Source organism: Desulfonatronum thiodismutans, assembly GCF_000717475.1.
GTDB lineage: Bacteria > Desulfobacterota > Desulfovibrionia > Desulfovibrionales > Desulfonatronaceae > Desulfonatronum > Desulfonatronum thiodismutans.
The window spans coordinates 1-115343 of the sequence record NZ_JPIK01000004.1; the positions used below are offsets into that span (position 1 = coordinate 1).

The window sequence follows — 115343 nt, forward strand, 5'->3', positions numbered from 1 at the left end:
CAAAAAATGGAGGACGCGGGCCGAAACAACGACCTTGACGAGCTTCGAAGCCTGCTTCCACGGTTGGAGCGGGACTTCGCTGCGGTGCGCGATCTGGTGGCGCGCTCGTCCCCCTAACTGAGTGTTGAAAACGTCCTAATTCGACAGTCCGTTCAAAAACCCCAAGTGCAAGAAGCAAAACAAGCTCAAGGTCGAAGCGTATTTATTCATACGTGAGAGCTTGAACTTTTCGCGGCGACGCAGCAATTGGGAGTTTTTCAAGGGGCTGTCAGCTGACCCGGCAAATAAGCCGGGCAATCAGCGGGCCGGTGAGCACCACGGCGAACAGACGCAGGGTTTGCAGGGAGAGCACGAAGGCCACGTCGCAGCCGCTGTCCGCGGCGATGATCGCCACGATGTCCAGGCCGCCGGGGCTGGTGGCCAGGTAGGCGCTCAGCGGGTCCACGCCGGCCCAGATGGTCAGGGTCCAGGCAGCGACGCCGCACAGGGCCATCAAAACGACGATGGCCAGCAGGATCTGGGGCAGGGCCCGCAGGGCGTAGCCCAGGGTCTGGGGCGTGAAGCGCAGGCCGATGTACCAGCCCAGGCCTGCGTAGGCGCTCCAGAGCAGCCATGGCGGCAGGGTGATGTGCATCAGCCCCAGGGAGTTGAGCACGGCTCCGGCCGCCATGGGCAGCAGCAGCGCTCCGCCCGGGATGCGCGTCAAACGACCGAGGACCACCCCCGCGGCCACCAGGGCCAGAGTCTGCGCCAGGGGAACCAGGGGCGCGTCAAAGCCCGGCGACCAGCCCGGCGCGGGAAGGTCGGCGGCCAGACCGCCCAGCAGCAGGTGCGCGACGGACGATGCCGTGAGCGCCACCACGAAGATCCGCAGGTACTGCATGAAGGCCACCATGCGGATGTCCGCGCCGAAGGATTCGGCCATGGCCGTCATGGCCGCGGCCCCGCCCGGCGACGTGCCCCAGGCCGCGGTGGTTCCCGGCAAAGTGCCGAAGCGCATCAACCCAAGCCCCACCACGGCCCCGAACACGATGACCTGAAAAATGGCCAGCAAAATTGCCGGCCAGTTGAGAGCCAGGGCGGCCAGCACGGCCGGGGTCATGCTCATCGCCACCATGCACCCCACCACGGACTGGGCCCCGGCAAAGGCCCAGCGGGGAACCGTCAGACCCGCCCCGCCCAAGGCGAAGACCACCCCGGCCAGAAGCGGGCCGAGCAAGGTGGCCGCTGGAAACGACGCCCACTGCAACCCCACGGCCAAGACGGCGGAGGCAGGGAGCAGCGCTGCCCACAGGCCGAGATTCTTGACGCGGGGCATAGTTAGTTCGCGCCCGACTCCTGTTCAGGCGACCACAGATACTGACTCATGGTGCAGTATTCCTGGAATCCCAGTTGCCGATAGACGTTGAGCCCCATCGTGGATGTATGAAGAATCCCGACCCGGTATCCCGCGGCCAGGGCGTCGCGCAAAAGGGCCAGGGTGATCAGCGTGCCAATGCCTTGCCGTCGCGCTTGCGGGACAGTGACGACATTGTATACGCTGGCCACGCCTGCCCCCAAATACACCGAGCCCGCGGCCACGGGTTCGCCGTGCAGCCGACCGAGATAGTGGTGGAGCGGCAGTTGTTCTTGAAAGCTGATCCGCTCGAAGAGATCCATCAGGGCTTCCACCGCGAAATCAGGCATGCCGAAGCCCACGGAAAACGGGTGACGCCACTGGTTCAGTGCTTCAGCATTGTTGACTTTCTCAAGAGTAAAGCCCGGCGGGACCGGAATGTCCGATTGCAGGAGCCGCAAGTCCATCGCCATGCCGGGCACGTCTTCCTGGCGCTGGAAACCATGGGCTTCAAGAAACACCCCTAGATCAGCGGGTCGCGTGGCCGGTCCGGTCCACCACAGCATGGGCACGTTCCTGGCCTTGCCACGGGCTATGGCTGCTTCAATAGCGCCGTCCACGGCTTCGGGAGCCAGATTCGCACGGAGGATGCTGTTGCATACCGGAAAAGGGACATTGGTCAACGACCATAGCAGGTCGGGGCCATCATGCACTTCAGCCTGGGGCAACAGGCCGAACAGCGGCAGAAAATCAAACAGGTTCTTCTCAATGCCGTTCACGAGGGCGGGTGGGGATACGTCTTGCAAAGTGTCACTCATCTTGTTTTCCTCTCAACTTGGCCTGTTTTAAAATGTTCTCGACATAGGGTGCGATACTCGGTCAAGGAAAATTTCAAAGACTTGTGGTATTGCCGAGGCGACCAAATGATGAAGACATGCCCCCTGTCTGAGAATCCGCGACCCATCCATTGTCCAATCCAGCAGGTCATCTTCCAGGCTTGTCCTCAATCGTCAAAGCCCTGCCAGCCCGTCAGGAAGCTTGCCCGGACGGGCCCCGGTACAGGACCGCCAGCAGGGTGATGTCGTCGGACTGAGGGGCGGTGCCGGAGAAGACGCGGACGGTTTCCAGGAGCTCGCCCACCAGTTCCTTGGGAGGCTTCCCGCTTCTGGCACTGGTTTCCTGGAGCAGGCGGTCGTCGGAATAGAGTTCCTGGTCCGGATTAAAGGCCTCGGTCACCCCGTCGGTGTAGGCCAGCAGGACGTCACCGGGCTGGAGTCGGACTTCCCGGGTCTGGAACGGCATGTCTTCCATGCCGCCCAGGACGAGTCCCGGAGGCAGGTCCAGCCACTGGGGCGGCTGGCCGGAGGTCAGCAGAATCGGCCGGTTGTGACCGGCATTGGAGTAGCGCATCAGGCCGGTGCGCAGATTCAGGACCGCGCAGAACAGGGTGACGAACATGCCCGCGTCGTTGCCCAGGCACAGCTCGTTGTTCACCCGGGCCAGAACCTTGGAGGGATCGGGCTCCTGTTCGGCGATGCCTTTCATCAACGTTTTGGTCACGGCCATGAACAGGGCCGCGGGCACGCCCTTGTCCGAGACGTCGCCCACGGAGAAGAACAGGTGGTCCTCGTCCAAAAGGAAGAAGTCATAAAGATCCCCGCCCACATGCTTGGCCGAATCCAGGATCGCGTAGAGATCCATCTCGTGACGGTCCGGGAACGGCGGAAACTGCTTGGGCAGGAAGTTCATCTGGATGTTGCGAGCGATTTTCAGCTCGCTCTCGATGCGCTCCTGGGCCTTGGTGGTTTCGGTCAGGTTGGTGATGTACTCCTTGAGCGCCACGCGCATGGCGTCCACGGAGCCGGAAAGCTGACCCACCTCGTCGTTGACCCGGGCCTTGGGCAGGGCCACGTCCAGATTGCCCTTGGCGATTTCCCTGGTGGCCCCGACCAGGGTGCGCAGGGGCTTGGTGATGCTCCGGGAAATGGCCGCCACCACCAGCAGGAGGATGGAAAACCCCGCCGCGCCGATAAGCAGCACGATATGGTTCAGGGAAAGTATGTCCGCGTACAGCTCGTCCCTGGGAATCATCACCCCCACGGACCAGCCGCTGGACGGCACCGGCGCGAAATACAGCAGTGAGACCCGGCCCGTGTGTACGCTGGTGAAATCCGCGAATCCCTCCCGGCCCCGGATCATCTCCCGCCCGATCAGGCGCAGCTCGGGCAGGTTCATTTCCTCGGCCACGCTGAACACGCTCTGACGCATGATCCGGTGCTGGTCCGGGTGGGCCACGAACTTGCCGTTGCGGCTGATCAGAAAGGCGTAGCCGGTTTCGTACAAGGAGACGGAGGAGATTCGTTCCACCAGGGCTTCCAGGGAGACGTCCGCGGTGACCACGCCGCGAAACTCGCGGCCGGCATCGGTTTGCCGATAAAACGGAGCCGAGAAGGTGGACATCAGGACGTTGCCCCCGCCTTCGTCGAAATAGGGTTCGCTCCAAACCGGTCGATCCAGATGTCGGGGGATGCTGTACCAGTCCCAATCGAAGTACTGGTAGGACTCCCCGCCCAGGCTGGTGTAGATCAGCTCTCCGGTCTCGTCTCGAAACACATAGGGGGCGTAATAGCGCTCGTCAGGATCCATGGCATGGGGCTCAAAGGCCGCCGTGGTCCCGAAGATATCCGGATTGGCCTCAATGGCGTCCCGGAGCATGGCCAGCAGCTCGATTTCCGTGGGCTGCCCGTATTCCAGGTGCAGGGCCAGGAAGCGGGGCATGCGCTCCACCCCGCTGAGCGTGGTTTCCAGTTGATGCACCAGGGAGCGGGTCAGATTGGCGGCGTTTTCCTGGACGTTCTTCAGCACCAGTTGCTTGGAATAATGGTAGTTGTAGCCAAAGGCGACCAGAAAAATCAGGGTCGTGCTGGTCAGGATGAACAGGGCCAGGCGAAAGGACAGGCGCTGTTTTCTACTCGGCGGAGAAACGCGGGTCATAAAAACTCCTGAAGGGCGCGATGTGCGTGATTACACCGGTCTCGAACAGCTCGGTCGCCACCAGCTCGTAATCCTGCTCTTCCAGCCGGCCCAGGGGGATGTTCCCGCCCTCGGGCAGGATGATGTCCCGCATCCGGGCCAGCATCCAGCGCTGATGAACCCGGTTGGTGGGCAGATTGGCCTCCTGGACGCGGAGCATGACCGCGTCCAGAGCCTCTTCCGGATGGTCGAAGGCGTACAGCCAGCCTTCAAGGGAGGCTCGCACGAAATCCCGGACCAGGTCCGGATCGTCGCGCACCAGGCTCTCCAGGCAGTACAGCCCGTCTTCCGGAAAATTGGCCCCGTAGTCGGCCAGAAAGAACACGCTCAGCTCGTTTTCATTGATCCCGGCATGGATGAGGGTGTTGTATTCGTTGTACCACATGGCCGAGGCCGCATCCACGCCGCCCATCAGGAACAAATTCAGGGTGTAGCCCTGGGGGATGACGGTCACGTTCATGTGGTAGCGCCGGAAAAAAGCCAGGGGCTGGGCCTGGAACTCCGGCCAGACCGAGACGCGTTTACCGTCCAGATCAATGGGCGAAAGGATACCGCTGCTCTTCTTGGCCACCAACATCAGGGCGGAGCGCTGGACGATCTGCCCGATGTTGACCGCCGGTACGCCCCTGGAACGCAACTCCAGCCCCCCGGACAGGAACATGGAAGCGAACTCGGCCCGGCCCTGGGCCAGGGCCGGGCCGGCCGGATTGTCCGGACCGCCGCGCAACAGCTCCACCTCCAGCCCCCGGCGAGCGTAAAAACCCTTGTCCTTGGCCACGTAGTACCCGGCGAACTGGGCCTGGGGCGACCAGTGGGGGATGAACCGGACAAGGCGCGAAGCCCTCTCTTCAGCCCTTACCGCCTCCGGCACGGTTGCGCACAACAGGCAGCACAGCAGTGCCGCGAAAGCCCGGAAGGACAACGAGGAAAGGACCGAGAAGATTGGGACGGCGGTTTGATGAAAGTGCCGAGAATCCCTCCGGGCAAAGTCGCTTCGGTTCGGGGCGTGGGTACGGATTGCAAGGCATGAGAAAACGTTCATGGCGGTTTTTCCGGGTATGGTTCAGGCGGGAACTGAATGAAAAAGCATCATTGGCAAGTCAGCTGCCTAAAACGTATTAACTCTCCAGCGAAAGTTTAAGAGCAATCACGGACATTGAAGTTGAATCAGGAGACATTCTGGTATCTTGGTGGTAACATTTCTCGACCTTGATTACTCTGTACAGTTTCCAGGGAAGGCCGTGTGGCATTTTGATTCATCTCCCTGAAAGGGAGAAATCGTATAGCCGGTGGTTTCAACCACCGGATTGGGGGGGATTAATTTGGCTAGTCCTGAAGGGACGACATTTTTTTCTATTATTTCAGCATGAAATATCGTCCCTTCAGGACTCGCACCCTGTAATTATCATCTCCCGGTGGTTGAAACCACCGGCTATACGATTAAATCCCTTCAGGATTGCTGAAATCTCGGTAAATCCTAGTTAAAGAATACCATTTCCGTAGTTCCAGAATAAAAAAGAATGAACATGCCGAAGCTTCCTCGGACGGAGAAAACAAAAGTTTCGCTGTAGTATTAAGCCAACAGCTACTCGTCAGCAACCTCATTCCAGATGTCATACGCCACTTTCCATGCGCCGTCCGGCTGCTTTCGCAAAATCCACAGGTAGTTGCCCGCGTAGGTCTGCTCTTCCCGGTTCAGGCGGTCGGCGTCGAGCCTGGAAAAGGTCGAGTGCAGCACGGCCCAGTCGCCCATCAACTGGATCGCGCCCGGATGCAGGGTGATGACCGTTCTCTTGTCCGTGAAACGATTGACGTAAAAGGCCTTGATGGCCTCTCTCCCGAGAATGGCTACCTGGCCGGGCGGCGCCCAGACAGCGTCTTTGTCCAACAGATCCGCCACGGCCAAGGCGTCGGACGCCATGGAGGCGGCGTTGAAGTTCATCCGGACCGTGTCGATGGCCTCCAAGTTGTCCATCGCGACAGACTGCGTGCTCAAGCCCAGCAAAAGAAATACGGCCATAACCGAGGTTGTAATCGGTTTTTTAAGCCACAGCATGATCGTTCTCCTTATGATGGTTGTGAGAGGGAGTTTGTTAAGGAAATCATCAACCGACCCACCAGGCCGACCTGCCTGAGTGTTGAAAAAGTCCTTATCCACAGTCCTCATCCACAGTCTTCATCCCGGGGCGTGACGATGGGGAACAACGGGGCAAAGGTGTCCAGCAGGGACATGAATTCGGCAAAGGCCTCGGGGCGTCCGGTAAAGACGAGCAAGCCGCGGTCCTTGGCTTGTTCCATGGTCATCAGGCCCAGCATGATGGCGGCCAGGGTGGACTTGTTCAGCGTCAGCCCGACGTCGGGAGCGCCCAGGGGTTGGCCGTAGTTGAGGACCGCGTTGTTCACGGTCAGCCCGAAGGCAGCCTGGCTTCCCGGAGCCATGTCGGTGAAGGTGATGTTCAGGCCGATGGTCTTGCCCATGGCTTGTTGCCCGTTGAGCCGCACGGCCAGGTAGTCGAAAAGCATATTTGGCGTCATGGCCCGGAGTACGTCCGGGCTTCTTGTGGCGCTGCCGCCGGGAATGTTCGGAATGCCGTCGCGCAGCTCCAGGGCGGCTTGCAGGTACACGGAGCGCCAGGGACCGGATTCAGCCTGGTAGCCCATCTGCTCAAAGGCGTCGGCCTGCAGCTCCCTGGCCTCCTGGTTGTCCGGGTTGGCGAAGACGACGTGCTTCAGAACCTCGGCCACCCAGCGGTATTCCCCCCGCGCGAAGTCGGCCCGGGCCCGCTGCACAGTAGCCGCCTCGCCCCCCATGTACTCGACGTATTTGCGAGCCGCCGGGACCGGCGGGAGGTTGTTCAGATTGGCCGGATTGCCGTCGTACCAGCCCATGTAGCGCTGATAAATGGCCCGGACATTGTGTCTGAGGGTTCCGTAATATCCACGGGTGGACCAGTTTTGTTCCAGCTCCGGGGGCAATTCCAGCATCTCGCCGATTTCCTCGCCCGTATAGCCCTTGTTCATCAGGTTGAGCGTCTGGTCGTGCATGTATTTGTAAACATCCCGGTGCTTCCTGAGCTTGTCCACGGCCCGGGCGTTGCCCCAGACCGGCCAGTGGTGACTTTGGAAGACAACCTCCATTTCCGAGCCGAATAGCTCAATGGCCTCGTTGAGATACCAGGCCCAGCCCAGGGCGTCCCGGACCTGCGCGCCGCGCAGGGTGAGGATGTTGTGCATGGTGGCGGTCACGTTTTCTGCCATCCACATGGCCTTCTGATCCGGAAACCACGTGTTCATTTCCACCGGGGCCTCGGTGTCCGGGGTCATTTGGAAGACCATGCGCACCCCGTCGATGACCAGCTCTTGGCCCGTTGTCCCGACGGAAATCGTGGGGGGGATCAGGCTTTGGGAACCTGTGGAGGTGGTCATCCCCAGTCCGGAACCCACCCCGCCCCGGACGTCGCGGGGCAGAAACGGCCCGAACATGTACATGGCCCGGCGGCTCATGGCGTTGCCGGCGATGACGTTCTCGCTGATCGCATGTTCCATGAACCCTTCCGGGGCCACGATGGGTATCCGCGCCGCGGTGGCCTCGTCCACGATGCCTCGCGCCCCGCCGTAGTGATCCACATGGGGGTGGCTGTAGATGATGCCGGTAATGGGGCGTTCTCCCAGATGGGTGGTAACCAGCTCCAACGCGGCGCGGGCCATCTCGGTGGTGATGAGCGGATCCATGACGATCCAGCCCGTGTCGCCCTGGATGAAGGTAATGTTGGAAATGTCGTAGCCCCGGACCTGGTAGATGCGATCCGTAACCTGGAACAGCCCGTAGAGCATGTTCAGTTGGGAGATGCGCCACAGGCTCGGATTGACGGTGTCTGGAGCTTCGGCTTCCAACGTGATGAACTGCTTGTAGCTTTCCAGATCCCAGACCAGTTTTCCGGTGGCGTCCCGGACGGTCAACGTCTCCGGGCGACCAATGAACCCGCGTTGAGCGTCCTCAAAGTCCTGGGTGTCGGCAAAAGGCAATTGTTGGTACACTGCGGCATTGGCCGCCCGTGTGGTCTCGGTGGCAGGCTTCGGAGGTGTGCGCCCAAAAACAGGGCCGGAGGCCTGGAGAGTGGCAATACCCACGGCCAAAACCAACAGGAGGCATTTCAAGAGCTTAATGCATAAAGTCATTTTGCACCAAACTTGTTGAAAGCTGATTGTTGAATCAAAACAGAATCTTGTAATTTATCTTTACGTCCAGAAAATATGTTTTCAGACTTTTTGCAGTGACCTCTTTCCAAAAAAGCTTGCATACGTTGCTCCTTTGATCAACGGTCAGGGACCATAAAAAGGCGGGAATCCGCCACTGTGTTTTTCGACCAGCTTTCTACAGCAAGACTGCATTAGATTGTCAAAACATATACAGCAAAACTGCAAAAAATAAATCAATTTCAAGCTATTAGCCTTTCAAGACCGACAAGCCACCGCGACTTGATTTCCCGGACAGAAAGCCTTGGCCGGGGAGGCATTCGGTTCAGCTTCCTAAGCACTTGGACAATTAAGAAAAAAAATTGCGATCACCGTACAGGCCAGACAGAAAAGTAATAGCTGCGTTTGGGCGCATGCAGGGTCAAACCGGAAGACGTAACAAAGGCAGCCTCGTCGTCACTGTCAGGGCTGATCGAACTGGACCAATAGACGGGCCGGACTTTTGAAAAAGGGCTTTCCGATTGAATGGCGGTTACCAGTTCTATAAGCTCTTGCATTGTGGGCAAACGCCAACCTCCAATGCCGCCCACGCTGGCTGAAGAGCAGGCCGTTTCCGCGTCGAACCAATTCATTTTTGGAAACTGGTCCGGATTTTTGACCCACACCAATCTCGTACGCGTATCCGTCACCGTACCGTTCCCATTGTCCAGGAACCTCTGGGCATGGGCTTCATCGGAGATGGCCAGTCCGGTCAGGCAGAGCAGGCAGGCCAGGGCCGCTGTTGTGAAAATCTTTCTCCACATTTTTTTCATGACGTTCCTCCGTGGTTGGATGTTGATGATGCTTTCCTACAAGCACGATCCATGCCACAATAAAAAACAAAAAAATCCGAGTATTACAAAATGCCAATCAATACAAGACTCATTGTTTGCGTCCACTCCGTTGGCACTGCCAACGATACTGGCGGATCGACTGGCGCGGTCTGTTTTGCACCGACCAGGGCACTCAGGCCGCTGCTGAACATGGTCTGGACCTCGGCGGTGAACGGGGACATGACGGTCAGCAGGGCTGCACCGCAGAGACGACCGGGAGAACTCGCTATCGAGGTGCTCCTTTTCGTCATCGCGGAACGGAGTCCCGACGGGAGTCGGCCCGGTCTTGTTGAGCCATGAAGCTTCGCTGCCGTGCTACCCACGGTTCCCCTGCCGTCGGGGCTGCCGGGGCCGGCGCAGCAACGCAACCAGGGTCAGGAACGCCGCCACCAGGCCGGCCAGGTTGGAAAGGCCCGGCGGCAAATGAAAGCCTATGGGGGCCTGCAGGATGAAGGAAACGGTTACCGCGGTCATGAACAGGGCCGGAAGCGTGGCGATCCAATGGCATTTGGCCTGCTGTCGCAGAAAAATGGCCGCGGACCAGAGCACCAGCATGGCCAGGGTCTGGTTGCTCCAGCCGAAATAGCGCCAGATGATCAGGAAGTCCTGGGTGGAGACAAGAAAGGCCGCGATAAACAGCGGAACGGCCAAAGCCAACCTTTTTACAGTCCGGGTCTGGCTGAGGCTGAGCGTTTCCGCGATGATCAGGCGGCAGGACCGAAAGGCCGTGTCCCCGGAGGTGACCGGCAGGACGATCACGCCCAGGATGGCCAGGAACCCGCCCACCGGACCGAGCAAGGTGCGGCAGACCTGTTCCACCACCAGGGAGGGCGTGCCGCTTTGAATGACCTGAAAGAGGGCCTCTGGCCCGTAAAACAGCGTCATTCCAGCCGCGGCCCAGACCAGGGCGATGATCCCCTCGGCGATCATCGCTCCGTAGAACACCAGCCGCCCGCTGGATTCATTACGGATGCAGCGGGCCATCAGCGGTGATTGGGTGGAATGAAACCCGCTGATGGCCCCGCAGGACAGGGTGATGAAGAGCAGCGGCCAGATGGGCAGGCCTTGCGGATGCGTGTTCACGGTAATGTCCAGATTCGGCAGAACCGGAGCCTCGCCCAGGGCCATACCAATGAGCACGCCGAGGGTCATGAACAGCAAGAGCGCGCCGAAAAAGGGGTACAAACGGCCGATGATCTTGTCGATGGGCAGGATGGTGGCCAGGAAATAATACCCGAAGATGCAGGCCACCAGGAACTGAACGTTCAGGCCGGTCAGACTGCCCAGAAGCTGGGCCGGACTGAGGACGAAGACCACGCCCACCAGCAACAGCAGCAACAGGGAAAAGAAACGCATCACCCAGCGGGCGCGGTGTCCCAGGAACAACCCCACCACCTCTGGAATGGACGCCCCCTTGTTGCGCACCGAAAGCATCCCGCTGAGATAATCATGCACCGCGCCCGCGAAAATCGCGCCCACGACGATCCAGACCAGGGCTATGGGCCCGTAAAGCGCGCCCAGGATCGGCCCGAAGATCGGCCCGATCCCGGCGATGTCCAGGAGTTGGATGAAAAAGACCTTCCAGGTGGGCATGGAGGCGTAGTCCACGCCGTCGGCCATGGTGGAACAGGGGGTCGGACGGCTGGAGTCCGGACCGAAAACACGCTCCACCACCTTTCCGTAGGTGAAGTAGCCCAGGACAAGCAGGCCGATGCACAAAAGCAGGGTTGTCATTTCAATCGTCTCTTCTCGTATCTATAGTCCAATACACGCCATCCAGAGAAGCATGAGTAGGGGCTGCCATCAATGGCATACTCCACCGGGTGAGCATTGGTCATAACAGCCTCCAATGGAAGGAGCGGCGCATGTGAGGTCATTGTCAAACCAAGACCTGGCTTCGCTGAAATTGGCACCGTCCAGCTTTCCGCTTCGCTTCGCTTGCGCATGACGTTTCTCCTTCCTGTTGCTCCATTTTTCCAATCATGGGCAAACATGCTCACCTTTTGCGCCGCTGCCGCAGTCCTTGGTTTTATAGATGCAGTTATTCCTGCACATATTATCATTTTTGCAAGCATTTATGCATTCAATGAATTGCAATCGACAGCGCAATATTACAGGCTCAAAAGCCTTTTCACAGCATTGTTTGCAAACTGCATCATCAAGTTCGACGCAGCCTTCCATGCATCTGTTGAAAGCCCGCTCCAGTGCTGTTGATGCTGCGGATGACACGACTGGAATACACAAAATGATGGCACAAACAACAAGATTTATCATTTTCTTTCGCATCACTATCTCCTTTTTTTGACAAATATGACATCTTACGAGTTCAGCTCAAAAGAACCTCACTGTCCGGCGCGGACGGGGATGTTTTTCCTTCGTATGGTTGATGGCAAGAGCCTACTCGTGGCAATCGAGACCACAAAGTGGGGGCAGCAGTGGATGCAATCGATTTAGGTGCCGTGGATGGCGGCATGAAGGTTGGGTGCTGCCATGACCAACAGGGCCGGCCGGTCCCAGGGTCTGGGACGCGGTCAGGAACAGTTTTCTCATTTTCAATCTCCTCTGCAAATTAAAGGTGCGAAGGATGTCGTTGCATCCCCAGGCGGCGTATCGTGCGCCAACTACACTCTCTTTACACGAAGGATGCCAAACACGAAAACCTGTTAAATCAATATGGTGAAAAAAAACGCCAAGCCCCTTGACAACCATGTTCGCGCCAACATCGGTGGCGATGCCCACATTATTGGGAGGAGGGGGCGACGGCTCGGTCCATATCATGAAGACCAGCACGAATACGGGGAATCTGTTGGGCTGGATTTATGGCGACATGCCGGAGGTGTGCTGGCAGGCGACGTGGGCGTGATACGTGAGCTTTGGCGTATGGCGTCCAAGCCGATTTAGTCGGCTGACGGCTCTGGGGAAAAACCTGATTCAGGGACTGAACAAAAGGCCTGGAGCTTGCTGATAAAATCCGAGACATGCAGGCCATCCGCCAAGCCATGGTGAATTTGAACGTTCAAGGACATGGCATGTCCATGACCGCGGTTCATGAAACGGCCCCAGACAATGCGCGGAAACGAGTCCGCCGGTTTGAGGGGCACGGGATTGATGAGGGATGTGAAATGGAGCCAAGGCAGGCAACTGATGTAGATCAGATCCGCATTGTCGGGATCAAGCCCCCCCTGCTTTACGCCGCGCTGCGCATCTTCCTTAATGGGTGTGTTGATCTCCAGAAAACGCATTATCTCATCCACATGGCGTCCACGGCAAAAATTGAGCTTGCCGTCCGTGGTCTGCACCGTGAAGGACGGATGAACCACGTCAAAAAGCAGAACCTCATCACCCACGACTCGCACCCGAAGTTCTTCGACGGCGTTGAGTGCCTTGGAAACCAGAAAAATCATTCCAAGATAGCTCGGAATGTTCTGAGCTTTCATGTATTCCAGGCAGGCCCCCACCTCGACCTCCACGGTCAGCGCGAAATAGGGGAATTCCATCCGGCTGAAGTAGTAAAATATATCCGCCCTTGCCCACGAGGCCAATTCAATCTTGCGCATTGTCCGCCTTTATCCCGACATTCCTGTTTGTCACCCTACTGCGTGTATATCTATCTCGTCGCCAAGCAATCCCCGTCTTTTGAACACGTCGGTGGCCATTTGAACATGGAGGCCTGATCCGGCTCCGTCGCCGTATCAGGATCTTCACTCCGCCCGCAGGGCCTGGATGGGGTTCAGGGCCGCGGCCTGGCGAGCCGGGTAGTAGCCGAAGAAGATGCCCACGGCCGCGGAGACGCCGACGCCCAGGAGCAGAGCTCCGTGGACCAGCTCGAACTGCCATTCGGAGTAATGGGCGATGCCGTAGGACGCACCCACGCCGATAATGATGCCCAGGATTCCGCCCACCAGGGAGAGCAGCACGGACTCGATCAGGAACTGCCACTGGATGTCCCGCTTCTGCGCGCCCAAGGCCCGGCGGATGCCGATCTCCCGGCGGCGCTCGCTGACCGAGACGAGCATGACGTTCATCACCCCCACTCCGCCCACGACCAGGGAGATGCTGCCAATGGCACCCAAAAGCAGGGTGAACATCCGGGACTGGCGCTCCATGTGCTCGATGATCTGTTCCGGGCTGGTCACCCGAATCTGTTTGGGCCGAGGCTGTTCGGAAAAGTGGGCCCGGGCTTCGGCCGTGGCTTGGCCGGCGGTGACTCCCGGCTCCAGCCGGGCCATGATCGTGCGGATGGTGTTTTGCGGCGAGACGCGCAGGACCGTGGTGATGGGCAGCATCAGCCCCTCGCCGGCCTCGTAGGGCCGCATGGCGCCCATGGCCGCGGGACGCAGAATCCCGGCCACGGTCAGTTTGCGGTTGTCGAAATAGACGTGCTCCCCGATACCCAGGATCATGCCCTGCCCTTGCAGCCGTTTAGCCAGATTGCCGCCGAGCACGGCATGGGACATGAGCACGTCCAGGTCCGAGATGAACCGGCCCTGCTCCATCTCCAGCTTGTTCAGATCAAAAAAGGATTCGGTCACGCCCAGCAGCGGGATGGAAACCCGCTGACCCTCGCGACGCAGCTCGCCAAAGGCCGAGACGTACGGAGCCACGGTCCGGATCGTGGCCAACCGCTCCGGCAATTCCAGCGCCTCCTCCAGGGTAAAGCCGACCGGGCTGCTGCTCCGCTCTCCCCGGCCCTGCTCCATCTGGATGGAGATGATGTCCGTGCCCATTTCCATGAACTGACGCAGGGTTTCGCGCTGGGCCAGAGCCCCGGTGGAGACCAGGGCGATCACCGAGCCGATGCCGATGACGATGCCCAGTAGGGCCAGGATGGAGCGCTGCTTGGCGGCGATCAGGGACCGGGAGGCTTCCCGAAGATTGGCCTTGAGCATCATGGAGTGGTCCTCGCCTGAGCGCCGCTTTCCGCGATCACCCCGTCCTTCATTCGGACCACCCGTCGGCACTGGGCCGCGATGTGCGGGTCATGGGTGATCAGGATGGTGGTAATCTTCTGGGTGGCGTTGAGTTCCAGAAACAGGTTCATGATGTCCTGGCCCACCTGGGTGTCCAGGGCCCCGGTGGGTTCGTCGGCCAGGATGATGGACGGCGATCCGGCCAGGGCCCGGGCAATGGCCACCCGCTGCTGCTGGCCCCCGGACAGCTCCGTGGGCTTGTGTCCGGCCCGCTCGGCCATGCCCACCCGCTCCAGCATTTCCCGGGCGATCCGGCGTTGCTCCCGCTCGGCCATGCCCCGATAAATCAGAGGCAGGCAGACGTTTTCCAGGGCCGTGAGTCGGCCCAGCAGATTGAACTGCTGAAAGACGAAGCCGATTTTCCGGTTACGGATGGTGGACAGCTCCCGGTCAGACAAGGAAGAGGTTTCCCGGCCCTCCAGCAGGTAGCGGCCCGATGTCGGCTGGTCCAGGAACCCGATCACGTTCATCAGGGTGGACTTGCCGCACCCGGACGTGCCCATGATGGACAGCAACTCCCCGGCCCCCACCTCCAGATCCACCCCCTTGAGCACCTCCACCTGAACCGGCCCCAAGGTGAAGGACTTGCGAATATTCTCCAGCTTGAACAGGGACATGATTACCAATCCACCAATCGATCTTCCACTTGCAGGCCGGAGAGAATTTCCACGGCGCTGAGCGTGGTCATTCCGGTCTGGACTTCACGTTCCTCGATCTGGTCGTTGTCCAAAAGCACCCGGACCAAGGTCTGGCCGCGCTGGGCGCGGACGAGACGCAGGGGGAGGAGCAGGGCCGCGGGGTTGTCGTGGACCAGGACCTCCAGGTCCGCGCTCATGCCCACGCGGACCACCTCCTCGGCCTCCGGGATCAGTTCCGGGATGGTGATCTGGACGTCGAAGGTCGGGGCCTGGTGCCCGCTTCCGCCGGTGGCCTGGGCCGAGATGTGGGCCACCAGGCCGGACAAGGTCAGGCCGGGAAAGGCGTCGCCCCTGGCCGTGACCTTCTGGCCTACGGCGAGCTTGCCGATGTCCACCTCGTCCACCTTGGTCAGCACCCGCAGCCCGCTCAGATCGCCCAAGGCCAGCAGGGCGGTTCCGGTCGTGACCCGTGCTCCCCGGTCCAGGGAGGTCTTCTTGTCCTCCTCCACCGTAGGCCGAACCACCACTCCGGAGGCCGGTGCCAGCACCCGGGCCTGGGCCATCTGGCTTTCCAGTTCGGCAAGACGCATCTCCGCGTTGTCCAGTTCCATGCGGGCGATCATCACGTTGTCCGGATTGCCTTTGTCCCGGGTGGAGGCCATATCTTCCCGGCTGGCGATGAGGTCCGTGGTGGATGACTGAACCTGCTGTTTGGCGGTGTCCAACTCATTGGCCGGGATCAGTCCGCGGGAATAGAGCAACTCGCTTTCCTCCAACTTGCGGCGGTCGGTCTCCAGCTTGTTCTCGGCCCGCTCCACGCTGCGCCGGGCCCGAGCCATTTCCTGGCCGTTGTCCCAGTCGCGCAGTTCGGCGTATTTTTGCGCGGCCTTGATCCGGGAGCCCCGGGCCTCGCGCAGCTTGACCTCCAACTCGGATACGTCCAGCACCAGCAACAGATCGCCCTGGCGCACCCTCTGGCCGAAAATAAAATGGTTTTCCAGAATTCGGGCGTCAAAGGGCGCGGAGACCACGATCTCCTCCACCGGCTGGAGCCGACCGGACAGGGAAATGGTGGCCGTCAGGGGCTGGGTGCGCACCGTATGCACCTGCCGGGTCGGAGCGTCCGAGACCGGGCTTGGAGAGGTCAGGCCGGGCAGGGACTTGAGCGAGGAGAAGCCCTGAAAGTAAACGACTCCCAAGCCGACGAAAAAGAGAATCACGCCCAGGGTGGCCAGAATGCGCACAACTTGGGCCCGCTTCAAGGTCTGGGTCAGGCGGGCGTTGGATTCTTCCAGGTCGGTGTAGGCCCGGGCCAGCTTGCGGCTGTTTTCCCGCTCCTGCTCCTGCAGGGTCTTCAGGGCCGTGATGTCTGAAAAGACCAGGATCACGCCACGGGCCTGGTCGTCCTCTTCACCGCGCAGATAGGACGAGGTCAGGGAGAGGGTCGTTCGTGCCCCGCCGGGACGGATAAAATCCACGGTCTCCTGTCGGCCCACGGCCTTTTCAAAGACCGCATCCAGCACCACCTGGTTGAACTCGTCGTTGGCCTCGTCCATGCACAAAAAGACTTCGGCAAAGGTTCGGCCGCGCACCCGGTCCCGGTCCAGGCCCAGGATATCCGAGGCAGCCGGGTTGAACAGGGTGACCCGGCCTTGGAAATCCAGGGCCATCACCCCGTCGCGCATGTTTTCCAGGATATTTTGATGCAGATGGTCCGCTGGGTTCATGACGGATCCTTTTCAGTTTAACGGTCCAGCAACCAGACGTTGCGTCCGAGATACTCTTCTTCCAGGTCGGCGCGCTCCGCGACAAAGGCAATGCCCCAGGTGTCCAGGGTCGTGGCCAGGAGGGCGTCCAGTTCGGTCAGGGAATTCTGATAGCTGATAATGGCTTCGTTCAGGCTGTTGCGGGCGTTGCGCAGCCGGTCCTGCTCGGTGATGAAGTTGGTGTTGGACATCTGGCCCAACTGGTATTTCAGTTCGCTGAAATGATAGGTCTGCTCGGACAATTCATACGTGCGCTTGGCCAGCTCGACCTGCTTCAAGCTGGATTCCACGACCAGCACCCGTTGACGCACGGAATTTTCCAGGTTTTCCCGGGCCGTGATCAGTGTCATTTCCGCCCGCCGCAGAGCGATGCGCGCCGCGAGCAGGGGTTGTTCCCGGTCGTATTTCGGGTCGCCGAATATGGGCAAGGGGATTTTCAGGGACACGCCCACCCGCCACTCATCTTCACGGGAGCTCGGATCCGGGTGCCGATGGCGCCAGCCGTCGGAATAGGCCCCTTCCAGATCCAGATCCCAGCGTCGCTGATTCAGGACGTCGTCCAGGCTCATCCGGGCCAGTTCCAGAGCGTTTTGGGCGGCCAGATAACTCTGGTTTCGCTCCAGGGCCAGCTCCAGGCAGTCCTCGAAAACCGGCATCACGGGTTGCAGCTCAATGGGCTCGGTGAGCACGATGGCCGTGCTGCTGTCCAGTTCCAGACGGCGGACCAGATTCAACCGGGCATTGTCCAACCCCTGCCGCGCCGTTTCCAGGTCCAGTTCCTTCTGGGCCAGGTCGGCCTCGGCCTGCAGGCTCTCGCTGGACGCGCGGCGGCCCGCGGCAATAAGCACACGGGTGTCCTCCAGATGCTTGCGGGCCTTGCCCAGAGAATCCTCGGCCAGCTCCAACCGCTGCTTGGCCCGCATCATGGCCCGGTAATCCGAGATCACCCCGTTGATGGTGCCGATAAGCGTGTCCCGCAGGGCGCGGACATTGTCTTCCTCCTGCATCGCGGCCCGGACCAGGGAAGCGGTGTTGTAACGAGTTCCGCCGCCTTTGAGCAGGGGCTGACGGAAGCCCACGGACCAGCCGGTCAGTCCGCTCTCCCGGCTCACGGTTTCCCCGTTATGATTACGGATTCCGGTGATGGTGTTGTCCCAGGCAAAGGACAGCTCCGCTCCGGTGGGCACTTTCTGGGTCACGCTGGTGGTGATCCCGGCGGTCACGGCTTCGGTCCGCGACCTTTCCGCTTCCGGACCGTCCGCGGAGTATTTGGTGGACGAGCCGGCGACGGAGGCATCCGTCCTGGGCGAAACCTCAAGATTCGGCCAGAACTTGGACAGATCTTTACCCAAGGAAAATTTTTGAAGAACCCGGCCCAGGTAGGCGCTTTCGATCTCCCGGTTTCGGCGTAAGGCCAGATGGATGGCCTCGGTCAGGTTCAGTTCCAGAACCTCGGGCAGGCCGGGCAGGGCAGGCGACGGCAGGACGTATTGCGTGGCCCCGGAGGGATTGTCCGTCTCGTCTTGAAGCCTGCTTTGCGGGTCGACCTGGCCCTGAAGCTCGGCCCGTAACAGATCCAGCCCCGCAACTTGGGCCTGACTCTGGGCCTGACCCTGGGCTTGGTCCGGTACACCACAGATCACAAGAAACAACATCAATGGGAGAATCGCCCAATTCGCTTGACGAAGAAAATCTGGCATGCACGAACCTGTCTTGAGTTCCGGGATTGAGCCGCTGATTCAGGAGGTGAGCGACCTGATTACCTGCACAGGCCAATGGAGTCCAGAGCACAAACCCTGCCGTCCACCCAGACGGCCCGGGACTGAAGGTCAAATCAGCGCCGTCCAGGGCGAAGCACAACATCAAGCCACGTCACCATGGCCAACCTGATCGGGCTGGCCATATTCGACGATGTTCAAGCCCAGCGGGTCCTGGACAACAATGTTCCCTGCAAGTCAAAAAAAAGGGTTGCAAGCATGACAGCTTGCAACCCTTTGATTTTCCTTGGCGTCCCCAAGGGGATTTGAACCCCTGTTACCGGCGTGAGAGGCCAGCGTCCTAGGCCACTAGACGATGGGGACGGGCTTGGTGGGTCGTGAAGGACTCGAACCTTCGACTCTCTGCTTAAAAGGCAGATACTCTACCGACTGAGTTAACGACCCCGAAAACGAAGTCCTATATGGACTTTCCAGTACCCTGTCAAGAAATTCAGCTCGTCAGGATATTAGCGACCGGGTAAGTTTGGGTGAAGACTTCTTCGTCGTCATTGCTGAAAATGACTACCCGGATAGCGAAAATCGTGTCCAGGTCCAAGCCGGAAGGAACCTTCAATAACGAATTGACGCGACGAAAGCGCTGAATTGTAAAGGACAGCTCGCTTTCTTCACCCTGAGCTTCGAGGACGGAGGCTTCCTGGGTGATGAAATAGACCTTGATCTCCCCGGACAAGGTTTCCTCGGCCAGGTTGTTCAGTTCGAAATTGATGCGCAGATCCTCTCCGGCTTTTCTGAGCTGCAAATTGGCAACACCGGCCATTTGCAGGTCCTTGGCCACAAAAATTTCCTGGAGGTTGACGACCTGGGGCAGGCTCTGGCGTTCCTTGGTCACCGTGCTGAACAGAGAATGAATTTCCTCAGGGTCGCTGGTTTTGAGAATTTCCTGAATATTCTGAAGCCGTTCCAGTTGAATGGACTGGTCGGACAGCTGGGCTCGCAGATCCTTGTTGGCGTTCATCAGTTCCAGGTGCTGTCCCCAGTAGACGACCCCGGCGTAAGAGCCGCCCACGGCCGCGAGAATCAGGACGATTTGCAGGTAGAGAAAAAACCTGAACCACGCCACGCGCAGCCGATACCGGCGAACCCGTGTATCGTCGCGCATGATGATCAGATTGAGCTTGTCGTCCTTGCCCACGCGAAACCTCGTCGGTGTTGGATGTGCTCCCCTTTACGTCGTTGGCGCAAAAGGATCGATCATTAGTCGCTTTCCTCCCACATCAGGGAGAAGCCACCGGCGGGGCCGGTGAAAAGCAACTCGATGGGGCCGCCCGTTTTCGGGAACCGGACTTTGTAGTACCGTTGCCAGGGATGATGGTACGGATAGAAAGCCTGAAGCTGTGACGGGTGGACGTCCAGGTGGCGGATTTCCAGGGGCTGGACGGTTTGATCCGGAGATTGGCGCAAAAGCAACCGCCACTGGGTCAGGCGATGGGTCAGGCGGGCGTCGTCCGAATAGGTGCTGGCCACGGCCACGACGAAGTCCGTGTACTCGTCCGCCGCGTGCAGTTGGTCGTCCAGCATTTTTCGTCTCTCATCCGCCGTCAGTTCGAAAACTTCCGAATACCGTTCAACATAGGCTTTTCGCCATGTCGTGGATTCGAGCAGAGCTACGACACGGGTTTCCGTTTCCAGCCCGTCCCGAACCACGCCGGAACGGCTCCAGGATTTGGTCAACTGGAAATAGGCGTCATGCAGGTCGGGCCAGAGCAACTCCCCCACCGAACGCCCTTGGCAGCCGGGCTGCGAAAGGGCGACGCCAAGCAAAAGAATCAGGATGAACCAACTACGCGTCGGCCTCATGCAGCAACTGGCTCCGTGTATAAAGGGCTGTGAAAGGAATGTCGGCCGCGGCAAGGGCCTCGGCGGCGCCTTCCTCGCGGTCCAGGATGCAGCAGACCCGATGCACGACGAATCCGGCATCCGTCAGCCTTTGGCAGGCCTTGAGAGCGCTGCCTCCGGTGGTGGCCACGTCCTCCAGCACGGCGATCCGGTCGCCGGGCTGAAAATTGACCAGGCCTTCCAGGTAGCTGGCCGTACCATGCCCCTTGGCTTCCTTGCGCACGATCATGGCTGGCCAGGAAAGCCCTTCAGTCCGGGCGACCAGGGAGGTGGCGGTGACCAGCGGATCCGCGCCCAGGGTCATTCCGGCAACCCCGTGAAGGGGTTCCGCTTGCAGCATCCGGACGAACAGGCTGCCGATCAGGAAGGCCCCATCCGGATGCAAAGCCGTTTGCTTGCAGTCGAAGTAATAGTTGCTGCGCTTGCCGGATGTCAGGACCACGTCCTTTTCCAGATAGGATTTGGCCATCAGCAGGCCGGCCAGTTGTTTGCGCCATTCGTTCACGACTCTCTCCTAGCTGAGTGATAAAAATCCCTATCTTGCTGTTTGTTCAAAAACCCCAAGTGCAAGGAGCAAAAAAAGCTACCGGACACGTCCTGTGTCCGGCCCTCACGGGCTGTGGCTTCGCCACATTTTCGATTTGCCGTCCTGGCAATCGAATCAAGGTCGAAGCGTATTTATTCATACGTGAGAGTTTGACCTTTTTGCAGCGACGCCGCAATTGGGAGTTTTTAAACGGTCAGCTAAACAAAGACTCGATCATAAATGAGGTCTACATGCCGAAAAAAGTAGTTCAGGTCAAAGAGGTCGTCCAAGGTTTCCGACGAAAGCCGGGATGTGACTCCGTCGCTGCCTCGGACCAAGTCCTCAAAGGGCGTTTTCTCTTCCCAAGCCCGCATGGCCAAGCCCTGAACCAGTTCGTAAGCCTCCTGGCGCTGCGACCCATTTTCCACCAACGCCAAAAGGATGCGCTGGGAAAAGAAAAGGCCCTGGGAAGCCCCCAGATTCCGCGCGACATTGTCTTCATGCACCCGAATTCCGGAAAGCAGCCCGGTGAGCCGGTGCAGCATGTAGTCCATGAGGATGGTGGAATCCGGCATGATCACCCGCTCCACCGAGGAATGGCTGATGTCCCGCTCGTGCCAGAGGGCCATGTTCTCCAGGGCGGCCTGGGCGTTGCCCCGCAACAGCCGGGCCAGACCGGTCAGGTTTTCCGCGGAAATGGGGTTCTTTTTGTGCGGCATGGCCGACGAGCCTTTTTGGCCCTTGCCGAAGCCCTCCTCCAATTCCCGGACCTCGGTGCGCTGTAAGTGCCGCAGTTCCACGCACAGCCGCTCGATGCCGCCGGCAATAATGGCCAGGGTGGTGAAATACTGGGCGTGACGGTCGCGCTGGATGATCTGCGTGGAGATGGGGTCCACGTTCAACCCCAACCGTTGGCACGCCAGGGCCTCCAAGCGCGGTTCCAGATGGGCGTAGGTGCCCACGGCCCCGGAGATCTTGCCGAAGCGGATGTTTTCCACGGCGTCGCGCCATCGCCTGCGATGGCGGTCGAACTCGGCGTAAAACCCGGCGAACTTCAGCCCCAGGGTGATGGGTTCGGCGTGAATGCCGTGGGTGCGGCCCATGGCCGGAAGCAGTTTGTACCGTTCCGACGCGGCGCGCAGAACTTCCAGGAGCCGGTCCAGACCGGCGGCGATGATCCCTCCGGCCCGCACCAGAAGCAGGGCGTTGGCCGTGTCCACGATGTCCGACGACGTGCATCCCAGGTGGATATATCTGGCCGAAGGACCGGTCTTCTCCTCCACCGCGGTGAGAAAAGCGATCACGTCGTGCCGGGTGCGCTCCTCGATCTCCAGGATACGTTCCAGGTCGAAACCGGCGCGCTCCCGGATATTGCGCATGTCTTCAGCCGGGATGAGACCAAGATTGTGCCATCCCTCGCAAACGGCCAGCTCCACCTCCAGCCAAGCCTGGAAGCGCGCCTCCAGAGTCCAAAGCCGCCCCATTTCCGGGCGGGTGTAACGCTCAATCATGTTCCGTCCTTTGTCGCAAAAAAGGCAGCCTCTTCAGCTGCCTTTTCACACAAATTTAGTCGGCGGCGGGAGCGCTGGAACCGGACGTCGAGGGCGCGGGCTCCGCTGACTTAGGCGTAACTTCCTTGGTCGGCGCATCCGTCTTGGTTTCCGTGCTCTCCGTCTTGTTGCCGTTGCCTCCGGAAGACGCCGCGTTCTTACAGTAATCCGTGACATACCAGCCCGATCCCTTCAAAACAAAGGATGTGTTGGAAATCAGACGCTGGGATCGGCTGCCACAGACAGGACAGGATTTATCCTGTTCGCTGTAATCCTTCTGCCACTGCTCGAAGATCTGCTGACACTCCTGACAGCGATACTCATATATAGGCATAACTTCCGCTCTCCTTGATGAAATGGAAATGTTGACGGCCGACGGCTACTTCGCCTCCTTGGCCTCCCGGATGCGCTGCTTGATGCGCTTCTCGCGGCGTTGACGGCGACGATCCAGCTCTTTTTTCCGTTCGATTTTCTTATGGCGTCCCATGATTCCTCCCAGGGGGTTGAAATTTAATACGGAGCATCCCACTGCCAATGGTGGGAATCGACATTGTTTCGAAGTAACAACAGAGTATTATATGCTCAATGTGCGTCGTTGTCCATTTCCCGGAATGTTCGAATCAGGGCGAACGTGTTCCCAAACCTCGCGCGTTATCCGAATCGGTATTCCACCACGTCAAATCTCTCGGACGACATAACTCCGCGTCCCAATGCCCAGGCTCTCCGCGTACCCGAGTCCGTAACCCTCCGGAACATGAGGATGCATGGCCCTGAACTTGTCATCCCCGGGCCGGATGTCCGGCGGAAGATGACTGGGATGCAGGGGCGGAGCCGCGTTGACTATGTCCAGGCAGGCCTGGTCCAGGGCCACCGGGTCACGGGAAACCAGGACCCCGATATCCGGGCACACCGGCTTGTCGCTGTATCCGGCGCAGTCGCACTGAGGCGTGACCTGGGTCACGAAGCTCACGTGGACACAGGTCGAAGAGGGGCGTTGCGGCTTCTCCATGGCCCGGAGCACCGCTGCTGCGTACTCCATCATCCGTTCCACGAACGCGGTCACGTCGGTCTTCCAGTCCACGGCCAGACATTTCTCCCGGCAGACATGCAGACAGGCCCCGCAGCCGACGCACAACTCCGGATTCAGTTCGACCTTGCCTTCTGGACGAACGCGAAGTGCACCAGACGCGCAAACCTCGACGCAGACCCCGCAGCCCTTGCAGTTGTCCGCGTGGAGCATGGGCGCCAGGCAGCCGTGCTGGTGCATTTTGCCCCGGCGGGTGGCGCAGCCCATGGCCAGATTTTTCAGGCTGCCGCCGATGCCAGCCAGTTCGTGGCCCTTGAAGTGGGACAGAGTCAGCAAAGAATCCGCGGCCAGGATATCTCCGGCCAGATGCGCCTCCAGCACATGCTTGCCCGGAAACGGCACGGAGACTTCGTTGCGGCTGTTCAACCCGTCGGCAATGATTACCGGAGCCTGGAGCAGCAACGGATCAAACCCGTGCTCCGCGGCCAGCATGCCGTGGGAAACAGCCTCGCCGCGCTGTCCGACATACAGGGTGTTGGTGTCGGTCAAAAACGGCCTGGCCCCGAGTTTGCGCAGAAACGCGACAATGGGCCGCACCCAGGTCGGGGTGATGAACCCGGTCACGCCGGATTCGCCGAAGTGCATCTTCACCGCGGTCAGATCCCCGGATCGCACCACGTCGGACACGCCGCCTGCCTTGAACAGTCGGCGCAGACGGACGTCGTACGCGGCCTTGCGCGTCGCGCGCAGGTTCCAGAAGAAAACGTCGCTGGGCATTGGGGATGGTGGGATAATATGGTTGAAGGTGAAAGGTTGAAGTCAGAAGTGGGCTATAGATTCGGCGGGGGAGTCGAAATAGCCGGAAAGCCGTGATGTAATCGCAAGCTCGAAAGGGCCAAGCCCCGCCGCGACGACCAGGTCTCGCAGATACGCCTCCTGGTCGCGCAACACATGGCTCTCGTCTGGATGAATCTGCAACATGTTGCGTTCGCGTCCCGTGACCCGAAAACGAAACCGGCTCAGGCCCAAGACAGAAAGACCGTCTTCCACCCGCCCCACCGCCTCCAGATCCGCGGTCGTCACCTGGCGGTCATACGGAAACCGAGTCAGCAGACAGGCCCGGGAGGGCTGATCCGGTGCTTCGAGGCCGAGCCACGCCGCGGCTTGGCGGATGTCGGCCTTGGTCAGACCCGCCTGGGCCAACGGGCTGTGTACGCCCAGTTCCTGAAGCGCCTTTTGGCCGGGACGATGGACCGCCAGGTCGTCGAGATGAGTTCCGTCCAAAAGTGATCGCGGCGATTCAGTGAAGGCCAGCTCCAGAAAATTCGAAAACAGCGCCTTCTTGCACCAATAGCATCGCTGACGGGAGTTACTCCGGACTTCAGGCTGACCGAGCGGATCGAACCGGACGATGCGCGGGGTGACGTTCCGGGCCTGGAGCAAGGTCCTGGTCTGGTCTTGTTCCAGGGGGGACTGGTGCGGCCCCACGGCGTGGACGGCCTGGAAATCCAGGTTCCTGAGCCGGGAAACATGCATCAGAAACCGACTGTCCACGCCGCCGGACACCGCGATCAGGCCCGGCTGCAAGGTCTCCAGATGGACGCGCAGGACTTGGAGCTTGGCCTTCAAGGAAGAGTCGGTCACTCGGAGAGAATCCGCTCCTGGGGCTCGCCAAGGGTGAAAGCGCCCTTTTCGATCCACTGCTTGAGAGTCTGGGCGATTTCCAGGGACAGCGTATAGCTGGTCAGGGGCACGGTGGCCGTATCCCGGTCGTTCACGCGAATGGTTCCGGAGCGCAGCTCGGCGTAGCTGACATGGCCGTGGTTCCGGGCCACGCCGTTGGGGTAGTCGTGGCCGTAGTCCACCACGGGGACCATGATGTCCGCGTCGCTGACCCCGGTGAACCAGGCTATTTCCTCGTCCAGGATCGGGATGGGAATGCCCAGCCCGACGTTCAGGGAGCAGCCGTAGCCAAGGAAGCTGATCCCGCGCAGATAGCGGGCCTGCATGCCCTTGAGGTCGCCCTTGACCATCAGGGTTCCGGAGGGGGTCAGGGGCAGGCCGCGTTCGGTGCGTTGCGGTTTGGGGTTGTGCTGGGTTCCGGCCCCGATCACCCAGCCCGTGCCGCCGCCGAGAAAAATTTTCGTTCCCAGGCCGATGGTCCGGAAAAAGGGGTCGTTGAACAGCGGACTCAAAGCCCCGGAGGTGGCGTAGTTGGCGTTGGCGCAGCGCGGCTTGAGCGGTCCCATGTAGGTATAGATGACCTTTTCGCCGAAGTTCACCGCGCAGTTGTAGTTCTGGTAGGCGTTGCGGGGGTTGAGCAGGTCCGCGCTGCGAAAGTCTCCCAGGGCGTATTCCCGCTCCAGGGTCTTGCGGGGGTAGCAGTCCGTTCCATAACCCGTCGCGCGCAACCGGACCTTCTCGCCTCGGAGCAGATCCTCGATCACATGGCCGCCGCCGTATTTGAACCGGCCCGGAAAGACCTTGTTCAGCGGATCATCCTCCGCCGGCTCGGTGACCCCGAGATACGCGTCCACCGCGGCCAGTCCGCCGTACGCCGGGACATCGTTCAGCCAGACCTTGGACGCCTTGATCAGCGGCGGCTCGGGCTGGCCGATGTTGAAAAGCAGACCCGAGGAACACATGGGGGAAAAGGTGCCCGTGGTGACCACGTCCACTTCCCGGGCCGCCTTGACCTTGCCCATGGATTTCACGGCGTCGATCATTTCCCTGGCCGTAAGCACCACGGCCTTGCCCTTGCTGATCCGGTCGTTGATCTCCCGGATGGTTTTCTTGACCTTCTTCGGTTCGCTCATGTGGTTATGTGGTAACGATTCAGTGGTGATGAGATGGAAAGGGAATAATGGGAAGACAGGGAGTCAGGCAGACACGGTTGGCGCTGCAAGGGTGCGCTGGAGCCGATCCATGGTTTCGTAGTCCGTGAAATCGAAACGCAGCGGGGTCAGGGTGATATAGCCCTGGGTGAGCAGGCCGCGGTCCGTGTCCTGGCCGACTTCGCCGGACGGGATCTCCCCGTGCAGCCAGTAGTAGCCCACTCCGCGAGGGTCGACCCGGTGATCGTGCCTGTCGTGATACACGGCCTGGGTTTGAGGGCAGCAGCGCAATCCCAGGACCTCGCGCAGATCGCGATCCGGAAAGTTCAGGTTCAGCAGGCAGCGGGAAGGCAGCGCGGCCCAGTCCATGTCCTGAACCAGACGCACCGTGTAATCCGCCTGGTCGTCCAGGTTCGCGGGATGGAAGTTGTCCATGGACACGGCCAGGGAAGGCAGACCGGCCAGGGCTCCTTCCGTGGCCGCGGAGACCGTGCCGGAATAGAGGATGTCCACGCCCACGTTGGCCCCGTTGTTGATGCCGGAAATCAGGACGTCCGGAGGTGCGTCCAGCAGCGAACTCAGGGCCAGCTTGGCGCAGTCCACCGGGGTGCCGGTCACTCCGACGCCCTGAAAGTCCGGCTCCCGAAGATGCTTGATCTTCAACGGCAGGCTCAGGGTAATGGCGTGCCCCACCGCGGACTGTTCGGTCAGCGGGGCGACCACGTGCACCGTATGCCCGGCCCGGCGCAGGGCCCGGTACATGGCCCGCAGCCCCAGGGCGTAAATCCCGTCGTCGTTGGTTAGGAGGATGTCCATTGGGACTGCACGTCGGGGTATTTCTTTTTGGCCTGGGTCAACCCGAGCTGGAACGCCTTCAGATTCGACTCCAGAAACCTGGGGTTCAAACTGGTTTCCAACCCTTTCTTCATGGCCCGGGGAAGCACGAAGGGCACCAGATGGGCCAGGGCCCCCAAAAGAACCATGTTCGCTGCCTGGGCCATGCCCAGTTTGTCCTTGGCCAGGGTGGTGAAGGGCAGGCCCCAGTAGATGTTGGTCGGGGTCTGCTTGACCAGGGAGTCGTCCACCAGAAGATAGCCGCCCGGTTTGAGGTGGCGGTAATACTGGTTGCAGGCTTCCTGGCTGAGCGCCACCAGCAGGTCGAGCTGTTCCGGCTTGGGGTAGCTTATGGGCTGGGAGCTGATCACCAGGTCCGAGCGGCTGGCCCCGCCCCGGGCCTCGGGGCCGTAGCTCTGGGTCTGGGCCACGAAATACCCTTCTTCCAGGGCCAGTCCGGCACCCAGAACCTTGCCCAGGGTCAGAATGCCCTGTCCGCCCAGGCCGGAAAGCCGCAACTCAAAACGTTGGATTTCTTGAGGGTTCTTCATGATGGCGCTCCGTCCGTCAGGCGGGCCTTGATCGCGGCATGGCGTTCCTCCAGGGAAGGCCGGTTCTCTTCGACGAAGATTCCGATGGGCGTGCGCTTGGCCCGCTCCGCCTCGGAAAGCTTGTCCAGGGCTTCGATGGGCGTGGCGTTCTTCTTGTACCACTGGTACATTTCCACGTTGGTTTTGAACTTGTTCTTGCGCCCGAACTGGGTGTGGCAGGGGGTGAGCACCTCCACCAGGTTGAATCCGGGCCGCTCCAGGGCCGTGGTCAGAATCCGGTCCAGCAGCTTGACGTGCAGCACGGTGCTGCGGGCCACGTACGGCGCGCCGGCGGCCTTGGCCAGATTGACGATGTCGAAGGACTGTTCCTGCTGCCCATAGGGGCTGGTCGTGGAATAGCAGTTCTCCGCCGTGGTGGAGGAACTCTGGCCCCCGGTCATCCCGTAGATGTTGTTGTTCAGGATCAGAGCGGTCACGCCGATGTTTCGCCGGGCCGCATGCAGGAAATGGTTGCCGCCGATGGACAGCGCGTCGCCGTCGCCCATCACCGCGATGACCTTCAGCTTCGGGTTGGCCATCTTGATCCCGGTGGCGAAGGTCAGGGCCCGTCCGTGGGTGGTATGCACGGTATTGAAGTCCACATAAACCGCGATCCGCCCGGAACAGCCGATCCCGGCCACCAGCACCACTTCGTCCTTGGTCAGGCCGAGCTGATGCACGCAGCGCACCAGGGAGCCGAGCACGATCCCGTGACCGCATCCGGGGCACAAGACGTGCGGGAAGCGCTTGTTGTGCCGCAGATAGTGATGAATCAGTTGGGTAACTTCTGCCATGATTGTGTTTCCTGTCTGCTACGCTTTTACGAGCAGTTTGAGAATCTCCGCCGGAGTGATGATCTGCCCGTCGATTCGGTTCAATGTGCGGATCCGGCTGTGACCGTCGTTCACGCGCTTCACTTCACGGGACATCTGGCCCATGTTCAACTCCGGGACGATGACGGTCCGGCATTGCCGGATTATCCGGTCCACGGCCGGCCGCGGGAAGGGGAACAGGGTCTTCAGCTTGAGCAGACCGGCCTTGATGCCCTTTTCCCGGGCCTGCAACACGGCCAAGTGCGCGGAGCGGGCCACGCAGCCGTAGGCGATCACCGCCACCTCGGCGTCCTCGCAGGCCGTCTCCTCGACGATCTGGATGTCGTAGAAAAACTGATCGATTTTGCGGAACAACCGGTGCATCAGCTTTTCCACTTCGTCGGGCCGGGATGTGGGATAGCCGTTGACGTCGTGGGTCAGGCCGGTGACGTGGAACCGGTAGCCGTCCCCCAGGGCCGGCATGGGCGGGACCCCGCGCATGGATTCCTCGTAAGGCACGAACCATTCCGGGGGCATGGAGGGCTTGATCCGGGAAAAAATTTCGTAGGTGTCCCTGTTGGGGATATGAATTTTTTCACGGGTATGCGCCGTGATCTCGTCCAGCAGGAGAATGACCGGAGAGCGGTACTTTTCGGACAGGTTGAAGGCCCGCACGGTCATGTCCAGACACTCCTGCACGTCGCTGGCCGAAAGGACGATGATCGGGTGGTCGCCGTGGGTGCCCCATCGGGCCTGCTGCACGTCGCCCTGGGCCGGGCTGGTGGGCATCCCCGTGCTCGGTCCGCCGCGCATCACGTTGACGATCACCAGCGGCGTCTCGGTCATCGAGGCGTAACCGATGTGTTCCTGCATCAGGGAAAATCCCGGCCCCGAGGTGGCGGTCATGGATTTCCGACCGGCCAGGGACGCGCCGATCACCGCCCCCAGGCTGGCGATTTCATCCTCCATTTGAATGAACACGCCCTCTGGAATCCCGGGCAGACGTTCGGCCATGATTTCGGCGATTTCCGTGGACGGCGTGATGGGGTATCCGGCAAAAAAAGAACACCCGGCCAGCAGGGCCCCCTCCACCACGGCCTCGTTGCCCAGAGCGAAAATAGCCCGCTCTTCCTTGCGTTGATTTTTTTTAACCTTCGTGGGCATGGTCGACTTCTTTGTTGGCTGTGCTGCGTTTCATCTTCACCACAATGGCGAAATCCGGACAGTGGTACTCGCAAAACCCGCAGTTCCGGCAAGATGCGCCCTCAATGACCCTGGCTTTGCCGTCCGGTCCCAGTTCCAAGACATGACCGGGACAAAAGGCCACGCAGACGCCGCACCCCTTGCACCAGTCAGGATAGATGGAAACCACCGCTTGTTCTTTCTTTTTGGCCATAATCACGCTACATGTGCTGGGAGGATCGTCGCCATGCGCAACCTGAAGGGCGACATGAATGCGGGCGAGCCGCACTTCCACGAACACGGTCCGTCTTTTGCGCGAGAGACGGAACGTTGGCCTTAGCGCAACCCACGGAGGATTTCAACATGGCCGTGCAAAAAAAAATGTTCATTCCGGACATTCAGCCCGGAACGCGGGTCGACGAGGTGTTCGTCCTGGTGGAGGCCCGGCAGGGCCAGGCCCGCAACGGCCCGTACTGGCAGGTGCGGTTGCAGGACGCCCGCGGAGCCGTGGATGGAAAGATCTGGAGCCCGGTCAGCCAGAATTATCCGGAACTCCCCGTGGGTGAAGTGGTCCGGGTCGCCGGAAGCGCGGACCTGTTCCGGGATCAGCTCCAACTCCGCATCGAACAACTGGAAGCCGTCACGTCCCCCCGGGACCAGATCGACTGGTCCCTGTTCCTGCCGCGCAGCGTCCGGGAGCCGGAGGAAATGCTCCTGGAACTGGAGGAACTGTGCAAACGGGAGCTGCACCACGCCCCCTGGCGCAAATTCTGCCGCAAGGTCCTCCAACACCCCGAAATCCGCTCCCGCCTCCTGCTCGCCCCGGGGGCCAAGTCCATGCACCACGCCTACATCGGCGGCCTGCTGGAGCATACCCTGTCGGTCTGCCGCCTGAGCCTGGCCATCAGTGACCAGTATCCCGAAGTGGACCGGGAAGTCCTGCTGGTGGGCGCGGTGTTCCACGACCTGGGCAAGGCCTGGGAACTGGATGCCGGAATCCAACGCGACTACACCGACCCCGGGCGGCTCCTGGGCCACATTCTGCTGGGCCTGGAAGTGCTCGAACCGTTCCTGGCAAAAAACGACGACCTCGCCCCGGGCCTGAAGCTGCACCTCAAACACCTGCTGGCCAGCCACCACGGAACCTACGAATACGGCTCCCCCAGCCTCCCCAAAACCTCCGAAGCCCTGATCCTGCACTACGCCGACAACCTGGACGCCAAGGTGAACATGACCAACGTCCTGGTGCAGGCCCTACCCGAAGAAACCACCTGGACCCCCTACCAACGCAGCATGGAACGCCAATTCTACCGCCCGGAACGCACCCCTAAACCGGAAGTCAAACGCCCCGCAACGGTAAGCCGAACGGAACGCCCCGGAATTCGCAGCTTTTTGCATGAATTGCAGCCAAAGTATGCGGATGTGAATGAAAATGGGGAGGGGTGATTTCTAGAGCTCCTTCGCTCGTAACCGCCCATAATATTTTGAGGCCATCTTCCTTTCAGCGCCGCGCCGCCGTTTGGCGCGACTGCTGGAGCGCACTATTTTTCGCCACGTTCTTTAACTCGATTTCATGGGCCTCATACTCACCCAGGTGGGCGCGCATCAGGGTTTTCCAGAGTTTTCCATGGTTTGGGATAGAGAAGTGCAGCAGCTCGTGGACAATGACGTAGTCCCACAACTCCTGCCGGAGTTCGAGCAGATCCGTGCTGAAGTTGAGGTGCCCGTTGGTGGAGCAGGAGGCCCATTTATTCCGCATCGGGCGCATACCAAGCCATACCACGTCAACGTCCAGTTTTTTCGCCCAATGAAGGACTCGATCTTTAAACGCGCGTTTTTGATCCAGTGCCGCCGTCACTTTAAATCCTGTCCGCCTTTTCCAGCAGCCTGAAAAGCTGATTCACCAAGGCTGTCACCCGTTCCAGGTCATCAGTATTGGCCAGAACGGCGAAGGTCACTTTCTTGCGCAGCTCGCGCAGCGAGTTTTCGCTCTTCTTCCAGTTGGGAAATTCCACGAAGGCCTGCTTGATCGTGCGGCTCACCTCTTCCGCGTTGGTGATCCCCGCATCAAGGAGCGTTCGATAGACAAAGTAGGTCAAGCCATCAAAACCCTTCTTTGCCTGCTCCCTTTTACGCGCCTCATTCGCTTCCACTTCCCGCAATAACGCGTCCAGCGCATCAGCCGTGCTGGTCTGACGATCCTCAAAACTCTCCTGCACCGCTTGCGCCCGCTGGGCCATGGCGATGAGATACGGGTCGTCGCTCTCCTCCTCCGCCTTTTTTTCAATGCTCTTGACCAGGTTGATGATCTTGTTCCCGTCCCCGCCCTTGTTCTCGGCGATATACCTGACCGTGTCTTCGTTCAGTTCCAGGATTTCGTTGACGGGCAGGATGTAACCGGTCCCGACATGCTTTTGGACCAGCTCACGGGTCTTTTTCTGGAAATCCCGATCAACCTGGATCCGCTTGGCGTAGGCCTTTCTCACCACGTCGTAGATCGCCGCCAGCGTGCCATAATCATCGATAAAGGGCCGCAAAAAGGCGTCCGGGGAGATGATCTCATAGAGCATCTCGATCTCCTTGAATTCCTTGAAGAACGCCTTGCGCCGTTCCGGGTCGCGAAAATGCTCGATCAGGGCGTCGACATCCTTGTCGTCAAAATTCCGCTCGATCAGCGCCAGGTATCCCGGAGCCCGCTGGTCCATCTTGTTCTGGAAAAGCACCTTGAGGAGCTTCAGGTCCTTGACGATGGCGTTGATCTCTTCGCTGTCAAAGGCCAGGGCCTTCTCCAGCTTGTCGAAGATGCCGACGAAATCGAGCACAAAGCCGTGTGGCTTGACCATCTCGGCTAGCTCGTTTTCGTAGGGACGGTTCACCCGGGCGATGGCCTGCAGCAAGGTGTGGTCGCGCATCGGCTTGTCGAGATACATCGCGTAGAGCACCGGCGCGTCGAAGCCGGTGAGCAGCTTCTCGGTGACGATCAGGATCTTCGGCTGCTGCTCGAGCTTGCCGAAGCTCTTGCGGATCTGCCGCTCTTTTTTCGCGTCGAGGTGGAATTCCTTGAGCAGCGCGGAGTCGTTGTTGTTGCCGGTGTAGACCACCTCGGAATATTCGGCCGGCAAAAACCGGTCCAGGGCATGTTTATAAAGGGCGCAGGCCTCGCGATCCACGCCCACCAGAAAGGCCTTGTACCCCAGCGGCTCGACATTCTCGCGGTAGTGCTGCGCGACAAATTGCGCCACCTTGTGAATGCGGTCCGTGCCCTTGAGAAAATTCTTCAGGTTCACCGCCCGTTCCAGGATCTTGTTCAGCTCCGCGATATCCGCCACACCCTCGGCTTCGGCCAGGGAGAGGAATTCCTTGTCCAGGGTTTCGTGCGGCACCAGCATCTCGCTTTCGGCCAGGCTGTAGTAGAGCGGCAAGGTGGTGCCGTCGCCAATGCTGTCGGCAATGGAATACTTGTGCAGATAGCCCTTGTCGTCCTCGCAGCCGAAGGTCTTGAAGGTTCCGCGTCCGTAGGCGGTCTTGTCCACCGGGGTGCCGGTAAAGCCGATATAGCCGGCGTTGGGCAGCCCGGCCATCAGGAAGTTGCCCAGATCGCCGCCCGTGGTGCGGTGCGCCTCATCGATCAGCACGTAGATATTCGAGCGGGTATTGATATTCGCCGGCATGTCGCGGAACTTGTGGATCATCGTCACGATTATCCCCCGGTAGTCGTCGCAGAGCAGCTTGTTCAGCCGCGCGATGCTGCCGGCATGTTCCAGATTGCTTAAGCCCAGGGCGGCCAGGTTCTTGAGCATCTGATCTTCCAGCTCGTTGCGGTCGATCATCAGCAGAATCGTCGGCTTGTCCGCCTCGGGGGCGCGGAAGAGCCGCTCCGCCGCCTTGATCATGGTGAAAGTCTTGCCGCTGCCCTGGGTGTGCCAGACCAGGCCGCGGGTGCGAACGGGATCAAGCGCGCGGCTGACGGTGGCCTCCACCGCGCCGGTCTGGTGCTGGCGCAGGATGTATTTGTTCAGCTCCTCGTCCTTCTCGGCAAAGACGATGTAGTCCTTCAGGAAGGCGAGCACCTGCCCGATGGCGCAGAAGCTCTTCACCTTGGCCTCCAGCTTGCCGATCTCCTCATCCTTCCAGTTGAAGATATTCCGGCGCACCGTGTTCCAGGTGACCCCGTAGGAAAAGCCGATGGCGTCGGTGGCGGTAAAGACTTGCTGGGACACGAACAGCTCGGGTGTCTCGCGGTGGTAGCGGCGGATCTGGTCCACCCCCAGGGCAATCGCCTCGTCTTTATTGGCGTTCTTGCACTCGATCATCAGCACCGGTATGCCGTTGATCAGAAAGACCACATCCTCCCGCGTGCCGTAGTGACCATTGTGAAAAGCCCACTCCTCGGTGACTTCGTAAACATTCCGGCGAGCCGCCGGTGGCCTCTCCGGATCATCATAATCGATCAGGACCAGATCGCGCTCGCGCTTCTCCTCGTGATCGAAAAATTTGCCCCGGTTGCGCAGATGCTCGACGAATTCCCGGTTGCCGAAAATGTCGGCGTGGAGATGGCGAAACCGACCGAGCAACGCGCCCTCGGCCTCGGCATAACGCGGGTTGAACTCCCGCACCTTGGCGTCGAGCAGGTCGTCGAAGAAGAGCGAGCGGTTCTTGGAGCGATCGGCTGGCGGCACGTCAGGGTCGAATCCGCGCCGCCGTTCGGCTTCCTCGTGGGACACGAATGTCCATCCGATGGCCTCGGCGTAGGTGAGGATGCGGGCTTGGACGGTTTTGTGTTCGGAGGGTGTGGGCATTTTAGTGGTCACTCATCCGGTTTTGTATTCCTTCCCAGCTGCTTCATAATCCGGTCGAAGTCGCTTTCAAACAGCCGGTCCTGCACGATGCGGTATCTTTCAAACTCGCACTCGGCGTGGGCCTTGGCGATCTCCGCCGTCACTTTTCCCGCGTCCTGCAAAATTTCACGGTCGGTCGCCTCAATGAATCGGTTCAGTCGGGTTTCCCAATCCTGCATGGTCATGGGGATCTTACGCAGCGCCATAGCTTCCGCAACATCCAGATAGGCCGAAACCAGCCGTACCAGTTGCGCCATTTCATATTCGTTCAGGTAGTTCTTGGCCACACCGACGTCGAATTTCTGGATTTTCCCTCGCGGGGCGTCCTTCCAAGTGGTCAGGCCCATGTTCTCTTTTTCGGCATTGGCCCGGTGGAAAATAACCTCAGCTGCCGTCTGGCCGTGGATTGCCCAGTGCAGCTTGTTCTGTACAGTCGAGAAAAATCGCTTGGTGGCCTGGGCCGTCACGTCATAGTCGATGGAGGTCGCGTAGATGTCGGTGATTTTCTGGTAGAACTTTCGTTCGGAGAGGCGAATCTCTCGAATGCGCTGTAACTGCTCTTCAAAGTATTGATTGGTGAGGATGGAGCCGCCACGTTTCAGGCGCTCGTCATCCATCGTATAGCCCTTGATGGTGAACTCCTCGATAATGGTGGTCGCCCATTTGCGGAACTGAACGGCACGTTCGGAGTTGACCTTGTAGCCGACGGCGATGATGGCGGCGAGGTTGTAGTGCTTGGTGTTGTAACTTTTGCCGTCGGCGGCAGTTATTCGAAAATTTCGAATAACTGCATTTTCCTGCAACTCATTGTCGGCAAAGATTTTTTTCAGGTGGTAGTTGATGGTGTGGGTTTCCACATCATAGAGTACCCCCATCATCTTCTGGGTCAGCCAGATGTTCTCATCGGCGTAAACCACCTCCACACCGCCCGTACCGCTTGCCGCGACAAAGGTCAGATATTCCGCCGCCGAGGAACGGACGAGGGATTTCTCATTCTTTCCGGATACCTTCGGATACTTGCCCTTACTCATCCTTGGACACCTTTTTTTTGCGCGCGAAGGCGCGTAATATCAATAAATCAGGCACCAATCTGCCCCCCCTCAGAGTTATGGCTTTCCCAATTTTGGGGTCGAGCAGGTCGTCGAAGAAAAGCGAACGGTTCTTGGCGCGATAGGCAGCCGGCACGTCGGGGTCGAATCCACGCCGCCGTTCGGCTTCCTCGCGGTGTACGAATGTCCATCCGATGGCCTCGGCGTAGGCGAGGATTCGGTACTGGACGGTTTTGTGTTCGGAGGGGTTGGGCATTGGTTCAGGGAGGTGGTGTCGCTGACTCCAGTCTCCACCATTTCGGGAGTCACGGTTACGCCCATCATCATGTTGTAGTGGGCAATGTGTCCCGTTTCGTCGAAGATCCGTTTAAAGACCCTCAAATAGCTATCGACCATTGAGTCGTCGATCGAGACGTAAAGAGAGTCGTGGGCAAAATGTGATCCATCGTTAACCCAGGAGAATAACGACCGGCAGATCAGCTTTTCTTTGCCCTCAAAATGAGCGCAGATGTCATCGGGGTTAACGTTCCCGAGGATCTTGAAGTAGTTTTCAAGTATCCGCCGCATCGTGTTCTGAATTGCGAGATTGTCCCGATCAGGATTGCGCACTTCAATCCATAGAAGCTCATAGGATGTCTTGATCGGATTTGTCTCGTGATGCCGAAACCTTGATTCTTGGTTGGACTTTCTCACCGTCCAAAATGTCTCATCCTTCAAACGTCCGTCTGCACATCGATTCGGGTGGAACGAGACCTCCTTGTGGAAATACACGTTGTGAGTCAGCACGAATACCTGCTTGATCGTCCCACTGCCGGCCCGTACTTCATCGAATACTCCCTTTATCAGGTTACTAACGATAAACAGAATGTCGCTGTCCAAGCTTGAGACTGGATCGTCAAAGACGACAACACGGTCGGAGGTCATTCCCGTCTCGCTCTCGCTACCTTTGAGAAGGTGGTAGAAATAGAGAAATGTGATGAAACTCTTTTCTCCTTCGCTGAGCGTTTCCTTTGCGTCAGAGCCATCCAGGCGTTGAATCTTATAAAACGGTTCTCTCTCCGATTTTGCCAGGGCAAAACCCGTGAAGCCGAAGGAGTGAAGTAGAGCATTGATGCCGTCGATTGTTGGTTGAATGCTCGTCGTATTCTTCTCTAGAGCCTTGATCTCTTGGTTTTTGGTTCGCTGATCCTCCGTTCCTTCCACAATCTTGGTTTCGAGGCTCTCAATGGCTTTCTTGATTCCCTTTTTCTTGGCAATATAGGCCGCTAGGTCAGCCTTAATTTCGTGATCGAGCAAGTAGCGCCATACCTGGCCGGTTAGTTGAGTGCGTTCGGCTTCAAGATTCGAAACCATTATATTGTGCTTCAGAATCGCCACGTTTGCATCTTCGACAAGCTTGTTAATCGCGTCAAGAACGTTCTTCAGGGAATCCAGTTCAACAGATTTGCTCGATTCACGGCGTTTATCCTCAATGCGCTGAATGTTTATCCGAATTTTTGACGCAAGCAGTTCACTTTCGGACTGAAGCTTATCCGCATCCAGAAATTTCGACGGATTATCAAGAAGCGCTTGGACGCTTCGCTGAATTCGCTCCGAATCTGTTTTGTAGTCAGTGTAAAGTTCTTCGATCGACGCGGTGTCAGCAGTAAACGTCTCATCAAAATACTCGTTCAAGCTCTTTTCCAGGGATAACGGAGTATCTTGTTGGCAAAATGGACAGACACGTTTATTGGTGTCGTAATAGTCGCGGCCTTGTTTAACCCAATCGCTATTACCGAGCTTTTGGATGAGCGCAGCGATATCGACGTCTGTTTTTCCGATCACCTTTTTTTTCAGGATCTCGTTGGTCTCATGTGCGATTAAATTGGCTCCGTTTGGAACTGCCAACGTAAGGGTCGCCTGAGGAGCCTCCCCGAAAACCGTCGAGGCTTTATTCTCGAGGTCGGTTAAAGAAGTAGCCGCAGAGGAGTTTGATACCGATTCCTCCAGGAGGCGAGCCTTGAAGGCACTTTTCTTTCCTCGGACGCGAACAAATGCTCCTTGTAACTTGGCATCATGTCTCAATTTGAGGTCCCAACATTTGCCTTCAAACTCGGTCTCCAGATCTGCAAGCTCGGCACGTTTCCCGCCATTGCCCCCATCGCCTTGTAACACGCCCTTGAGCTGGACGATTTGTTTTTTGATCTCATCAAGTTCAGTTTTGGCTGCATCAATCTTGTCGAGCGTATTCTTGTCTTTCTCACCGAGAGAAAAGATGCCCTTCAGCTCATCGGGCTGATTAAAATTCCTTTCCACGAAGTCCCGATTGTAGACCAGAAGCTCCATGGGTGAGCCGCTCCGCCAGACCAATGAGCAATGCTCGTGTGAAGAGCAATCTGCAATAACTCGGGAAATCGTTGTCTTGCCGGTTCCATTCGATCCGTAGACAAAGTTAATCTCCTTCAAATCACTCAGCGCCTCAGGCACTGCGCCGTAAGTCGCGACCTTGCAGATTTCAATTCTTTCAATCATGCAGGGCATCCTCCGATAGGAAGTTCAAGTTCGTGAACGCGAGTCTTCGCGGTCATCAGTTCGTGAAGGAGGGTGCGGAAGAGGTCTTGGAGTTGGTTTTTCTTCGATGTAGCGATCCGGATTTTTCTATCGATGCTGCTACAGGCATCGACAATGCCTTTTTGCTGATCTTGCGGCGGGAGGAGAACGGGGAATGCCTTCAGTTTTGTAGTGTTGATGCATGCGAGATTGGTTGTCTTGTGCGCAACTGAAAGGAAGTAACTCTTCCCATAGGGGCTTTGTGATAGGTAAGCAAAGAATTCACTGGAAATTCTGGTTGTATCAGGACGAACCGCGAAGACGTGATTCTGATGGACGCAGTTGCTGATCTGGGCATGCCAGATGAACCCTCTGCCGAGCTTGTCGAAATCGCCGCCTTCGGTCAGCACCACATCTCCTTCCTGGAGAGCGAATCTCTGCTGTTCGTTCTTACGAATGGTGATGGTTTTCATCTCCGAAAGGTCGAGGTAGCCGTCCTGGACATTCGCCACTCGAAGATATGGGACCTCGACTCCTTCTCCCGCTTTTAACTTTCTACCCTTGGCGACTCCTGTTTGAACTACCGCGCAATCGCTCAGCGCCACCACCTCCCAACTTTCCGGCACCGGCCCAATCTCGGTTTGTTTCTGGGGTTCGTTGCGGAGGCCTTCGGTGAAGAGCTTGTGCATGAGGGCCTTTTTCAGCTCGGTGGTGGTCTGAATGATCCGCTCCTGCGCTTCGATCGCACGCTGTACCGCCGAAAGGATGTGCGCGATTTTCTTTTGCTCGGGGAGTGGGGGAAGCGAAAGGCGGAATTCCCTCAATGAAGGCCATGATGTCCGAGGATGCTGAACCCCACTCGTCGTGGATTTGGCGTAGGCGACGAATTCGTCGGCGTGGATGACGAATTTCAAGAACTCCGACTTACAGGGGGCTTTTGCGCGAAAAACAAGGATATCCGTTGAGCACACTCCATCGAAATCGGCTTGCGCTCCTTTTCGGAGATACGGACGAAGTTTTCCAAAGAGAACATCGCCAACTTTGAAAGCGGTCTTGGAGGACTTTACATCGCTTTCTTTTCCCCGGCCAACGAACGTCGGAAACCCTTGGGCAAGATGCTCAAGGCCGACGTATGGAGTGTCGCCGTCGTCAACTGGTTGATACGAATCCTTCACTCGGTCGCACACATCTCCGAGCAGATGGTTTTTCCATCCCGGAGGCAACGGCTCAATGAGCAGGTTGGAATCGCTCATACCCCGATCTTCTCCAAAATCTCCCTCAAGGTCTTGTCCGTTTCCTGCGTCGAGAGTGGTTTAACCGCAGATTGCGCAGATTTGCGCAGATAGATAATTTCAGAAAAATACCTGCGTTCATGTGCGTCATCTGCGGTTGCATGGATTTGAAATTCCTCATTCATCTCCCGCCTCCCTTCTGTTTGGATTCTTTGTCTTCAGTTGCCCGGGATTTCCGGACAACTGAAGTCTCATCATCCGCCTTTGACAGGGCACTCAGTGCGTGCACAATCTGAGGATCGGGAAATACATCGGCGAAGCGGATCATGTTGAAGAGGTTCCGCCGCCCAAAACCTCGTCCAAATTCCCTTGTCAATTGTGCACTCAGTGCGTGCACAATCTCTTTTCCGTATTCAGCACGCTGACTTCCAAGAACTTCCGTCTGAATTCGCTTGCCGATACGCCAGTAAAGCAACGTCATTTCCGCATTGACCGTCCGTGCGATGCCCTCGCGGATTTGCTCGATCATAGAGCGCACGTCGGCCACGAGTCCGGCGTCGCTCTGGATGACTTGCCCGATTTTATGTCCGCTGCTCACGATGCCGCTCATTCGCGTCCCCCGTTCTTTGCCAAAAGCTCCAGCACGGCCCGTCCCTTTTCCGTGAGCCGGTACTTCTGGAGGCGACTGGTGGGTTTGTCGGGGATGGTGGGTTCTATGATAGTGGAATACGCCAGTCGCTTGACCTGCTTGTGCAATTCTCCGGAGACGGTCTTATGCCCTAGAATCGGGGCAAGGCTTGCCTTGCCGAGTGGCTCCTCCTGAATGGCCAATACAACCTTCGCAGCCAAGGCCGACTCTAGCCGTGACTCTAGCCGCGACTTTAGCTGCGAACCGACTGGGTCTGTGACTGGGTCGGCGACTGGTGCCGTGACTTGGCTCCGACCCAGTCGAGACTTGGCCCCCAACTCAGGCTTTTTCCTGCGGAAGGCGTCGAAAAAGCGTCGCAGCATCGGATCCCCGGAAAGGTATGCGGCCAGGGCCTTGCGCTCGGCGGCGAATTCCTTTTGCACGCTGCTGATAAAGATCTTCATGCGTCGATTCCGAGTTGCCTGAGGATGTTATTAAGGGCCTTGTCGGTCTCTTTTGCCTCGGCTTCGATGACCTTGAGTTCCGCGACGATTTCGGTGATGGGCCGGTAGGTTTCAGCATCCGAGGTGTGGATGTAGCGGCTGGGAGAGATGTTGTAGTCGTTCTTTTTCAACTCGGCGTGATCGACGATGCGGCTGAGTTTTTCCTCTTCTTTCCACCCGATGAGGGTGTCGGCGATGCGCTGGATACCCTCATCCGGGATGAAGTTCTTGGGGTCGCCTTTTTCGAAGACCTGGGATGCGTTGACCAGCAGGATCTTGCCCCGGCGCTCCTTGGGCTTGGCCTTGTTCAGGAACAGGATAATGCCCGGGGCGGTGGTGTTGTAGAAGAGGTTTTCGGGCAGGTAGAGGACGCTCTCGATGAGGTCGTGGTCGACGAACCATTGGCGGACGGTCTTTTCCTTGTTGGTGCCGGCATTTCCCGATCCTCGGGATGCCGCGCCGGTGTCCAGGACCACGGCGGCGCGGCCTTTTTCATTCAGGCTGGCGTGCATGTGCTGGACCCAGCCCCAGTCGGCGGAGGATTTGCCGGGGAAGCCGGCCGCCGCCGGGAAGCGGTCGAGTTCGTCGTTGTCGTAGTCGGCCTCGGTGAACCAGTCCTGGTTCCACATGGGATTGGCCACGACGCGGTCGAAGGTGCGGAGTCTGCCCTGCTTGTTGCGGAATTTGGGGTTCTTGAAGGTGTCGCCGATCTCGATCTCGCCTTCCATGTCGTGGATGATCATGTTCATGTTGGCCATGGCCCAGGTGTCGGCGGTGTATTCCTGGCCGTAGAGCTTGAGCGGGGCGACGGTGCGCTTCCTGCCTTTGGCCGCCTCTTCCATGGCGATTTCGCACTTGATGAGCAGCCCGCCGGAACCGCAGGTGGGATCGTAGATCTCCATGCCGGGCTCCGGCTGAAGCACCTTTGACATGATGACGCCGACTTCCGGCGGGGTGTAGAACTCGCCGGCGCTCTGGCCGCCGCCCTCGGCGAACTTGCGGATCAGGTATTCGTAGCTCTTGCCGATGATGTCGGCCTCGACGTCCTCGAGTCCGAGGCGTTTGGTGCTGATCGCTTCGATCAGGTTGGAGAGCCGGTCGTCGTCGATATCCCGCTGGCCGTGGGTGGTGGCGTTGAAGTCGACGCGGTCGATGATGCCCTGCAAGCGAGGGTTTTCCTTGGCGATGGCCCGCATGTGGGTGGTGACGCCTTCGCCGATCCTGTCGGAGAGTTTGCGGATGATCGACCAGACCGGTTCTTCCGGGTCTTCCGGCAGCAGGGGGAGATAGAAGCGCACCAGCTTGTGATCGGCCTTGACCAGCTGGAAGGCCTTTTTGCGCGAACCGACCTCCGCCGCGATGCGATTGACCTCGTCATCGAAGACATCGCACAGCCGCTTGGTAAAGATCAGCGGCAGAATGAAATCCTTATACTTCGGTGCATCCTTGGCGCCACGGATAGAGCAGGCCGCCTCCCAGATCCAGGATTCGAGGGATTTGCCTCTACTGTTATTGTTTGTCATTAGGCGGATAGCTAACCGATCCCGGATGATCAGTCCACATGCATCGTGATGGCCGAAGAATGGCCGCGTCGGCAAGCAGTAGCCGGTCAAGACTGTTTCCGCTATTGCGGCTCTGGAGAGATACAGGGAATGGTCATGGGCCATCTCCGCGGAAGTACTTGTCTGATCGTCGACAGTTCTCCACAACCAACGGATATTCCATATATTTCCCTTTTATCTTGACCATATACTCGCTGTCTCAATCTCCTTCAACCAGAATTCAAGCTTTTTTCGGATAAATCATGCTCATCACGTTCGAAGGTATAGAGGGCTGCGGCAAGAGTACGCAGAGTCGGATGGTGCTCGACCATCTCCAGCAACGAGGCGTTCCGGCGCTCTGGACGCGGCAGCCGGGAGGCTGCGACCTGGGGGGGCGGTTGCGGGCTTTGTTGTTGGGGCGGGAAGGCGACGGGCTGACGCCGCTGAGCGAATTGTTCCTGTACCTGGCCGACCGGGCCCAGCACGTGGCCGAGGTGATCCGCCCGGCCTTGGCCGCGGGCACGGTGGTGCTCTGCGACCGGTTCACGGACTCCACCGTGGCCTATCAAGGCTACGGGCGGGGGCTGGACGTCTCCCTGATCCACCGGCTCAACGCCGTGGCCGTGGACGGCTGCCTGCCAGATCTGACCCTGATCCTGGACCTGCCCGTGGAAACCGGCCTTACCCGGGCCCGAACCCGCAACGCGGACCAAGGCCAAACCGAAAGCGAAGGCCGGTTCGAGGCCGAAGAGACGGCCTTTCACCAACGCATCCGGGACGGCTACCTGACTTTGGCCGCGGAAAATCCTGACCGCTACGCCGTGATTCCGGCGCAAGGCGAGCCGGAAGAGGTCTTTGGGCGGGTTTGGCCGATGGTGTGCTCCAGGCTGGGAATCGCCGAGCATCTGATGTAAGTCTCCAAACCAGCTTCAATCGCTCGGTTTACGGGCCACGATTCGGGCCATGGCCCGGTCCGGGTCGGTGAGGACGCCCTCGAACCGATGCAGCACCTCCCAGTCCCTGAACCACTCCCCCAATTCTCCCGGCTTGAGCAGATGATCCGGGTTGCGTGGGGGGCCGAATTGGGGCTGGCCCACGGTGAAGGTCTCGTAGATCACATATCCGCCAGGGCGCACGGCCCGACGGATTTCCGGGATCAACGGCCTGTGCAGGTAGCGGAAGACCAGCACCGCGCCGAACGTGTTTTCCGGCAACGGAGCTCTGTCCGCTGTCTCCAGGTCCGTCCACCACAACCTGATCCGCACCCCCTGGGCCCCGGCCTCCCTCCGCGCCCGCCGCAGGGCGGGCCGGGACCGGTCGCAGCAAATCACCTCCAGGCCGTGTCGGGCCGCGAATATCCCATTATGCCCATCTCCGCAGGCCTGATCCAGAACCGGCCCGGGGATATGATTCGGATCAAGCAGCCGCGCCCAGGACTGAAGCAGCTCGGATGGCCGGCTTTGCTGTTCATGACTCATCGCACCTCCCTTTCTTCAACTCGTCGTTTTCCTGCATCGCGCTCAACCGCGAAATGTGTCGGATGTACCGGGCACTTCACCACGGAGCAACGAAGGACATACAACCATCTGCAAAATAACAAAATAATTTGATATTTTTGACAAATAATTTTTCTCGTCATTATCTTGACAGCCTCTTTCCCGTGTTTAGTTAGAGGACCGTAAGGCAACACTCATCTTGTATAAGGAGGTATATAGCATGGTTATCGACACGAGTCCCTTCTACGGCGGCATGGACAATTTCGACAGGGTCTTCAACGAGCTGTGGGGCCCTCTGAACATCAGTCAACGCAGGGTCGCCTACCCTCCGCTGAACATCAGCGAGGACGCGGACGCTCTGTATGTACGCTGCGAAATTCCCGGGGTCAGCGTGGAGGACATCGACCTGACCTTTACGGATTCGACCCTGGTGATCAAGGGCGAGCGGAAGATCGAAAAAGGCAAGTACTTCCGTCAGGAACGCCCCACGGGAAATTTTCAGCGGGTGGTGAACATCAACGCCCCTGTGGACGTGGACAAGGTCAAGGCCGTGGCCAAGAACGGTCTGTTGGAAATCCGGCTGCCCAAGTCCGAGGACACCAAGCCCCGTAAGATTTCCATCGACATCATGAATTAGTCACAGGAGGAGAACCATGAGCAAAGATATCGCCCAAACAGAGGCCAAGGGATTGCCGAGGATGAAGCCGGCCACCGACATCCTGGAAACCGGCGACGGATTCTTCATCTATGTGGATATGCCCGGGGTGCGCAAGGAGGATCTGGTCATCGACCTCTCGGACGACGAACTGCGCATCGGCGGCAAGTCCGCCTACCATGGAGTAGCCAACGAGAACCGGATTCACGTGGAATTCGGCAATGTGGAATACACCCGGGCCTTCACCCTGTCGCACATCGTGGACCGAGAAAAGATCAAGGCAACCCTGAAGAACGGCGTTCTGGAGCTGCATCTGCCCAAGGCGGAGAAAGCCCTGCCCCGCAAGATTCAGGTGGAGCTGGAATAACCTTGAACCAAAGCAAACGACGCTGATGATCGCATGAGGAGGTGTTTTCCATGTTGAATCGCTTCTTTCCCGTGTTGCGACCCAAAGGCAATGTCGAGAGTACGCGACAACCGGATTTGTTCAGCATGATGGAGCCGTTTTTCTCGTCTCCGTTTCCAGCCAGGGAATCATTTGGAAAAATGATGCCCGCGGTGGACGTATCCGAAACCGAACAGGCCGTGCTGGTGAATGCCGAACTGCCGGGCTTGGGGGCTGAGGACGTGGAACTGCACGTTGAAAACAACTATCTGGTTCTGCGCGGCGAGAAGAAAGAGGAACGAGAGGAGAAAAAGAAAAATGCCGTGCATCGCGAATGCTCCTACGGCAGATTCAGCCGCTCCATCCCCTTGCCGACGGAAGTCCAGTCCGACAAGGTCACGGCCAAATTCAAGAACGGGGTGCTGAAGGTCACTCTGCCCAAAAGCGAAAAGGCCCGGACCAAGCGCATTTCCATCGAAAGCTGAACCGCTTTCCGCCCCTTTCAATCAACCAAAAAGCCCTCGCCGGGATTCCCCGGCGAGGGCTTTTTCTTTCGGCGCATCTTGAAAAATTACCGTAGGGGCAGGCCTCGCGCCTGCCCTAGTTCTACGCAATTGCATGAAATGCCAGCCAGCATGCTCTGCTGCTCCGCGTTGTCACGCCCATCCAAGGCGGCCGCCAGGGCCGCCCCTACGACGATTGTCCGACCGAAAGCCGAGTCGGCCGATATGGGAAAATGCGCGTTCCGCCGCCGGACTCCAGGGCGTTCCTCAGGTTCTCCGGGCTGGTAATAACCACCTCCTTGCCTCCCTTGGCGAGAAAGTCGATGGCCGCCGCGATCTTCGGCCCCATGCTTCCGGGAGGGAAATGCCCCTGGGCCAGGTAGGTCCGCATCTCCTCCACCGTAACGTCGTCCAGGTCCATTTGATCCGGAGCCCCGTAGTTCAGGCTGACTTTGGGTACGGCAGTGGAAACCACCAGCAGGTCCGCGCCCAGGGCCGTGGCCAGCAGGCCGGTGGCCAAATCCTTGTCGATGACTGCGGCCACTCCACGCAGCTCTCCGTCCTCGCCGCGAACCACAGGCACGCCTCCACCGCCCACGGCCACCACGTTGAAACCTTGCTCCAGCAAGGAGCGGATCACGGGCAGTTCAACGATCTCCAGCGGCCTGGGGCTGGGCACGACCCGCCGCCATCCCCGGCCCCGGTCCGGCTTGAGCACCCAGTGCGGATACTCCTCGCGCAAAACGGGCAGGTCCGCCTCTTGAAAAACCTCGCCCACGAACTTGTCCGGGTCGGCGAAGGCCGGGTCGTCCACGTCCACCAAAACCTGGGTGACCACGCTCACGGCCATGCCGCGGTTGGTCGCACCCAGGCCGCGACGGCGCAACTCGTTGGACAGGGCCTGCTGGATCTGCCAGCCGATGGCGCCCTGGGTGTCCGCCACGCAGGAAGGCAGCGGCACGGGATGCATCCCGGCCACCTTCCGGGCGATCTCCGAACGCCGCAGGATAAAGCCCACCTGGGGACCGTTGCCGTGGGTGACGCAGACCTGGTGGCCCGCTTCGATGACGTCGGCGACGTGGCGCACGGTCTCCCGGATGGCCTCGTACTGATCCTCCACCGTGACCTTTTCCTTTTCGCTGATCAGCGAATTGCCGCCCACGGCAATGACGACCAGATTGGAGTTGGGCATGATTTCGATTCTCTTAACTTTTGAACAGGATGAAGGATTGCGAACAGTGTCTCACACCTCAAACCAGCGGCCGAACCAGGACCTCGGTTCCGGCGGTGAACCCTTCCCGGTTCTCCGGAATCTCCATCAGCCCCTGGGCCTGGAGCAGGGTTTTCAGCAGGCCGGATTTGCCCAGGACCGGAGTGGCCGTGAGGCCGCCGTCCGCGACCCGGCTCAGGGCGACCCGGACAAAGTCGGTGCGGCCCTGCCGGGAGGCCACGTTCCGGGACAGGCGGGCCGGAACTGTCTCCAGGGGGCCGAGGTCGAAGGCGTGATCCAGGCCCTGGAGATGGGCCAGGAAGGGCAGGACCAGGACCTGCATCACCACCTGGGCGCTGGCCACCTGGCCGGGCAGGCCGAGAACCGCCTTGAAACCGGAATCCGTTTCCGTCCGGGCCAGAATCGTCGGCTTGCCGGGACTCATGGCCACGCCGTGGGCCAGGATCTCCCCGCCGGGCAGCCGTTCCAGGGCTTCCAGGGAGTGATCCCTGGTTCCCACGGAGCTGCCTCCGGAAACCAGAACCACGTCACACTCCTTCAGCCCCTTTTCCAAAGCCGCGGCCAGGGCTTGCAGGTCGTCCCGGACCAGCCCGAGGCGCACGGCCCTGGCTCCGGCGGCCTGGGTCAGGGCCGCGAGAGTATGTGAATTGACGTCCCGGACCAGCCCGGGCCGCACCGGCTGGTCCACGGCCACCACCTCGTCGCCGGTGGACAGGATGCCTACGGTGACCGGGGCATGGACCCGGACCCGCGAATATCCCAGGGCCGCCAGCAGGCCGATCCTGGCCCCGTCCAGGCGCGTACCGGGCTGAAGCAGCGTCTCTCCGGCCTGGACGTCCTCGCCGCGGAGCATCACGTTGTCCCAGGGGGACAGGGTTTTGTGGACCTCAATGGTCGCGCCGCCCAACCCGCCCACGGAAACCGATGTTCCTTGCCCCCCCATCTCCAGGGTCTGCTCGACCATGACCACGGCGTCCGCGCCCTGGGGCAGACACCCGCCGGTGGTGATCCGGGCGCAGGTTCCCGGTTCCAAGACGACGTCGGACGGGGTCTCGATGGCCACGGTAAGGGCCAGGTCCAGATACGTCGGGTTGGACTCGGAGGCTCCGAAGGTGTCCGCGGCCCGCACCGCGTAACCGTCCACGCAGGAGCGGTGCATCAAGGGCAGATCCTCGGCCGCGACCACGGGCTCGGCCAGGACCATGCCGAAGGCTTCGGCGATTTCCCGTTCCAGGGTCGCGGTGCGGGGAAAAGTCTTCAGGGCCTCGACGAACCGGGAGATGGAAACGACCTGAAAAAATGACTCCTTCATGACGCCCCTCCGGATGCCGGGCCGAGATGAACGTCAATGGCCCCGGGTGCGTAGCCCTTAAGCTGACACAACATGCCACGCAGGGTTGAGGCCATGATCCTGGCCACGAACGGATTCATGCCCAAGGGAACGCCGTTGACGCGCACGGCAAAGGCGTCCTCAACTGCCTTGCAATCCTCGGGAACGGCCCTTCCGGCCACCACGTCCCGGGCCAGCCCCCCGCAGTCCTCTCGCCCGCAAGCCCCGCAATTCAGCGCCGGAAATAAAAAACCGCGCTGCAGCACCAAATCCGCGACCTCCTCCACGGCTGCGCAGACAGGCAGGCCCGTCGTCCTCTCTTGCTCCCAGGCGGCCAGGGCCAGGCCGTCGGCCAAGGCGGCGGGATCGTCCGCGGAACCGGGCTCGGTTCGCGGCAAAATGATCCGGGGCAGGAAGGTCAGCTTCTTGCCGCCTTCCACCAGGAGTATGTCCGCGTCCAGCAGGGACCAGGCGGCCGTCACCGGCATGGCCTGGGGCAGCACGACCATGGTCTGGTCCGGATTGATCCCGGCTACGGGACATCCGGTCCCGGCCAGTTTGTCCGTATCCGTCCCGCCCAGATCAAAAGGATGATGGCTGCTTTTGATGATCCCCACCCGGTGCCCCTGGTCGCGCAAATATTTGGCCACCTGGGTCACCAAGGTTGTTTTGCCGGATTTATGAAAACCGACGAAGCCCATGGCTCGCGTGGTCATGCTGGCGTCTCCTTTGGTTTGTCCCTTTTCTGCTATTCCTTGATGCGCTTGCATTCGTCGAGGATAACAGAAACGATTTCTCGGGCAAAGGAGCCAATGGCTGGCAGATGAGTTCTCAACCCCGCTATCTGAATCGAAATCGAAATCGAAATCGTGATCGAAATCGAATGTCAGTCAAGAAGATGGTCTAACCGAAGTAAGTTACACGGGATTATCCAATTCCGATTTCGATTTCGATTGCGATTGCGATTGCGATTTCCAAGAGAGCGGGTTTGCTCTGCAAGTCGATTGACGCGTTTTTGACAGGCTACCTTGATTGCGCTAAAAAATTCAGTTTCGCTTTTTGAGATGCTGGTGACGGGTTCGGGCAAGGACCGCCCATCACTCCAGGCCCATTGGCCTGCTTTTGTTGTCCCCACCCCTCAAGGAAACACAAATGACCATGATACAAAGCGGCAAAGGATTCGTGGACCTTTTTCCGCCGAAAAGCGATCTGTTCACCTCCATAGAGGCCACGGCCCGGGACGTGTTCGCCGGGTATGGCTGCCGGGAATTGCGTACGCCGATCATCGAGTACACGGAACTCTTCGTGCGGGGCATCGGCGACGAGACAGACGTGGTCCAGAAAGAAATGTACTCCTTTCCGGACCGCAAGGGCCGCTCCATGACGCTGCGGCCCGAGGCCACCGCCGGAGTGCTGCGGGCCTGCATCCAGCACAAGCTGCTGCGCCAGGACGAGGTGCTCAAGTTCTTTACCCTGGGCCCCATGTTCCGCTACGAGCGCCCGCAGATGGGCCGCCAGCGCCAGTTTCATCAGATCAACGTCGAAATACTGGGATCAGCCTCCCACCTCGTGGACGTGGACATGCTGTTCATGCTCCACCGCTTTCTCTCGGAAATCGGCCTGACCGGCCTGGAGTACCAGCTCAACAGCCTGGGCTGCGCCGCCTGCCGACCGACGTTCAGAGCCGCCCTGGAGGACTATCTCCGGGACGTGGACCAGACGGGCCTGTGTGAGGACTGCCGGCGGCGGATGACCACCAATCCCCTGCGCGTGCTGGACTGCAAGGTTCCCGGATGCAAGGCCTTGACCACGGGCGCGCCGGTGATCACGGATCATAACTGCGACTCCTGCCGGGTGCATTTTGACGCCGTGACGGACCTGCTGGGCCGCTCCCGGCTCCAGGTCACGCTCAATCCCCTGCTGGTCCGCGGCCTGGATTACTACCAGCGCACGACCTTCGAAGTGGTCTCCACGAGCATCGGTGCCCAGTCCTCGGTGGCCGGGGGCGGTCGCTACGACGGCTTGGTCAAACAGCTCGGCGGCCCGGACGTGCCGGGCATCGGCTTTGCCTGCGGTCTGGAACGTCTGGCCATGCTGGCCCCCGAGCAGCCGGATCCCGGGGTGGACGTGTACATTGCCGTGCATGCCGAACCCCTTCTGGAAAAAGCCCTGGAGATCGCCCAGGTTCTGCGCGGCCAACGCTTTTCCGTGGAGTTCCCCTACGCCTTCCGCAGCCTGAAAAGCCAGATGCGCTCCGCGAACAAGGCCGGGGCCCGCTTCGCGCTGATGCTTGATCCGGATGGAGCGGCCCAGTGCACCGTAGCGGTCAAGGACATGCGCGACGGTGAACAGTTCGTCCTGTCCGAAGCGGATTTGCCCTCACAATTGCTGAGCCGGATGGCGGGCGGCGCGTAGCCGACAACTTTACTGACACATCATCTTTCGTAAGGATTTTCTTCCCATGACCGAAACCACACCACAGCGCGAATGCGAGGCCCTGGGCGATTGGCGACGCAGCCATCATTGCTCTCAACTGCGGATTGACGACACGGATCGGGAGGTCTGCCTGATGGGCTGGGTCCAGTTTCGCCGGGACCACGGCGGGCTGATCTTCATCGACCTGCGCGACCTGCACGGACGGACCCAGGTTGTATTCAATCCGGAGATCAACGCCGAGGCCCATGCCCGGGCCCACGTGCTGCGCTCCGAGTACGTTCTGGCCATTCAGGGCGTGGTTCGCGCCCGGCCCGAAGGCATGCGCAACCCAGGCCTGCCCACCGGGGACGTGGAAGTGGAGGTTCGTTCCTGGAAGCTGCTCAACAGCGCCAAGACCCCGCCCTTTCCCATTGAGGACCGGGTGGAGGTCACCGAGTCCACCCGCCTGGAGTACCGCTATCTGGATCTGCGCCGTCCCCAGTGCACCCGTAATCTGATTCTGCGGCACAAGGCCACCCAGGCCTTCCGGAGTTTTCTGAACCAGGAAGGCTTCCTGGAACTGGAAACCCCGATCCTGACCAAGAGCACCCCCGAGGGCGCGCGGGACTTCCTGGTCCCCAGCCGCATGAATCCGGGCTCGTTCTACGCCCTGCCCCAGTCGCCGCAGCTCTTCAAGCAGTTGTTCATGGTCGCGGGCATGGACCGCTACTATCAGATTGTACGCTGTTTCCGCGACGAGGACCTGCGGGCCGACCGCCAGCCGGAGTTCACCCAGATCGACCTGGAGCTGTCCTTCGTGGATCAGGCCCAGGTCATGGATCTGGCCGAGCGGATGATTCGCCAGGTGTTCAAAGAGTCCCTGGACATCGACCTGCCCGACCCGTTTCCCCGCCTGACCTACGACCAAGCCATGGGCGCCTACGGGGTGGACAAGCCGGACATCCGCTTCGAACTGCTGCTGCACGACGTCACGGACATCGTCCACGGTTCCCAGTTCAAGCTGTTCGCCTCGGCCAAGCTGGTCAAGGCCCTGGTCCTGCCCGGAGGATCGACCCTGTCCCGCAACGACATCGACCAGTTGACGGAATTCGTGAAGATTTACGGGGCCCAGGGTCTGGCCTGGATCAAGATCAAGGCCGACGAGTGGCAGTCGCCCATCGCCAAGTTCCTCTCTCCCGAAGAACGAGCCGGGCTGACCGCGGCCCTGGGGCTGAAGGAAGGCGACATCGTCTTTTTCCAGGCCGCCTCCCCGGATGTGGTCAACGCGGCTTTGGGCAACCTGCGCCTGGAACTGGCCCAGCGGTTCAACCTGGTGGACGAAGCCAGCTTCCAGCCGGTCTGGATCACGGACTTTCCGCTTCTGGAGCACGACCCGGACGCCCAACGCTGGGTGGCCCGGCACCATCCCTTCACCAGCCCCCAGGACGGCCATGAAGGGCTCCTGGTTGATCGGCCCGGCGAGGCCCTGGCCAAGGCCTACGACCTGTGCCTGAACGGCTACGAGATCGGCGGCGGATCGGTGCGCATCCATTCCGCGACCCTACAGGAACGGATGTTCGCGGCTTTGGGAATCAACGAAGAAGAGGCCCGTGGGCAGTTCGGCTTTCTCCTCAAGGCCCTGGAATTCGGCGCCCCGCCCCATGCCGGGATCGCCTTTGGCCTGGATCGACTGGTGATGCTGATGACCAGATCGGCCTCCATCCGGGACGTGATCGCCTTCCCCAAAACCCAGAAGGCCTCGTGCCTGATGACCCAGGCTCCTTCGCCCGTCTCCAACGTCCAGTTGCGCGAGTTGGGATTGAAGGCCAGGGAAGCGGTAAAGTAGGTTCGGCTGATGATTCGCCCCGTACTGACGTATCCTGACCCGATTCTGGCCAAGACCGCGGCCGAAATCGAGACCGTCACCCCGGAAATTTGCCAACTGGCCGAGGACATGCTGGAGACCATGTACCACAAGGAAGGGCTCGGCCTGGCCGCCCCCCAGGTGGGCGAGTCCTGCCGATTGATCGTGGTGGACACGACCGGCCCGGAAAGGCGCGAGGAGCCGCTGGTTTTCGTCAACCCCCGGATCGTGGAGACCCAGGGCCGGGTGGAATCCAGCGAAGGCTGCCTGAGCGTGATGAACTACCGGAGCAAGGTCCAGCGGGCCGAGCGCGTCCGGTTGCAGGCCCTGAACCTGGAGGGCCAACCCGTTGAGATGGAGGTGGACGGCATGCTGGCCATCTGCCTCCAACACGAACTGGACCACCTGGACGGCGTGCTTTTCATCGACAAGATCAGCCGTCTGAAACGCTCGCTCTACGAGCAGAAGTTGAAAAAATGGCTCAAGAAACGCTGACGCCCCTCACCATTCCATCCTCCGTGATGGCACCCGATTCCGACGACCCATTGCGGGTGGTGTATTTCGGCACCCCGCCCTTTGCCGCCCGAATATTGAACGACTTGAGCACGGATCAACAACTCCGCATTCTGGCCGTGGTCACCCAGCCGGACCGTCCCTGCGGCCGGGGCCGGGCCTGCAAACCGTCAGCGGTCAAGGAGCTGGCCCTGACCAAGGGTTATCCGGTGATCCAACCGGAGACGCTCAAGTATCCGGCCATGGTCGCCGAATTGGAAGCCTTTCAGGCGGACTTCTTCATCGTCGCGGCCTACGGGCTGATTTTTCCCGAAACGGTGCTGGGTCTGCCCAAACACGGCTGCCTGAACGTGCACGCCTCCCTGCTGCCGCGCTATCGGGGTGCCTCGCCCATCCAGGCCGCGCTGCTGGCCGGAGACCCGGTCACCGGGATCACCATCATGCGCATGGCCAAAGGCATGGATACCGGGCCGATCCTCCTGCAGCGGGCCATGGGCGTGGACATCAACGACACGGCTCAGACCCTGCATGACACTTTGGCCGCCCAAGGCGGCAGGCTGCTGCTGGAAACCCTGAACCGGCACCGGGCCGGCACGCTGATCGCCGTGGAGCAGGATCACTCCCTGGCCACGTATGCACCCCGACTGACCAAGAACATGGGGCTGATCGACTGGGACCAACCGGCCCGAACCGTGCATAACCACATCCGGGCCATGCACCCCTGGCCAGGAGCCTACTTTTTTTTGCCTGGGGAAAACCAGACCAAACGCAAGGTCGCCGTACATCCCGGCCAGATTGGCGAGCCGCTTGAGGGCGACAAGCCTGCTCCCGGCTCGTTCATCGGCATGCAGGACGACATGCTGACCATCGCCTGCCGGGACAAGGCCTATCTGGTCCGCCATTTCCATCCGTCCGACGCCAAGCGCATGGACGCTCAGGCTTTTCGCTGCGGCTATCTGCGCCAATTCCGTCCGGGTGACAACCTTTGCCTGGGGCCGGACGAGCCGGACGGGTCGGACGGGCCCCCACCCGAGGAATCCTGATGCCCCTGAAGCCGCTTGAGCCGCCCCAAAAGCAGGATCGGAAGCAGGAGCTGGACCCGGAATTCCTGGAAACGGTCTCCAATCCCGGAAAGCGGCTGTTCATCGGCCTGATACTGGCCACGTCGTTCCTGCTTTGTCTGATCCTGGCCTTCTTGTGGTTGATCCCCTTCATCGGCCTGCAAAACATCCATCCTTTCGCATCAGGTCTGCTGGCCGTCGCCCTGCTGGCCCTGGGGGCCATGATCCTCTGGTCCTCCATAGGAATGGTCCTGAACATTCTTTTGGGCCGCAGCTTTCCTCTCAGTTCGCGGTTTCGAGGGATCACCATCAAGCTCTTTCTGCCCCTGATGACCCTTCTGGGACGGCTGTTCAACATTCCCAGGGACGACATCCGACTGTCCTTCATCAAGGTGAACAACGAGTTGGTGACCTCGGAACGAGGCCGGTTCCAGCCTCACGAAATACTGCTTCTGCTGCCCCACTGCCTGCAAAATTCCCGCTGCCCCCGACGCTTGACCTACGACATCAACCACTGCAAACGTTGTGGAGAATGCCCCTTGGACGGACTGATCGGCCTGGCGGAGACCTACAGCATCCGCATCGCCATCGCCACGGGCGGTACCATCGCCCGGCGGATCGTGGTCCAGAACAAGCCCAAGCTGATCATCGCCGTGGCCTGTGCCCGAGACCTCTCCAGCGGCATCCAGGACACCTACCCCATCCCGGTCTACGGCGTCCTCAACCAACGTCCCTTCGGCCCCTGCCTGGACACCCTGGTAGACCTGCCAAACATCGAAGCCGCCCTGCAACGCTTTTTGGCCGTATCCGCGCGAAGCTGACGCCATAACATGCCCCAACCAACCATCCCCCCGGCCCGCCTCGCGGCCTTGGCCGCCCTGGGCCGGATCATGCGGGGCGAGGACGCGCAGTCTGCCTTGGACGGCCAGATCCGTGAGCGCAAGCTGGACATCCGGGACGCCAACCTGGCGTCGGAGTTATGTTACGGTTATCTGCGCCACAAGGGCAGGCTGGCCTTTTGTCTGGACCGGTTCCTGCGCAAGCCCGGCAATCTGCCGCCCCAGTGCCGGACGGCCCTGGAACTGGCCGGATATGAGGCGCTTTTTCTGGAGCGGATTCCCGAGTTCGCCACCAGATCCTGGCTGACCAACCGGGTGCGCAAGAAGTGGGGGGGCGGCCTGGCCAAGGTCGCTTCGGCCTGGATAACGTGGGTTTTTGAACAGTCCCAGGCCCTGCTTGACCCGGATTTCTATCGCCGGGACGCGCCAGATGAGCGGACTGGCGAGCGGACGTTTCTTTCCCGCTACCATTCCCTGCCGCTTTGGATTGTTGATCTGTGGATTGACGGCTACGGCCTGGACACGGCATCCAGGCTGGCCGAGGCCCAGTCCGCGCCTGCTCCTTTGGGGCTGCGGATCAACCCGCTGCATCCCAGGCGGGAGGCCCTGGTCCGTCAGATTGAGGCCTTTGCCTCGGAACTGGAAATCCTCGACCCCTTCAGCATCGCCTGCTCACGTGAAACAGCCCGCCGCGCGTTTCCGGACCTGACCGAGGACATCCAAAACGGGGCCATCTCCCGGCAAAGCCTGGAAGCGCAACGGATTTTGCATGCCTTTGGCGCGGGCTCCTGGCCTGAGCCGGTCTGGGACGCCTGCGCGGGAAGAGGCGGGAAGGCCGCGTATCTTCTGGAACGGGGCCAATGCCAAGTATGGGCGAGCGATCCCAACGCGGTCCGCCTGCGCGGCCTCGTCCAGGAACTCCGCCGCCTGGGCCTGCCCCCCATCCCCGTGGTCCTGGCCCGGGCCGACGCACCTTCGCCCTGGAAGGAGCACCCCCGAACCATCCTGCTGGACGCGCCCTGCTCCGGTCTCGGCGTGCTGGCCCGACGCCCGGACAGCAAGTGGAAACGCACCCCCAAGGACATCCCGCCCCTGATCGCCCTCCAGGACCGCATCCTCCAGCAAGCGGCCGCGAGTCTGCCCCCTGGCGGACGCATCATCTACATCACCTGCACGCTTAATCCAACGGAAAATCAGGAAAGAATCGACCACTTTCTCGCCGGTCGCCGCGACTTCACGCTGACGAGCCAATACGCCACCCCGCCGGATTCGCCGGACAGGGAGTTTTTCTGGGGAGCAGTGTTGGAGAGAATGAGCAAATGAATCGGCGCGGCGCGGGGTTAAAGCAACTTGACGGAATACCTGACGGAATCATTCAAGATTCCGTCACAATCCCTTCCACTTCCCCGATCTCGCCTTCCAGCTCTTCCAGCCGGAGCATCAGGCGTTCGGCCTGTTGCTCCACTTCGTGATATTCCTTGCTCAAGCGGGTAAATTCGTCGCTCCGGGCGTAAGTTTCCGGATCGACCAGAATTTGCTCCAGGTCGCTCTGGCGGGTCAAGACCGTTTCCAGTTCGGACTCGACCCGGGCGTATTCGGCTTTCAACGGCTTGAGCTTGCGGGAAAGCGCGTTGCGGCGCTCAGCCTCGGCCCGGCGGCGTTCCTTTTCATCCTGGCGTGAGACCTTGCCGACCTGGGTCGGCTTTTCTACGACGCACTCGGAGAGGGTCGCGCGGCGATGCTCCTCGTACTCTTCGTACCCGCGAGAAAACACGTGCAGCCCCTCCGGCCCCACGGCCCAGACCTCTTGAGCCGCCTCGGCCAGCAGACGGCGGTCGTGGGCCACGAAGATCAGGGTCCCGGTGTATTCCTCCAGGGCGCGAATCAAGGCTTCCCGGCTTTCCAGATCCAGGTGGTTGGTGGGCTCGTCCAGGACCAGGAAGTTGGCCCGGGCCGCGAACAGGGAGGCAAGCAGCAGGCGACTCTTCTCTCCGCCGCTGAGGCTGGACACCGGGCGTTCCCAATATTCCTCGCCCAGCAGAAACAACCCGAGAATGGAGCAGACCTCGTAATGGCTGGCCTTGGGACCGGCCAGACGACGCATTTCGGACAGGACCGAGGTTTTCGGATTGAGGATTTCAGTCTGGTGCTGGCTGAAATAGCCCATGACCGTATTCGGGCCGACCTTGATCCGCCCCGCTTTGGGCACCAGATCCCCGCTGATCAGCTTGAGCAGCGTGGTTTTGCCCGCGCCGTTGGGGCCGACCAGGGCCACCTTCTGTCCCCGGTAGAGTTGAAAGGTCAGCGGCGGCCAGAGCGGTCGACCGTCGTCAAAGGCGAAACCGAGATCCGCGGCGGCCAAAACCGTCTGATCCCCTCGGCTGGGTTCCGGCAGGGAGAAGGACAGGGTCTTGGCCCGGACTTCCGGGCGTTGGCCGCGCAGTTCTTCCAACTCCTTCTGCAGCTTGTCCGTGCTCTTCAACTTGCTCTGGGCCTGCCGGGCTTTACTGGCCTTAAACCGGAAACGGTCGATAAACACGGCCTGGTGACGAATCTTGTCATCAATGGCCGCGGCCTGGCGCTCCCACTGCTGCTCCATTTCCTCCCGCCAAGCCAGGAATTCGGAAAACGTGCCGGGACGGAGAATCGGCTTGGCTTCGCCCAAATACAGGGTCTGGGTGGCCACCTTGTCCAGAAAGACCCGGTCGTGGGCCACGAAGATCAGGACGCCGTCAAACCCGAGCAGATACTCCTCCAGCCAGGTCACGGCCTCCAGATCCAGGTGGTTGGTGGGCTCGTCCAGAAGCAGCACGTCCGCCCCGGCGGTGAGCACCCGAGCCAGCTTGGCCCGCTCCCGCCAGCCGCCGCTCAGAGCTTGCAGGGGCTTGCCCAGGTCGGCCTCGGCGAAACCCAGGCCGCACAGGATGGTCTTGGCCCGGTGTTCCGGACTGTAGCCGAGTTGGTGCTCCAACACGGTCTGCTCCTCGGCCAGAATATTCAAGGCCGCTTCATCCCGGCGCTGAACAGCCTCTTCCCAGCGATGCCAAAATCTGGCCCAGGACGGCAAGGCGTCCATGACCCAGGGCAACAGCCCGCGCTCCAGGTCGCCCGCGTCCAGTTCCTGGGCCACGTACCCCAGACGCGCCCCGGTGGAAAAAATAACCCGCCCACTGTCGGGATTGGATTCTCCGGCCAGAATGCGCAGCAAGGTGGATTTGCCCGCGCCGTTGGCGCCGACCACCGCCAGGCGGGTTCCGCCGACGATTTCCAGATTGAAATCCTTGAAAATATCTCGACCGCCGTAGGACTTGGTCAGGGCGTGAATAGTGAGTTTGGACATAGTTTGGTAGGGGAGTCAGGAGTCAGGAGTCAGGAGTCAGGAGTCAGGAGTCAGGAGTCAGGAGTCAGGAGTCAGGAGTCAGGAGTCAGGATTGATCAAAAAAAGAAGTAATTGTCAACAGGTAGAGATCTGTACGATCCGTACAAACAAGGTTTCCACATCAACGATCATCAAAATTCGTGAAGAAACAACACGCATTTTGCGACTCGATCTGTTTTGGGATACCTTGGAGGTGTTTTGAAAAAAAGCGTCACGCAACCGCAACCCGCGTTCGCGCGGTGAGACTGGAGGATAATATGGAACTGTCCGGCAAGAAGGTCATGATCATGGTCGCTGAATTGTTTAATGATTACGAGTTCATCTACCCCTACTACCGACTCCTGGAAACAGGGGCTCACGTGGAGGTTGTCGGGGTCAAGGCCGGGGTGGTCTATTCCAGCAAGGTCGGGACCACGGCCAAAAGCACGGCCGCGGCCAAGGACCTGAATCCGGCGGAGTTTGCCGGGCTGGTCATTCCCGGCGGGTACGCCCCGGACTTTATGCGCCGCGATCCGGCCATGGTTTCGCTGGTCCGGGAGTTGACCAACCAGGGCAAGGTCGTGGCAGCTATTTGCCACGCCGGCTGGATGCTGGCCTCGGCCAAGATCCTTCAGGGCCGCACCGTGACCTCGTATTTCGCCATCAAGGACGACCTGGTTCATGCCGGGGCGAATTGGGTGGACCAGGAGGTCGTGGAGGACGGAGGTCTGATCACCAGCCGCACCCCGGACGACCTGCCGGCCTTCATGCGCGCGGTGGTCGCGGCCCTGGCCCGGGGCTGATCGGTTCAAGGCCCCCAAACAAACCGCCCGCTCCCGAAGGTCGCTCAGGACGCCAGGAACGCCAAGGAAAAGATTTTGGAAAGCAGGGGAAAAGCTGCTTTCCAAAAACATTGCCCCCCTTCGGCAAAAACCGGAAATCGCCGTCAGGCCGTGAGCCTTTTGTCTTCCGCATCTTTCCGGCGGAAGGCGAAAATCTCTTCTTGGCGGCCTCCGCGTCCTGAGCGAAGCGGGCGGTTCATTTCTTCAATCTTCAACAGATCCTCCCCCCTCTCCAAGAGATGCTCATCAAATCATGTACTTGATGTCCGAAACATGGGTCGGGTAGGCCCAGAGCAGGCTTTTGAGCTGCGTCCTGGTCAGTTTGAACTTGATGGCCAAGGCAAGGACGTTGATCATCTCCTCGGCGCTGTGGCCAAGCAAGTGCGCGCCCAGGACCGTTCCCGCATCCTTGTTCAGGATGACCTTGTAGGCCGCGTGCTTCTGGCCGATGCGCCGGGAGGTCATCCAGCCCGTGGCGTCGCCGGTGTTCACTGTCAGCTTGAAGCCTTGTTCTTCCGAGGCCCGACGGGCCCGCTCCTCGTTCATGCCCACGGTGGCCAGGGGCGGAACGGAAAACACGACACTGGGGACGGCCGCGTGGTCCGCCTGGGTGGTATTGCCCTGAAGAATGTTAACCGCCGCGGTTTCGGCCTCCATGTCCGCGGTGGTGGCCAGGGCGTAAGGCGTATCCGCGGCGTCGCCCACGGCATACACAGCAGGGTTGGAAACGCTTTGCATGAAGGAGTTCACGCTGACCCCCTTCGGGCTCACGCTGACTCCGGCAACGTCCAGCCCCAGTCCGTCCAGGTCCGGCACCCGCCCGGCGGCAGCCACGACCGCCTGGACACGCAGTGAGGTCGGGCCTGACCCGGCAAGGTCGAGCACGAATTCCCGGCCGTCCTTGCGCACGGCGGAAACTTTGGTTTCGGGTAAAAATTCGATCCCTCGTGCCTTGCCGGCCTCCATAAGCAACGCAACCAAGTCCGGATCGAAGTTGCGCAGAAAACGGTCGCCGCGGTGGATGACCGTCGTGCGCACCCCGGCCAGGGCGCAGATGAAGGCGAATTCAAAACAGACAAATCCGCCGCCAACAAAGGCGATGCTTTCCGGAAGCGCGTCGAGTTCCAGGAAGGCGTCGCTGTCCAGCAGCAGTTCGCCGCCGGGAATATCCAGTTTCCTGGGCACGGCCCCGGCGGCGATGACGACGTGTTCGGCTTCATGCTCCTCTTCTCCGATCCGTAGCCGCCGGGGGCCGGTGAACGTGGCCAGGCCGTGAGCCGTGGCCATCCCGGCATCAAGAAAGCCTCGCTCCGAACCCTGGGGCACGGCATCGGTGAAGTCGCGCTTGAAACGCATCAAGGAGGGCCAATCCAGCCGGCTTTCTCCGGTTACGCCCTGCCCGTGCAGGGCATTGGCCCCATGCACGGCCTGGGTGGCGGCCACCAGTATCTTCTTGGGTTGACAGCCGCGCATGGCGCAGGTTCCTCCGAATGGTCGCTTGTCCACCACCAGGACGCTCTTTCCGGCCTTGCGGCAGGCATGGGCCGCGGTATAACCGGCCGTTCCGGAGCCGACGACGATCACGTCGTACCGTTGCATCTTGCCTCCAGGTTCGGTTTGTGGATTGCTAATCCTCACTCACGTCGTTGACCCAGCTCGTGGCCGTGGCCACGGCCGGGAAGCCGATGGTCGAGGTGAGCACGATCAGGGCGTGGCGTACATCCTCTTCCGTGGCCCCGGCGGACATGGCCCGGCGGGCGTGGCTGTGCACCGCCCCTTCCATACGCAAGGCCGCGGCGGCGGCCATCTGGAGCAGGTTGATGGTCTTCTCATCCAGCGAGCCGGCCTCGCGAACGGCCTTGCCCAGGTTGCCCACCGCGGCCATGAACTCGGGGTGATTCTGCTGCAATTTCTGAAAATTCTTCGGCAATTTGTCCTTGGACATACGCATCTCCTTCGAGGTTGAAATTCCGGTGCAACGGACGACCAACGCTCCTCGTACATGGCACACGCCATGCCACCCGAACCGTTCGCCGCGCAATAACGCCGTCAGCCTTGCAATCTAGCAAAGAAGGAGTAGGTTATCCAGCACCCTCCTTTTCATTTTTAATGAGGCCTGTATCGCTGTTTTCCCCAAAGGATCAACGCCCATGAACACCATGAACTACGCGTTTCTCTGTTCCGCGCCGCCTCCGCCCAACGGGTTGAAGGCGGCTGTGGTCGGATCGGGGCCGGCCGGGTTGTCCGCGGCCGGCTGGCTGGCCTGCGCCGGGTATGAGGTGCATGTCTACGACAAGTTGCCCAAGGCTGGGGGACTGCTGGTCTTCGGCATTCCCGGCTTTCGGATCCCGGCTCGGCGGATTGAGGACGCGGCGGAAAAATTAGCCGAAGAGTATGGCATACGATTCCATTTTTGTACGAAGATCTGCACCCAGGACAAGGTCTGTGAGTCCGGGGATGAATTCGTTCAGGAAATGACCAGCCTGTCCGACCTGCTCCACGAATGCGCGGCCGTGCTGATCTGCACCGGCAGTTGGCGTCCACGGCGGCTGAACATCCCCGGCGAAGACCTAGTCGGGGTCTATACGTCCCTGGAATTTCTCTTTCCATTGCGGGCCTGCAAGATGACCCAATCCTCCACCCAGGCGCCTCTGGTCGCCCCTCCAAAAGTCGAAGGACAACGGGTGGCGGTGATTGGCGCGGGATTGTCCGCTGTGGATGTGGTCCAGAGCTGTCTGCGACTGGGGGCCGAGGAAATCACCCTGCTCTACCGCAAGACGGTGGACGAAGCCCCGGCCGGGCGGATGGAAATCAAACTCCTGCGTCAGCGCGGAGTGCGCTGGGTAGAACAGACCACACCGCTGCGGATTGTCGGCGAGAATCGGGCCCAGCGGCTGGTTTTCACGCAAGGCGAAGAACCGCGGGAACAGGAGCTGGACGTGGACCTGGTAGTGGCGGCCATCGGCGAGGTGCCCACCAATCCCTTTCCCCGCGAACTTCGCCTGGAGGACATTTCCAAGGATGGCAAGGGCTGGTTGCAGATGACCAAGTTCGATGGCGTTTTCGTTGCCGGCGACGTGCTCACTGGGCCGTCCAAAATCGGTCGGGCCATTCTCAGCGGCCTGAAGGCCGCGGAATCCCTGGACGGCTGGATCAAGGCCCACCCGTTAGATTCAGGAGGCACGAGGGGGGATGAAGAAGACAAGGCATCCCAGAAGGAGGCGGGCGATGTCTAAGTCCAAGAAAACCCTGTACATTGACTACAACCTGTGCATCGGCTGCGAAAGCTGCGAGGCTGTCTGCGGATATCTGTACGGCCAGCCCCGAATTCACATGACCCGGACCAGCGACGGGATCACCGTGCCCATCAGCTGCCACCACTGCGCCAACCCGGCCTGCCTCAAAGCCTGCAACGTGAATGCCTTTTACCAGGACGACGAAGGCGCGGTCATCCTCCAGCCCAAGACCTGCGTGGGTTGCATGGTCTGCCTCTCGGTCTGTCCCTTTGCCGCCATTTCCCATTCCCGCACCGGCCCCAATCCGGTGGCCAAGTGCGATCTCTGCGCCGAACGCCGGGCCAAGGGCATGACTCCGGCCTGCGTGGAAATTTGCCCCTGCGGGGCCATCCTCTTCGGCTCCCCGGAAGATATCGAGTCCGAACTCCGCCAGCGTGTGGCCGAGGGCATCGTCCAGTCCCACATGCACCCGGAACGTTTCGGCACCCAGGTCGGCCTGCGGGCCATGAAGAAGTCCGTCAGCGTGGAAGGTTATGCGGCAGGCACGGCGGAAAGGGAGGAAGATCAGGGCAGTTGAAGGCTCTTGGCTGATACCCCGCCGAAGCAATGCTCGAAATCGCGATCGAAATCGAAATCGGTATCCCCGTCATTCAATGACGGACTTATGTTCTCGATTTCGATCGCGATTTCGATTTCGGCTCCGTGGGAGAAGCACGTTCTCGTACGGATTGGTTGTCGGCTATTTCCCCGTACGCCCGGAACACCGCAAAATATACTCCGCGGCCCCTTCAGCGTCCAACGGGCGGGAAAACATGAAGCCCTGGGCGTTGTCGCAGCGGAGGTCGCGCAGGGAGGTCAACTGCTCTTCCCGCTCCACGCCCTCGGCCACGACCGAGATCCCCAGGGCCCGAGCCAGGGAAATGATGGAGTTGACGATGTGCAGGTTGCCTTCGGCCTGCTCGGTGCCGCTGATGAAGGAGCGGTCGATTTTCAGGTGGTCGATGGGCAACTGCTGGAGGTAGCTCAAAGAGGAATAGCCGGTGCCGAAATCATCGATAGCGATCCGCACCCCCAGATCCTTGAGCCGTTGCAGCTCCCGGGCCGTGTGGGCCGGATCATGCATCAGCACGGATTCGGTGATCTCCAGCTTCAGGACTTCCGGGTTCAGGTCCAAATCCCGGAGCACCCCGGCCACGTACTCCACGATATTGTCCCGCAAGAATTGCAGGCAGGAAACGTTCACGCTCATGGACAGCTCCGCCCCGCCGGGCAGTTCGTCACGCCATGAAGCCAACTGACGGCAGGCTTCCTGGATCACGAACCGGCCCAAGGGCAGAATCAACCCGGTTTCTTCAGCCAGAGGGATGAACCTGGATGGCGGTACCTGCCCCATGCTCGGATGGTTCCAGCGGACCAGGGCTTCGAAGCCTTCCAGTCCACCGCCGTCCACGCGGACGATGGGCTGGTAATGCACGTTCAGGCCGCCCTTTTCCACGGCCAGACGCAGTTCACTTTCCAGGTTCATGGATTCCTGAAGCTCCAGGCGCATGGAGCGGTCGAAAAGCATATTGCCGCAGCGCAGTTCCTTGGCCCGGTACATGGCGATGTCCGCGTCGCGCAGGATGTCCTCGGCTTGGGCGTACTCCCCGGAGTGCATGACCACCCCGATGCTGGCCTCGGGCCGGACTTCCCCGGCGGGCAGCACCAGGGGCTGATGCAGGGTTTCCTCGATCCGCCGGACAATGGTCAGGGCTTCATCCTCCGAAGCCAGTTCCTCCAAAATCAGCGCGAACTCGTCCCCGCCCAGCCGGGCCACGGTGTCCATGGACCGGACGCATCCGGACAGCCGGCGGCCGACTTCGATCAACAGGTCGTCCCCGGCCTGATGGCCCAGGGTGTCGTTGACCGTCTTGAACTTGTCCAGGTCCACCATGATCACAGCATAATGATAATCCGTGCGCCGCTTGCCCCGCTCCACGGCCCGGGCCAGTCGCTCGGCGAACAGGCTGCGATTGGGCAGGCCGGTCAACCCGTCGTGAAAAGCCTGATGGGTGATCTGCTCCTCAAAGGCCTTGCGCTCGGAAATGTCTTGATAAATAAAGACCACGCCCTGAATGGCCCCGCGGACCATCAACGGGAAACCTATCATGGACACCGGGATCAGCCGACCGTCCTTGTGGCGGCGATGGGTCTCGGCCTGCATGGAGTTGCCCGAAACCACGGCGGCGCGGAAGGTTTCCGTGTCGGCCATCAATTCCTCGGGCACGATGAAGCCGCGGATGGAAAAACCACGAATGTCCTCGGCCCGGAACCCGAAAAGCTGTTCAAAGGCCTGGTTGGCGTTGATCACGTTGCGGTCCATGTCCGTGAGCACGATGGCCTGGGGCGAGTTGGCGAACAACTGGGTGAACAGCTCCCGCTGGGTCTCCAGGGCCTCTTCGGCCAGCTTGCGCCGGGTGATGTCCACCACGGTCCCCTCGAAATAGGCGATATTTCCACGATCATCGTACACAGCCCGCGCATTCTCCGAAATCCAGATCCGGGTGCCGTCCTTTTTGTAAATTTCGGAAACAAAATCCCAGACCTCGTGGTCTTGGTCCATGATCCGCACGAACTCGTCCCGACGCAGAGGATCAACGTACAGTTGCGTCTTGATGTCCCGGAAGGCCCGGATCATCTCCTGGGGCGAGGCGAAGCCGTAAATCCGGGCCAGAGACGGGTTGACGTCCAGATAGCGTCCGTCCGGCGTGGTCTGGAAAATGCCCTCCACGGCATTGACGAAAATGGAACGGTACTTGGTTTCCGCGTCCTGGAGCATCCGTTCGGCTTGTTTGCGGTCGGAGATATCCACGAAGATGCACCAGGAAAACCGGCGGCCATCGACCATGGCAATGGAAAACTGGGAAGCGCAGGTTTCCACGGTCCGGCCATTGACGGCCCGCCAACAGACCTCGACTCCCTGAAAGGCCGCGTCGCCGCTCCAGACGCGCTCGGCCTGCTCCTCAAACCCCGGGCACGGTCGCAACAGATCCCGTAACCACCGTTTCTCGCTCCCAGCACCACGCGACCCAAGCGGCCCGAACATTCGCTCAAAAGCGGCGTTGCAAGCCACCACTCGGCCCTCCAGATCGCGCAGAGCCACGGCATTGGGAGACCCGGCGAAAAGCTGCACAAAGGCCTCACCGCCCTCTGGACCCGAAAAGCTGGAGGCAGTAACGGAAAACGGAATGGAAGCATCGGTGAAATCGCTTTCGGAAACCCGAGCACAACCGGTACCAGGAACAAGGTCAATGAATGGATTTGTGAGATTCATGAACATGATGTTACAATTTTGTTGGAGTAATAAGTGAAAAAAATAACTCACCGGAGCGCCGCCAGAATCGCGAAAACCGTTTGAAATGGCCGTGAACCTGGCATCCCTCACGGTCGTTTTCCGCGACATCCCGGAACGACAATCGAACTTCCATGCAGAGGACGTGCCGAGAAGGCCCGGATACCCGAAAGCGCGACGGCGAACGAACGGATTTCGGGCCAATCCTCGGCGTGGAAACGAAACCTCATCCCGCTCAGGAGCGAGACAATGCCGTACGTGAACATCAAGATCACAAAAGAAGGAGCCACCGCGGAGCAAAAGGCCCGGCTGATCCGGGGCGTCACCCGCCTGCTGGCGGACGTGCTGGACAAGAACCCGCGAACCACGGTGGTGGTCATCGACGAGGTGGAGACGGACAACTGGGGCATCGGCGGAGAACAGGTCACCGCCCTGCGCCGCAAACAAAAGGAGGGATGAAATGGCCGAGGAGACCATTTCCTGGCAGGAGTTCGAACGGGTGGAAATCCGCGTAGGCACGGTGGTGGACGCCCGACCCTTTCCCGAGGCCCGCAAACCGGCCTACATCGTGGAGGTGGATTTCGGCCCGAAAATCGGCCGCAAGCGGACCAGCGCCCAGGTCACGGACCACTACGCCCCGGAAGACCTCATCGGCCGACAGGTGGTCGGGGTGACCAACTTCCCGGCCAAACAGATCGGCCCGATGCGTTCCGAGTTCCTGCTGACCGGATTCTACCACCAGGACGGAGGGGTGATCCTTGCCGTGCCGGACAAGCCCGTGCCCAACGGGGCCAAACTGGGATAAGAAGGTTTCCATCCAATTTCGTCTTATTCCCTCGGCCCACTTCACCCCGGCCCGTCCCTGCATCCTGAAGAATTTGTGCAAGGCGTTGACCACGAGGGTGCCAATCGGCATTGATAATTGACCTTCGGCTTCACCCCATCGGACATCCGTTACCCCAGGCCCCAGCTTGCGTTTCCAATCGCCATGATCTCGAAGTGACGCTTGACACGATCCAGAAGGCCCCCTCTCATATCGACGTCACCGAAGACCCGCGTCCACTCGTCGAAGCTCAAATTGGCAGTGATCATCACCGACGTCTGCTCGAAGAGTTTTGGAAGCGGGTGGAAGATCAGCTTCGATTCCTCCTGGGGGTTGGGAGTCGGGAAATGCCGAGATGTCTGTAGATGCTGGGAATGCTCAGCCCGGAGATGTCGCTTGCCTTTACGAGATCGTTTCCGCTGACGATCAGGAGTTCCTTGAAGTACTTGCGGTTGCACATCGCCCTGTACTCTTCGTAAGCCGGCATCATGAGGGGTTCCGGTTCGGTCAATTTCTGGGGAGGAACAGTGCCGTCGCAACCCCGGTCTTTTGCACCGTTCGCCAGAAGAGACAATCGAACGGCCGCTGGCAAGTGTTTCGGGTAAATATCACTGTCCTTGCCGGCCTCAATGATGGTCGACTCGATGACGTTGCGCATTTCTCGAATGTTCCCCGGCCAATGATAGCTTTGAAAAACCGCAAGAAGCTGCCTGGAAAGACGTTTTTCGGGAATCTTGTAACGGGTGCAGGTCGCCGAAATGAAGTGCTCAGCCAGCGTTTCGAGATCTCCCTCCCGTTCCCGCAGCGGCGGAAGATGAACCTCCAGGGTCCGCAACCTGAACAAGAGATCTTTCCGGAACAGCCCTTCGTTGGACATTGCTTCCAAATTTCTGTTCGTCGCGGCCAGCAGCCTGAAATCGCTTAAATACTCCCTGTGTGCTCCAACAGGACGGAATCGTTTTTCCTGAAGAACCCGCAAAAAGTTTTTTTGCAATGAGACCGGCAGCTCGCCGACTTCATCCAGAAATAGTGTGGCCTTGTCAGCCTCGGCGATCAGTCCGCCACGGTCCGAAACGGCACCGGTGAACGATCCCCTGGTGTGGCCGTAAAGCGTACTTTCGAGAAGAGTTTCCGACAGGTTTGAACAATCGACGACGACAAACGGCCTGTCTTTGCGCACGCTGTTGGCATGAATCGCCCTGGCGGCCAGTTCCTTGCCGACCCCGGTCTCGCCGAGAATCAGGACGTTCGCGTCGCTCTCAGCCGCCTTGCTGAGTGTTCTCAAGATGCGCTGCATGACGGGACTCCGGGCGATCATGCCGCTATCGTGGAGCCTTACGGAGCGGCACTGTTCAACCTTGTGCTTGGCCCGATACTCCAGAGCACCGGTCAGCGCGGACCGAATGACCAAGGGCGAGGCCGGTTTGCGGATATAGTCCCAGGCTCCCCGACGCAAGGCCTCCTCCGCTCCATAGTTGTCGCCAAGGCCCGTGATGACGATGATTTCCGGCTTGGAAGAGGTCGCCCGAAAGGTGTCGATGGCCTTTTGGCCTTCGCCGTCCGGCAGCCCCAGGTCCAAAAAAATTACATCCACGTCCCGCGACGCTAGAGCCGCTCCCTCCGCCAAACTTCCGGCCAGAAAAGTTTCATGGCCCATGTCTTCCAGACAGCGATGCAGTGTCCGGCGGACCATCTCTTCATCATCGACGATCAATATTTTTGCCATTCCCACTCCATTATGGATCGTCCTCCTGACCATCCGTGACGTCTGAGGCCGAAACCGAAATATTTTACCTTTTCGACATCACTGCCTCTTTGGACCTCAAATATAAGTAGGTCCGGTGTCCATGCCCCAAAACAGGTCGAAAATACCGATGCAGGCAAAAGATCAGCCATTTCCTCCTCGAAAGCGACGAACGCTCTCCAGCAGCTTGCCCGGCGTCATTGGCTTCATCAGAAAACCGGCAATGCCGACCGATCTGGCCTCTTCTTCCAGTTGCGCCTCAACATGCCCAGTGCAGATAACGATGGTGGATTTCGGTTCATGGTTCAGGATGGTTCTGGCCATTTCTATTCCGGACATTCCGGGCATGGAGTGATCGGCGAGAATCAGGTCGAACGGCTCATCGGCCATGAGGTATTGCTTCAGACCAAGCTCTCCGCTCTCCGCGGTCACGACATCGAACCCGGCCTCGCGAAACACGCGCTGCATAGCTTGTATCGCGCCCATGTCGTCGTCCACCAGAAGCAGTCGCGTCGGCTTGCGCCCTTTCGGACCGCCATCGTGCTCTTGCTTCAAGGTTTCCTGTGGGGAAGGCGCGACAAAAGGAAGGTAAACGGTGAATCGAGACCCGTTCCCCGACGAACTGCTGACCCGAATCACTCCGCCATTACTCGTGACGATGGCATGCACCACGGCCAGCCCCATTCCGGTTCCTCCGCGATCCCTTTTGGTCGTGTAAAAAGGCTCAAACACCCTGTCCAAGTTTTCGAGGTCAATGCCGATCCCGGTATCCATCACCTCCAACACGACGTACTCGCCTTGGGGCATGCCTTCCTGAATGCGCTCCACGAAGCCGTCCATGACCACCCGGCTCACGCGGACGGAAAGGTCGCCTCCGTTGGGCATGGCCTGTACGGCATTCCGGCAGAGATTAAGCAGGAGTTGCTGGATCTGCGACGGGTTGGCCGATATCCAGTCTCGATCCGTCTGGTAGTCGACGTGCAGACGAACGCTTGCTGGAAGCGAGGCTTGCAGTAAGTCCAGGCTTTCCTGGGCCGATTCCACCAGCCGGAGGGGAAAACGTTTCAAATTTTGTTGACGGCTGTAATCGAGAACCTGCTCCACCAGGTCCGCGGCTCGATACGCCGCGCGCAGGGCTTCGCCCAACGGCTCGTTGATCAGCGGATCGGCGGACTTGCCCAGGGCATAGTCGACATTAAAAATGATCGGCACCAGGTTATTGTTCAAGTCATGGGCGATGCCACCGGCCAGCACGCCCACGGCGCGCATTTTCTGCGCCTGGTACAGCTCACGTTCGACACGTTTCAGTTCGGTGATGTCCACTCCCAATTCCATGACCAACGGCAGACCATTCTCATCCTCGAACGGATAGTCGTAAATCCGAAATGTCCTCCCGAGCCGGTCCACGAATTCCCATTCCTCGGGCATTCCCGTCTCGAAGACGCGGAATGTCGGACACTGCGGACAAGCAGAACTCCGTCCGGCAAAAACCTCATAGCAGGGGCGACCGACGGTCTCGCCGTAAAAAATCAGCGTCTTTTGATTGGCATAGGCAACGCTGTAATCCGGGCGCTGCATATAGACGAACAGCGGTAGATGTTCGATGACCTGATAGAACAGAGAGCGTCCACGCCGGGAAAGGTGCTCTATCCGCCGCCTGGCGGTCCGCTCGGCAAGAAGGGCCCGCCGCAACCGGGTCGTGGAGGGAACGGCCCGCGTTTCCAACAGCACAAACCCGGGGTAACCGTTCAAAGGCATCAGGCGCACCCCCAGGTATTCCGGCTCGTTCCTTCCTGAGGAGCGCTCAAACTCCAGTTCCTGTGCCTCCGCCTCTCCCCGGACTCTCTCCAGTCCGGCAGCCAAAGCCCCCCCGCTTCCTTCCAAACCGTTAAGCCCCCCTGACTGAAAATGCCACGCCCCATTTTTTTTGCACAGAAACGAGCTGATTTTTTCATTCGCATAAACGACCCGATTCACCGGGTCGATGATCGCGATGCCTTGAGCACACTGTTCCGCATATCCGCGCAGTAAGGACAAAGCCTGTTCGTTTAAATGATTCAGCATGAGCCGACACCCCTGGATAGCCAGATTTGTAATTTTACACTTATCGAACAGCATTCAAAAAATCAACAAATCAATAACTAAAAAAAATTCATATATTTTAAAATATTAATTTAATTTTTGAAAAATAAATTCTTATTTTTAAGAATTATATCGTGCAATTCGAGCACGCAAAGCCGCTTAACGAGTTTTGCCAAAACAGAAAAAATCCATGTACGCTTTTTTACAAATTAAAACAATATATTAAAAATGCAACAATATTACCGGCACGGGAATTGATAGAAGATTGAGGATTGATTCAAGTACCGAATCAGGCTTTCCCTTGTTCATATCTTAAAAAAGGAAAAAAAATGGCTAAAAAAACAGCAAATCCGAATTCGATTGAACAAATTATGAAAACTATTCGAGACCATGATATCCACTTCATTCGCTTCGAACAGGCCGACCTTCACGGGATATCCAGAAGCAAAACCGTTCCCATCGGTAATTTCCTGAATTATTTGGAAGACGGCCTGAATTTTTACGGTGGGCTTCTGGGACTTGACGTGCAGTCGCTCGTACCCAGCGGGACCGGTTGCGCGGAAGAGGTTTGCTTCGCGGACCATCTCACTGTCCCGGACTTATCGACTTTCACGGTCCTGCCCTGGGTTCCAAACACGGCCAACATCACCGTGGACCCGTTCTGGTACGATGGTTCGCCGTCCATGGCTTCTCCACGCTTGCTGCTCAAAAAGATCATCAACGACTTCGATGAAATGGGGTACGTCTGTCGACTCGGCTATGAATTCGAGTTTTATGTCCTACACAAGGACACAAGGACGCCGGTTTACCAGGGTCAACCGATTTTCGTGACTCTGAAAAACAATTTCGACATTGCTTACACCTATGATCTGATGCGCAAGATGGACGCGGCCGGTGTGCGGATCATCACTCAGAATTCCGAACACGGACCGGGACAACAGGAAATCAACCTTTACTACAAGGACGGTCTGGAGGCCGCTGACACGGCGTTTCTCTTCAAGACGGGCCTCAAGGAGATTTCGCTTCAGCACGGTTACATCGCGACATACATGACCAAACCATTCATCGATTCCAGCGCCTCCGGTTCGCACTTCCACATCAGTCTCATCGACAAGCGGACCGGGAGAAATGTCTTTGAAGCTCCGGATGAACAGTATGGGTTGTCCGACGTGGCCAAGAATTTTTTGGCCGGCCTCCTCAAGCACGCCAAGGCCAATTCCATTTTCACGGCCCCGACCATCAACTGCTACAAGCGGTATCGCGTCAACTCCTTTGCTCCGCATAGCGCGACATGGGGCATGGAAAACCGAACCGTGGGCATTCGCGTCAAGGGATGCCGCGGACAAAGCACCCACTTGGAAAACCGGCTCGCCTGCGGCGGAACCAACCCCTACCTCCTTGCCCTTTGCACCCTTGCCGCCGGATTGGAAGGCATCAAATCCTCTCCGGACCTGCCCGAACCAGTGATGGACATTGCTTACGACCGAAACGACGTTCCCAAGCTTCCATTCAGCCTGGACGAGTCGATCCAGGCATTTGAAAACGACACCGACCTGCATTGCGTCCTTGATCCGGAATTCATCAAACTCGTCCTGGCGGTCAAAAAGTTCGAGGTCCAAACCGCCAAGGCCCAATTCGACGACTACGGGACGCCAAACTTCAACAACCGCGTCGATCCCTGGGAATGGGACTATTTCATGGAATTCATCTAGACGAACGCGCCCGAAATCCTCCAGTCCTCCTTCTGACAATACGGAAGAACAACAAATGATTACACCGCATATCCCTGTCCTGGAACTTTCCGGCTCTCCTTATGAAATCGGCCATGCGCACGGCTCCAGCCTGAAAACCGAAATCCGGGCTTTCGCGGGAACCATCGCCAACGTCCATGACGTCAACAATCCTTGGTTCAACATCGAACACGAACGACTTTCGACCTTCGCCATGCGGAACATCGGTTTTCTGGAGCGGTTCTCTTCGGACCTTGTCCAGGAAATGCGGGGGATCGCCGACGGAGCGGGCATCGACTTTGAGGCGGTGCTTCTGCTGAACACCTTCCTGGAACTGGAAGACCTGCGAGCGCCCACTCTGGGAGGAACCCTTCTCGCCAACCGACTCTGGGGCTGCACGACATTCAACGTCTCCGGCCGGGACGGACGGGAAGGCAGATCGTTTTTGGGCCAGACCTACGACATGGAGCGTTATTATCGCGATTTTTTGTGCCTTCTTCGCGTCAAGCCGGCTTCGGGGCCGGAAATGTTGATCGTCACTCTGGCGGGAATCCTCGGGCTCGTCGGACTGAACAGCGCCGGAATCTGCGCCGTCATCAACAAGATCGTGGCCACGGACGCGCGCCCGGGGGTGATTTATCCCTTTGTCATGCGAGGCGTTCTGGGCTCTGAACGTATCGGAGACGCCTTGGGCAACGTCATTTTTTCACCCAGAGCCAGTGGATTGAATTACCAACTCTCCTCTCCGGACGCGGCATTTTGCGTGGAAACCTCGGCCACCCGATACGAAATTCTGTCCATGGACGGTTCGCTGGCCCATACGAACCACTACGTGGGCTCGACCATGCGGCAATTTGAGACGCCGAACTGGCTCAGCCACGGCGGCAGCATGGTCCGCAAACAGGTCGCTGACAACTTTCTGCGTCGCAGCAGTGGAAACCTGGACCCGGAGCGGCTGAAGGAATTGACTCGCGATCACACCAATTACCCCAGGAGCATCTGCGCCCACGGCTTCCAGGACGAGTCCTCGGAGGTCGCATTTGAGACCATTTTCGCGATGATCATGGACCCGGTCGAGCGCCACATGGACCTGTGCGTCGGAAACCCATGTCAAAATCACTATATTCGCCATTCGCTTCAAGCCAAGTCGTCAGACATGGCGGAGTGACTTTTACCGTTCCAAAAATATCAACCAGTCAACCGGAGGTTTCAAAAATGCGACAACACGATCAGGGAAAGGTCCAGACAACGTTACGACGCTTTGATGAAGGCAAACTAAGCCGTCGCAAGTTTTTGCGCGATATGTCGATCCTCGGGGTGTCGGCGTTCGTGGCCAATGCCGTCAGTCTGTCACCTCTCGGCGCGGTCAAGGCGTTCGCCGCGATCCACGGCGCCGAGGAACGCGCCTGGGATCTGGCCAAGGCGGCCGCGGCCAAGGCGGAAAAGAAGACTCTGACTCTGCTCATTCCCACGGGGTCCATCGGCAACATGACCCCCTATGTGGAGAAATGGAAGAACGAACTCGGCATCACTCTGGAATTCATCGAGGAACCGGATGAAGTCGTACATACCAAGGGCATGCAGGAAGCGGTCGCCAGGACCGGGACCTACGACGTAATGATGCCCACTGCCATGTCGTATCCGGACTGGATCGACGCTGGAGTGATTTACGACCTGACTGAGTGGACAGAACAGCATGATCCGGAACTGTTTCATCCGGAGTGGGGGGTCGTCTTTCCCGCCAGCCACCATGCGCAGCTCTACAACGGACGTGTTGCCGGACTGCTGAACGACGGCGATCAGATCACCCTGCTCTGTCGTTCGGATCATCTCGACAATCCCGACAAGGCCAAGACCTTCGAGGACGCCCATGGGTACAAACTGGACGTGCCGCATACCTGGAAGGAATATTACAATCTGGCAAAATTCATGCACAACCCTTCCGAAGGGTTCTACGGCAGCTTGGAGTACAGATCCCCGTACTACGTCAAATGGATGTTCATGCAGCGGCTCATTTCCAAGGGGCGCCTCTATTTTGACAATGAGCTGAACCCGACCTTCAACTCCGACGAAGGCATCGCCGCTCTGGAAGACATGCTGGCCATGAACGAATTTCTGCATCCGGACGCATTCAGCTTCACCTGGTCTTCGAACTACAACGCCTTTGGACGGGGCGAGGGATTCATGAACATCGTCTGGCCATCCGGATACAAATATTCCAAGGCTCCCTCCACCGGCCCGGCCACCACCGGAAAAATCAGAGCCACGGTCATGCCGGCGGACACTCTGGCCGACGGAACACTTCTTTACGCCGGCCTGTTCTGCTGGGGATACGGGTACGCGGTCTCGAGGTATTCCGCCAATCCCGAGCTGGCCTATGCCTACGCACAATGGATGACTTCCCCGACCATCTCCGCGGACGCCATCCCCTATCTTGGCGGCTACTCGGATCCTTACCGAAGGAACCACATGCTCGCTCCCACCCAAAGGCTCGTCGACACCTACTCCGTGGAGTACCTACAGACCTTGTACGACAACATGGTCAACACCGTTCCGGATTTTTGCCTTCCTGGCGGTTTTGAATACCAGGACGCCCTGGACAGGGAGGTCAATGCCTGCATGACCGGCTCAAAGCGCCCCAAACAGGCCCTGGATGACGCGGCCAGAGCCTTCGAGCGGATTACCCGGCGGGTTGGGAGAGAAAAGGTGCTCAAATCCTGGCTGGCACTGAGCAAGAATCTGGCCGACCCCATTCGCAAGGCCAGCGGCGCGGACAAATGGTAACCCGCTAATCAGCATCGAGAGCATGCCGGTCGCCCCGATTGAGAGCGTGGCCGGCATGCTCGAAAAAAAGCCGAGGGATGCATGGAGTGATGCCGTTTCGCGGCAATAATTCGTTGCAGTGCCTAAAAAGCAGAGGAAGCGCGAGAATGAAGACTGAAGTAGCCCCGGAAATCCAGACGACCATGCAACGGGAAGTCATCCCCGCGACCAAGGCGCACAGGAACAAAAACGGACGAGGCGTTTCCCGGTATATGACCGTGCCCGGGCTGCTCGTCTCGCTTTTCGTGCTCGTTATTCCCTTGCTGGTCGCGTTGTATATGAGCTTCACCGACTGGTCCCCGACACGCGGAACCTTGCTGGACGCCAATTTGATCGGGTTCGAGAATTATAGTGAATTGCTGTTTTGGGACAACCGCTTTCTTCATGCCGTTGTTCGGACACTGCTGATTTCCGGCACCTGTCTGGTGTTGGAATTTTCCCTGGGACTCGGCCTCGCCGTCTTGTTCCTGCGCGAGTTTCGAGGAAAGTCGGTACTGTTCTCGGCATTCCTGACTCCGATGATGGTCCTTCCAGTGGTGGTCGGCTATATTTTCTGGATGCTGTTTCAATCCAACGGTCCGGTTAATCAACTCCTGGAAATCATGTTCGGTGCCGAAGCAGCGGTTCTGTGGTTTCGCAGTCCGAGTCACGCCGTGGCCGCCGTGATCATCACCGAGGTCTGGCACTGGACACCTCTGTTTTTCCTGATCCTGCTTTCCGGCCTGAAATCCATCCCCGAAAATCCGGTTCGGGCTGCGATCATTCTTGGCGCAAGCCCTCGCCAGGTTTTCTGGAGGGTGGTCATGCCGATGCTCAAGCCCGTGATCATCGTGGCTTTCATTATCCGGGCCATGGAAGTGATCAAGCTTTTCGACGAAGTGTTCATGTTGACCAGAGGTGGTCCCGGCTCTTCGACGGAAACCATCAGCCTCTACATCTACAAACTCGCTTTCAATGATTTCCAACTGGCATACGCGGCGGCGGCGGCCTTTCTCGTCCTGATCGGCTCGTTAACGCTGATCCACCTCATGCTCTTGCCGGTGCGGGATCGACTTTTGGAGGGCAATCGATGACGGAACCCAAAAAGCTGACCACGATCCAGGCGATAATTCTGTTTATCGCCCTGATCCTGACCCTTTTCCCAATATTCTGGATCGTCATGACGGCCATCAAGCCTCCGACGGACTGGAACGCGTCACCGGCCATCTGGATCCCCTCGGAGCCCACGCTGGTCAACTTCATGACCTTGTTTGATCCGGACGCGATTCGTGCCTACGGGGTCGGAGGGGTCAGCCAAGCGGCGACGAGCGCGGTCATCGGCTCGATCATCGCCTCGGTGACCGCGACCATCTTCTCAGTTGCCATCGGCCTTTTTTCGGCCATCGGCATCTCCCGGTACGCGAAGAACAGCAAGTGGACCCCCCTGGTCATTCTTTCCGGGAGAATGTTCCTGCCAGCGGCCATAGCAGTACCCTTCGTGATTATTTTTTCAAATATCGGCCTGACGGACACCTACACCGGACTGATCGCCATCTACGTGGCGATCACCCTGCCTTTTTCAACGTGGATGCTGAAGAGCTTCGTGGACGACCTCCCGAGAGAAATCGAGGAAGCGGCCATGATCGACGGCAGATCCAGACTGATGGCGCATATCACCGTGACCATCCCCTTGATCAAGGGCGGCCTGTTCGCAACGACCATGTTTATCTTCATTTTGAATTGGTCCGAGTTTCTCTTCGCCCTGGTGCTGTCCTACAGCAACATCAACACCATTCCCGTGCAACTGGCCAAGTACGTCACGGCCACCGCGGGCACACTGTACGGCGTTCAGGCGGCGCTGGCCGTCCTGGCCATGCTGCCTCTGATTGTCGTCGGCTACTATATTCAGTCTCATCTTGCACGGGGCATGACCTTCGGAGCGATCAAACAATGAGCAAGCCGAAACTGGAACTCGTCGCCCTGCGGAAGGAGTACGACGATGGGGCGGTCGTCGCTGTGGACGACATCGACCTGACCATTGCCTCGGGGGAAACCATCGCCCTGCTTGGCTCGTCCGGATGCGGAAAATCCACGACCCTGAACATGATCGTCGGGCTGGAGCAGCCCACATCCGGAGATATTCACGTCGATGGGCGGTCCGTCGTGAAGGTGCCGGCTGGAAAGCGAAACATCGGTTTGGTCTTCCAGGACTATGCCGTGTTCACCTCCATGACGGTCTACAAAAATCTTGCTTTTGGCCTGGAAGTCCGGAAAAAGCCGCGACACGAGGTTCACAAGGCCGTCCACGAAGTAGCGGAACTCCTGGGGCTCAAGGATCGGTTGAAAATATCCGCCAGGGAACTAGGCGGGTCAGAACTGCAACGAGTGGCCATCGGGCGAACCCTGGTCACGAAACCGGACATTCTTCTCCTTGACGAGCCCCTCTCAAACCTCGAGGCGGAGTCCCGCCTGGCCATGCGGAGGGAACTGCGCCGGTTGCAGCGCGAGATCGGGCTGACCATTATCTACGTCACCCACGATCAGATCGAAGCTCTGTCCCTGGCAGACCGGATCGCGGTGATGAATGCCGGAAAAATCGTCCAGGTGGAGCGGACCCCGGAGATCTGCCGACGCCCGGGGCATGTGTTCGTCGCCGGCTTCCTCGGGTCGCCCCCCATGAACCTCTTCCAGGGACGCTTTAAATCCCATGGGGAGCGAACGTATTTTGAGCACGACGACTTTTCCCTCAACCTGTCGGCGGCCTGGGATCACGCATCAATGCCGACCGGCTGGATTGTTCTGGGAGCGCCCCCGGAAAGCCTGCGGCTTGTTCCTCCAGGAACCGGGGATGTTCCAGGCGTCATTTCCCGGGTGGAGCCGAGAGGACCGGAAAGAGTGGTCACGGTTGCGGTTGGCGGGCAAGCCGTCAATCTCCTCACCCGTGCCGCCGGGCCACAGCCGCTGGTCGGGGACTCCGTCGGCATCGCCTTTGATCCCGAGGTGTTTCACGTTTTCGACGCGGACTCGAATCTACGAACTGATCTTACCGAAACAAAGGTGGAACATGGCGAACCAGCATACTGACACAGCTTGTGAACCGTCCCTGGAAGTCCGCGGTCTGCGAAAGGACTTCGGCAAGACGACGGCCCTGCGGGACGTCTCCTTCACCGTTCCCAAGAATTCCTTAACCGTGATCCTCGGTGCGGCCGGAGCGGGGAAGACGACGACCTTGCGGATCATTGCCGGACTGGATGAACCGACGTCAGGCTCCGTGTTCATCAACGGACGCGATGTCGGGGGGTGGGAACCGAAAGACCGCGACGTGGCCATGATGTTCGACAACCTGGCCCTGTACCCGAATAAAAGCGGATATTTAAACATCGCCAGCCCTTTACTGATCCAAGGCGTCCCTGAAGACGAAGTCAGAAAGAAAGTCCTGGAAGTCGCGGAGACGCTCCATATCGGACGGATTCTCGACCGCCTCCCAGGGACCATGAGCGGCGGTGAAAAACAACGGATCGCCCTCGGCCGGGCATTGATAAGGGAACCTGCCATTTTTTTACTTGATGAACCGCTGTCCAGTCTCGACGCCAAACTTCGGGTCGAACTCCGCACCGAGCTGCGCAGACTCCAGAAAGAGTCCGGACAAACGTTTCTTCTGGCCACCCCGGATTACCATGAAGCATTGGCCATAGCGGACACGGTAATCATGCTTCAGTCCGGAAAGGTCGTCCAGTGCGACTCTCCGCAAGCACTCTATGACCGTCCGGCGCATCGCCTGACGTCCGAATTTATCGGCTCGCCGCTGATCAACATCCTCCAGGGCCGAATTTTTCCGGACGAGTCCAACATTCTTGAATTTTTCGGATTTAGAATGCCATTGACTCCATCAATGTCCTCCACCCTCGCCGCGATCCCGGATGGATTCGACATCGGCCTGCGCCCCGAAAATATTTCCATCACGACGCCGTCCGCGACGACTTCCCAAGGAAAATTGATCGACGTCGAACCCCTCGGATCGCGATCCGTCCTAACAATACACAATGATTTCGGCGAAGTTCGACTGCTCGTGCCCGCCAAGGACTTGCAGGAGTCGAAAATTGGAAGCACGCTGGCCGTCAAGGTCGATCAGCCGGAGCAGATATTGTATTTCGACCGGACAACGGGCCAAAGTATAGGAATGGAGACGAATCCAGACGACGCAAAGCCACGTCCATGACGCGATTCAAGACCGACGCCTTGCGGAAGAAACGGACAGATCATAAAAGATCCATATTAAAATGATTAAAGTATTCACGACGTATCGGTGCAATATTTCCTGCTCTTATTGTTTCGCGAAGGAAATGCTCCGATTTTATCCTTCCGACATCTCCATCGACAACTTCGACAAACTCCTGCGATGGGCGGAAAAATCCGATATCCAAACCCTCGCGTTTATCGGCGGAGAGCCGACCCTGCATCCGGAGCTGGGAACGATGCTCAGGAAAACAAAAACACATGGGTTCACCGTCGTTGTTTTCACAAACTGCCTGTTTGAAAAACATTTCGCAGCAACATTGGCCGCACATGCCTCCAACATCGTCGTCAACTACAACCATCCTCAAAGTTACTCCGATGCGCACCGTGCTCGGATCAAGGCAAACCTGGGCGATCTGACCGCTCTCGGTGGAAGGATTACGTTTTCCAAAAACTTCTCCCAAACGAATCTCGACTACGACTACCTTCTCGAAGCGATCGACCAGTATGGCGTCCGTTCGGTTCGTTACGATATTTCGCGCCCCAGTGGCAACGCGAAGAATGATCACTATCAACTCAAGGACACCAAGCCCGTCATCTCGCATATCGTCGGCTTCGTGAAAGCCTGTGAGTCTCGCGGTGTCCGGACTGGCCTGGACTGCAGCATCCGGCTCTGCGACGTCAACGAGGAAGACCGACGCTATCTAGAACGGGTCTCGTCGAAATTCAGCGGGATCTGCCAACCCTCCATCGATGTCCACCCCGATCTTTCCGCGTCGTACTGTCTTCCCCTGTACACCATGAAAGCCGACGATATCACGACCTTTTCGGACAAAAACGCGGTATTGGGCTATTTCGCCAAACTGGCCCGTCCAGTACGCCACGGGAACGTTTCCACGGAATGCCTGGCCTGTAAGGACTTCATGCTCCGCTGCCAGGGAGGCTGTCTGGCATTGCAAAGCCGGTCTCAAGTCATGCACGGCCCTGATCCCGAATCAGCCAGGGTCACCTTGCCTATCCGGCCCTTTTAGGAACAAAATCTCTTGTTGCTGCCCCCCAGCTCTTTGCCCCCGCATTCACAGAGACTCCCGACGGTCGCGGTCATGATTCCGGCGAGTGCCGCGAGCTCTCGCGAAGGATGCGGAATTCCTTCAATGAATCGAGCAAAACTATGACCATGAAAACAATCATCCCAACGACCTGCACCCGAGACTGCCCCAGCACCTGCGGGCTTTTGGCAACAGTGGAGAACGGACGCCTGGTCCGGTTGAGCGGGAACCCCGACCATCCGCTGACCAGGGGGGCGGCCTGCGGGAAGACGGCGCGGTACGTGCGGCGGGTCTACAGTCCGGAACGGGTCACGGCCCCGATGATCCGACGCGGCGGGCGCTGGGAGATCGTGACCTGGGATGCGGCCCTGGACCTTGTAGCCGAGCGGATCAAGACGGTGATCGCCGAATCCGGTCCCGAAGCCATCCTTTACTACCAGGGATACGGGGAGCGTACGGCTCTGAAGCTGCTCAACCGCTATTTCTTCAGCCTGCTGGGCGGCGTGACCACCCCGCGCGGCTCTCTCTGCGGCGGGACGGGTCAGGCGGCCCAGAATCTCAGTGTCGGCGACCGGGTCTCTCATGACCCGCTGGATCACGCCAACAGCCGGTCCATGATTCTCTGGGGCCGCAATCCGGTTTCCACCAACGCCGGTCTGGTTCCGATCATCCGGGATCTGCGCCGACGCGGCGGGCCGATTTTGCTGGTCGACCCGGCCCGGACCCGTTCCGCGGCCCTGGCGGATCACCATATCGCGGTGCGCCCAGGCCGCGACGTCTTCCTGGCTTTGGCCGCGGCCAAGCTGATCCTGGCCGCCGGGGCCGAGGACAAACCATTCCTGGAACGGCACGCCGAGGGAGTGCGGGGTTTTCTGGATTTGGTGGAGAGGCTCAGCCTGGATCAGCTCTGCAACCGGGCCGGGGTCTCCGAGGATCAGGTTCGGCTGATCGCCGACACCCTGATCACCGCCAGGCCCACGTCCATTCTTCTCGGCTGGGGGCTGCACCGGCATGCCCAGGCCCATCAATCCATCCAGGCCATCGACGCCCTGGGAGCGCTCAGCGGCAATCTGGGCATCCCTGGAGGCGGCGTCAGTCAGGGCTTTGAAGAGTACGGACCCTATGACCAGCGTTACTGGGGAGACGAACTGCATCCACCCAGGCGCACCCTGCTCATGCCTCGGATCGGGGAGGAGATTTTGAACGCGACCAACCCGAAAATCCGGATGATCTTCGTCACCGCGGCCAACCCGGTATGCATGGCCCCCAATACCGACAAGGTCAGCCGGGCCTTTCGGCAAACGGAATTCGTGGTCTACAGCGGTCATTTTCTGGACGACACCGCGGACCATGCCCATGTCTTTCTTCCCGCGACCACGTTTCTGGAAGAACAGGACGTCATGGCCAGCTACGGCCACAATTACGTCGGCGCGGTGAACAGGGTCATCGAGCCGGTGGGCGAGTGCCGGTCGGAATTCTGGATGTTTCAGGAACTGGCGCGACGGTTTCCCTTTGCTTCGGAATATCGCCGAGGGCTGGAAGAGTGGCTGGAAAACGTCTGCGCGCCTCTTAGAGAACAGGGCCGGGATCAGGGCGGGGACTTGCAGGCGCTGCGAAGTCGTCCCTTTCGGGTCAACGCGCCCATGGTTCCCTACGCGGACCGTAGCTTTCCTACTCCTTCGGGAAAGTTTCGCTTCCTGGAGCGCCTGGATGAGGCCGAGCCGTCTCCGGAGACTCCGGATTTCCCCTACACCCTGCTCACCGTCGCCCCCCATGACGCCATTTGCTCGGAACGGACCCTCGCGGACCATGAACCGCTGCCCGCGGTCGTTCTGTCCTCGCGCCAGGCCGCCGGGCTGGGGCTTGAGCAAGGTCGGCTGGTCAAGGTCTTCAGTCCGCATGGAGCGGTCAAGGCCCGCCTCGGCGTCGACCCCGAGCTGCGCGAGGACATCCTCGTGGCCGAAAGGGGCGGGTGGGTCAAAGGGGAACACGGTCTGAACCGGTTGACCCGGGACATGGCCAGCCGGGTCGGCGACGGCTGCCCCTATTACGAGACCCGGGTGGCCGTGGCCCCTTGGCCCGCAGAGGACGTTCAGGACGTTCCCATCCTCGTGATCGAGCACAGTCCGCAAGCGCCGGGAGGCAACTTCGTCAAGGCCCTTCTCCGCCAAGGCGCGCGAGTAACCACCCTGAGGCCCTCGGACGGCGACGCCCTGTCGAACTGGCCCCAAGGACCGGAGAACTACGCCGGGCTCGTGGTCCTGGGCGGACCGCAACACGCCTTTGACGACGCCTCGTCCCCGCACTTTCCCCGGCTCATGGACCTGATGCGCGCCTTTGACGCGGCACACCGCCCCGTGGCCGGCATCTGCCTGGGAGCGCAACTGCTGGCCCGGGCCCACGGCGGAACCACCTACACCCTTTCCGGGCTGGAGTTCGGGTTCGTTCAGCACCACCCAACCCCGGCGGCCGGGGGCGACCCCGTCATCGGCGCGGCCCTGCCCTTGCCCCCCCTGATGGAATTCCACGAGGACTCGTTCACCCTGCCCCCCGGCGCGACCCTGCTTGTCCGAGGGGAGGCCTGTCCCAACCAGTGCTTCCGGGTCGGCCGCACCTCGTACGGCTTCCAATTCCACCTGGAGGCGGATTCAACGATTCTCGCCGACTGGCTGACGTTGTTTCGCCGGGGAGCCATTCCCGCCTACCGCGCCTACCAGGACCAGTTCCTCGATGGGTTCTACACGGACCTGACCAGACGCCTCCCCCTGCTCCTCGCCGACGCGACGGCCTTTTGCGACAAAGCCGCCCTGGCGTGGCTCCGGCTTTGCGGCCGAAGGTGCGGAGGCTTGGGGAAAGGATAGAGAGGATGGCTCAAGGCCTGTTGAGGCATGAGAACCTGAACCGCCCCCCGCTTCGCTCAAGGCTCTGAGTACGCCAAGAAGAGATCCTTCCGACAGGGAGAGCCAATGTTTTTGGAAAGCAGCTTCTTCCCTGCTTTCCAAAATTTCTATCTTGGAGACCTTGGAGCTTTGAGCGAAGCGGGCGGTTCATTTTTTGAGAATGAAAATGGGCGGATAATCAGGATGCCCGGCAATAGGCCGATCTCATCCCCATTTGCAATGAGCATCCTTGAATCACTTGATGCCCGAGCGCATGAAGCTCTGCACGAACTGGCGCTGGAACAGCAGGAAGGCGATGAGCAGCGGTGCAACGGCGATCAATGTTCCCGCCGTGATGATGGCGAAATTGACTCCGGATTCGGGCGCCCCGAAAATGGCCAATCCCACGGTCAGGGGTCTGGTGTCCACGGAATTGGTGATCACCAGGGGCCAGAGAAAATTGTTCCAGTGGTGGCTCACCGAAACCAGGCCGTAGGCGATGTAGGTGGGCTTGCCCAGGGGGACGTAGACGCTCCAGAGCACCCGCAGCCAGCCCGCGCCCTCCACCCGGGCCGCCTCCTCCAGTTCCCTGGGGATCTGCTTGAAGGTTTGGCGCAGCAGGAAGGTGCCGAAGGCCGAGGCCATGTAGGGCAGGGAAATGGCCGTGGTGGTGTCCACCAGATTCAGGCGGCTCATTAGTTCGTAATTCTTCACGATCAACTGGTCGGGCATGATCATCAACTGCACCAGAACGAGCATGAAGGCGATGTCCCTTCCGGGAAACGAAAAACGGGCAAAAGCGAAGGCAGCCAGGGTACACAAGAAGAACTGCCCGGCCAGGGTCATGCTCACGTAGGCGAAGGAATTCAGGAAGTAGCGGGCAAAGGGAGCGGTGTTCCAGGCCGTGCGAAAGTTGTCCAGGGTAAGCGGGGCGAACAGATCGAAATTGGCGATATACGCCGGAGGATGAAAGGCGGCCCAGGCCGCGTACAGCAGCGGTCCGGCCCAGATCAAGGCCAGGAGCCAGGCCCCGAAACTTTCCAGGTAGTGGGAAATCTTAGCGGAAATCATTGGTAGTGGGTCCGCCGTTCGAGGTACACGAACTGGCTCAGAGCCAAAACGGCCAGAACGGCCAGCAGGGCCATGGTCAGGGTGGAGGCGTAGGCGGTATCCCAGAAGGAAAAGGCCACCTCGTAAATGTAGTACAGCAGCAGCGAAGAAGCGTTGTTCGGGCCGCCCTTGGTCATGATGAACAGATGATCCACCAGCTTGAAGGCGTTGATCACGGCGTTGAAGAGGATGAACACCGTGGTGGGCATCAACAGCGGCCAGGTCACCCGGCGGAAGAAGTACCACCTGCCGGCCCCTTCGATCCGCCCGGCGTCCTGCAGCTCCGGGGAGATGGACTGCAGCGCGGCCAGATAGAAGATCATGAAAAAACCAGCCTCCTTCCAGATGGTCATCACGATCAAACAGCTCATCACGGTGGACGGTTCACCCAGCCAGTTGCGGCTGGGAAAGCCGAGCAGCCCGGTCAAGCCGTCCAGCAGCCCGATCTGCGGGGTGTAGAAAAAGAGCCAGATGTTGGCCACGGCAATCATGGGCAGCACGGTGGGCGTGAAGTACGCGGTGCGCACGATGCTGCGCCCGGACAGCTTGCCGTTGACCCACACGGCCATCAGCAAGGCCAGGCCGATGCTCAGCGGAATGGTTCCCGCGGCGAAGATGAAGTTGTTGCCCAGAACCTTCCAAAACACCGGGTCGTCAAACATCACCCGGTAGTTTTCCAGCCCCACGAACCTGGCCGGACGGGCCCCACGCGGGGTGGAGAAAAAGCTGGCCTTCAAGGTGGCCAGGATCGGGAAGTGGGTGAAGAGAAAAAACATCACCGCCGCCGGAAAAAAGAGCAGCCACCCGTACACTTGATTGGAAACCCGATACACCGTCACTCCTCGCGCCGCACAGAAGAAGGGGAGACAATTGAGATGGACTCGCCCCGATCCGAAGTACCGGACCGGGGCGGACCATCAGAATGCAACCTATTTGTAGGCGCGCAACACGCGATCAGCCGCGGACTGAGCGCCTTGCAGAGCCTGGGTCGGCTGGGCCTGCCCGGTGAGCACCGATTGAATGGCGTCGTCCAGGAACTTCTTCACCCGGGCCGTCTCATAGGTGGAAAATTCCGCCGTGGCGTACTCCAACTGATCCCGGGCCACGGCCGCCGCCGCAAAGCCTTCAACATACTCGGACAAGGCGGGCGTGGCGTAAGCGTCCGGGCGAACACCCACGTATCCGGTGGCGATGGACCAGTCAGCGGCCCGCTCTGGCGAGGTCATCCAGCGAATGAATTGCAAAGCCGCCTTCCGTTCCTCGGCGCTGGCCTGCTTGAACACATAAAAATTGCCGCCACCCGTGGGGCTGCCGCGGCGCTGCTTGGCCGGGAGCATGGCCACTCCAAAATCAAAACGGGCCTCATTGCGCACCGGGGTCAGGTTGCCGGTGGTGTGCCACATCATGGCCGTGCTGCCCTCCAGAAATTTCTGGCGCAGCGTTCCCCAGTCGATCACGCCCCTGGGCATCACGTCGTGAGTATGGGACAAATCACGCCAGAATTCCAGGCTTTCCACCACGGCGGGATGATCAAAGTATACCTCTGTGCCGTCACCGGACATCAGCACCTGGTTGTTCTGCATGGCAAAGGCCTGAAACATCCAATAGGGATATCCCGAGGACGGGACGTGCATGCCCCACTGGGTCACGTTGCCCGAGGCGTCGCGCTTGGTCAGCTTCTTGGCCGCCTCGACCATTTCGTCCCAGGTGGCCGGCGGGCTCTCCGGATCCAGCCCGGCATCCCGGAAGGCGTCCTTGTTATAGTACATCACGATGGTCGAGCGCTGGAACGGGATGCCGTACACCTTCCCGTCCACCGTGCTGTTCTCCATCAGCGCGGGATAGAAGCTTCCCATCCATTGGCGCTCCTCGTCCGTGGCGACGAGATCATCAAAAGGAACGATTACATCCTGATCCATCAGGTCGAAGACGTCGATGGAAAACAGCACGGAAAGCTGCACCGGCTCTCCGGCGTTCAGCGCGGCCAGGGCCTTGGTCCGCGTGTCGTCGTAGTTCCCGGCGTACACGGCCTGGACCGTGATCCCCGGATTGTCCTTCTGGAAGTCGGCGATCATGTCGTCGATGATCTTGGTGATCGGTCCTCCCACGGCCACGGGGTAGTACATGGTCAGATTGACGTTCTGAGCCAGGGCCGACGTGCTCGTCATGAGCAGCAGACAAAAAACCATGGCGGTCGCGATAAGGCGCATGTAAGCTCTCCTTGTTTCTGGTTTCTGGTTGAAGAGGCCGAAAAGATGCCCCTGGACATTCGACCTTCAAGCCGTCCCGCCATCGATCAGCGGGCGGTTCCCGGGAGCACGAGCCGAGGCTCCAGGCCTTCGCGACGCTCCCCGCTCTCCGCGCTGAAAAGGTGGCTGCTTTCTCTGTCCCAAATCACGTGGATCGCATCTCCTGCCTGGTAGTCGAGCTTGCCGTACAAACGCATGACCACCTCCTGCCCGCTCACCTGGGCGGCGACCAGGGTGTCCGCGCCGTGATACTCCGTTCGAATAACCACGCCGGGAATTCCATCCTCAGCCGGGCGGACGTCTTCCGGGCGAACCCCAAGAAACAGAGGCTCGCACCCGCCCCGGACAATCATCCTCTCGCTTCCAGCAAGCGCGCAGCCCTCCCCAAAGGGTTCCAGAGTCAGCATGTTCATCGGCGGAGAGCCGATGAACTGGGCCGCGAACAAGCTGGAAGGCCGGGCATAGAGTTCCGCGGGAGAGGAAATCTGAGCCACGCGGCCATGATCCAGAAGAACGATGCGGTCGGCCATGGTCATGGCTTCCACTTGGTCATGGGTCACATAGACCATGGTCATACGCAGCTTGCGTTGCAATTCCAGGATCTCCCGACGCATTTCATGGCGCAGCTTGGCGTCCAGGTTCGAGAGGGGTTCGTCCATCAAGCAGATCGGCTGTTGCGAGACAATGGCCCGCCCCAGGGCCACTCGCTGGCGCTGGCCCCCGGAAAGCTGAGCCGGTTTGCGGTCCAGCAGTTCTCCAAGCCCCAGCATGCCCGCGGCATGGTCCAGGCGTTTCCGGATTTCGGCCTTGCCCAATCCCCGGATGCGCAGCCCAAAGACGATATTCTCCGCGACGCTCAAGTGCGGAAACAGGGCGTAGGATTGAAAGACCATGGAAATGCCGCGGCGATCCGGAGACAGCTTGGTCACGTCCTGCTCGCCGATCAACACCATCCCCGAACTGGCGTCGTCCAGGCCGGCAATGATCCGCAACAAGGTCGACTTCCCGCACCCGGACGGACCAAGAATCACCACCAATTCCCCGGATTCCACTTTAAAACTGATATTGTCCAGGGCCACGGCGTTCTTGAACACCTTGCCCACCTGATTCAATTCAATACGCATCGATGCAACTTCGTTTGGTTAAAAGCCTACCTTCCGTCACCTTACTGGCGGCTAACTACAAGATCGTAGCCAAATGCGTCAATCCATTCTCGACATTTCCGTTACAGTTTTGTGGCAATCAGGGTACGGGCTCTTCATGGTCACGCTTCAACCATGAGCCAGACGTATCGGGACGACGGTCAAAACGTCGAAGAAAATCCTCCTCTTTCGCATTGACGAGAAAACGTCGCATTCCCGACATGCTTTCGTCACGCGCCCTTGGTAGGAGTGTTCTGAAAAAAACCAGGAGGCAGCACTATGACCCACGATCAACTGTTTGTGTTTCGGAACCTGTTGCACGGTTTGATGGATCAGATTCGGGACAAGGGCACGGCCACGGCCGAGGCGATCAGCGGAATCTATCAGGCATGTCCGGATTTGAACGACCGGGCCTCCCTGGAATCGGATCGACACATGCTGATCCTGATCGGTCAGCGCGAAAGGAACCTGACGCGGCAAGTCCTGGCCGCATTGTCCCGCATCGACGACGGCACCTACGGCGTTTGCCAGGAATGCGACGAGCAAATCCCCCTCAAACGCCTGGAAATCCACCCCACCTCCACCCTGTGCGTGTATTGCCAGCAGGAACGGGAACGGGAGTCCGCAATGGGCGCGTTGGCCTGGGCCTGAGAGCAAGCCGCCGTCGATTCCCAACACGAGCCCGAAACGCGCCTTCCCGGCGTGCTTCGGGCTCAACGCTTTTCTCTACAACGCCGATGCTCCGAAGAGCCGAGCGCCGAACACTCAGCTCATTCCGCGTCCAGGCAGTTGAGTTTGCGGGAAGTGGGAATTTTCGCGTGTTTGGTGAGGATTGGAGCAAGGTCCGCGGCGGGCAGGGGGCGGGAGAAATAATAGCCCTGGATAAAATCGCAACCCTTTTCACGCAGAAACTCTTGCTGTTCGATTGTTTCCACGCCCTCGGCCACGACATTGAGCTTGAGGCTGCGGGCCAGGGCGATGACGGCGGTGGCGATGGTCGCGCCGTCGTCCTGGAGACCGATGCTCTGGATGAAGCACTTGTCGATCTTTAAAGTGTCGATGGGCAGGTTCAGCAGATAGTTCAGGGATGAATAGCCCGTGCCGAAGTCGTCGATGGCCACGAGAACGCCCATTTGCCCGAGCACGTTCAACGCGGTCCGGGCCTGCTTGATGTTCTCCATGAGTACGTTTTCCGTTAATTCCAATTCGAGACAACGCGGAGAAAGGCCGGTTTTGCGCAGGATGCGCTCAACGGTATCCGGGAAATCGGGCTGCTCCAATTGCCATCCGGCCAGATTCACGGCCATGCAGACACGGACCCCCAATTCGTCCTGCCACTGTTTGTTCTGGCGGCAAGCCTCGTGGAGTACGAACTCCCCGATGGAGGCCATCAGCCCCAGCTCCTCGGCCAGGGGAATGAAGGTCAAAGGCGGGACAAAACCCAGCTCCGGATGCTGCCAGCGAAGCAGGGCCTCCACGCCCACGACCCTGCCGGTGCTTAGTTCCACCTGGGGTTGGTAGTGCAGCAGGAGCTGATCCGCTTCCACGGCCTTGCGCAACTGGTTTTCCAAACTGAGCCGGGCGTTGACCTGAATGTTCATTTCCGGCTTGAAAAACTGGTAGTTGTTCTTGCCCTTTTCCTTGGCATGGTACATGGCCGCGTCGGAATTTTTCTGCAATTCCTCAGCATTCGCGGCATCCTGGGGATAAAAGGCCACGCCGATGCTTGTGGTCACCACCACCTCGTCACCCTCAAGAACAAAAGGCTGCCCCATGGCATGGATGATCTTCTGGGCGACCACCGCCGCGTCCTGGGGTGTTTCGACGTCATCCAGGATGATCGTAAACTCGTCCCCGCCCAGGCGGGAGACCGTGTCCTTTTTGCGCACGTTTTCCAATAAACGGCCCGCCACGCTTTTCAGCAGCCGATCCCCCACGGAATGGCCCAGGGTGTCGTTGATCAGCTTGAAACGATCCAGGTCCAGAAACATCAGGGCCACGGAGTGCCCGTTGCGCTCGGAACGCGTGCAGGCCTGGGTCAGCCGATCCTTGAACAAGAGTCGGTTGGGAAGATCCGTCAGGGCGTCATAGTGGGCGAGGTAGAACAGGTGGGCCTGCTTGCGCTCGGTAATGGCCCCCAGAAGGTCATGCCCGTTGCCGATGCCGGCGTACTTCCCCTGATCCGTCAGTATGAAACCGTCGTACATATGCTGCATGCCCGCGTCGATGATGATCCGGGCCAGATCGTCGATGGACACGTTCTTGTCCACGATCACCGGGCTGGCGGCCATGAACATGCTGATGGGCTTGCGACCATGGAGTTCACGAGTGAACGGTTGACTGAACATCTCATGCAGCTTGAAACGATTGATCAACCCCACTGGTTTGTTCTCTTGAACCACGGGCAGCACCATCAGATCCGGATGGTTGCGGAAGGTATCGTAAACATTGAGTAGGGGCACGGTGGGGGCGACATAGGGAGCCGGACGCATCAGGACGCAGGCACGGGGAGAGGATGAGTCTGGGCGGCCGCCGACGCATGCCGAATAGTCCAGTGATACGGGGTGGATGTTGGGCAAAGGTGGGGAGGAAACGTTTTTTTTCGGCATCAAATACTCGACTTGAGCGGTCATGGCTGTCCTTCAGCGTTCAGCTGCATTTTCTCGTGGTTTGTCAGGATGGATGGCAAGTTGCTCCATGACGCCGTTGTTTGTGGTCCCAATATCACCCTACCCGGAATCACGTGGTTACGACGAAGTTACGATTCAATGTCGGTTCAATGACAGTAGGCGCGAGGGTGTCGGGGCACGAAGCGTCGTGCCTCAACACCCCCGCGCCTTTCCTCGGCCACAAAAAAAGCGGCCCCGTACGGGGCCGCTTTGGTATTCGGAAGGGGTGACGAAACCGAACCGGCAATGCCACCGGCTCACGCGTCGTTCTTCCAGTCGGGGCTGGGCTAGCTCCGGTCAGTCTTGTCTACGCCGTCGGAATCCGAATCCGTGTCCTGATTTTCCGGCATTTCGATCACCGGACCGCTGACAGCCAGCGACGAGCCTTCGCTTTCGGCGTCCTGCTCCGGTTCGTCCGAGGAAATACTCATTTCCTGGGAAACCTCCCGGTACCAGGCCAACTCCATCTCGAACTTTTCCTTCCCTTTTTTCGAGGTAGCCTTGACCTCCACGTCCACCATCTTGTCCGGGCAAAGGGTCACGAACTGCTCGCCCTGTTGGACGCAGATCTTGCCCTCCTTCAAAGAATTCGCCAGATCCTCCAGATAGGTCACCACTTGGTTGACGTCCATCACGCCTTTCAACTTGACTTCCTTTTTCGACATGGTTCGCTCCTTTGATTGTTGGTTGCTTGTTCTCTTTCCCTTGAAGGAAGAAGTATTACTGCTGGGGGTTTCAACCAATGGGTTGAGACATATCACTGGCTTGAGTCCTGGAAAAAAGACCTCAGATCAGGGACAACAGGCTCCGAATCATCCTATCTCCGTCCAGGAAGGCTGCCGAGGACGCGTCGGAGTTGTTTCCGACCAGCGGGATACGCAGCACCTCGACCCCATGGGCCTGAACAGCGGACACATCCACGGACTGAGCGTAACACTCATCACGGGAATCCAGGAGCACAAGATTCAGCAGCCGCTCCACAGGCTGGGCCTCCATGCAGCTTTGGCGCAGGTAGCGCAGTAGGATGTCCGTATTGTCCGCCAGGGTCATCCCGAACTGCTCCGGGTCCGTCCCGGTGTTGGGCACATAGACCTTGGGGCAGTCGTTCTCCGCGATGGCCTGTCCCACGCCGTCCGGCAGAAGGTTGGCGATCAGACTGGAATAGAAGCTGCCCATGGGAAAGCAGATCAGGTCGGCCTGACGGATCAGGTTGCGCACCTTCTCGCGGATGGCCACCCGAACCAGCTCGCCCTCCGTTTCTCCGGAACGAATGTAAACCCGCTTGACCCTGGCGGTGATGGGCGGCGTTTCCTTGCCCGTGAGCAGATGCTGGCCGACGATGGTCTCGCCGTTTTCCAATTCCGCGGCCAGGTGCAGATAGCGGTTCATGGTCGGTCGGACCACGCCGCGCACCTCGGCCAGCTTGGAAAAGAGAAAGACCACCGAGTCGATGCGCCGCTGATTGGTCAGGTAGCCGGCGGTAAGGATCAGGTTCCCGATGCTGGCGCCGCGCAGATCGAAATCCTTCGGCATCTTTTCCTGGAAAATGCGCAGATAATTGCGGACGATCTTGCGCATCGGGTCCGGGATGCGCCGAACCAGTGCGTCCCGCCCCGCAACCAGCCGCTCCAGGCTGTGACGCAGTTCCTCCGGTGCGGCGCTTTTGGCCAGCCGGTGGGCGAACAGCTCCCGGACTTCCGGGTTGCCCCTCACGCTCTGGTCAGCCAGGGCCATCAACCTGCTGCGCAGATCCCCCACCGCGGGCATCCGGAAAGCTTCCCGCAGCTTGGCCGAACTGCCCCCGGAGTCCAGCGGCGTGACCAAATGAATGGAATTGTGCGTGTAACGAACCAGCTCCCGGCTCAAGGGGTTGAGAGCCGTGCCGCCGCTGAAGAACAGCACTCGCGGCCCCAGCTCCGGTGCCTTCAGATACCGGGCCAGGCGCAGTTCATCGGGAATCAGCGCGGTGCGGGAAATACGGATTTGTTGCACGGTGAACTCCCCCCGGCCTCATTCATCTCCCCGCTGCCCCAGATAATGGACGCAGGCATCGGCCACATGGTCGAAGTCTACGCCGCCCTGGGCCTCGAACACCGCGCATTTTTTGAAAATATCCAGGTAACTTTCTGGCTGGAAGCGGTACGCGACGTCGGGCCGGGGAAGGAAGAACAGGCCTGGGGATTTGATCACCGTGTCCAGCAGTTCCGGGCGTTGGACCAGGTCCACCAACTCCAGGGAGGTCCGGGGATACTTGGGCTTCCAGTTCAGGATCACGAGGCCGACCATCCGGGCGGAGTCGAGAAATTTTCCCTGGCCGAAGCACTCATCCAGGTAGACGTCGTGCTTTTGCTCCAGGTTCCACAGCTCTTCCGGCTCCATCCGGGAGTACGCCTCCTTCTGGGAGGCGTCCAAAAGACCGTCCAGGGAGGGATTGCCCATGATCGTTCCCGGATTGACACGGGGCAGCTTGGCCACGCCGTGCATGGTCGGACCATGCGGAAACGGCTCTGGCCCGGGGTCCTGGATCAACAGGCGGTCATTGCTCACGAAGTCCAGGCCCCGGCGCATCATGTGCAGGGCCAGGGTGGACTTGCCCATTCCGGAAAAACCGGCCAGGGCCAGACCATTGCCGTTCAGGGAAACTCCGGCCGCATGGCAGAGCAGGCTGTTGCGGTCCAGCATCCATTGGATGAACCGGCTATTGATGAAATTAATCACCTGGTTGTCGTTGGCCAGACAGGGGCCGACGGCCAGATGCGTTTCCCGGTCAAAGTAGAAGAGCATCCCGGTCAACCGTTTGCGAACGAGCCGCCCCTCGCCTTCCTCAACCGCCAGATCCAGATACTCTTCCTTGATCTTGGTCTTGCCCGGATCAGGCTGCTTGACGATCCACGGCAGATCTGGATTCCAAACATCCGTCTCCAGGGCGGTCACGGTCATGTCCGGAGCATCGCCGGTTCCGAAGTCCTCGCCCCGGTCCACAAAATCCGTGTAGTAGCGCGTAAGGTTCGTGACCAGCGCGGAATTGTTCGTCCGCACAATGAGCACGCACTCCCCGAAGCGCAAACGCAATGACGCAAAAGCGTCTTTTCCGGCCCCGCTTCCCGCGACCTGTTCCAGCAGCCTGGTGCGGACATGATCCGCGGACATCCGGCTCATGACCGCACCCGCTTCAAGACGTGGTCCGCGAAATGCCCGGAAGCGTCCAATTCGCGGGCTTCCAGGAGGCCGCGAAACCCGCCGAAGGCCGAGACCTCGAAGATCATCGGTCCGTTCTTGGATTCCATCACGTCCACGCAGGTGAAGTCCAGCCCGAACAGGTTCTGGGCCTTCCAGGCCAGATCGATGATCTCCTTGCTTGGCTCATAGCTCGCGTACTTGCCTCCGCTGGACGTGGACGTATTCCAGGCCCCGGAGCTCTGTCGGGCATAGGTCCCGAAATACTCTCCCCCCAGAAACACGATGCCCAGATCCTTGCCCGGGGTGTCCAGCATTTTCTGGATGTACATCACGGGATTGCCCTGGGCCTGAAAGCGGATGATCCGCTCGCGACACGAAGGATCGGCCTGGATCACCTCCATGCCCCGGGCCTTGGAGGTATACAGCGGCTTGAACACGGCCCTCCCGTACGTTTCCACGGCCTCCACCGCGGCTTCCACGTCCTCGGTGATGGTGGTCGGGGGCATGGGCATGTTCCCGGCCCGCAAAATCACGGTGCAGCTAAGGCGATTGAGGGCCGAGAGGATCGCGGTCGGGTTGGAGAAGATCGGCGTTCCGTTTCGGGCCAACAGGTCCAAAAGGCTCAACCGGTCCTGCATGTCCGGCGAATAGGCCGGGCCGATCTTCTTTACGGTCAGGGCGTCGTAGGTCGACAAATCTTCACCGTTGAACCACATCCGTCCGCTGTCCAGGTCCATATGCACCCCGGCCATGTCCACGACGCGGCGAAAACCCGTCCTGGCCTCAAAAGCGTCGGCCAGCTTCTCCGTGGACCAACTTCCGGGATTGCCGATGACCGCTATCCGTTGCATGCGTGTTTCCTTTTGCTTCTGATTGAGTTTCGGGTTCGGAACCACCGGCCCGGGTCAATAATACCGATACCGCAGGATGTGATCCGGCACCTTGAACGTCTCCCAGGATTTGCCGCGATGGGCCAGGATCAGTTCGGCGAGATAAATTCCCCTGACGAACATGCTCGTAGCGAACTCCTCGTTCAATTCGAACCGGGTCGAGGTGATGAAGGAGCGGATCAAACCCAGAGCGAGGCGGATTTCAAAGGTCGCATCCTGGTGCTCCCGAGCGAAATGTCGGGCAAAATGCAGAAAGTGCAGGCCGACCTGGTTCAGCTTGCACCGGACGACCTTGTCGAAAATCGGAATCCGGAAGTTGGACACCAGAAACACGGACACGTCCTGGAGGTAATCCCCGTCCTTGGAGCGATGGACGTCGATGTAGTGAATGCGCTGCTCTTTCTGAGTATAGATGATGTTGTTGCTGTTGTAGTCCCCATGAATGAACACCGTGAACGGTGTGGACACCTCTCGTTCCACCTCGCGCAACTGCTCCAGCAGTTCCATGACCGAAGGGACCTTCAGTCCGCAGAACCCCACCTGGGGCGAGTTGAAGTCCGGGTGCGCCGTGAAAACATCCTCAATACGGGAAAACAACTGTTCAATGAACGTGCAGGGAGTCTTGCCGGGCTGGAGCGTTTTCTGCCAGATCATGGTCGCGGTTTCCTGCACCAGAAAAAACGCATCCTCGAACGTCTCCTTATCGTCGTTGAAGACGATTTCCTGAAACGTGCATCCCGTCAAAAACTCCAACAGAATCGAAGCGTTGTCCCGGCTTTCCTGAAACCCGAACACCTTGGGCGTCAGGCCGGGCAGAATCGCTTCCCAGAGTTGGATATTTTCCCTTTCCTGGGCGATCTTTTTGAACTTGCCTTCCTTGAAGATTACCCCGGTGGAATCGCCCTGGCCGTCGCTGGTAACCTTGCCGATCCGGCAGCCGGAACGGGTTCCCCAGATGGACTCGAATTCAACCTCCCGCATCGGTAGGTCGAAGCCCAGATTATCCAAGGATTCTCGCAGGGCCTGGAACTGATTAATCTTCAGCTTCTCGCCGACCACGGAAAAAATCACCGCTTCGCCGATATTCAGCAAGGAGTCCCCCATCCGCTCCAGATACCGGAAGATGAACAAGGTGGTGATCAGGTTGTGGGCTTCCCTGCCGGATTGCAACTGGGCGATGATCTTGTCGAAATTGTGCTTGTAGAGCTTGTCCAGAATGAATTCCGTCCGGCAGATGCGCAGGGCCAGGGAGAGATCCCGGTGAAACAGGGAGCGGACCACGATGTCCAGGGCGCTGAGAATCTGGCGAAAAAACGGTCGGTATTCGTAGCGATCCAGAAAGCGTGGATCGGAAAGATACTGGACCTGACGGACGATATTCACGGAAAAATCGCTGATCCGCTCAAGATTGTTGCTGATGATGTTCACGGCGCGGACAAAGTCGATCCCGGCCTTGTCCAGATGGGTCTGGCTATGCAGCCGTGAAAAACAGGTGTTTTCGATCACGCTCTTGAAGTTGTCGATATAGTCGTCCCGGGAGGCGACCTTCTCTATATTCGCGGCTTCCGGCGCGACCAACACCTTCAGGGTCTCGTCCACCTGTTTGGCCACTTCCAGGACCATGAACTGGATTTTCTGTTCCAGTCCCTCGAAAGCATGCATGGGGTCTAGCCTTTTTCCTTGCCTTCAATGACCAGCGGACCGTCCACGAACATGCTGCTCTCCGTGGCCTGCTCCCAGCGAAAACGCAGAACCATCTTCACTTCGCCGTCCTTTTTCTTGGTCTCCACGTCGAACTTGATCAGGCTTTGCGGCTCCAGGACCAGGCGCTTGTCCTTCCAGGAAAACTGCAGTTTGCCGTTCAGGAAGCCTTCGCTGAGCGCGTTGAGATACTTGCCGATGGACTCCTTGTCCTGCAAGGATTCGTGTCGAAACTTTTCATCCGCCATATCACTTCTCACTGTTTAATGTTGTAGCCTTCAGCCTTCTTCCCTTCCCTTCACCCATCCAGCCGCGCTCGATACTCCTCAATGCTTCGCGCCCGGCTGGCATTGCCGACGATCAGACTTTTGCGGATGGACAGGTCGTCCCAGGCCGGCTGAACGCCGATGTCCCGATAGTACTTTTCGGCTTCGGCCTGGGCGGGGTCCTTGAGCTTTTCGGTCATGTGCGTGTCGTCGCCCATGAACACCAGCAGGGAACGGTCGTCCACGCCCCGGCTTTTGTTCTGCCGGTTGATCACGTTGACCAGGAACTCGGTGTACTCCTGGGACTGAGGATTCCAGACCTCGTAGCCGTCCACGTCGTAATCCGCCAATAGAATCGGCCAGAACTGCTCCGGGTGCGGAACCACCACGCCGCCGCCCAAGGCCCTGGCTTCCTCGATGAACTCAGAGGTCCGGTAAAAATAGGTCGGGCTGAAATTTTCCTTGACCATGCGCTTGACGGTCTTCAGGAACACCTGGGCCCGGTGGACCAGCGACTCGGGAAAAACATCCGCCTGCACGGTGAGGAATTCCCGGACCAGCTTGTTCTTGATCATGTCACGGGGAATGCTCTGCTCATGTTCGTCCAGCAGCAGTTGCAGCTTCTTCGCCTGAATCCGGGAAAATCGGACCACGTCCTCGTCCACCCCGGTTTCCTCGGCTGCCAATTGGAGGTAATCCTCGAACTTGGCGTTGGTGACCATGTCCAGAAAGGCGAACAACTGGCTGGACCGGTACCGGAAGGTGTGGTCCAGCATGGACTTGAACACGTCCGCGGATTCCAGCCTGCTGGTCCGGAAATGCAGCAACAGCTGGACCTTGCGCTGAAAGCCGTGGGAATAGCAGTCCACCTCCACGCCGGAATAATCCCCGTACTCCATGAGCACATTGTGCTGGGTGGGAATGATCAATTCGCAAGCCTTGCTGGGAAAGGTGGCCTCAATCCGCTTTTGGATCAAGTCCATGGGGACGTATTCAGGGTGCCAGTGGATGGCCAGCACCTCGTCCTGACGGGGCAGCACCTCCAGCGGGGTAACGATGCGCCGCACCTGCTCCGGGGTCAGTTCCTGGGACGTGATCGCTCGGAAGCACGCCACGTCCGTCTCGGTCAATCGCGGCGGATACTCCAAGTTCTTCACCACCACTTTGGAGTCGTCGCGTTTGACGATTTCCATTTTTCTGTTTTTCGCGGACAACATCGCGTCCTCCCTTTGCTCGTGCTTTCCGGTCAATCGTACTTCTTGTGGCATTGGGTCTTGAGCGTGTTCAGCACGTGCGTCGCCTGGTACGCGGCCTCCAGATCCTTGCGCTGAACCGCGTCGGCGAATGCCGCCACGGCCTCGGTGTAGGCGGGATAGAACTCGTCGCCCTTGCCCGGATACCGAACCATGTCCGCGGAGTCGCGCAAAAATTCGTCGATATCCACCTGAGACGGCCAAATATTTTCATGCAGGGAGTACATAATGTTCTTGAACGACTTTTTCATCCGTTTCTTCAACGAACCATAGCTTCCGCGAGGTTTGCCGGGCTTTTGGGGCATGTCCGATACTTGCGCCTCAAGCGCCTCCCCGATCTGGTCCTGATCCCGTTCCCAATCGCGGGGCTGATCAACCAGAACGTCATCACCAACACCTTCGTCATCTTCCAGGTCTTCGGGGAGATCGAACGTACGTTCGCCGGAGGTAATCCGAACCTTGACGTCCGCCATGCCCGCGGCGTTGCGAATGGTCAGCGATATCTTCTCCACCGAGTTCCAGGCGAGTTCCACGGTGTCCAGACTCAATCGCTCCCGCTCCATGGCATCGGCCATGCTGCGCAGAATTTCCGCCAATTGCTCCGGCGAGCAGGTCATTTTCATTTTGTCTTCGCGTTCCATGGAACCTCCTGTTTACCCTTCTAAAAGCACCGTACGCGCCAAGAACTCAAAAAAAGAAAAGGCCCGTCGCGCTCAGGACGCTGAACGCGACGGACCTTTTCGAATGGAGGTGCGAGGCAGATGCAGAGTGCCCTTGAAAGAGCTGAGTTGCATGACGATCAAGTTACATTTTTCAGACGATTCGATGGCGTGCACCACTTTAATGACATGTTCCGTGTTGTCCTCGAATGCGGATCAAAACCCGTGAAGAGTATTCCCTTGATGCCGTCAGCCGTCAATCCAAGGTTTCCAGTCGAAAATTTGAGTCCCGCACTTTTCGGGAAGAAAAATTCCCAAAGACCCGCTGGCCCCCACCCAAAAAACATCCCCAAAATCTGAAAATAAAAGCATACCCTACGAATGTGACGATTTCGTGTCGTCAGTTCAGCGTGACTCCTGACGAACCCTTCTTGATGTGAGCGACCAAGCTCGCGGCAATTCTCCACAAAACAGAATAAAAACTTCCAAAAAACAAAGCGCATCACCACAATATCTGACAAAACAACCGGCAATGACGCATTATCAATCCACTAATAGCAAAAAGTGCTATGGTAAACACATAATAAAATCATGATCGCAATAGAAGAGACATTGAGACAATACCGTTTGCTTCACATTTCAAAAATCGCCAAACGACTTCTTTCATTAACTTCAAAATATATCGATAAATATCCTAGCACATGGTGGTTATCATTTACGTTTCTTGTCTCTTCGGTGGACTTCGGATTTCCAGTCCCTCGAAAAAGTGAAATTTTATGTTGACGAACCACCGTGATTGATATAATTTAATGAGATATCTCAAGCCAGACGGCTATTTTCATCATCCATCAACAGAGGACGCTTTCATGTCAGAAACCACCCGGGAACCGAAAATTCGCGTCGAGCACCTGACGAAGATTTTCGGCTCCAACTCCAAGGAAGCCTTGAAGCTGCTTCAGTCCGGGGTCGGGAAAGACAAGATTCTGGAAAAGACCGGGTGCGGGGTGGGCGTGGCGGATGCCAGCTTTACCGTTGCCGCCGGAGAGATCGTCGTGGTCATGGGACTTTCCGGCAGCGGCAAGTCGACCCTGGTCCGGTGCATCAATCGCCTGATCGAGCCCACCGCCGGCAAGATCCTGATCGACGATCAGGACATCACCACCCTGTCCATGAACGAGTTGCGCCAGGTCCGGTTGACCAAGCTGGGCATGGTCTTTCAGAATTTCGCCCTGTTTCCCCATCGCACGGTTTGTCAAAACGCTGAGTACGGCCTGGAAATCCAGGGCATGGACCCGGCCAAACGGCGCGATAAGGCCATGATCGCCCTGGAGCAGGTTGGCCTGAAGGGCTGGGAAGACTACTACCCGGTCAATCTTTCCGGCGGCATGCAACAACGCGTCGGACTGGCCCGGGCCCTGGCCCTGGATCCGGACATCCTGCTCATGGACGAAGCCTTCAGCGCCCTGGACCCCCTGATCCGCGGAGACATGCAGGACGAATTGATCAATCTGCAAAGCAAGATGCAGAAAACCATCCTGTTCATCAGCCACGACCTGGACGAGGCCCTGAAGCTCGGAGACCGGATCGTGCTGATGAAGGACGGCGCCATCGTCCAGATCGGCACCGCGGAACAGATCCTGACCAACCCGGCCAACGAGTACGTCTCCCGCTTCGTGGAAAACGTGGACATCACCAAGGTGCTCACCGCGGAGTCCGTGGTGATCAAGCCCAAGGCCGTGGTTTTTCTCGCGGCCCACGGGCCCAAATCCGCGCTGCGCTTCATGCAGAAACAGGGGCTGTCCCAGATTTTCGTCCACGATGAAAAACACAAGGTCATCGGCTACGTCACCGCGGACGAGGCCTCCGAAGCCTCCAAGCGCGGCGAGACCGAATTGCACCACATCATGCAAACCGACTTCGTCAGCGTGCCTCCGGACACCCCGGCCGCGGACCTGATTCCGATCATGGCCAACCTGCCCCATCCGCTGCCGGTCGTCAGCGCTGACGGCAGACTGATGGGCGTGATCATTCGCGGGTCGTTGCTGGCGGCCCTGGCCGAACGCGGGAGGAACAACGATGCCTAAAATACCTATTGGGGCGACCATCGAGGCGATCATCGACTTTTTGGTCACCAACTTTTCCTTTCTGACCATTGCCTTCACCCGGGTCATGGAGATCGTGATCCGGGCCATTGAAAACGGCCTGCTGTTCCTGCCGCCCTGGGTGTTTATCCTGGCCGCGGCCGGACTGACTTTCTGGCTGACCAAAAAACGGGGCATCGGAATCTTTACGCTGCTGGGTCTGACCCTGATCTGGAACATGGGCCTGTGGGTGCCCACGGTGAGCACCATCACCCTGGTGCTCATCGCCACCCTGACCGCCCTGAGCATCGGCATTCCCATCGGCATCCTGGCGGCCCTGCACGGCGGCGTGAACCGGGTCGTGCAGCCGGTCCTGGACGTGATGCAGACCATGCCGGCCTTCGTCTACCTGATCCCGGCAATCCCTTTTTTCGGCCTGGGCAAGGTGGCCGCCATCTTTGCCACGGTGATCTTTTCCATGCCCCCGGCCATTCGCCTAACCTGCCTGGGCATCAAGCAGGTTCCTCGCGAACTGGTGGAATGCGCCGACGCCTTTGGGTCAAATAAATGGCAAAAACTGTTCAAGCTGCAACTGCCCCTGGCCACGCCGACCATCATGGCGGGTGTAAACCAAACCGTGATGCTCGGCCTGTCCATGGTGGTCATCGCGGCCATGATCGGCGCACGGGGCCTGGGCGGCGAGGTCTGGCGGGCCATCCAGCGCCTGCAGATGGGCAGCGGTTTCGAAGCCGGTCTGGGCATCGTGATCGTGGCCATCATCCTGGACCGCGTCCTGCAGCACTTCGGCACCAAGAAAAATTAACCCCAAACCTAATCTGAAACCAAGGAGGTTTTATGATGAGTGGAAAACTGTTTCGCATCCTGCTGGCACTGATGGTAATTTTGTTTGTAACCGCCGGCACGGCGTCCGCCCGGGACAAGTCCGTGCGCATCGCCTACGTGGAATGGGACTGCGCCGCGGCCAGCACCCATGTGGTCCAGGCGGCCCTGGAGGAAATGGGCTATGACGTGGAGATTCTGCCCGTTGCCGCGGCGGCCATGTGGCAGGCCGTGGGTACCGGGAACGTGGACGGGATGGTCACCGCCTGGTTGCCCGTGACCCACGCCGATTACTACGAGCGGGTCAAGGACACCGTGGAAGACCTGGGCCCCATTGTCGGCGGCGCCAAACTGGGTTGGGCCGTACCCTCCTATGTGACCATCGACTCCATCGCTGAAATGAACGACCACGCGGACAAGTTCAACGGCCGGATCATCGGCATCGATCCTGGTGCCGGCCTGATGCGTCTCTCCGAGGACGCGGTCCGGGAGTACGGGTTGACCAAGTTTGAATTGATTGAGGGCAGCGACGCCACAATGACCGGAGCCTTGAGCAACGCCGTGGATCGCGATGAATGGGTGGCCGTCACGGCTTGGTCTCCCCACTGGATGTTCGGCACGTGGGACCTTAAGTACCTGGAAGACCCTAAGGGCATCCTGGGCGGTGAAGAGAGCATCCACACCATCGTCCGCCAGGGCCTCAAGGCAGACAAGCCGGAAGTCTACAATTTCCTGAACAACTTCGCTTGGGAAAGCCCCAACCAGTTGCAGATGGTCATGGCCTGGAACCAGGAGTCCGGCTCCGACCGCCTGGAAAACGCCAAGCGTTTTCTGCGCGAAAACCCGGAGCAGTTCGAAAGCTGGAAGAAATAGACTCCTTTCCTCTCCACGGACAAACAAAAGGCCGCCCAATGGGCGGCCTTTTGTTTGAGAAGGCATAACGCTCAGTACATCCTTGGTAGAGCCTCACTCCGGCACTGGATTCCCGCCTTCCCGGGAATGACGTGTTTTTTCAATGCCGTCCCCGAGTAAGTCATACCCCCGAAGCCTGTCCTCGTGCAGCGGGGAGCGGGTCTCCTGACCGTTTCTCTTGGATGCGCTGAGTAGCAGTTTCAACGTATTTAGTGATACGTGAGAGTTTGAACTTTTTGCGGCGTTGCGGCAATTGTTCGTTTCTCAAAGAACTTGCCAGATGTCCGCGTTGAGTGTTTTTCCTCAAAACAAGCCTTTTGCAGTGCTTCGTGGATTTCCTGGAGTGTAAACGGCTTCCGGAGTACATCCACCAGATTCAGTCGCGAAGCCCATGGTGGCAGCTTCAATGAATACTGGGACAGCCAGATGCAGGGGGTGCCCGCAAGGTGCTGGATGACGTCCATAACCACATCATCCTCCTTGTCGATGGAGCACAGCAAAATCCCCGGTTTGACCGATGAACTCGGGTAACCGTTGATGACAACTGGACGGAACCCCTGGCCCAGGACGATATCCTTCAAGGTTCCCTGCAAAGCTTCATCCGGACAAACAATCCCCACGACCATCTCCGGTGGCGCCGACTGGTTTGGCAATGGCAGCCCTTCAGCCAACTCCAGGAGTGTCTCGCCGACGGCAAAAATGCGTTTCTTGACGTCAGGAGTCGCGGCTGGCTCTTTTTTAATAAAATCTTGAAGTTTAAGGACATTTTGCTCCAGGCTCGCGACAAGTTCGGCAAGAGAGTCTGCTCTTGATTCCTGCGTTTGGACTTGAGGTGATACGTCGGGCGTCGGTTCAGGCCTGAACCTCTCGTGAGTTGAATCCCGCAGCATGTTGACCAGTGACGTGTCCCAAAAGTTCTCCGCTTCGGTGTACAGAATTTTTAAACTTGTTCGGCGAGCCAGGAGCCAGGCCGCCTTCTTCAGTGCCCTGCAGGCTGGCGCTTCCGGAGACAAAGCCTTTGGCAACATCTGCTGTGCCGCCGCATCCCTGAACAGAGCATCCTCGGGGATTGCCCCCAGGGCGAGCACGGGAAGCTGCAGATGCTTCTTACAGACGGCCCCGAATCGCTCCAACAGCAATTTTGCATTGAATCCGGGCCGAACCCGGTTCACGAAGAGATACGGTGGACGGTGCAGTCCATTCCGTCGAAGCACTTTCAGGAGGGCATAGCCGTCCATGAGCGAGGACGGCTCGGGGTTGATCAGGACAATTTGCTCCCGCGCGGCTAAGCAGAAAGAAATGACCTGACGATGAATTCCGGGAGAATTGTCCAGCAGGAGGATATCATATTCATTCAACATCCTAATTTTCTTTAAGAATCTGTCACGCTGAACTCGGCTCAGATCCGCCAAGGCCGCCGTGCCGGAGCCGCCGGAAATAACGTCCAGCCCGGGGCGGACATTGTTCAGCGCCGCTTCCGGCGGCAGATCCGTAAAAAGCAGTTCATCCAGTGTATGGCGAGGAGACAGCCCGAGGAGCACATCCACGTTGGACAGCCCCATGTCCACGTCTACAAGGCAGACTTTTTTACCGATTTCGGCCAGTTGCCAAGCTAGCCCCAAGGCGACGGACGTTTTCCCGGCCCCGCCTTTACCGCTGGCTATAGCGATGATTCTGGTACCGGATTCAGCCATCGGTCTTACGAAGACAAAAATGCACTTCGGCGAGAAGTTTCTTGATATGAAACGGCTTGCGCAGACATTTGCAGCTGTGGTTGGCAATTTCTCCCATTTCATCAGGCGACGCCGTACCGGTAATAACGAGCACCTGCAGTCCCGCATTCGTTGGCGAGGCGCGAAGCTCCCGCAAAAGGGATAACCCATCTCGATAAGGCATCTTGATGTCCAGGAGCAAGAGATCGAATCGCTCTGCCTCCAGCATGTCCCGCCCCATATTGCCGTTGTTCGCGGTCATCACTTCAAAACCCTCGTTTTCCAGGGTTTCCTTGAGCACATCCCGGATATGTTCTTCATCGTCCACGACCAATATCCTGGGACGAAGCCCCAGCGATGTGGCGGAAGAGGTGCATGCTTCGGATTGCATCGGGCGCAGCGCGGAAATGTCCACGGGGAGTTCAACGCTGAAAGTAGTCCCTTTTCCCGGAGTGCTGTCGATATCGATCTTGCCGAAATGGTTGTTGATGATCCCCAAGGATGTGGAAAGACCAAGGCCGGTCCCCTTGCCCTCGGCCTTGGTTGAGAAGAAGGGATCAAAGATCTTTTTCAAATTTTCTCTGGCAATCCCGACTCCCTGGTCCTGAATTCGTATCAAGACGGCCTGCTGGTTGGCCAAAAATTCCGTGACCACGGTCAGCTGCCCTCCCTTTTCCTCCATGGCATGTTGGGCATTGATAATCAGGTTCAGGAAAACCTGTTCAAGTTGATTGGGGTCGGCCTTGATCGGCACGATCCGATCATCGTACTGTTTTACCAAGGTGATCTTATACTTGCGAAAATTGGTCGCGACCAGTTCGAGCACACGGTCCAGGACGAGATGAATATTGATTTTCTGAAGGTTTGGCGGAGCGGGGCGGGCAAAATCCATCAGGTTCGTCAATATTTTGCTGATTCTTTCAATTTGCACGGAAATCAACGCCAATTCCTGTTTCCTTTTTTCATCTTGCTCTTTAAGTTCAAGGAGTTGAGCACGAGCGGAAATGATCGCCAGAGGGTTGTTGATTTCATGGGCCGCGCCGGCTGCCAGCTGGCCAACAGCGGCCAGGCGTTCCGTCTGGATCAATTGATGATTGATCTGTTCAGTTCGCCAGAGGGCCTGGGCGAGATCCTCCTTTTTGCACTGAAGACTCTCGAACAGCAGTACGTTTTCCAGGGAAGAGCGAAGGAGCTGGGCGATCTGGGAGAAGCCGGTAAAATTGTCCTGTGGATGAGGGCGATACTCCTGGGCCAAAGAAATACACAGTTCCGCGAAATAACAATTTTCCATGCCAAAGCTGAAGATCAAAAAAGGAGAGGAAAAGCTTTGGGCGATGGTTCGATCGTAATGGAGGCGTTGTTTGGCGTTAGCCAGTATCCTGCAAAGATCCGGGGGAAGATTCTGGTCAGTTTGTTCCCAGATGGGGGTGCCATTGCGATCGGTGAAGCAGAGCAGCCTTCGTTTTCTTCCGCCATCGATCCATACGACCCCCTCAAGCTCACGCGTTTCGTGATCAATGGTGTAGAAGATGCCCACGGGAACGGCGGAAAAGCCGTTAAAAGCCTGGGCGAGTGCCTGAAAAAGATCGGTTTTGTTGTGAACATTGCCGAGGTCGAGCCCGATTTTGTTGGCCAGGCCCAGCAGAGCGTTCATCTTGGAAAGTCTGGTGTTTTTCACGTCCAGTTCGATGCCCAACTCGGCCAGGCTTCTGTTGGCCTTCTGGATAATTTGGTGAAAGACAATGCTGAGATCACTCTCCAGATCAAAAAAAGCGGCTTTTAGTTCATATTCCCGCCTAGCCTCTCCCCGAAGAGCGGCCACTTCGGCCTGCTCCAGGTTCAACGCCGTCAGCAATGCCTCGATGAGGCTGTCCTCATTGCTCCGTTCAGGCACGTCGCAAAGCATTTCCTTGGCCAGATGGTTGGCCAGCGAGACAATGGCCGTCACTTCCCAATTCAAGGAAGACCGATCCATGGAGCCAAGCCTGTGATGGTGCAGCCAAATGCAATCCACCAGCTCTTCAGGCAACTTCCAGTGTTGCGCGAGTATCTTGCCCACCGTGCAGTGATCGGTATCCAGTATTTTGAATTCCGCCTCCATGGTGCTCAAGCATCTTTCCTTGCGCAACTCGTCGATCTGCAGTGCGATATCCGGAAAAATGTCCATTATGACCAATTTGCCGATATCATGCAGCAGACCGCCGACAAAAGCCGTTTCCCGAAGCTCCGGAAATGTTTTTGCCGCTATGAGATCGGCCAGCACGGCTGTAACCAGACTGTGGGTCCACAACAATTTGGACATGTCGGCGATTTTCGGCTCAGTCTCAGGCAGGTAATCCTTGACCAAAACGCCCAGCAGGGCACACCGGACTTGGTTCAATCCGGCCAGGGCGACGGCCTGTTTGACCGTTCCGACACGTGTCGGCAAACCGGCTTGGGCGTTGTTTACCAAGCGCAGGATTTTTGCCGTAAGCACGGGGTCTGCTTCCATTACCCGCGCAAGTTGAGTCAAATCGACGTCGTCTCGCATCGAGAGGGTCAGCGCCCGCACCGCCACGGTGGGCAACACCGGCAGTTCCTCAATATGTGAAATCATGGAGCGCAGAGAGGCGGTTATACCCGAAGACCGGGCCTGACGGTCGCGATCAATACCCATGGTTACAACTCCGGATGAACTTTCCAGAAAAAACGACACAATACAGAGCTTTTACGGCACTAGGACAACACCACGCGCGTATTCAGGGCAATGAAATGCCTCACTGTATCAATTATTAGACAGTGATGTCTACGTCTTTCGGCACCAGGATTCGCGAAACCGCCGACACGGCTTCGGCTTTGACCGATCAGGAATTCGCTCCAGACGAACAATGTCGTCTGACCATCTCTTCCAGATCTTCAATCCGCACCGGTTTTGCCAGGTAGTCGTTCATCCCCGCGCTCAGAAAGCTTTCCCTGTCTCCGGGCATGGCCTTGGCGGAAAGCGCGATGATCGGAATATCCTTTACGCGCCGTAAACTATCCCAGTTCCGGATGGCTTTCGTGGCCTGGATTCCGTCCATTCGCGGCATTTGCACGTCCATCAGGACGCAGTCAAAATCGTTTTTCGCCAACAGATCCAAGGCTATTTGGCCATCCTCGGCCACCACGACGTGATGTCCGACACGCTCCAGCAGCAAGCGCACAGTGATTTGATTCGCCGGATCGTCCTCGGCATAAAGGATGCTCACCCCCTCCTTCTTCTCGCTGGGCCATGTTCCGGGACGATCCAGATCCCCGGAACCGTCCTTGGGCACGGTGAACGGCAGAAGCACATGAAAGGTGGAGCCTTCCCCCGGAACGCTCTCCACGTTGATATTCCCGCCCATCAATTCCACCAGCCGCTTGACAATGGTCAGCCCCAGCCCCGCGCCCTGGTATTTGCGGGTGATGGAGGAATCCAGCTGCACGAACGGTTTGAACAAGTCGTCGAGGCGGTCCTCCGGCATGCCGACTCCGGTGTCGGACACTGAGATCAGTACGCGCAGTCGATTGCCCTGGCTCATCCCCACCGGTACGACGTCCACGCGAACCCGGCCCTTGTCCGTAAACTTCGCGGCGTTGCCGATCAGGTTGAAGAGAATTTGGCGCACCCGGACCGCGTCACCCAGCAGAGTAGCCGGAATAGACGGGTCATACCGGCCTTCCAGACGAATGTTCTTTTCTTCGGCCGTCAGCGAGAACAGGTCCATGGCGGAATCCGTCACGTCCCGGAGATTGATCCGGTCTTCCCGAACCTCCATCCGACCCGAGTCGATGCTGCAAATGTCCAAAATGTCCGAAAGCAGCGATGTCAGTCGGTCCGCAGAGGATAAAGCCAGCCCCACGAAACGTTTTTGATCCGGCTCCAGCGACGAGGTTTGTAAAAGTTGCAACAGGCCCATGATTCCGTTGAGCGGCGTGCGGATCTCATGGCTCATGTTGGCCAGAAACGTGCTTTTGGCCTCGTTGGCGGCCTCGGCCGCCTTTTTGGCTGTTACCAAGGCTTCGTGCGCGGCGTGCTTGTCTCGACGATTCGCCGCCTCCTTGAGCTCCCGCATGACCGCCGGCACGAGCCTGGCAAGCTTGTCCTTCATGACAAAATCATGCACCCCGGCCTTCATGCTTTCCACGGCCATCTCCTCGCCGATGCTCCCGGAAACCAGAATGAAGGGAATGTCCAGGCCGCTGCGCTTCAGGACGTCGAGGGCCTGAAACGAATCAAACTCGGGCATGACGTGGTCGGACACGATCAGGTCCCAGGATTCCATCTCCAAAGCGTCCTGCATGGCCGCCCTGGTTTCCACCCGCTTGTAGACCAATTCCAACCCGGCCTTTTTCAAGGCCCGGACAACCAGCAGCACGTCGTCTTCAGAGTCTTCCACTATCAGCACGCGCAATGCGGACATGTCCTCAACCTCCCTTTGGAATCGGGGGAGATTCATTCAACACCAGCCAATACAGACCAAGCTGACGGACCGCATCAATAAATTGGTGAAAATCGACTGGCTTACGGATGTAGCTGTTGGCCCCGAGACTGTACGTCTCCAACCGGTCCCGCTCCTCGCTGGAAGAGGTCAGCATGACCACGGGCAGCAACTTCGTCGACTCGTCGGCGCGAATCCGGCGCAGCACCTCGATGCCGTCCAGTCGCGGGAGTTTGATGTCCAAAAGGACCACCTGCGGCTGAACGCGCACGTCCCTCCCGGCATACGCTCCTTGCCCGAAGAGATAGTCCAAGGCCTCAACCCCATCCTCCGCGACCACCAATTCGTTCAAGATATTGTTTTTTTGCAGCGCTCTCCGGGTAAGCAGGACATCGTCGGGGTTGTCCTCCACCAGAAGAATAATTTTGCGAGACATCCGTCCTCCGTTAGGTAATTTGATCCTCAGCGGTCGGGACATCCGGAAGGCTGAAGAAAAATGTCGCCCCGTTGTCCGGTTCGGCCTCGGCCCAGATTTTTCCGCCATGTCGCCTGATGATCCGGCCCGTGGTGGCCAGACCGATTCCCGTCCCTGGAAATCGCTCCAAAGAGTGCAGGCGTTGGAATGCCGTAAACAATTTTCCGGCGTAGGTCATGTCGAACCCCGCGCCGTTGTCCTTGAGAAATATGACCTGCTCATGGTTCTCCATTCGCCGTCCGAATTCGATCCTGGGACGAGGGACGTATCGGGTGAACTTCCAGGCATTGTCCAAAAGGTTCTCCAGGACGATCTGGATCAAGGTCGGATCTGCGGTGATGGTCAAATCCTGTTCCACGACGGTTTCCACGTCCCGCTCCGGCTCGGACTCCGCCAAGCCGGTCAGAACGCCTTCGGCCATTTGACTGAGGTTCACGTTCGTCACGCTAAGCGCGGCCCGCGACACCCGGGACAGCTTGAGCAAATCGTCGATAAGCAGCCCCATGCGCTGGCTGGCCTTGCGCACCCGATCCAGGTAGTCCCGCCCCTGGCCGTCCAATTTGTCGTGATAATCCTCCAGCAGGGCCTGGCTGAATCCGTCGATGCCGCGCAACGGAGCGCGCAGGTCGTGGGACACGGAATAGCTGAAGGCCTCCAGCTCCTGATTGACCTCCTCCAGCCGGGCGGTCCGCTCCTTGACCCGCTGCTCCAGTTGTTGGTTCAGCTTCCGCAGTTCCTCCTCGAATCCTTTCCTTTCCGTGATGTCCTGAACAAAAACAACGGCCCCGTCACTTCCCTGAAACTGAAAGGGAGCAGCGCTGACATTCACGAAAAACTCACCCCCATCCAGTCTGCGATGGGTTTGTTCAAGAGAAGGCACGGATTCTTTTTCCTCGTTGAGCAGGCGTATCCGCGCCAGGACCTCTTTGTGATGTCGAGGATGGACCCGCTCCAGGACCGAGCGCCCTAAAAGGCTTTCCGGTGAAACCGCCCCATAGAGGTTCAAAGCCTGCTTGTTGAGATAAGCGAATGTGCCGTTGGTCTGAATAAAAATGGGTAAAGAGGCGTTGTCCACCAAGCGACGGAATTGGCGCTCGTGATGAATCAACTGCCGGCCCTTCTGCTCCAGGAGCAGAACCTGTCTTCTGAGAGCGAAATAGAGCAGGATCGCCGTGACCAGGACGAAAAACCACCCCTTATAAGTTTGCAACCGGATCAGCGTGGCCGGATCCTCGACCATCAAGGCCAGCAGCTGATCGGAAAAAATGATCCAAATTCCGCCTGCCAAGGCGTAGGCAATGGCGGTGCGCGAAGGAATATACGATTTGAGCTGGCTGCTGGTTTCCGGCATGAAGCTTCGCCGCCGTTGAACAAAGGGGGTGAAAAAGGAGGGGCCCGAAAACAATGTGGTCGCACGAATTGGATTACAATGAAAAGAACGTGCATGTCGGTGTATATTCGACAAGTTGACTCAACTTTCTTATTGCATGCCAGCGACAATCGCAAGCATGACCCACACGGTAGCAGGGCAATTTGGTCTCAGCCAACCACCAGAAATACTGAGGCATTGTGCATCCGGCCAAATCCCGCTAAACAATACGGCACCTCTTCGCGTCCGAGCCTGAAAGCAACATCCCGGCAGAACCGAATGCGCAAGCCGCAAAACCGCCGAATCCAGGCGCGAGCAAGGCCGATCCTAACCTTTCCCCCTCATGGATACCCGACAACGCACGGCATACGCCTACGGCTTGGCCACGGTCCTGCTCTGGTCCACCGTGGCTTCGGCCTTCAAGATTTCCCTGCGCCACGTGGATCCGATCCAGTTGCTGTGCATTTCCACCCTGATTTCCGCGCTGACCCTGCTGGCGGTTCTGACCGCCCAAGGCAGACTGCGCTCCCTACGCGGCCTGTCCGGCACGGATCTGGCCCGCTCGGCCATATTGGGGCTGCTCAACCCGTTTCTCTACTACCTGGTTCTGTTCAAGGCTTACGACCTTCTCCCGGCCCAGGAGGCCCAGCCCCTGAACTACACCTGGGCCATCACCCTGGCCCTGCTCTCCATCCCCTTGCTGGGCCAGCGGATCACGGGCCGGGACTTTTTGGCCATGGGCGTGAGTTACCTGGGCGTGCTGACCATCTGCACCCGTGGCGACCTGTTCGGCCTGTCCTTCGCCGACCCGCTGGGCGCGGGGCTGGCCCTGGGCAGCACCGTGATCTGGGCCCTGTACTGGATCTTCAACACCCGGGATGCCATGGACCCGGTACTCAGGCTGTTCCTGAACTTCGCCTTTGGATTCGCCTACATCCTCCCGGTGACGTTCCTGTTCTCCGATCCCCTTGCCATCAACCTCCCCGGCCTGCTCGGCGCGGCCTACGTGGGGGTGTTCGAAATGGGGATCACCTTCATCTTCTGGCTCAAAGCCCTGAAACTCTCCCGAACCACGGCCCAGGTGGGCAATCTTATCTACTTCTCGCCATTCCTCTCGCTGATTTTTATTCGTATTTTCGTGGGAGAAGAAATCCTGCCTTCGACTATCGTCGGCCTGTTGCTCATCATTCTGGGCAACGTCGCCCAAAAGCGTTCAGAAGGATGAAATGAACAAAAATTTCAAACTACGCGCCGCCCAAATCTTCACCCTCCTCCACGCCCGCTACCCGCTCCCCGTGACCATGCTGGACTGGAAGAATCCTTGGGAGTTGCTGGTGGCCACGGTCTTGGCGGCTCAGTGTACGGACGCTCGGGTGAACATGGTCACGCCGGAGTTCTTCCGCCGCTGGCCGGGTCCGGAGGATCTGAGCGTCGCGCCGCTGGCCGAGGTCGAGGACGTGGTCCATTCCACGGGCTTTTTCCGCCAAAAAGCCAAAAACCTCATCGCCTCGGCCAAGCGCGTCCTCGAAGCATACAGCGGGGAAGTCCCGGACACCATGACCGACCTGCTCACCCTGCCCGGAGTGGCCCGCAAGACCGCGAACATCGTGCTGTCCAACGCCCTGGGTAGGCACGAAGGCATCGCGGTGGACACCCACGTCCGCCGCCTCTCCTTTCGCCTGGGCCTGACGACCTCCACCAATCCGACGATCATCGAACGGGATATGATGCAACTGTTTCCCCGCGAACAATGGGGCGACATCAACCATCTCCTGGTCCTCCACGGCCGGGACACCTGCCCGGCCCGCAAACCTCGCTGCCCCAACTGCATCCTCACAAACCTCTGCCCCAAACACGGACTACCCTGAATCCTGACTCCTAAATTCTGAATCCTGACTCCTAAATTCTGAATCCTGACTCCTAAATTCTGAATCCTGACTCCTGAATCCTGAATCCCAAATACTTCCACCACCATGACCACACCCGGCACCTTCCACATTCTGGCCACTGACGGCCAAGCCAGAACCGCGACCCTGGCCACGGCCCACGGAACCATCCGCACTCCGGTGTTCATGCCCGTGGGCACGGTGGGCTGCGTCAAGGCCCTGAGCCCCGACGACCTTTTGGACCTCAAAGCCCAGATCATCCTGGGCAACACCTACCACCTCTACCTCTTGCCCGGCGACGACCTGGTGGCCCGGCGCGGCGGGCTGCATGCCTTTTCCGGGTGGAACGGCCCGATCCTCACGGACAGCGGCGGGTTTCAGGTCTTCAGCCTGCAATCCCTGCGCAAAATCAGCGAGGACGGGGTGGAGTTTCGTTCCCACCGGGACGGCTCCAAGCACTTCTTTTCTCCGGAAAAGGTGGTCTCCATCCAGCGCAACCTGGGCTCGGACATCATGATGGTCCTGGACGAGTGCGTGCCCTACGGCGCGGACAAGGCCTACACGGCCAAATCCCTGGGCCTGACCACCCGCTGGGCGGCCCGTTGTCGTCAGGCCTATCCCCAAGGTTCGGGCAACCAGCTCCAATTCGGGATCGTCCAGGGCGGCTTCTTCCCGGACCTGCGCACGGAAAGCGCCCGTCAGATTTGCGACCTGCCCTTTGACGGCTTTGCCATCGGCGGACTGAGCGTGGGCGAATCAAAACCCCTGATGCTGGAGATCATGCGCCATACCGCGCCCCTGCTGCCCCCGGACAAGCCCAGATACCTGATGGGCGTGGGCACGCCCATGGACATCCTTGACGGGATCGAGGCCGGCATCGACATGTTCGACTGCGTCTTGCCCTCCCGCAACGCCCGCAACGGCACCCTGTACACCTCCCTGGGCAAGGTGAACATCAAGCGCGCCGAGTACAAGGAAGACGACGGCCCCCTGGACCCCAACTGCGGCTGTTACACCTGCACCCGATTCTCCCGGGCCTACCTGCGCCATCTGTACATGGCCCGGGAACTGCTGGCCTACCGTCTGAACACCATCCACAACCTGCACTACTTCCTGGCATTGACCCATGGCGCGGCTCAGGCCATACTTGAAGGCAATTTCGCGACCTTCAAAGCCGCAGTGGAGGCCGTTCATGCCCATGCCTGAAGACCTGAGTCCCGCCCAGTACGACCTGCTCCTGAACCAGGCCCGCGTTCCGGAACATTCCATTCACTACATGAAGGCCGTGTCCGGCGGACGGCCCTTTCTCCAGAACGACTACCTGTTTCTGCACGCCGAGGACTGGCTCCTGGCCGTGGGCTATGCGATCCATGGTGGCGATGATCCTCCCGAAGCCTTTGACCAAGCCTTGCAAGAGGCCCGCCGCCAAACCCGGGCCGTGAACTGCTGGGCCATCTGCCCGGAACTGCCTGAACGCCTTCGCCTGTATCGCACCAACCAGGACCACTATTACGTCCTGCCCGCTGACGCCCCGACTCCTTCCCGCCTGGCCCGCCTGGCCGACAAAGCCGCGACCCGGCTGACCGTGGACCAAAGCACCACCTTCACCGCGGCCCACCGCCGTCTCTGGGCGGAATTCACCGGACGGGTCGCCCTGCCGCCCGCGGTGCGCGAACTTTACGCCCGCACCGAGAGCGCCCTCCCCCAGTGTCCGGACCTGTTCCTGCTCAATGCCTGGGACGACCAGGGCAATCTCGCCGCCTGCCTGCTCCTGGACACCGCGCCGCGCCCGTTTCTCAGCTACCTGCTGGGCGCGCATTCGCGCCAAAACCATACGCCCTACGCCTCGGACCTGCTGTTCCGGGAAATGATCCGTATCGCCCTGGAAACGGGCAAGGAATACCTGCATCTGGGGCTGGGCGTGAACCCGGGCATTCGCCGGTTCAAGGAAAAATGGGGTGCATCACCCGCGACGCCCTACGAAATGGCCGAATGGACCGAAGCCCCGGATTTTCGGGACGACCTGGGCGATTTGATGCGCACCATGGTCCACATGCCCCACGTCCAGATGACCAGGGAGCAGTACTGGAACAGCCTGCCCCAGCAGCGCCCCTACAGACTGATCTGGGAACTGGAGAAGAACGGCAGAACGTCCTGGATCGGCGGGACCGCGCATTTTTTCTGCTGCAGCTTCGAGAGTTCCATGCGCCGACTGTTTGAAAAGGTGGACACCGTGATCTTCGAGGGCCCGCTGGATCAGGCCAGCCTGGACCATGTCGCCCGGATCGGCCAGACCCCGGACCAGACCCCGGACCAGACCCAGGGTCAGACCCAGGACCAGACCCAGGGCCAGGCTTCACCCAGGTTGATGGACGCCATGACCGAGGAGGAATTCCGCAAGCTGGAACGCGTGGTCAACGGACCGCGCGGCTTCTGGGCCAGATTCCTGGGCACCGAGGACCCCAACCCCATCGATGTCCGGCATTATCTGACGAAATACCGGCACTGGTACGCTTTTTTCTCCCTCTGGACACACTTTTTACGCCGCCACGACTGGAACCACTCCGTGGACCTGGAGGCCTGGCACCTGGCCCAGGAGATGGGCAAGGAGGTCCGAGGCATGGAGTCGATCGACGAGCAGATCGCCACCCTGGAAAGCGTGCCCGTGGAGCGCATCGTGCGTTTCTTTCGTCAGTGCGGCCTCTGGAAAGGATTCATCCGCCGGAACATGCGCGCCTACCTCAAGGGTGACCTGGACGCCATGATGGGCACCAGCGCCGAATTTCCCTCCCGCACGGATCTGGTCATTGACCGCCGCGACGCCGTGTTTCTGGAGCGAATGCTGCCCCGAATCACAACTGGGCGCTGCGCCGTGTTCGTGGGCTCGGCACACATGTTCAATCTGCAAAAGATGCTGGCCGACGCCGGATTCACGGTCCGCAAGCTGCGGAAAATCTAATGCTCGGCCCGGATCGCCTGGATCATGTCGCCGCGAACGCCGTGGTTCCGGAACAGCTCGTTTGCTACGTCCGGGCCGTGGCCGGGAGTACGCCGCGCTTGTTCGACGCCTGTCTGGGCTACGAAACCCCTGACGACCTGGTGCTCATCGGCTACCCTCTGCACGATCCCCCTCAGAGTCTTTTGGACCAGGAGGCCCTGTCCCGATCCGTGGATCTGGCCCTGGAATCCAGCACGGCCCCAAAAATCACCGTACTCGCCGCCACCCGCCCCCAACAAGCGCCCGCCGTCGAACCCGAAGAAACTCCTTTGAACAACCCCTCGGACCATCCCTCGGGCCAGACACAGGACGCCTACCTGACTCTGCCCATTCCCGCTCCCGCGCCTGGGCAAAAACTCCGCAACCTGTTGCGCCGGGCGGGACGGGAAGTGACCCTGGACCAAAGCCGCATTCTGGACCAGGAACACCTGGCGCTGATCGACCGCTACCTGGAGTACCGGGACCTGGAACCGGGAACGCGGCACATTTTCCGAAACATCCCGGCCTATGTGCAAGCCTGTCCAGGCGCATTGGTGATTTCCGCCTGGTTGAACAAAACAGATGATTCTTCGCACTTGGCCGGATTTGTCGTGGGAGACTTCACCTCCCTGAGCACGGCCTTTTATATGTTCGCCTTCCGCAACCCGGACCTCGCCCCACCGGGCACCGCGGACCTGCTGCTCCACGCCCTGCTCCAGGAAGGCCAAAAGCGCGGCCAGATCCGCATGAACCTGGGCCTGGGCATCAACCCGGCCATCCGGTACTTCAAGCAGAAATGGGGGGCGGAGGTCTTTCTGCCCTGCGTTGAAACGAGTTGGGAGCGTCGTCCGAGAGGATGGTTGGAGCGATTGAGACGCTGGAGAACGAAGAAATGATGTGGATCGATTTTGAGTCGATCCACACTTGGAAAATGAAAAACAACGGAGCGCGAACGCCCATGGCTACGGCCACTCAGCAAACCTACCAAATGATCTGGGACCATGAGCAGAACTTTGCCAAGGAAT

Annotated in this window: 102 protein-coding genes, 2 tRNA genes and 1 pseudogene (1 of these 105 running past the window's edge); 36 read left to right on the top strand and 69 right to left on the bottom strand. The window is 59.1% G+C overall.

Annotation, left to right across the window (positions count from 1 at the left end):
• Positions 1–268: 268 nt before the first annotated feature.
• The 31 genes from GY33_RS0100575 to GY33_RS0100720 all read right to left on the bottom strand — a co-directional run bounded on the left by GY33_RS0100575 (position 269) and on the right by GY33_RS0100720 (position 29995).
• Positions 269–1318 (bottom strand): AbrB family transcriptional regulator, encoded by a 1050-nt coding sequence (locus GY33_RS0100575; protein ID WP_031385469.1) that lies wholly within the window; start codon positions 1316–1318, stop codon positions 269–271.
• Positions 1319–1320: 2 nt separating this feature from the next.
• On the bottom strand, positions 1321–2154 hold the full coding sequence (locus GY33_RS0100580) for a GNAT family N-acetyltransferase (protein ID WP_051822146.1): 834 nt from the start codon (positions 2152–2154) through the stop codon (positions 1321–1323).
• A gap of 211 nt (positions 2155–2365) precedes the next feature.
• Complete coding sequence (locus tag GY33_RS0100585; RefSeq protein WP_031385471.1) at positions 2366–4330, bottom strand: SpoIIE family protein phosphatase; 1965 nt, start codon at positions 4328–4330, stop codon at positions 2366–2368.
• Complete coding sequence (locus GY33_RS0100590) at positions 4305–5411, bottom strand: ABC transporter substrate-binding protein (RefSeq protein WP_051822147.1); 1107 nt, start codon at positions 5409–5411, stop codon at positions 4305–4307. The genes GY33_RS0100585 and GY33_RS0100590 overlap by 26 nt, the downstream gene beginning before the upstream one ends.
• Positions 5412–5954: 543 nt before the next feature.
• Positions 5955–6425 carry a YybH family protein gene (locus GY33_RS0100595; protein ID WP_031385473.1) on the bottom strand — a complete coding sequence of 157 codons (471 nt, stop codon included), beginning with the start codon at positions 6423–6425 and terminating at the stop codon, positions 5955–5957.
• Between the two features lie 107 nt (positions 6426–6532).
• Positions 6533–8548: an alkyl/aryl-sulfatase gene (locus GY33_RS0100600; RefSeq protein WP_035270942.1), complete on the bottom strand. Its 2016-nt coding sequence runs from the start codon at positions 8546–8548 to the stop codon at positions 6533–6535.
• Entirely contained in the window at positions 8545–8670 is a 126-nt protein-coding gene (locus tag GY33_RS21755; protein WP_268746616.1) for a hypothetical protein, read from the bottom strand. Before GY33_RS21755 ends, GY33_RS0100600 begins: the two co-directional genes overlap by 4 nt.
• A gap of 264 nt (positions 8671–8934) precedes the next feature.
• Positions 8935–9378 (bottom strand): Lcl C-terminal domain-containing protein, encoded by a 444-nt coding sequence (locus GY33_RS0100605; RefSeq protein WP_031385475.1) that lies wholly within the window; start codon positions 9376–9378, stop codon positions 8935–8937.
• A 375-nt stretch (positions 9379–9753) separates the two neighbouring features.
• Entirely contained in the window at positions 9754–11172 is a 1419-nt protein-coding gene (locus tag GY33_RS0100610) for a carbon starvation CstA family protein (protein ID WP_031385476.1), read from the bottom strand.
• Positions 11169–11384 carry a hypothetical protein gene (locus GY33_RS20790; RefSeq protein WP_152555010.1) on the bottom strand — a complete coding sequence of 72 codons (216 nt, stop codon included), beginning with the start codon at positions 11382–11384 and terminating at the stop codon, positions 11169–11171. The genes GY33_RS0100610 and GY33_RS20790 overlap by 4 nt, the downstream gene beginning before the upstream one ends.
• Before the next feature lie 34 nt (positions 11385–11418).
• Entirely contained in the window at positions 11419–11724 is a 306-nt protein-coding gene (locus tag GY33_RS20795; RefSeq protein ID WP_152555011.1) for a hypothetical protein, read from the bottom strand.
• 611 nt (positions 11725–12335) lie between these two features.
• Entirely contained in the window at positions 12336–12995 is a 660-nt protein-coding gene (locus tag GY33_RS0100620; RefSeq protein ID WP_031385478.1) for a CatA-like O-acetyltransferase, read from the bottom strand.
• 144 nt (positions 12996–13139) lie between these two features.
• Entirely contained in the window at positions 13140–14330 is a 1191-nt protein-coding gene (locus GY33_RS0100625) for an ABC transporter permease (RefSeq protein WP_031385479.1), read from the bottom strand.
• Entirely contained in the window at positions 14327–15025 is a 699-nt protein-coding gene (locus GY33_RS0100630) for an ABC transporter ATP-binding protein (protein WP_031385480.1), read from the bottom strand. The genes GY33_RS0100625 and GY33_RS0100630 overlap by 4 nt, the downstream gene beginning before the upstream one ends.
• Positions 15026–15027: 2 nt before the next feature.
• The gene (locus GY33_RS0100635; RefSeq protein ID WP_031385481.1) at positions 15028–16773 is read right to left on the bottom strand and encodes a PAS domain S-box protein; all 1746 of its coding nucleotides are present in this window, start codon (positions 16771–16773) and stop codon (positions 15028–15030) included.
• A gap of 17 nt (positions 16774–16790) precedes the next feature.
• Positions 16791–18467, bottom strand: coding sequence for a TolC family protein (locus GY33_RS0100640; protein WP_031385482.1), 1677 nt, complete (start codon positions 18465–18467; stop codon positions 16791–16793).
• Between the two features lie 350 nt (positions 18468–18817).
• A tRNA-Glu gene (locus tag GY33_RS0100645) sits at positions 18818–18893 on the bottom strand.
• 5 nt (positions 18894–18898) lie between these two features.
• Positions 18899–18974: transfer RNA gene (locus GY33_RS0100650), tRNA-Lys, on the bottom strand.
• Positions 18975–19020: 46 nt separating this feature from the next.
• Positions 19021–19722, bottom strand: a complete 702-nt coding sequence (locus GY33_RS0100655) for a hypothetical protein (RefSeq protein ID WP_031385483.1) — start codon at positions 19720–19722, stop codon at positions 19021–19023.
• A 62-nt stretch (positions 19723–19784) separates the two neighbouring features.
• A complete protein-coding gene (locus GY33_RS0100660; protein ID WP_031385484.1) occupies positions 19785–20387 on the bottom strand; it encodes a hypothetical protein in 603 nt (200 codons plus the stop codon).
• Complete coding sequence (gene pyrE, locus GY33_RS0100665) at positions 20371–20931, bottom strand: orotate phosphoribosyltransferase (RefSeq protein WP_031385485.1); 561 nt, start codon at positions 20929–20931, stop codon at positions 20371–20373. Before pyrE ends, GY33_RS0100660 begins: the two co-directional genes overlap by 17 nt.
• A gap of 239 nt (positions 20932–21170) precedes the next feature.
• On the bottom strand, positions 21171–22463 hold the full coding sequence (purB, locus tag GY33_RS0100670) for an adenylosuccinate lyase (RefSeq protein ID WP_031385486.1): 1293 nt from the start codon (positions 22461–22463) through the stop codon (positions 21171–21173).
• 55 nt (positions 22464–22518) lie between these two features.
• Entirely contained in the window at positions 22519–22836 is a 318-nt protein-coding gene (locus GY33_RS0100675; protein ID WP_031385487.1) for an FmdB family zinc ribbon protein, read from the bottom strand.
• Positions 22837–23178: 342 nt separating this feature from the next.
• Positions 23179–24306 (bottom strand): DUF362 domain-containing protein, encoded by a 1128-nt coding sequence (locus GY33_RS0100685; RefSeq protein ID WP_031385488.1) that lies wholly within the window; start codon positions 24304–24306, stop codon positions 23179–23181.
• A 42-nt stretch (positions 24307–24348) separates the two neighbouring features.
• A complete protein-coding gene (locus tag GY33_RS0100690; protein WP_051822148.1) occupies positions 24349–25173 on the bottom strand; it encodes an adenine nucleotide alpha-hydrolase family protein in 825 nt (274 codons plus the stop codon).
• Entirely contained in the window at positions 25170–26345 is a 1176-nt protein-coding gene (locus GY33_RS0100695) for a homocysteine biosynthesis protein (RefSeq protein ID WP_031385490.1), read from the bottom strand. Before GY33_RS0100695 ends, GY33_RS0100690 begins: the two co-directional genes overlap by 4 nt.
• Positions 26346–26408: 63 nt before the next feature.
• Positions 26409–27179: a 5'/3'-nucleotidase SurE gene (gene surE / locus GY33_RS0100700; protein ID WP_031385491.1), complete on the bottom strand. Its 771-nt coding sequence runs from the start codon at positions 27177–27179 to the stop codon at positions 26409–26411.
• Positions 27164–27748 (bottom strand): 2-oxoacid:acceptor oxidoreductase family protein, encoded by a 585-nt coding sequence (locus GY33_RS0100705; protein ID WP_031385492.1) that lies wholly within the window; start codon positions 27746–27748, stop codon positions 27164–27166. Before GY33_RS0100705 ends, surE begins: the two co-directional genes overlap by 16 nt.
• Positions 27745–28581 carry a 2-oxoacid:ferredoxin oxidoreductase subunit beta gene (locus GY33_RS0100710; protein ID WP_031385493.1) on the bottom strand — a complete coding sequence of 279 codons (837 nt, stop codon included), beginning with the start codon at positions 28579–28581 and terminating at the stop codon, positions 27745–27747. Before GY33_RS0100710 ends, GY33_RS0100705 begins: the two co-directional genes overlap by 4 nt.
• A gap of 18 nt (positions 28582–28599) precedes the next feature.
• On the bottom strand, positions 28600–29763 hold the full coding sequence (locus tag GY33_RS0100715) for a 2-oxoacid:acceptor oxidoreductase subunit alpha (RefSeq protein ID WP_031385494.1): 1164 nt from the start codon (positions 29761–29763) through the stop codon (positions 28600–28602).
• Positions 29747–29995, bottom strand: a complete 249-nt coding sequence (locus GY33_RS0100720; protein ID WP_028571325.1) for a 4Fe-4S dicluster domain-containing protein — start codon at positions 29993–29995, stop codon at positions 29747–29749. Before GY33_RS0100720 ends, GY33_RS0100715 begins: the two co-directional genes overlap by 17 nt.
• A 149-nt stretch (positions 29996–30144) precedes the next feature.
• Between GY33_RS0100720 and GY33_RS0100725 the strand changes: the two genes are divergently transcribed.
• Positions 30145–31227 (top strand): 3'-5' exoribonuclease YhaM family protein, encoded by a 1083-nt coding sequence (locus tag GY33_RS0100725; RefSeq protein WP_084184700.1) that lies wholly within the window; start codon positions 30145–30147, stop codon positions 31225–31227.
• A 55-nt stretch (positions 31228–31282) separates the two neighbouring features.
• On the opposite strand, the gene GY33_RS0100730 is transcribed toward GY33_RS0100725, so the two are convergent.
• The 9 genes from GY33_RS0100730 to GY33_RS0100770 all read right to left on the bottom strand — a co-directional run bounded on the left by GY33_RS0100730 (position 31283) and on the right by GY33_RS0100770 (position 42173).
• Complete coding sequence (locus GY33_RS0100730) at positions 31283–31639, bottom strand: M48 metallopeptidase family protein (protein WP_200874815.1); 357 nt, start codon at positions 31637–31639, stop codon at positions 31283–31285.
• 1 nt (position 31640) lies between these two features.
• Positions 31641–34580: a type I restriction endonuclease subunit R gene (locus GY33_RS0100735; protein ID WP_031385497.1), complete on the bottom strand. Its 2940-nt coding sequence runs from the start codon at positions 34578–34580 to the stop codon at positions 31641–31643.
• Between the two features lie 8 nt (positions 34581–34588).
• Positions 34589–35650 carry a virulence RhuM family protein gene (locus GY33_RS0100740; RefSeq protein WP_031385498.1) on the bottom strand — a complete coding sequence of 354 codons (1062 nt, stop codon included), beginning with the start codon at positions 35648–35650 and terminating at the stop codon, positions 34589–34591.
• 75 nt (positions 35651–35725) lie between these two features.
• A complete protein-coding gene (locus tag GY33_RS0100745; RefSeq protein WP_084184701.1) occupies positions 35726–38179 on the bottom strand; it encodes an AAA family ATPase in 2454 nt (817 codons plus the stop codon).
• Complete coding sequence (locus GY33_RS19475) at positions 38176–39450, bottom strand: restriction endonuclease subunit S (protein WP_051822149.1); 1275 nt, start codon at positions 39448–39450, stop codon at positions 38176–38178. The genes GY33_RS0100745 and GY33_RS19475 overlap by 4 nt, the downstream gene beginning before the upstream one ends.
• Positions 39447–39614, bottom strand: coding sequence for a hypothetical protein (locus GY33_RS21175; protein ID WP_153304571.1), 168 nt, complete (start codon positions 39612–39614; stop codon positions 39447–39449). Before GY33_RS21175 ends, GY33_RS19475 begins: the two co-directional genes overlap by 4 nt.
• On the bottom strand, positions 39611–40039 hold the full coding sequence (locus GY33_RS0100760; RefSeq protein WP_031385501.1) for a DUF1016 N-terminal domain-containing protein: 429 nt from the start codon (positions 40037–40039) through the stop codon (positions 39611–39613). The genes GY33_RS21175 and GY33_RS0100760 overlap by 4 nt, the downstream gene beginning before the upstream one ends.
• Positions 40036–40521: a Fic family protein gene (locus tag GY33_RS21485; protein WP_051822150.1), complete on the bottom strand. Its 486-nt coding sequence runs from the start codon at positions 40519–40521 to the stop codon at positions 40036–40038. The genes GY33_RS0100760 and GY33_RS21485 overlap by 4 nt, the downstream gene beginning before the upstream one ends.
• Positions 40518–42173: a type I restriction-modification system subunit M gene (locus GY33_RS0100770; protein WP_200874816.1), complete on the bottom strand. Its 1656-nt coding sequence runs from the start codon at positions 42171–42173 to the stop codon at positions 40518–40520. Before GY33_RS0100770 ends, GY33_RS21485 begins: the two co-directional genes overlap by 4 nt.
• A gap of 191 nt (positions 42174–42364) precedes the next feature.
• Here GY33_RS0100770 and tmk point away from each other — a divergent pair, with 191 nt between their 5' ends.
• Positions 42365–43015 carry a dTMP kinase gene (gene tmk / locus GY33_RS0100775; protein ID WP_031385504.1) on the top strand — a complete coding sequence of 217 codons (651 nt, stop codon included), beginning with the start codon at positions 42365–42367 and terminating at the stop codon, positions 43013–43015.
• A 15-nt stretch (positions 43016–43030) separates the two neighbouring features.
• Here tmk and GY33_RS0100780 read toward each other — a convergent pair whose 3' ends face one another.
• The gene (locus GY33_RS0100780) at positions 43031–43579 is read right to left on the bottom strand and encodes a class I SAM-dependent methyltransferase (protein WP_031385505.1); all 549 of its coding nucleotides are present in this window, start codon (positions 43577–43579) and stop codon (positions 43031–43033) included.
• 238 nt (positions 43580–43817) lie between these two features.
• Between GY33_RS0100780 and GY33_RS0100785 the strand changes: the two genes are divergently transcribed.
• From GY33_RS0100785 to GY33_RS18850, 3 genes are read left to right on the top strand one after another with little or no spacing between them, the layout of a single operon-like run.
• The gene (locus GY33_RS0100785) at positions 43818–44234 is read left to right on the top strand and encodes an Hsp20/alpha crystallin family protein (RefSeq protein ID WP_031385506.1); all 417 of its coding nucleotides are present in this window, start codon (positions 43818–43820) and stop codon (positions 44232–44234) included.
• A gap of 16 nt (positions 44235–44250) precedes the next feature.
• On the top strand, positions 44251–44619 hold the full coding sequence (locus tag GY33_RS0100790; RefSeq protein WP_031385507.1) for an Hsp20/alpha crystallin family protein: 369 nt from the start codon (positions 44251–44253) through the stop codon (positions 44617–44619).
• Between the two features lie 50 nt (positions 44620–44669).
• Positions 44670–45122 carry an Hsp20/alpha crystallin family protein gene (locus GY33_RS18850; RefSeq protein ID WP_035270944.1) on the top strand — a complete coding sequence of 151 codons (453 nt, stop codon included), beginning with the start codon at positions 44670–44672 and terminating at the stop codon, positions 45120–45122.
• A gap of 205 nt (positions 45123–45327) precedes the next feature.
• Here GY33_RS18850 and GY33_RS0100800 read toward each other — a convergent pair whose 3' ends face one another.
• Genes GY33_RS0100800 through GY33_RS0100810 form a run of 3 tightly spaced genes read right to left on the bottom strand, consistent with a single transcriptional unit; the run spans position 45328 to position 48417 of the window.
• Positions 45328–46332, bottom strand: a complete 1005-nt coding sequence (locus GY33_RS0100800; RefSeq protein WP_051822151.1) for a carbamate kinase — start codon at positions 46330–46332, stop codon at positions 45328–45330.
• A gap of 58 nt (positions 46333–46390) precedes the next feature.
• On the bottom strand, positions 46391–47683 hold the full coding sequence (locus tag GY33_RS0100805; protein WP_031385510.1) for a molybdopterin molybdotransferase MoeA: 1293 nt from the start codon (positions 47681–47683) through the stop codon (positions 46391–46393).
• Positions 47680–48417, bottom strand: a complete 738-nt coding sequence (locus GY33_RS0100810; protein ID WP_031385511.1) for a molybdopterin-guanine dinucleotide biosynthesis protein MobB — start codon at positions 48415–48417, stop codon at positions 47680–47682. Before GY33_RS0100810 ends, GY33_RS0100805 begins: the two co-directional genes overlap by 4 nt.
• Positions 48418–48853: 436 nt before the next feature.
• Between GY33_RS0100810 and hisS the strand changes: the two genes are divergently transcribed.
• Genes hisS through GY33_RS0100840 form a run of 6 tightly spaced genes read left to right on the top strand, consistent with a single transcriptional unit; the run spans position 48854 to position 55716 of the window.
• Complete coding sequence (hisS, locus tag GY33_RS0100815) at positions 48854–50116, top strand: histidine--tRNA ligase (RefSeq protein ID WP_031385512.1); 1263 nt, start codon at positions 48854–48856, stop codon at positions 50114–50116.
• Between the two features lie 46 nt (positions 50117–50162).
• Positions 50163–51962, top strand: a complete 1800-nt coding sequence (aspS, locus tag GY33_RS0100820) for an aspartate--tRNA ligase (RefSeq protein ID WP_031385513.1) — start codon at positions 50163–50165, stop codon at positions 51960–51962.
• 9 nt (positions 51963–51971) lie between these two features.
• Positions 51972–52475, top strand: coding sequence for a peptide deformylase (gene def / locus GY33_RS0100825; protein WP_031385514.1), 504 nt, complete (start codon positions 51972–51974; stop codon positions 52473–52475).
• A gap of 26 nt (positions 52476–52501) precedes the next feature.
• Positions 52502–53536 carry a methionyl-tRNA formyltransferase gene (gene fmt / locus GY33_RS0100830; protein ID WP_051822241.1) on the top strand — a complete coding sequence of 345 codons (1035 nt, stop codon included), beginning with the start codon at positions 52502–52504 and terminating at the stop codon, positions 53534–53536.
• Complete coding sequence (locus GY33_RS0100835) at positions 53536–54375, top strand: DUF116 domain-containing protein (RefSeq protein ID WP_051822152.1); 840 nt, start codon at positions 53536–53538, stop codon at positions 54373–54375. Before fmt ends, GY33_RS0100835 begins: the two co-directional genes overlap by 1 nt.
• Positions 54376–54384: 9 nt before the next feature.
• On the top strand, positions 54385–55716 hold the full coding sequence (locus GY33_RS0100840; protein ID WP_031385517.1) for an RsmB/NOP family class I SAM-dependent RNA methyltransferase: 1332 nt from the start codon (positions 54385–54387) through the stop codon (positions 55714–55716).
• Positions 55717–55768: 52 nt separating this feature from the next.
• Here GY33_RS0100840 and GY33_RS0100845 read toward each other — a convergent pair whose 3' ends face one another.
• A complete protein-coding gene (locus GY33_RS0100845) occupies positions 55769–57733 on the bottom strand; it encodes an ABC-F family ATP-binding cassette domain-containing protein (RefSeq protein ID WP_031385518.1) in 1965 nt (654 codons plus the stop codon).
• Positions 57734–58029: 296 nt separating this feature from the next.
• Between GY33_RS0100845 and GY33_RS0100850 the strand changes: the two genes are divergently transcribed.
• Positions 58030–58554: a type 1 glutamine amidotransferase domain-containing protein gene (locus GY33_RS0100850; protein ID WP_031385519.1), complete on the top strand. Its 525-nt coding sequence runs from the start codon at positions 58030–58032 to the stop codon at positions 58552–58554.
• Positions 58555–58839: 285 nt separating this feature from the next.
• Here the strand turns inward: GY33_RS0100850 and GY33_RS0100860 are convergent, their stop codons facing one another.
• The gene (locus GY33_RS0100860; RefSeq protein ID WP_031385520.1) at positions 58840–60192 is read right to left on the bottom strand and encodes a dihydrolipoyl dehydrogenase family protein; all 1353 of its coding nucleotides are present in this window, start codon (positions 60190–60192) and stop codon (positions 58840–58842) included.
• 28 nt (positions 60193–60220) lie between these two features.
• Positions 60221–60538, bottom strand: coding sequence for a carboxymuconolactone decarboxylase family protein (locus tag GY33_RS0100865; protein WP_031385521.1), 318 nt, complete (start codon positions 60536–60538; stop codon positions 60221–60223).
• Between the two features lie 205 nt (positions 60539–60743).
• On the opposite strand from GY33_RS0100865, the gene GY33_RS0100870 reads away from it, so the two are divergent.
• The gene (locus GY33_RS0100870) at positions 60744–61829 is read left to right on the top strand and encodes an FAD-dependent oxidoreductase (RefSeq protein ID WP_035270950.1); all 1086 of its coding nucleotides are present in this window, start codon (positions 60744–60746) and stop codon (positions 61827–61829) included.
• Positions 61822–62406 carry a 4Fe-4S dicluster domain-containing protein gene (locus GY33_RS0100875; RefSeq protein ID WP_084184703.1) on the top strand — a complete coding sequence of 195 codons (585 nt, stop codon included), beginning with the start codon at positions 61822–61824 and terminating at the stop codon, positions 62404–62406. The genes GY33_RS0100870 and GY33_RS0100875 overlap by 8 nt, the downstream gene beginning before the upstream one ends.
• Before the next feature lie 162 nt (positions 62407–62568).
• On the opposite strand, the gene GY33_RS0100880 is transcribed toward GY33_RS0100875, so the two are convergent.
• Complete coding sequence (locus GY33_RS0100880) at positions 62569–65001, bottom strand: sensor domain-containing protein (RefSeq protein ID WP_235185424.1); 2433 nt, start codon at positions 64999–65001, stop codon at positions 62569–62571.
• Positions 65002–65409: 408 nt separating this feature from the next.
• Here GY33_RS0100880 and GY33_RS0100885 point away from each other — a divergent pair, with 408 nt between their 5' ends.
• Positions 65410–65619, top strand: coding sequence for a 2-hydroxymuconate tautomerase family protein (locus tag GY33_RS0100885; protein WP_031385525.1), 210 nt, complete (start codon positions 65410–65412; stop codon positions 65617–65619).
• 1 nt (position 65620) lies between these two features.
• Complete coding sequence (locus tag GY33_RS0100890) at positions 65621–65965, top strand: tRNA-binding protein (protein WP_031385526.1); 345 nt, start codon at positions 65621–65623, stop codon at positions 65963–65965.
• 149 nt (positions 65966–66114) lie between these two features.
• Here GY33_RS0100890 and GY33_RS21895 read toward each other — a convergent pair whose 3' ends face one another.
• The 3 genes from GY33_RS21895 to GY33_RS0100905 form a co-directional block, all read right to left on the bottom strand.
• On the bottom strand, positions 66115–66252 hold the full coding sequence (locus GY33_RS21895) for an ATP-binding protein (protein WP_407637353.1): 138 nt from the start codon (positions 66250–66252) through the stop codon (positions 66115–66117).
• 41 nt (positions 66253–66293) lie between these two features.
• The gene (locus tag GY33_RS0100900; protein WP_031385527.1) at positions 66294–67709 is read right to left on the bottom strand and encodes a sigma-54-dependent transcriptional regulator; all 1416 of its coding nucleotides are present in this window, start codon (positions 67707–67709) and stop codon (positions 66294–66296) included.
• 162 nt (positions 67710–67871) lie between these two features.
• Positions 67872–69791: a hybrid sensor histidine kinase/response regulator gene (locus tag GY33_RS0100905; protein ID WP_031385528.1), complete on the bottom strand. Its 1920-nt coding sequence runs from the start codon at positions 69789–69791 to the stop codon at positions 67872–67874.
• Between the two features lie 389 nt (positions 69792–70180).
• Here GY33_RS0100905 and GY33_RS0100910 point away from each other — a divergent pair, with 389 nt between their 5' ends.
• The 10 genes and pseudogenes from GY33_RS0100910 (at position 70181) to GY33_RS0100950 (ending at position 82487) form a co-directional block, all read left to right on the top strand.
• Positions 70181–71521, top strand: a complete 1341-nt coding sequence (locus tag GY33_RS0100910) for a glutamine synthetase family protein (RefSeq protein WP_235185425.1) — start codon at positions 70181–70183, stop codon at positions 71519–71521.
• Between the two features lie 55 nt (positions 71522–71576).
• Complete coding sequence (locus GY33_RS0100915; protein ID WP_031385530.1) at positions 71577–72707, top strand: acyl-CoA--6-aminopenicillanic acid acyl-transferase; 1131 nt, start codon at positions 71577–71579, stop codon at positions 72705–72707.
• Positions 72708–72754: 47 nt separating this feature from the next.
• Positions 72755–74323, top strand: coding sequence for an ABC transporter substrate-binding protein (locus GY33_RS0100920; RefSeq protein ID WP_031385531.1), 1569 nt, complete (start codon positions 72755–72757; stop codon positions 74321–74323).
• Positions 74324–74469: 146 nt separating this feature from the next.
• Positions 74470–75435, top strand: a complete 966-nt coding sequence (locus GY33_RS0100925; protein ID WP_031385532.1) for a carbohydrate ABC transporter permease — start codon at positions 74470–74472, stop codon at positions 75433–75435.
• A complete protein-coding gene (locus GY33_RS0100930; protein ID WP_031385533.1) occupies positions 75432–76295 on the top strand; it encodes a carbohydrate ABC transporter permease in 864 nt (287 codons plus the stop codon). The genes GY33_RS0100925 and GY33_RS0100930 overlap by 4 nt, the downstream gene beginning before the upstream one ends.
• Entirely contained in the window at positions 76292–77425 is a 1134-nt protein-coding gene (locus GY33_RS0100935) for an ABC transporter ATP-binding protein (protein WP_035270954.1), read from the top strand. Before GY33_RS0100930 ends, GY33_RS0100935 begins: the two co-directional genes overlap by 4 nt.
• On the top strand, positions 77406–78560 hold the full coding sequence (locus GY33_RS0100940) for an ABC transporter ATP-binding protein (protein ID WP_051822153.1): 1155 nt from the start codon (positions 77406–77408) through the stop codon (positions 78558–78560). Before GY33_RS0100935 ends, GY33_RS0100940 begins: the two co-directional genes overlap by 20 nt.
• A 124-nt stretch (positions 78561–78684) precedes the next feature.
• Positions 78685–78882: pseudogene (locus GY33_RS21590) on the top strand (radical SAM protein); the annotation flags it as partial.
• A 312-nt stretch (positions 78883–79194) separates the two neighbouring features.
• On the top strand, positions 79195–79608 hold the full coding sequence (locus GY33_RS21595) for a hypothetical protein (RefSeq protein ID WP_235185449.1): 414 nt from the start codon (positions 79195–79197) through the stop codon (positions 79606–79608).
• Between the two features lie 140 nt (positions 79609–79748).
• Positions 79749–82487: a molybdopterin-dependent oxidoreductase gene (locus GY33_RS0100950; protein WP_051822154.1), complete on the top strand. Its 2739-nt coding sequence runs from the start codon at positions 79749–79751 to the stop codon at positions 82485–82487.
• Between the two features lie 273 nt (positions 82488–82760).
• Here the strand turns inward: GY33_RS0100950 and GY33_RS0100955 are convergent, their stop codons facing one another.
• From GY33_RS0100955 to GY33_RS0100970, 4 genes are all read right to left on the bottom strand, one after another.
• A complete protein-coding gene (locus GY33_RS0100955; RefSeq protein ID WP_031385538.1) occupies positions 82761–83576 on the bottom strand; it encodes a carbohydrate ABC transporter permease in 816 nt (271 codons plus the stop codon).
• Positions 83573–84448, bottom strand: a complete 876-nt coding sequence (locus GY33_RS0100960; protein ID WP_031385539.1) for a carbohydrate ABC transporter permease — start codon at positions 84446–84448, stop codon at positions 83573–83575. The genes GY33_RS0100955 and GY33_RS0100960 overlap by 4 nt, the downstream gene beginning before the upstream one ends.
• A gap of 96 nt (positions 84449–84544) precedes the next feature.
• Positions 84545–85825, bottom strand: coding sequence for an ABC transporter substrate-binding protein (locus tag GY33_RS0100965; protein WP_031385540.1), 1281 nt, complete (start codon positions 85823–85825; stop codon positions 84545–84547).
• Between the two features lie 86 nt (positions 85826–85911).
• On the bottom strand, positions 85912–86988 hold the full coding sequence (locus tag GY33_RS0100970) for an ABC transporter ATP-binding protein (protein WP_031385541.1): 1077 nt from the start codon (positions 86986–86988) through the stop codon (positions 85912–85914).
• Between the two features lie 297 nt (positions 86989–87285).
• Between GY33_RS0100970 and GY33_RS0100975 the strand changes: the two genes are divergently transcribed.
• Complete coding sequence (locus GY33_RS0100975; RefSeq protein ID WP_031385542.1) at positions 87286–87657, top strand: TraR/DksA family transcriptional regulator; 372 nt, start codon at positions 87286–87288, stop codon at positions 87655–87657.
• Positions 87658–87776: 119 nt separating this feature from the next.
• On the opposite strand, the gene GY33_RS0100980 is transcribed toward GY33_RS0100975, so the two are convergent.
• The 9 genes from GY33_RS0100980 to GY33_RS19485 all read right to left on the bottom strand — a co-directional run bounded on the left by GY33_RS0100980 (position 87777) and on the right by GY33_RS19485 (position 97606).
• On the bottom strand, positions 87777–89639 hold the full coding sequence (locus tag GY33_RS0100980; RefSeq protein ID WP_051822155.1) for an EAL domain-containing protein: 1863 nt from the start codon (positions 89637–89639) through the stop codon (positions 87777–87779).
• A 323-nt stretch (positions 89640–89962) separates the two neighbouring features.
• Complete coding sequence (locus tag GY33_RS0100985; protein ID WP_031385544.1) at positions 89963–90340, bottom strand: amphi-Trp domain-containing protein; 378 nt, start codon at positions 90338–90340, stop codon at positions 89963–89965.
• Between the two features lie 121 nt (positions 90341–90461).
• Positions 90462–91667 carry a GAK system CofD-like protein gene (locus GY33_RS0100990; protein WP_031385545.1) on the bottom strand — a complete coding sequence of 402 codons (1206 nt, stop codon included), beginning with the start codon at positions 91665–91667 and terminating at the stop codon, positions 90462–90464.
• 18 nt (positions 91668–91685) lie between these two features.
• Entirely contained in the window at positions 91686–92834 is a 1149-nt protein-coding gene (locus GY33_RS0100995; protein WP_035270960.1) for an HprK-related kinase B, read from the bottom strand.
• Positions 92831–93706: a GAK system ATP-grasp enzyme gene (locus GY33_RS0101000; RefSeq protein WP_031385547.1), complete on the bottom strand. Its 876-nt coding sequence runs from the start codon at positions 93704–93706 to the stop codon at positions 92831–92833. The genes GY33_RS0100995 and GY33_RS0101000 overlap by 4 nt, the downstream gene beginning before the upstream one ends.
• Before the next feature lie 54 nt (positions 93707–93760).
• Positions 93761–95407 (bottom strand): phosphate signaling complex PhoU family protein, encoded by a 1647-nt coding sequence (locus tag GY33_RS0101005; protein WP_031385548.1) that lies wholly within the window; start codon positions 95405–95407, stop codon positions 93761–93763.
• Between the two features lie 5 nt (positions 95408–95412).
• On the bottom strand, positions 95413–95694 hold the full coding sequence (locus GY33_RS0101010; protein ID WP_031385549.1) for an amphi-Trp domain-containing protein: 282 nt from the start codon (positions 95692–95694) through the stop codon (positions 95413–95415).
• Positions 95695–95744: 50 nt separating this feature from the next.
• Positions 95745–96929 carry a hypothetical protein gene (locus tag GY33_RS0101015; protein WP_235185426.1) on the bottom strand — a complete coding sequence of 395 codons (1185 nt, stop codon included), beginning with the start codon at positions 96927–96929 and terminating at the stop codon, positions 95745–95747.
• 29 nt (positions 96930–96958) lie between these two features.
• On the bottom strand, positions 96959–97606 hold the full coding sequence (locus GY33_RS19485) for a GAK system XXXCH domain-containing protein (protein WP_051822157.1): 648 nt from the start codon (positions 97604–97606) through the stop codon (positions 96959–96961).
• Positions 97607–98490: 884 nt separating this feature from the next.
• Here GY33_RS19485 and GY33_RS0101025 point away from each other — a divergent pair.
• Genes GY33_RS0101025 through GY33_RS0101035 form a run of 3 tightly spaced genes read left to right on the top strand, consistent with a single transcriptional unit; the run spans position 98491 to position 101418 of the window.
• Complete coding sequence (locus GY33_RS0101025) at positions 98491–99708, top strand: quaternary amine ABC transporter ATP-binding protein (protein ID WP_031385552.1); 1218 nt, start codon at positions 98491–98493, stop codon at positions 99706–99708.
• Positions 99701–100528 carry an ABC transporter permease gene (locus GY33_RS0101030; protein WP_031385553.1) on the top strand — a complete coding sequence of 276 codons (828 nt, stop codon included), beginning with the start codon at positions 99701–99703 and terminating at the stop codon, positions 100526–100528. Before GY33_RS0101025 ends, GY33_RS0101030 begins: the two co-directional genes overlap by 8 nt.
• A gap of 32 nt (positions 100529–100560) precedes the next feature.
• Entirely contained in the window at positions 100561–101418 is an 858-nt protein-coding gene (locus tag GY33_RS0101035; RefSeq protein ID WP_051822158.1) for a glycine betaine ABC transporter substrate-binding protein, read from the top strand.
• Positions 101419–101666: 248 nt separating this feature from the next.
• Here GY33_RS0101035 and GY33_RS19490 read toward each other — a convergent pair whose 3' ends face one another.
• From GY33_RS19490 to GY33_RS0101060, 5 genes are all read right to left on the bottom strand, one after another.
• Positions 101667–103151 (bottom strand): nucleotide-binding protein, encoded by a 1485-nt coding sequence (locus GY33_RS19490; protein ID WP_051822159.1) that lies wholly within the window; start codon positions 103149–103151, stop codon positions 101667–101669.
• A complete protein-coding gene (locus GY33_RS0101045; RefSeq protein WP_031385556.1) occupies positions 103144–105825 on the bottom strand; it encodes an HDOD domain-containing protein in 2682 nt (893 codons plus the stop codon). The genes GY33_RS19490 and GY33_RS0101045 overlap by 8 nt, the downstream gene beginning before the upstream one ends.
• Before the next feature lie 187 nt (positions 105826–106012).
• Entirely contained in the window at positions 106013–107593 is a 1581-nt protein-coding gene (locus GY33_RS0101050; protein ID WP_051822160.1) for a response regulator, read from the bottom strand.
• Between the two features lie 4 nt (positions 107594–107597).
• Positions 107598–108047, bottom strand: a complete 450-nt coding sequence (locus GY33_RS0101055) for a response regulator (RefSeq protein ID WP_031385558.1) — start codon at positions 108045–108047, stop codon at positions 107598–107600.
• A gap of 10 nt (positions 108048–108057) precedes the next feature.
• A complete protein-coding gene (locus GY33_RS0101060) occupies positions 108058–109437 on the bottom strand; it encodes a sensor histidine kinase (protein WP_035270963.1) in 1380 nt (459 codons plus the stop codon).
• 361 nt (positions 109438–109798) lie between these two features.
• Here GY33_RS0101060 and GY33_RS0101065 point away from each other — a divergent pair, with 361 nt between their 5' ends.
• From GY33_RS0101065 to GY33_RS0101090, 6 genes are all read left to right on the top strand, one after another.
• A complete protein-coding gene (locus GY33_RS0101065; protein ID WP_031385560.1) occupies positions 109799–110680 on the top strand; it encodes a DMT family transporter in 882 nt (293 codons plus the stop codon).
• A gap of 1 nt (position 110681) precedes the next feature.
• Positions 110682–111323, top strand: a complete 642-nt coding sequence (nth, locus tag GY33_RS0101070) for an endonuclease III (RefSeq protein ID WP_031385561.1) — start codon at positions 110682–110684, stop codon at positions 111321–111323.
• A gap of 105 nt (positions 111324–111428) precedes the next feature.
• A complete protein-coding gene (tgt, locus tag GY33_RS0101075) occupies positions 111429–112547 on the top strand; it encodes a tRNA guanosine(34) transglycosylase Tgt (protein ID WP_031385562.1) in 1119 nt (372 codons plus the stop codon).
• Complete coding sequence (locus GY33_RS0101080) at positions 112534–114300, top strand: TraB/GumN family protein (protein WP_235185427.1); 1767 nt, start codon at positions 112534–112536, stop codon at positions 114298–114300. The genes tgt and GY33_RS0101080 overlap by 14 nt, the downstream gene beginning before the upstream one ends.
• Positions 114300–115214, top strand: coding sequence for a hypothetical protein (locus GY33_RS0101085; protein WP_051822161.1), 915 nt, complete (start codon positions 114300–114302; stop codon positions 115212–115214). The genes GY33_RS0101080 and GY33_RS0101085 overlap by 1 nt, the downstream gene beginning before the upstream one ends.
• Before the next feature lie 62 nt (positions 115215–115276).
• A protein-coding gene (locus GY33_RS0101090) for an NF038143 family protein (protein ID WP_152555012.1) crosses the window boundary here: on the top strand, positions 115277–115343 show its start. 533 nt of this gene lie beyond the right edge of the window; 67 of the gene's 600 nt are visible here — the first part of the coding sequence; its start codon is at positions 115277–115279; its stop codon lies off the right edge, out of view.

What these genes read in the sequence shown, in the direction of transcription:
- GY33_RS19485 (WP_051822157.1), bottom strand. Translation starts at nt 97,606, where the DNA reads ATGGAACGCGAAGACAAAATGAAAATGACCTGCTCGCCGGAGCAATTG.
- GY33_RS0100575 (WP_031385469.1), bottom strand. Translation starts at nt 1,318, where the DNA reads ATGCCCCGCGTCAAGAATCTCGGCCTGTGGGCAGCGCTGCTCCCTGCC.
- GY33_RS0100785 (WP_031385506.1), top strand. Translation starts at nt 43,818, where the DNA reads ATGGTTATCGACACGAGTCCCTTCTACGGCGGCATGGACAATTTCGAC.
- GY33_RS0100930 (WP_031385533.1), top strand. Translation starts at nt 75,432, where the DNA reads ATGACGGAACCCAAAAAGCTGACCACGATCCAGGCGATAATTCTGTTT.
- GY33_RS0100950 (WP_051822154.1), top strand. Translation starts at nt 79,749, where the DNA reads ATGACCATGAAAACAATCATCCCAACGACCTGCACCCGAGACTGCCCC.
- GY33_RS0100760 (WP_031385501.1), bottom strand. Translation starts at nt 40,039, where the DNA reads ATGAGCGGCATCGTGAGCAGCGGACATAAAATCGGGCAAGTCATCCAG.
- GY33_RS0100635 (WP_031385481.1), bottom strand. Translation starts at nt 16,773, where the DNA reads ATGAACCCAGCGGACCATCTGCATCAAAATATCCTGGAAAACATGCGC.
- GY33_RS21895 (WP_407637353.1), bottom strand. Translation starts at nt 66,252, where the DNA reads ATGATCACTGCCAATTTGAGCTTCGACGAGTGGACGCGGGTCTTCGGT.
- surE (WP_031385491.1), bottom strand. Translation starts at nt 27,179, where the DNA reads ATGGACATCCTCCTAACCAACGACGACGGGATTTACGCCCTGGGGCTG.
- GY33_RS0100870 (WP_035270950.1), top strand. Translation starts at nt 60,744, where the DNA reads ATGAACACCATGAACTACGCGTTTCTCTGTTCCGCGCCGCCTCCGCCC.
- aspS (WP_031385513.1), top strand. Translation starts at nt 50,163, where the DNA reads ATGACCGAAACCACACCACAGCGCGAATGCGAGGCCCTGGGCGATTGG.
- GY33_RS0100970 (WP_031385541.1), bottom strand. Translation starts at nt 86,988, where the DNA reads ATGCGTATTGAATTGAATCAGGTGGGCAAGGTGTTCAAGAACGCCGTG.
- GY33_RS0100805 (WP_031385510.1), bottom strand. Translation starts at nt 47,683, where the DNA reads ATGAAGGAGTCATTTTTTCAGGTCGTTTCCATCTCCCGGTTCGTCGAG.
- GY33_RS0100705 (WP_031385492.1), bottom strand. Translation starts at nt 27,748, where the DNA reads ATGAAGAACCCTCAAGAAATCCAACGTTTTGAGTTGCGGCTTTCCGGC.
- GY33_RS19490 (WP_051822159.1), bottom strand. Translation starts at nt 103,151, where the DNA reads ATGGCTGAATCCGGTACCAGAATCATCGCTATAGCCAGCGGTAAAGGC.
- GY33_RS0100800 (WP_051822151.1), bottom strand. Translation starts at nt 46,332, where the DNA reads ATGCCCAACTCCAATCTGGTCGTCATTGCCGTGGGCGGCAATTCGCTG.
- GY33_RS0100610 (WP_031385476.1), bottom strand. Translation starts at nt 11,172, where the DNA reads ATGACAACCCTGCTTTTGTGCATCGGCCTGCTTGTCCTGGGCTACTTC.
- GY33_RS0100585 (WP_031385471.1), bottom strand. Translation starts at nt 4,330, where the DNA reads ATGACCCGCGTTTCTCCGCCGAGTAGAAAACAGCGCCTGTCCTTTCGC.
- GY33_RS0100580 (WP_051822146.1), bottom strand. Translation starts at nt 2,154, where the DNA reads ATGAGTGACACTTTGCAAGACGTATCCCCACCCGCCCTCGTGAACGGC.
- GY33_RS0100780 (WP_031385505.1), bottom strand. Translation starts at nt 43,579, where the DNA reads ATGAGTCATGAACAGCAAAGCCGGCCATCCGAGCTGCTTCAGTCCTGG.
- tgt (WP_031385562.1), top strand. Translation starts at nt 111,429, where the DNA reads ATGACCACACCCGGCACCTTCCACATTCTGGCCACTGACGGCCAAGCC.
- GY33_RS0100840 (WP_031385517.1), top strand. Translation starts at nt 54,385, where the DNA reads ATGCCCCAACCAACCATCCCCCCGGCCCGCCTCGCGGCCTTGGCCGCC.
- GY33_RS0101050 (WP_051822160.1), bottom strand. Translation starts at nt 107,593, where the DNA reads ATGTCCGCATTGCGCGTGCTGATAGTGGAAGACTCTGAAGACGACGTG.
- GY33_RS0100955 (WP_031385538.1), bottom strand. Translation starts at nt 83,576, where the DNA reads ATGATTTCCGCTAAGATTTCCCACTACCTGGAAAGTTTCGGGGCCTGG.
- GY33_RS0100940 (WP_051822153.1), top strand. Translation starts at nt 77,406, where the DNA reads ATGGCGAACCAGCATACTGACACAGCTTGTGAACCGTCCCTGGAAGTC.
- GY33_RS0100660 (WP_031385484.1), bottom strand. Translation starts at nt 20,387, where the DNA reads ATGAGGCCGACGCGTAGTTGGTTCATCCTGATTCTTTTGCTTGGCGTC.
- GY33_RS0100890 (WP_031385526.1), top strand. Translation starts at nt 65,621, where the DNA reads ATGGCCGAGGAGACCATTTCCTGGCAGGAGTTCGAACGGGTGGAAATC.
- GY33_RS0101025 (WP_031385552.1), top strand. Translation starts at nt 98,491, where the DNA reads ATGTCAGAAACCACCCGGGAACCGAAAATTCGCGTCGAGCACCTGACG.
- GY33_RS0101055 (WP_031385558.1), bottom strand. Translation starts at nt 108,047, where the DNA reads ATGTCTCGCAAAATTATTCTTCTGGTGGAGGACAACCCCGACGATGTC.
- def (WP_031385514.1), top strand. Translation starts at nt 51,972, where the DNA reads ATGATTCGCCCCGTACTGACGTATCCTGACCCGATTCTGGCCAAGACC.
- GY33_RS0100625 (WP_031385479.1), bottom strand. Translation starts at nt 14,330, where the DNA reads ATGATGCTCAAGGCCAATCTTCGGGAAGCCTCCCGGTCCCTGATCGCC.
- GY33_RS0100595 (WP_031385473.1), bottom strand. Translation starts at nt 6,425, where the DNA reads ATGCTGTGGCTTAAAAAACCGATTACAACCTCGGTTATGGCCGTATTT.
- GY33_RS0101065 (WP_031385560.1), top strand. Translation starts at nt 109,799, where the DNA reads ATGGATACCCGACAACGCACGGCATACGCCTACGGCTTGGCCACGGTC.
- GY33_RS0100965 (WP_031385540.1), bottom strand. Translation starts at nt 85,825, where the DNA reads ATGCGCCTTATCGCGACCGCCATGGTTTTTTGTCTGCTGCTCATGACG.
- hisS (WP_031385512.1), top strand. Translation starts at nt 48,854, where the DNA reads ATGACCATGATACAAAGCGGCAAAGGATTCGTGGACCTTTTTCCGCCG.
- GY33_RS0101010 (WP_031385549.1), bottom strand. Translation starts at nt 95,694, where the DNA reads ATGGCGGATGAAAAGTTTCGACACGAATCCTTGCAGGACAAGGAGTCC.
- GY33_RS19475 (WP_051822149.1), bottom strand. Translation starts at nt 39,450, where the DNA reads ATGAGCGATTCCAACCTGCTCATTGAGCCGTTGCCTCCGGGATGGAAA.
- GY33_RS0100910 (WP_235185425.1), top strand. Translation starts at nt 70,181, where the DNA reads ATGAAAACTATTCGAGACCATGATATCCACTTCATTCGCTTCGAACAG.
- GY33_RS21175 (WP_153304571.1), bottom strand. Translation starts at nt 39,614, where the DNA reads ATGAATGAGGAATTTCAAATCCATGCAACCGCAGATGACGCACATGAA.
- GY33_RS0100710 (WP_031385493.1), bottom strand. Translation starts at nt 28,581, where the DNA reads ATGGCAGAAGTTACCCAACTGATTCATCACTATCTGCGGCACAACAAG.
- GY33_RS0100810 (WP_031385511.1), bottom strand. Translation starts at nt 48,417, where the DNA reads ATGACCACGCGAGCCATGGGCTTCGTCGGTTTTCATAAATCCGGCAAA.
- purB (WP_031385486.1), bottom strand. Translation starts at nt 22,463, where the DNA reads ATGATTGAGCGTTACACCCGCCCGGAAATGGGGCGGCTTTGGACTCTG.
- GY33_RS18850 (WP_035270944.1), top strand. Translation starts at nt 44,670, where the DNA reads ATGTTGAATCGCTTCTTTCCCGTGTTGCGACCCAAAGGCAATGTCGAG.
- GY33_RS0100850 (WP_031385519.1), top strand. Translation starts at nt 58,030, where the DNA reads ATGGAACTGTCCGGCAAGAAGGTCATGATCATGGTCGCTGAATTGTTT.
- GY33_RS0101060 (WP_035270963.1), bottom strand. Translation starts at nt 109,437, where the DNA reads ATGCCGGAAACCAGCAGCCAGCTCAAATCGTATATTCCTTCGCGCACC.
- GY33_RS0100630 (WP_031385480.1), bottom strand. Translation starts at nt 15,025, where the DNA reads ATGTCCCTGTTCAAGCTGGAGAATATTCGCAAGTCCTTCACCTTGGGG.
- GY33_RS0100865 (WP_031385521.1), bottom strand. Translation starts at nt 60,538, where the DNA reads ATGTCCAAGGACAAATTGCCGAAGAATTTTCAGAAATTGCAGCAGAAT.
- GY33_RS21485 (WP_051822150.1), bottom strand. Translation starts at nt 40,521, where the DNA reads ATGAAGATCTTTATCAGCAGCGTGCAAAAGGAATTCGCCGCCGAGCGC.
- GY33_RS0100905 (WP_031385528.1), bottom strand. Translation starts at nt 69,791, where the DNA reads ATGCTGAATCATTTAAACGAACAGGCTTTGTCCTTACTGCGCGGATAT.
- GY33_RS0100600 (WP_035270942.1), bottom strand. Translation starts at nt 8,548, where the DNA reads ATGACTTTATGCATTAAGCTCTTGAAATGCCTCCTGTTGGTTTTGGCC.
- GY33_RS0100980 (WP_051822155.1), bottom strand. Translation starts at nt 89,639, where the DNA reads ATGACCGCTCAAGTCGAGTATTTGATGCCGAAAAAAAACGTTTCCTCC.
- GY33_RS0100720 (WP_028571325.1), bottom strand. Translation starts at nt 29,995, where the DNA reads ATGGCCAAAAAGAAAGAACAAGCGGTGGTTTCCATCTATCCTGACTGG.
- GY33_RS0101000 (WP_031385547.1), bottom strand. Translation starts at nt 93,706, where the DNA reads ATGCAACGGATAGCGGTCATCGGCAATCCCGGAAGTTGGTCCACGGAG.
- GY33_RS0101085 (WP_051822161.1), top strand. Translation starts at nt 114,300, where the DNA reads ATGCTCGGCCCGGATCGCCTGGATCATGTCGCCGCGAACGCCGTGGTT.
- GY33_RS0101080 (WP_235185427.1), top strand. Translation starts at nt 112,534, where the DNA reads ATGCCCATGCCTGAAGACCTGAGTCCCGCCCAGTACGACCTGCTCCTG.
- GY33_RS0100590 (WP_051822147.1), bottom strand. Translation starts at nt 5,411, where the DNA reads ATGAACGTTTTCTCATGCCTTGCAATCCGTACCCACGCCCCGAACCGA.
- GY33_RS0100885 (WP_031385525.1), top strand. Translation starts at nt 65,410, where the DNA reads ATGCCGTACGTGAACATCAAGATCACAAAAGAAGGAGCCACCGCGGAG.
- GY33_RS0101005 (WP_031385548.1), bottom strand. Translation starts at nt 95,407, where the DNA reads ATGCATGCTTTCGAGGGACTGGAACAGAAAATCCAGTTCATGGTCCTG.
- GY33_RS0100985 (WP_031385544.1), bottom strand. Translation starts at nt 90,340, where the DNA reads ATGTCGAAAAAGGAAGTCAAGTTGAAAGGCGTGATGGACGTCAACCAA.
- GY33_RS0100620 (WP_031385478.1), bottom strand. Translation starts at nt 12,995, where the DNA reads ATGCGCAAGATTGAATTGGCCTCGTGGGCAAGGGCGGATATATTTTAC.
- GY33_RS0100915 (WP_031385530.1), top strand. Translation starts at nt 71,577, where the DNA reads ATGATTACACCGCATATCCCTGTCCTGGAACTTTCCGGCTCTCCTTAT.
- GY33_RS0100860 (WP_031385520.1), bottom strand. Translation starts at nt 60,192, where the DNA reads ATGCAACGGTACGACGTGATCGTCGTCGGCTCCGGAACGGCCGGTTAT.
- GY33_RS0100605 (WP_031385475.1), bottom strand. Translation starts at nt 9,378, where the DNA reads ATGAAAAAAATGTGGAGAAAGATTTTCACAACAGCGGCCCTGGCCTGC.
- GY33_RS0100725 (WP_084184700.1), top strand. Translation starts at nt 30,145, where the DNA reads ATGGCCGTGCAAAAAAAAATGTTCATTCCGGACATTCAGCCCGGAACG.
- GY33_RS0100685 (WP_031385488.1), bottom strand. Translation starts at nt 24,306, where the DNA reads ATGCCCAGCGACGTTTTCTTCTGGAACCTGCGCGCGACGCGCAAGGCC.
- GY33_RS0100925 (WP_031385532.1), top strand. Translation starts at nt 74,470, where the DNA reads ATGAAGACTGAAGTAGCCCCGGAAATCCAGACGACCATGCAACGGGAA.
- GY33_RS0101030 (WP_031385553.1), top strand. Translation starts at nt 99,701, where the DNA reads ATGCCTAAAATACCTATTGGGGCGACCATCGAGGCGATCATCGACTTT.
- GY33_RS0100695 (WP_031385490.1), bottom strand. Translation starts at nt 26,345, where the DNA reads ATGAGCGAACCGAAGAAGGTCAAGAAAACCATCCGGGAGATCAACGAC.
- fmt (WP_051822241.1), top strand. Translation starts at nt 52,502, where the DNA reads ATGGCACCCGATTCCGACGACCCATTGCGGGTGGTGTATTTCGGCACC.
- GY33_RS0101045 (WP_031385556.1), bottom strand. Translation starts at nt 105,825, where the DNA reads ATGGGTATTGATCGCGACCGTCAGGCCCGGTCTTCGGGTATAACCGCC.
- tmk (WP_031385504.1), top strand. Translation starts at nt 42,365, where the DNA reads ATGCTCATCACGTTCGAAGGTATAGAGGGCTGCGGCAAGAGTACGCAG.
- GY33_RS0100995 (WP_035270960.1), bottom strand. Translation starts at nt 92,834, where the DNA reads ATGAGCCGGATGTCCGCGGATCATGTCCGCACCAGGCTGCTGGAACAG.
- GY33_RS0100745 (WP_084184701.1), bottom strand. Translation starts at nt 38,179, where the DNA reads ATGATTGAAAGAATTGAAATCTGCAAGGTCGCGACTTACGGCGCAGTG.
- GY33_RS0100900 (WP_031385527.1), bottom strand. Translation starts at nt 67,709, where the DNA reads ATGGCAAAAATATTGATCGTCGATGATGAAGAGATGGTCCGCCGGACA.
- GY33_RS0100675 (WP_031385487.1), bottom strand. Translation starts at nt 22,836, where the DNA reads ATGCCTATATATGAGTATCGCTGTCAGGAGTGTCAGCAGATCTTCGAG.
- GY33_RS0100845 (WP_031385518.1), bottom strand. Translation starts at nt 57,733, where the DNA reads ATGTCCAAACTCACTATTCACGCCCTGACCAAGTCCTACGGCGGTCGA.
- GY33_RS0100975 (WP_031385542.1), top strand. Translation starts at nt 87,286, where the DNA reads ATGACCCACGATCAACTGTTTGTGTTTCGGAACCTGTTGCACGGTTTG.
- GY33_RS0100835 (WP_051822152.1), top strand. Translation starts at nt 53,536, where the DNA reads ATGCCCCTGAAGCCGCTTGAGCCGCCCCAAAAGCAGGATCGGAAGCAG.
- GY33_RS0100715 (WP_031385494.1), bottom strand. Translation starts at nt 29,763, where the DNA reads ATGCCCACGAAGGTTAAAAAAAATCAACGCAAGGAAGAGCGGGCTATT.
- GY33_RS21755 (WP_268746616.1), bottom strand. Translation starts at nt 8,670, where the DNA reads ATGCAAGCTTTTTTGGAAAGAGGTCACTGCAAAAAGTCTGAAAACATA.
- GY33_RS0100920 (WP_031385531.1), top strand. Translation starts at nt 72,755, where the DNA reads ATGCGACAACACGATCAGGGAAAGGTCCAGACAACGTTACGACGCTTT.
- GY33_RS0100790 (WP_031385507.1), top strand. Translation starts at nt 44,251, where the DNA reads ATGAGCAAAGATATCGCCCAAACAGAGGCCAAGGGATTGCCGAGGATG.
- GY33_RS0100935 (WP_035270954.1), top strand. Translation starts at nt 76,292, where the DNA reads ATGAGCAAGCCGAAACTGGAACTCGTCGCCCTGCGGAAGGAGTACGAC.
- GY33_RS20795 (WP_152555011.1), bottom strand. Translation starts at nt 11,724, where the DNA reads ATGCGAAAGAAAATGATAAATCTTGTTGTTTGTGCCATCATTTTGTGT.
- GY33_RS0100740 (WP_031385498.1), bottom strand. Translation starts at nt 35,650, where the DNA reads ATGAGTAAGGGCAAGTATCCGAAGGTATCCGGAAAGAATGAGAAATCC.
- GY33_RS0100735 (WP_031385497.1), bottom strand. Translation starts at nt 34,580, where the DNA reads ATGCCCACACCCTCCGAACACAAAACCGTCCAAGCCCGCATCCTCACC.
- GY33_RS20790 (WP_152555010.1), bottom strand. Translation starts at nt 11,384, where the DNA reads ATGCGCAAGCGAAGCGAAGCGGAAAGCTGGACGGTGCCAATTTCAGCG.
- GY33_RS0100640 (WP_031385482.1), bottom strand. Translation starts at nt 18,467, where the DNA reads ATGTTGTTTCTTGTGATCTGTGGTGTACCGGACCAAGCCCAGGGTCAG.
- GY33_RS0101035 (WP_051822158.1), top strand. Translation starts at nt 100,561, where the DNA reads ATGATGAGTGGAAAACTGTTTCGCATCCTGCTGGCACTGATGGTAATT.
- GY33_RS0100875 (WP_084184703.1), top strand. Translation starts at nt 61,822, where the DNA reads ATGTCTAAGTCCAAGAAAACCCTGTACATTGACTACAACCTGTGCATC.
- nth (WP_031385561.1), top strand. Translation starts at nt 110,682, where the DNA reads ATGAACAAAAATTTCAAACTACGCGCCGCCCAAATCTTCACCCTCCTC.
- GY33_RS0101015 (WP_235185426.1), bottom strand. Translation starts at nt 96,929, where the DNA reads ATGTTGTCCGCGAAAAACAGAAAAATGGAAATCGTCAAACGCGACGAC.